Annotated in this window: 113 protein-coding genes and 1 tRNA gene (1 of these 114 running past the window's edge); 45 read left to right on the top strand and 69 right to left on the bottom strand. The window is 56.1% G+C overall.

Annotated elements, in window-relative coordinates:
* The 4 genes from FKW31_RS09270 to FKW31_RS09255 form a co-directional block, all read left to right on the top strand.
* Positions 1-1139: the 3' portion of a ribonuclease R family protein gene (locus FKW31_RS09270; protein ID WP_150178382.1), read on the top strand. It extends 892 nt beyond the left edge of the window; only the last 1139 of its 2031 coding nucleotides appear in the window; its start codon lies off the left edge, out of view; the stop codon is at positions 1137-1139.
* A gap of 46 nt (positions 1140-1185) precedes the next feature.
* Positions 1186-2847: a S41 family peptidase gene (locus FKW31_RS09265; RefSeq protein WP_170315308.1), complete on the top strand. Its 1662-nt coding sequence runs from the start codon at positions 1186-1188 to the stop codon at positions 2845-2847.
* Positions 2848-2857: 10 nt separating this feature from the next.
* Entirely contained in the window at positions 2858-3199 is a 342-nt protein-coding gene (locus FKW31_RS09260) for a DUF1491 family protein (protein WP_089178738.1), read from the top strand.
* A 129-nt stretch (positions 3200-3328) separates the two neighbouring features.
* Positions 3329-4564: an OmpA family protein gene (locus tag FKW31_RS09255; protein ID WP_170315302.1), complete on the top strand. Its 1236-nt coding sequence runs from the start codon at positions 3329-3331 to the stop codon at positions 4562-4564.
* 104 nt (positions 4565-4668) lie between these two features.
* On the opposite strand, the gene cysK is transcribed toward FKW31_RS09255, so the two are convergent.
* The gene (cysK, locus tag FKW31_RS09250) at positions 4669-5670 is read right to left on the bottom strand and encodes a cysteine synthase A (RefSeq protein WP_162870719.1); all 1002 of its coding nucleotides are present in this window, start codon (positions 5668-5670) and stop codon (positions 4669-4671) included.
* A 138-nt stretch (positions 5671-5808) separates the two neighbouring features.
* On the opposite strand from cysK, the gene FKW31_RS09245 reads away from it, so the two are divergent.
* Positions 5809-6258 carry an Rrf2 family transcriptional regulator gene (locus FKW31_RS09245; protein WP_150178381.1) on the top strand — a complete coding sequence of 150 codons (450 nt, stop codon included), beginning with the start codon at positions 5809-5811 and terminating at the stop codon, positions 6256-6258.
* A 126-nt stretch (positions 6259-6384) separates the two neighbouring features.
* Here FKW31_RS09245 and FKW31_RS09240 read toward each other — a convergent pair whose 3' ends face one another.
* A complete protein-coding gene (locus tag FKW31_RS09240; RefSeq protein ID WP_035354042.1) occupies positions 6385-6912 on the bottom strand; it encodes an Ig-like domain-containing protein in 528 nt (175 codons plus the stop codon).
* Between the two features lie 387 nt (positions 6913-7299).
* Between FKW31_RS09240 and FKW31_RS09235 the strand changes: the two genes are divergently transcribed.
* From FKW31_RS09235 to FKW31_RS09225, 3 genes are all read left to right on the top strand, one after another.
* On the top strand, positions 7300-7824 hold the full coding sequence (locus FKW31_RS09235; RefSeq protein ID WP_035354045.1) for a hypothetical protein: 525 nt from the start codon (positions 7300-7302) through the stop codon (positions 7822-7824).
* Between the two features lie 105 nt (positions 7825-7929).
* Positions 7930-9969: a DNA topoisomerase IV subunit B gene (parE, locus tag FKW31_RS09230; RefSeq protein ID WP_006116253.1), complete on the top strand. Its 2040-nt coding sequence runs from the start codon at positions 7930-7932 to the stop codon at positions 9967-9969.
* A gap of 66 nt (positions 9970-10035) precedes the next feature.
* Positions 10036-10956 carry a DMT family transporter gene (locus FKW31_RS09225; RefSeq protein WP_063353735.1) on the top strand — a complete coding sequence of 307 codons (921 nt, stop codon included), beginning with the start codon at positions 10036-10038 and terminating at the stop codon, positions 10954-10956.
* Positions 10957-10981: 25 nt separating this feature from the next.
* On the opposite strand, the gene FKW31_RS09220 is transcribed toward FKW31_RS09225, so the two are convergent.
* From FKW31_RS09220 to FKW31_RS09165, 12 genes are all read right to left on the bottom strand, one after another.
* A complete protein-coding gene (locus FKW31_RS09220; RefSeq protein ID WP_150178380.1) occupies positions 10982-12499 on the bottom strand; it encodes a NuoM family protein in 1518 nt (505 codons plus the stop codon).
* Between the two features lie 118 nt (positions 12500-12617).
* Positions 12618-14558 (bottom strand): DNA mismatch repair endonuclease MutL, encoded by a 1941-nt coding sequence (gene mutL, locus FKW31_RS09215; protein WP_150178379.1) that lies wholly within the window; start codon positions 14556-14558, stop codon positions 12618-12620.
* A 17-nt stretch (positions 14559-14575) separates the two neighbouring features.
* On the bottom strand, positions 14576-15106 hold the full coding sequence (locus tag FKW31_RS09210; RefSeq protein ID WP_019089721.1) for a DUF3035 domain-containing protein: 531 nt from the start codon (positions 15104-15106) through the stop codon (positions 14576-14578).
* 46 nt (positions 15107-15152) lie between these two features.
* Positions 15153-15668, bottom strand: a complete 516-nt coding sequence (gene lspA / locus FKW31_RS09205) for a signal peptidase II (protein ID WP_006116260.1) — start codon at positions 15666-15668, stop codon at positions 15153-15155.
* Positions 15665-18580 (bottom strand): isoleucine--tRNA ligase, encoded by a 2916-nt coding sequence (ileS, locus tag FKW31_RS09200; RefSeq protein ID WP_089178734.1) that lies wholly within the window; start codon positions 18578-18580, stop codon positions 15665-15667. The genes lspA and ileS overlap by 4 nt, the downstream gene beginning before the upstream one ends.
* A gap of 172 nt (positions 18581-18752) precedes the next feature.
* Positions 18753-19700: a bifunctional riboflavin kinase/FAD synthetase gene (locus FKW31_RS09195; RefSeq protein WP_006116263.1), complete on the bottom strand. Its 948-nt coding sequence runs from the start codon at positions 19698-19700 to the stop codon at positions 18753-18755.
* Between the two features lie 2 nt (positions 19701-19702).
* The gene (mtnC, locus tag FKW31_RS09190; RefSeq protein ID WP_006116264.1) at positions 19703-20407 is read right to left on the bottom strand and encodes an acireductone synthase; all 705 of its coding nucleotides are present in this window, start codon (positions 20405-20407) and stop codon (positions 19703-19705) included.
* 11 nt (positions 20408-20418) lie between these two features.
* The gene (locus FKW31_RS09185) at positions 20419-20964 is read right to left on the bottom strand and encodes an acireductone dioxygenase (protein ID WP_150178378.1); all 546 of its coding nucleotides are present in this window, start codon (positions 20962-20964) and stop codon (positions 20419-20421) included.
* The gene (locus FKW31_RS09180) at positions 20961-21584 is read right to left on the bottom strand and encodes a methylthioribulose 1-phosphate dehydratase (protein WP_150178377.1); all 624 of its coding nucleotides are present in this window, start codon (positions 21582-21584) and stop codon (positions 20961-20963) included. The genes FKW31_RS09185 and FKW31_RS09180 overlap by 4 nt, the downstream gene beginning before the upstream one ends.
* A 33-nt stretch (positions 21585-21617) precedes the next feature.
* Complete coding sequence (locus FKW31_RS09175) at positions 21618-21875, bottom strand: twin-arginine translocase TatA/TatE family subunit (protein WP_004448930.1); 258 nt, start codon at positions 21873-21875, stop codon at positions 21618-21620.
* 129 nt (positions 21876-22004) lie between these two features.
* Positions 22005-22463 (bottom strand): CHAP domain-containing protein, encoded by a 459-nt coding sequence (locus FKW31_RS09170; RefSeq protein ID WP_150178376.1) that lies wholly within the window; start codon positions 22461-22463, stop codon positions 22005-22007.
* A complete protein-coding gene (locus tag FKW31_RS09165; protein ID WP_150178375.1) occupies positions 22460-23119 on the bottom strand; it encodes a RecX family transcriptional regulator in 660 nt (219 codons plus the stop codon). The genes FKW31_RS09170 and FKW31_RS09165 overlap by 4 nt, the downstream gene beginning before the upstream one ends.
* 238 nt (positions 23120-23357) lie before the next feature.
* Between FKW31_RS09165 and FKW31_RS09160 the strand changes: the two genes are divergently transcribed.
* The 7 genes from FKW31_RS09160 to FKW31_RS09130 all read left to right on the top strand — a co-directional run bounded on the left by FKW31_RS09160 (position 23358) and on the right by FKW31_RS09130 (position 31978).
* Positions 23358-24566 carry an aspartate aminotransferase family protein gene (locus FKW31_RS09160; protein WP_150178374.1) on the top strand — a complete coding sequence of 403 codons (1209 nt, stop codon included), beginning with the start codon at positions 23358-23360 and terminating at the stop codon, positions 24564-24566.
* Positions 24567-24577: 11 nt separating this feature from the next.
* Positions 24578-25564: an ornithine carbamoyltransferase gene (argF, locus tag FKW31_RS09155; RefSeq protein ID WP_035354251.1), complete on the top strand. Its 987-nt coding sequence runs from the start codon at positions 24578-24580 to the stop codon at positions 25562-25564.
* Between the two features lie 4 nt (positions 25565-25568).
* Positions 25569-25886: a hypothetical protein gene (locus FKW31_RS09150; RefSeq protein WP_006116271.1), complete on the top strand. Its 318-nt coding sequence runs from the start codon at positions 25569-25571 to the stop codon at positions 25884-25886.
* A 123-nt stretch (positions 25887-26009) separates the two neighbouring features.
* Positions 26010-26960 (top strand): Hsp33 family molecular chaperone HslO, encoded by a 951-nt coding sequence (locus tag FKW31_RS09145; protein WP_006116272.1) that lies wholly within the window; start codon positions 26010-26012, stop codon positions 26958-26960.
* 126 nt (positions 26961-27086) lie between these two features.
* A complete protein-coding gene (locus FKW31_RS09140) occupies positions 27087-28055 on the top strand; it encodes a hypothetical protein (RefSeq protein ID WP_150178403.1) in 969 nt (322 codons plus the stop codon).
* Positions 28056-28153: 98 nt separating this feature from the next.
* Positions 28154-30721: an ATP-dependent helicase HrpB gene (hrpB, locus tag FKW31_RS09135; protein ID WP_150178373.1), complete on the top strand. Its 2568-nt coding sequence runs from the start codon at positions 28154-28156 to the stop codon at positions 30719-30721.
* Between the two features lie 138 nt (positions 30722-30859).
* Positions 30860-31978: a S1C family serine protease gene (locus FKW31_RS09130; RefSeq protein ID WP_006116276.1), complete on the top strand. Its 1119-nt coding sequence runs from the start codon at positions 30860-30862 to the stop codon at positions 31976-31978.
* Positions 31979-31996: 18 nt separating this feature from the next.
* Here the strand turns inward: FKW31_RS09130 and FKW31_RS09125 are convergent, their stop codons facing one another.
* Positions 31997-32851, bottom strand: coding sequence for an aldo/keto reductase (locus FKW31_RS09125; protein ID WP_150178372.1), 855 nt, complete (start codon positions 32849-32851; stop codon positions 31997-31999).
* Positions 32852-32957: 106 nt separating this feature from the next.
* Here FKW31_RS09125 and FKW31_RS09120 point away from each other — a divergent pair, with 106 nt between their 5' ends.
* Positions 32958-33404 (top strand): DNA polymerase III subunit chi, encoded by a 447-nt coding sequence (locus FKW31_RS09120; RefSeq protein ID WP_006116279.1) that lies wholly within the window; start codon positions 32958-32960, stop codon positions 33402-33404.
* Positions 33405-33465: 61 nt separating this feature from the next.
* On the opposite strand, the gene FKW31_RS09115 is transcribed toward FKW31_RS09120, so the two are convergent.
* A complete protein-coding gene (locus FKW31_RS09115) occupies positions 33466-34950 on the bottom strand; it encodes a leucyl aminopeptidase (protein ID WP_150178371.1) in 1485 nt (494 codons plus the stop codon).
* A 144-nt stretch (positions 34951-35094) separates the two neighbouring features.
* Between FKW31_RS09115 and cysQ the strand changes: the two genes are divergently transcribed.
* The 4 genes from cysQ (at position 35095) to FKW31_RS09095 (ending at position 39000) form a co-directional block, all read left to right on the top strand.
* The gene (gene cysQ, locus FKW31_RS09110; protein ID WP_170315309.1) at positions 35095-35865 is read left to right on the top strand and encodes a 3'(2'),5'-bisphosphate nucleotidase CysQ; all 771 of its coding nucleotides are present in this window, start codon (positions 35095-35097) and stop codon (positions 35863-35865) included.
* 88 nt (positions 35866-35953) lie between these two features.
* A complete protein-coding gene (locus FKW31_RS09105) occupies positions 35954-36955 on the top strand; it encodes an L-threonylcarbamoyladenylate synthase (protein ID WP_150178402.1) in 1002 nt (333 codons plus the stop codon).
* A complete protein-coding gene (locus FKW31_RS09100; protein ID WP_035354065.1) occupies positions 36952-37515 on the top strand; it encodes a hypothetical protein in 564 nt (187 codons plus the stop codon). Before FKW31_RS09105 ends, FKW31_RS09100 begins: the two co-directional genes overlap by 4 nt.
* A gap of 15 nt (positions 37516-37530) precedes the next feature.
* The gene (locus FKW31_RS09095; RefSeq protein ID WP_089178725.1) at positions 37531-39000 is read left to right on the top strand and encodes an FAD-binding oxidoreductase; all 1470 of its coding nucleotides are present in this window, start codon (positions 37531-37533) and stop codon (positions 38998-39000) included.
* Positions 39001-39091: 91 nt separating this feature from the next.
* On the opposite strand, the gene FKW31_RS09090 is transcribed toward FKW31_RS09095, so the two are convergent.
* The 3 genes from FKW31_RS09090 to FKW31_RS09080 form a co-directional block, all read right to left on the bottom strand.
* Positions 39092-39559 (bottom strand): hypothetical protein, encoded by a 468-nt coding sequence (locus FKW31_RS09090; RefSeq protein WP_063353717.1) that lies wholly within the window; start codon positions 39557-39559, stop codon positions 39092-39094.
* A gap of 33 nt (positions 39560-39592) precedes the next feature.
* A complete protein-coding gene (locus FKW31_RS09085; RefSeq protein WP_035354071.1) occupies positions 39593-40249 on the bottom strand; it encodes a hypothetical protein in 657 nt (218 codons plus the stop codon).
* A 275-nt stretch (positions 40250-40524) separates the two neighbouring features.
* Positions 40525-41091, bottom strand: a complete 567-nt coding sequence (locus FKW31_RS09080) for a cob(I)yrinic acid a,c-diamide adenosyltransferase (RefSeq protein WP_150178370.1) — start codon at positions 41089-41091, stop codon at positions 40525-40527.
* A gap of 143 nt (positions 41092-41234) precedes the next feature.
* Between FKW31_RS09080 and FKW31_RS09075 the strand changes: the two genes are divergently transcribed.
* Positions 41235-41621 (top strand): DUF423 domain-containing protein, encoded by a 387-nt coding sequence (locus FKW31_RS09075; protein ID WP_231621270.1) that lies wholly within the window; start codon positions 41235-41237, stop codon positions 41619-41621.
* On the top strand, positions 41618-42592 hold the full coding sequence (locus FKW31_RS09070; RefSeq protein WP_035354074.1) for an SAM-dependent methyltransferase: 975 nt from the start codon (positions 41618-41620) through the stop codon (positions 42590-42592). Before FKW31_RS09075 ends, FKW31_RS09070 begins: the two co-directional genes overlap by 4 nt.
* 62 nt (positions 42593-42654) lie before the next feature.
* Here FKW31_RS09070 and FKW31_RS09065 read toward each other — a convergent pair whose 3' ends face one another.
* Both FKW31_RS09065 and FKW31_RS09060 read right to left on the bottom strand, forming a co-directional pair.
* Positions 42655-42942: a hypothetical protein gene (locus tag FKW31_RS09065; protein WP_006116289.1), complete on the bottom strand. Its 288-nt coding sequence runs from the start codon at positions 42940-42942 to the stop codon at positions 42655-42657.
* Between the two features lie 8 nt (positions 42943-42950).
* Entirely contained in the window at positions 42951-43523 is a 573-nt protein-coding gene (locus FKW31_RS09060) for a hypothetical protein (RefSeq protein ID WP_193561062.1), read from the bottom strand.
* Positions 43524-43621: 98 nt separating this feature from the next.
* Between FKW31_RS09060 and FKW31_RS09055 the strand changes: the two genes are divergently transcribed.
* Positions 43622-43885 carry a DUF1653 domain-containing protein gene (locus FKW31_RS09055; protein ID WP_193562063.1) on the top strand — a complete coding sequence of 88 codons (264 nt, stop codon included), beginning with the start codon at positions 43622-43624 and terminating at the stop codon, positions 43883-43885.
* Between the two features lie 33 nt (positions 43886-43918).
* On the opposite strand, the gene acs is transcribed toward FKW31_RS09055, so the two are convergent.
* Positions 43919-45841: an acetate--CoA ligase gene (gene acs, locus FKW31_RS09050; RefSeq protein ID WP_150178368.1), complete on the bottom strand. Its 1923-nt coding sequence runs from the start codon at positions 45839-45841 to the stop codon at positions 43919-43921.
* A 217-nt stretch (positions 45842-46058) separates the two neighbouring features.
* Positions 46059-46493 carry a DUF4148 domain-containing protein gene (locus tag FKW31_RS09045; protein WP_006116294.1) on the bottom strand — a complete coding sequence of 145 codons (435 nt, stop codon included), beginning with the start codon at positions 46491-46493 and terminating at the stop codon, positions 46059-46061.
* A 541-nt stretch (positions 46494-47034) separates the two neighbouring features.
* Here FKW31_RS09045 and FKW31_RS09040 point away from each other — a divergent pair.
* From FKW31_RS09040 to FKW31_RS09030, 3 genes are all read left to right on the top strand, one after another.
* Positions 47035-47748 (top strand): GntR family transcriptional regulator, encoded by a 714-nt coding sequence (locus FKW31_RS09040; protein ID WP_063353709.1) that lies wholly within the window; start codon positions 47035-47037, stop codon positions 47746-47748.
* A gap of 109 nt (positions 47749-47857) precedes the next feature.
* Complete coding sequence (gene putA / locus FKW31_RS09035) at positions 47858-51583, top strand: bifunctional proline dehydrogenase/L-glutamate gamma-semialdehyde dehydrogenase PutA (protein WP_150178367.1); 3726 nt, start codon at positions 47858-47860, stop codon at positions 51581-51583.
* 205 nt (positions 51584-51788) lie between these two features.
* Positions 51789-52472 (top strand): YoaK family protein, encoded by a 684-nt coding sequence (locus FKW31_RS09030; RefSeq protein WP_150178366.1) that lies wholly within the window; start codon positions 51789-51791, stop codon positions 52470-52472.
* Positions 52473-52502: 30 nt separating this feature from the next.
* On the opposite strand, the gene FKW31_RS09025 is transcribed toward FKW31_RS09030, so the two are convergent.
* The 6 genes from FKW31_RS09025 to FKW31_RS09000 form a co-directional block, all read right to left on the bottom strand.
* Positions 52503-53873, bottom strand: coding sequence for an amino acid permease (locus tag FKW31_RS09025; protein WP_150178365.1), 1371 nt, complete (start codon positions 53871-53873; stop codon positions 52503-52505).
* Positions 53874-53944: 71 nt separating this feature from the next.
* Positions 53945-55540 (bottom strand): hypothetical protein, encoded by a 1596-nt coding sequence (locus tag FKW31_RS09020; RefSeq protein WP_035354083.1) that lies wholly within the window; start codon positions 55538-55540, stop codon positions 53945-53947.
* A 738-nt stretch (positions 55541-56278) separates the two neighbouring features.
* Positions 56279-56551 (bottom strand): hypothetical protein, encoded by a 273-nt coding sequence (locus FKW31_RS09015; protein WP_035354085.1) that lies wholly within the window; start codon positions 56549-56551, stop codon positions 56279-56281.
* 318 nt (positions 56552-56869) lie between these two features.
* A tRNA-Gly gene (locus FKW31_RS09010) sits at positions 56870-56943 on the bottom strand.
* A gap of 54 nt (positions 56944-56997) precedes the next feature.
* On the bottom strand, positions 56998-58389 hold the full coding sequence (radA, locus tag FKW31_RS09005; RefSeq protein ID WP_150178364.1) for a DNA repair protein RadA: 1392 nt from the start codon (positions 58387-58389) through the stop codon (positions 56998-57000).
* A gap of 84 nt (positions 58390-58473) precedes the next feature.
* Positions 58474-59505 (bottom strand): hypothetical protein, encoded by a 1032-nt coding sequence (locus tag FKW31_RS09000; protein WP_089178714.1) that lies wholly within the window; start codon positions 59503-59505, stop codon positions 58474-58476.
* A gap of 207 nt (positions 59506-59712) precedes the next feature.
* Here FKW31_RS09000 and FKW31_RS08995 point away from each other — a divergent pair, with 207 nt between their 5' ends.
* The 4 genes from FKW31_RS08995 to FKW31_RS08985 all read left to right on the top strand — a co-directional run bounded on the left by FKW31_RS08995 (position 59713) and on the right by FKW31_RS08985 (position 64170).
* Positions 59713-60498 carry an ABC transporter permease gene (locus FKW31_RS08995; protein WP_003629138.1) on the top strand — a complete coding sequence of 262 codons (786 nt, stop codon included), beginning with the start codon at positions 59713-59715 and terminating at the stop codon, positions 60496-60498.
* Positions 60495-61283, top strand: a complete 789-nt coding sequence (locus FKW31_RS08990) for an ABC transporter ATP-binding protein (RefSeq protein WP_006116305.1) — start codon at positions 60495-60497, stop codon at positions 61281-61283. Before FKW31_RS08995 ends, FKW31_RS08990 begins: the two co-directional genes overlap by 4 nt.
* 88 nt (positions 61284-61371) lie before the next feature.
* Positions 61372-61521: a hypothetical protein gene (locus FKW31_RS16055; protein ID WP_003629136.1), complete on the top strand. Its 150-nt coding sequence runs from the start codon at positions 61372-61374 to the stop codon at positions 61519-61521.
* 231 nt (positions 61522-61752) lie between these two features.
* Positions 61753-64170, top strand: coding sequence for a mechanosensitive ion channel domain-containing protein (locus tag FKW31_RS08985; RefSeq protein WP_150178363.1), 2418 nt, complete (start codon positions 61753-61755; stop codon positions 64168-64170).
* A gap of 211 nt (positions 64171-64381) precedes the next feature.
* Here the strand turns inward: FKW31_RS08985 and FKW31_RS08980 are convergent, their stop codons facing one another.
* The 4 genes from FKW31_RS08980 to gmk all read right to left on the bottom strand — a co-directional run bounded on the left by FKW31_RS08980 (position 64382) and on the right by gmk (position 69230).
* A complete protein-coding gene (locus FKW31_RS08980) occupies positions 64382-65884 on the bottom strand; it encodes a replicative DNA helicase (RefSeq protein WP_035354090.1) in 1503 nt (500 codons plus the stop codon).
* Between the two features lie 72 nt (positions 65885-65956).
* Positions 65957-67141 carry an AGE family epimerase/isomerase gene (locus FKW31_RS08975; RefSeq protein ID WP_150178362.1) on the bottom strand — a complete coding sequence of 395 codons (1185 nt, stop codon included), beginning with the start codon at positions 67139-67141 and terminating at the stop codon, positions 65957-65959.
* Positions 67138-68571 (bottom strand): D-glycero-beta-D-manno-heptose-7-phosphate kinase, encoded by a 1434-nt coding sequence (gene rfaE1 / locus FKW31_RS08970; RefSeq protein ID WP_150178361.1) that lies wholly within the window; start codon positions 68569-68571, stop codon positions 67138-67140. Before rfaE1 ends, FKW31_RS08975 begins: the two co-directional genes overlap by 4 nt.
* Before the next feature lie 5 nt (positions 68572-68576).
* Complete coding sequence (gene gmk / locus FKW31_RS08965; protein WP_006116313.1) at positions 68577-69230, bottom strand: guanylate kinase; 654 nt, start codon at positions 69228-69230, stop codon at positions 68577-68579.
* 99 nt (positions 69231-69329) lie between these two features.
* On the opposite strand from gmk, the gene FKW31_RS08960 reads away from it, so the two are divergent.
* Positions 69330-70148, top strand: a complete 819-nt coding sequence (locus tag FKW31_RS08960; RefSeq protein ID WP_162870721.1) for an SDR family oxidoreductase — start codon at positions 69330-69332, stop codon at positions 70146-70148.
* Between the two features lie 50 nt (positions 70149-70198).
* Positions 70199-71551: a cytosine permease gene (locus FKW31_RS08955; RefSeq protein WP_150178360.1), complete on the top strand. Its 1353-nt coding sequence runs from the start codon at positions 70199-70201 to the stop codon at positions 71549-71551.
* On the opposite strand, the gene rlmB is transcribed toward FKW31_RS08955, so the two are convergent.
* Entirely contained in the window at positions 71485-72327 is an 843-nt protein-coding gene (gene rlmB / locus FKW31_RS08950; RefSeq protein WP_150178359.1) for a 23S rRNA (guanosine(2251)-2'-O)-methyltransferase RlmB, read from the bottom strand. The two genes, FKW31_RS08955 and rlmB, sit on opposite strands and share 67 nt — an antisense overlap.
* A 205-nt stretch (positions 72328-72532) precedes the next feature.
* On the opposite strand from rlmB, the gene FKW31_RS08945 reads away from it, so the two are divergent.
* From FKW31_RS08945 to lptB, 5 genes are read left to right on the top strand one after another with little or no spacing between them, the layout of a single operon-like run.
* The gene (locus FKW31_RS08945; protein ID WP_035354091.1) at positions 72533-73186 is read left to right on the top strand and encodes a ribonuclease D; all 654 of its coding nucleotides are present in this window, start codon (positions 72533-72535) and stop codon (positions 73184-73186) included.
* Positions 73187-73233: 47 nt separating this feature from the next.
* The gene (locus FKW31_RS08940; protein WP_006116320.1) at positions 73234-74247 is read left to right on the top strand and encodes an SIS domain-containing protein; all 1014 of its coding nucleotides are present in this window, start codon (positions 73234-73236) and stop codon (positions 74245-74247) included.
* On the top strand, positions 74244-74981 hold the full coding sequence (gene lptC / locus FKW31_RS08935; RefSeq protein ID WP_019089779.1) for an LPS export ABC transporter periplasmic protein LptC: 738 nt from the start codon (positions 74244-74246) through the stop codon (positions 74979-74981). The genes FKW31_RS08940 and lptC overlap by 4 nt, the downstream gene beginning before the upstream one ends.
* A gap of 1 nt (position 74982) precedes the next feature.
* The gene (locus FKW31_RS08930; RefSeq protein ID WP_150178358.1) at positions 74983-76083 is read left to right on the top strand and encodes an LptA/OstA family protein; all 1101 of its coding nucleotides are present in this window, start codon (positions 74983-74985) and stop codon (positions 76081-76083) included.
* A 2-nt stretch (positions 76084-76085) separates the two neighbouring features.
* Positions 76086-76913 carry an LPS export ABC transporter ATP-binding protein gene (gene lptB, locus FKW31_RS08925; protein WP_006116323.1) on the top strand — a complete coding sequence of 276 codons (828 nt, stop codon included), beginning with the start codon at positions 76086-76088 and terminating at the stop codon, positions 76911-76913.
* Here the strand turns inward: lptB and FKW31_RS08920 are convergent.
* Together FKW31_RS08920 and FKW31_RS08915 are read right to left on the bottom strand one after the other, a co-directional pair.
* Positions 76910-77758, bottom strand: a complete 849-nt coding sequence (locus FKW31_RS08920; protein WP_006116324.1) for an MOSC domain-containing protein — start codon at positions 77756-77758, stop codon at positions 76910-76912. The two genes, lptB and FKW31_RS08920, sit on opposite strands and share 4 nt — an antisense overlap.
* A gap of 34 nt (positions 77759-77792) precedes the next feature.
* Positions 77793-78095 (bottom strand): hypothetical protein, encoded by a 303-nt coding sequence (locus tag FKW31_RS08915; RefSeq protein WP_150178357.1) that lies wholly within the window; start codon positions 78093-78095, stop codon positions 77793-77795.
* 336 nt (positions 78096-78431) lie between these two features.
* Here FKW31_RS08915 and hpf point away from each other — a divergent pair, with 336 nt between their 5' ends.
* The gene (gene hpf, locus FKW31_RS08910; RefSeq protein ID WP_006116326.1) at positions 78432-79052 is read left to right on the top strand and encodes a ribosome hibernation-promoting factor, HPF/YfiA family; all 621 of its coding nucleotides are present in this window, start codon (positions 78432-78434) and stop codon (positions 79050-79052) included.
* Positions 79053-79142: 90 nt separating this feature from the next.
* Here the strand turns inward: hpf and FKW31_RS08905 are convergent, their stop codons facing one another.
* The gene (locus FKW31_RS08905; protein ID WP_006116328.1) at positions 79143-79409 is read right to left on the bottom strand and encodes a hypothetical protein; all 267 of its coding nucleotides are present in this window, start codon (positions 79407-79409) and stop codon (positions 79143-79145) included.
* Between the two features lie 18 nt (positions 79410-79427).
* Positions 79428-79937 carry an Hsp20 family protein gene (locus tag FKW31_RS08900; protein WP_006116329.1) on the bottom strand — a complete coding sequence of 170 codons (510 nt, stop codon included), beginning with the start codon at positions 79935-79937 and terminating at the stop codon, positions 79428-79430.
* Positions 79938-80175: 238 nt separating this feature from the next.
* Here FKW31_RS08900 and def point away from each other — a divergent pair, with 238 nt between their 5' ends.
* From def to truA, 3 genes are read left to right on the top strand one after another with little or no spacing between them, the layout of a single operon-like run.
* Entirely contained in the window at positions 80176-80736 is a 561-nt protein-coding gene (def, locus tag FKW31_RS08890) for a peptide deformylase (protein WP_035354273.1), read from the top strand.
* Positions 80737-80755: 19 nt separating this feature from the next.
* On the top strand, positions 80756-81694 hold the full coding sequence (gene fmt, locus FKW31_RS08885; RefSeq protein ID WP_006116331.1) for a methionyl-tRNA formyltransferase: 939 nt from the start codon (positions 80756-80758) through the stop codon (positions 81692-81694).
* Complete coding sequence (gene truA / locus FKW31_RS08880) at positions 81691-82479, top strand: tRNA pseudouridine(38-40) synthase TruA (protein ID WP_150178356.1); 789 nt, start codon at positions 81691-81693, stop codon at positions 82477-82479. Before fmt ends, truA begins: the two co-directional genes overlap by 4 nt.
* Before the next feature lie 24 nt (positions 82480-82503).
* Here truA and FKW31_RS08875 read toward each other — a convergent pair whose 3' ends face one another.
* The 8 genes from FKW31_RS08875 to rpmH all read right to left on the bottom strand — a co-directional run bounded on the left by FKW31_RS08875 (position 82504) and on the right by rpmH (position 89361).
* Positions 82504-83127, bottom strand: a complete 624-nt coding sequence (locus FKW31_RS08875) for a hypothetical protein (protein WP_035354101.1) — start codon at positions 83125-83127, stop codon at positions 82504-82506.
* The gene (dapE, locus tag FKW31_RS08870) at positions 83124-84299 is read right to left on the bottom strand and encodes a succinyl-diaminopimelate desuccinylase (RefSeq protein WP_006116334.1); all 1176 of its coding nucleotides are present in this window, start codon (positions 84297-84299) and stop codon (positions 83124-83126) included. The genes FKW31_RS08875 and dapE overlap by 4 nt, the downstream gene beginning before the upstream one ends.
* Positions 84300-84335: 36 nt before the next feature.
* Positions 84336-85184, bottom strand: a complete 849-nt coding sequence (gene dapD / locus FKW31_RS08865) for a 2,3,4,5-tetrahydropyridine-2,6-dicarboxylate N-succinyltransferase (RefSeq protein WP_003622584.1) — start codon at positions 85182-85184, stop codon at positions 84336-84338.
* Positions 85185-85320: 136 nt separating this feature from the next.
* Positions 85321-86238 (bottom strand): acetylglutamate kinase, encoded by a 918-nt coding sequence (argB, locus tag FKW31_RS08860; RefSeq protein WP_012812628.1) that lies wholly within the window; start codon positions 86236-86238, stop codon positions 85321-85323.
* Positions 86239-86268: 30 nt separating this feature from the next.
* Complete coding sequence (gene yihA, locus FKW31_RS08855) at positions 86269-86952, bottom strand: ribosome biogenesis GTP-binding protein YihA/YsxC (protein WP_006116339.1); 684 nt, start codon at positions 86950-86952, stop codon at positions 86269-86271.
* Positions 86949-88700: a membrane protein insertase YidC gene (yidC, locus tag FKW31_RS08850; protein WP_150178355.1), complete on the bottom strand. Its 1752-nt coding sequence runs from the start codon at positions 88698-88700 to the stop codon at positions 86949-86951. The genes yihA and yidC overlap by 4 nt, the downstream gene beginning before the upstream one ends.
* A 122-nt stretch (positions 88701-88822) precedes the next feature.
* Positions 88823-89203 (bottom strand): ribonuclease P protein component, encoded by a 381-nt coding sequence (rnpA, locus tag FKW31_RS08845; RefSeq protein ID WP_050793129.1) that lies wholly within the window; start codon positions 89201-89203, stop codon positions 88823-88825.
* 23 nt (positions 89204-89226) lie between these two features.
* Entirely contained in the window at positions 89227-89361 is a 135-nt protein-coding gene (rpmH, locus tag FKW31_RS08840) for a 50S ribosomal protein L34 (protein ID WP_035354109.1), read from the bottom strand.
* 151 nt (positions 89362-89512) lie between these two features.
* Between rpmH and FKW31_RS08835 the strand changes: the two genes are divergently transcribed.
* On the top strand, positions 89513-89908 hold the full coding sequence (locus FKW31_RS08835; RefSeq protein WP_150178354.1) for a hypothetical protein: 396 nt from the start codon (positions 89513-89515) through the stop codon (positions 89906-89908).
* Positions 89909-89915: 7 nt separating this feature from the next.
* Here the strand turns inward: FKW31_RS08835 and gloA are convergent, their stop codons facing one another.
* The 20 genes from gloA to folK form a co-directional block, all read right to left on the bottom strand.
* A complete protein-coding gene (gene gloA / locus FKW31_RS08830) occupies positions 89916-90308 on the bottom strand; it encodes a lactoylglutathione lyase (RefSeq protein WP_003622570.1) in 393 nt (130 codons plus the stop codon).
* Positions 90309-90332: 24 nt separating this feature from the next.
* The gene (locus FKW31_RS08825) at positions 90333-91190 is read right to left on the bottom strand and encodes an LpxI family protein (RefSeq protein ID WP_150178353.1); all 858 of its coding nucleotides are present in this window, start codon (positions 91188-91190) and stop codon (positions 90333-90335) included.
* A complete protein-coding gene (gene lpxA / locus FKW31_RS08820; protein WP_035354279.1) occupies positions 91187-92044 on the bottom strand; it encodes an acyl-ACP--UDP-N-acetylglucosamine O-acyltransferase in 858 nt (285 codons plus the stop codon). The genes FKW31_RS08825 and lpxA overlap by 4 nt, the downstream gene beginning before the upstream one ends.
* A 133-nt stretch (positions 92045-92177) precedes the next feature.
* Positions 92178-92615 (bottom strand): 3-hydroxyacyl-ACP dehydratase FabZ, encoded by a 438-nt coding sequence (gene fabZ / locus FKW31_RS08815; protein WP_306302303.1) that lies wholly within the window; start codon positions 92613-92615, stop codon positions 92178-92180.
* Positions 92616-92700: 85 nt separating this feature from the next.
* Positions 92701-93786, bottom strand: coding sequence for a UDP-3-O-(3-hydroxymyristoyl)glucosamine N-acyltransferase (gene lpxD / locus FKW31_RS08810; protein WP_150178352.1), 1086 nt, complete (start codon positions 93784-93786; stop codon positions 92701-92703).
* A 2-nt stretch (positions 93787-93788) separates the two neighbouring features.
* Positions 93789-94661: an OmpH family outer membrane protein gene (locus tag FKW31_RS08805; RefSeq protein WP_006116349.1), complete on the bottom strand. Its 873-nt coding sequence runs from the start codon at positions 94659-94661 to the stop codon at positions 93789-93791.
* A gap of 4 nt (positions 94662-94665) precedes the next feature.
* Positions 94666-97170: an outer membrane protein assembly factor BamA gene (gene bamA / locus FKW31_RS08800; RefSeq protein ID WP_063353689.1), complete on the bottom strand. Its 2505-nt coding sequence runs from the start codon at positions 97168-97170 to the stop codon at positions 94666-94668.
* Positions 97171-97255: 85 nt separating this feature from the next.
* Complete coding sequence (gene rseP / locus FKW31_RS08795; RefSeq protein WP_150178351.1) at positions 97256-98368, bottom strand: RIP metalloprotease RseP; 1113 nt, start codon at positions 98366-98368, stop codon at positions 97256-97258.
* Between the two features lie 31 nt (positions 98369-98399).
* Entirely contained in the window at positions 98400-99557 is a 1158-nt protein-coding gene (dxr, locus tag FKW31_RS08790) for a 1-deoxy-D-xylulose-5-phosphate reductoisomerase (protein WP_150178350.1), read from the bottom strand.
* 75 nt (positions 99558-99632) lie between these two features.
* Positions 99633-100469, bottom strand: coding sequence for a phosphatidate cytidylyltransferase (locus FKW31_RS08785; protein ID WP_063353688.1), 837 nt, complete (start codon positions 100467-100469; stop codon positions 99633-99635).
* Complete coding sequence (gene uppS, locus FKW31_RS08780) at positions 100466-101206, bottom strand: polyprenyl diphosphate synthase (RefSeq protein ID WP_006116355.1); 741 nt, start codon at positions 101204-101206, stop codon at positions 100466-100468. The genes FKW31_RS08785 and uppS overlap by 4 nt, the downstream gene beginning before the upstream one ends.
* Positions 101207-101268: 62 nt before the next feature.
* On the bottom strand, positions 101269-101790 hold the full coding sequence (gene frr / locus FKW31_RS08775; RefSeq protein WP_044583078.1) for a ribosome recycling factor: 522 nt from the start codon (positions 101788-101790) through the stop codon (positions 101269-101271).
* A gap of 147 nt (positions 101791-101937) precedes the next feature.
* On the bottom strand, positions 101938-102675 hold the full coding sequence (gene pyrH / locus FKW31_RS08770; RefSeq protein ID WP_035354124.1) for a UMP kinase: 738 nt from the start codon (positions 102673-102675) through the stop codon (positions 101938-101940).
* Between the two features lie 113 nt (positions 102676-102788).
* Positions 102789-103691, bottom strand: coding sequence for a GTPase Era (era, locus tag FKW31_RS08765; protein WP_003622545.1), 903 nt, complete (start codon positions 103689-103691; stop codon positions 102789-102791).
* Positions 103692-103697: 6 nt separating this feature from the next.
* Positions 103698-104414, bottom strand: a complete 717-nt coding sequence (gene rnc / locus FKW31_RS08760) for a ribonuclease III (protein WP_035354288.1) — start codon at positions 104412-104414, stop codon at positions 103698-103700.
* 14 nt (positions 104415-104428) lie between these two features.
* Positions 104429-105235 (bottom strand): signal peptidase I, encoded by an 807-nt coding sequence (lepB, locus tag FKW31_RS08755; protein ID WP_006116359.1) that lies wholly within the window; start codon positions 105233-105235, stop codon positions 104429-104431.
* Between the two features lie 87 nt (positions 105236-105322).
* Positions 105323-105730, bottom strand: coding sequence for a holo-ACP synthase (gene acpS, locus FKW31_RS08750; protein WP_006116360.1), 408 nt, complete (start codon positions 105728-105730; stop codon positions 105323-105325).
* The gene (locus tag FKW31_RS08745) at positions 105727-108096 is read right to left on the bottom strand and encodes a bifunctional (p)ppGpp synthetase/guanosine-3',5'-bis(diphosphate) 3'-pyrophosphohydrolase (protein ID WP_150178349.1); all 2370 of its coding nucleotides are present in this window, start codon (positions 108094-108096) and stop codon (positions 105727-105729) included. Before FKW31_RS08745 ends, acpS begins: the two co-directional genes overlap by 4 nt.
* Positions 108097-108101: 5 nt before the next feature.
* Positions 108102-108473 (bottom strand): DNA-directed RNA polymerase subunit omega, encoded by a 372-nt coding sequence (gene rpoZ, locus FKW31_RS08740; RefSeq protein WP_003622533.1) that lies wholly within the window; start codon positions 108471-108473, stop codon positions 108102-108104.
* Between the two features lie 90 nt (positions 108474-108563).
* A complete protein-coding gene (folK, locus tag FKW31_RS08735) occupies positions 108564-109076 on the bottom strand; it encodes a 2-amino-4-hydroxy-6-hydroxymethyldihydropteridine diphosphokinase (RefSeq protein WP_035354129.1) in 513 nt (170 codons plus the stop codon).
* Positions 109077-109233: 157 nt separating this feature from the next.
* On the opposite strand from folK, the gene FKW31_RS08730 reads away from it, so the two are divergent.
* From FKW31_RS08730 to FKW31_RS08720, 3 genes are all read left to right on the top strand, one after another.
* A complete protein-coding gene (locus FKW31_RS08730; RefSeq protein ID WP_006116363.1) occupies positions 109234-109857 on the top strand; it encodes an NYN domain-containing protein in 624 nt (207 codons plus the stop codon).
* 160 nt (positions 109858-110017) lie between these two features.
* The gene (locus tag FKW31_RS08725; RefSeq protein ID WP_006116364.1) at positions 110018-110704 is read left to right on the top strand and encodes a carbonic anhydrase; all 687 of its coding nucleotides are present in this window, start codon (positions 110018-110020) and stop codon (positions 110702-110704) included.
* On the top strand, positions 110637-111602 hold the full coding sequence (locus FKW31_RS08720) for an endonuclease/exonuclease/phosphatase family protein (protein ID WP_150178348.1): 966 nt from the start codon (positions 110637-110639) through the stop codon (positions 111600-111602). Before FKW31_RS08725 ends, FKW31_RS08720 begins: the two co-directional genes overlap by 68 nt.
* Before the next feature lie 73 nt (positions 111603-111675).
* Here FKW31_RS08720 and FKW31_RS08715 read toward each other — a convergent pair whose 3' ends face one another.
* From FKW31_RS08715 to FKW31_RS08705, 3 genes are all read right to left on the bottom strand, one after another.
* Positions 111676-112998 (bottom strand): DEAD/DEAH box helicase, encoded by a 1323-nt coding sequence (locus tag FKW31_RS08715; RefSeq protein ID WP_035354133.1) that lies wholly within the window; start codon positions 112996-112998, stop codon positions 111676-111678.
* A gap of 456 nt (positions 112999-113454) precedes the next feature.
* Complete coding sequence (gene metW, locus FKW31_RS08710) at positions 113455-114060, bottom strand: methionine biosynthesis protein MetW (RefSeq protein WP_035354136.1); 606 nt, start codon at positions 114058-114060, stop codon at positions 113455-113457.
* Entirely contained in the window at positions 114060-115235 is a 1176-nt protein-coding gene (locus FKW31_RS08705; RefSeq protein WP_035354139.1) for a homoserine O-acetyltransferase, read from the bottom strand. Before FKW31_RS08705 ends, metW begins: the two co-directional genes overlap by 1 nt.
* Positions 115236-115343: the final 108 nt, after the last annotated feature.

Here is a 115343-nt window from a genome sequence, read left to right as displayed (position 1 = left end):
TTGCCGATGTAGCGCATTGGGTAAAGCCCGGCTCCGCGCTGGATATGGAAGCGCAAGAACGTGGCAATTCCATTTATCTGCCAGACAGAGTGGTGCCCATGCTGCCACTGGTTCTTTCTGCACAGGCTTGTTCCCTTTTGCCGGGGCAGGATCGGCTTTGCCTCTTTGCTGATATCCACATTACCCCGGATGGGCATGTAGTTTCTGCTCATATTGGCCGCGGGATCATGCAAAGTGCAGCGCGGCTGACATATGAGACCGTGCAGCAAGTCTTTGAGACACAAGCACATCAGCCCACTTTGCCGCCCGAACACCCTGCGGCCCTGTTAGCACCTGCGCTACTTCCCGCATTGCGCAATGCGGGGGCCGCCATTCGGCGCGCAGCCCTCCAACGCGGTGTTATGGAACGGGAAGAAACAGGTTGGAACGTGCAGTTTGATAGCAGCGGGCAACCCTGTGCCTTTGTGCCGCGTAACACTCAGGAAGCACATTATATGGTGGCGGCGTGCATGATTCTGGCTAATCAGATCGCAGCGGAAAAATTGCACGCGCGGGCGCTGCCAGCACTTTTCCGTACCCATGCGCAGCCCAGCCCCGATAGCCCGCGCCCTATGGCACGCTACAGCACCTGCGCAGCACCACATTATGGCCTGCGGCTCAAGCACTACACGCATTTTACCAGCCCCATCCGCCGCTATGCAGATCTGCTGGCACACCGCGCCTTAACCCATATAAACGACTCCTCTGCGCTGCCTCACGTCCCCCTGCCAGCACCAGATGTGGCTTTGGTATCACAGCTAAACTTTACAGAACGCCGGGCAGCTACCATCATGCAAGATAGTCTGAACCGGCTGGCTGCTCTCTTTCTTGCTCCGCTTATTGGCCAGAGAATGTCCGCCCATGTCATGACAGCAACACGGCATGGCTTGCGGGTGAGATTGACGAAAACCGGAACTCCGTCTTTCCTTGCATGGTCAGCTTTTCCGGATCGCACAGGGATGAATGACGACTCGCAGCACACCCATGCCTTGGCACATCACCCCCACGTGCAAAGTGGGGCTGTACTTTCAGTTACCTTGGCGGGCACCTGCCCGGCACGAGGTACGCTGATGCTGACTGATGCCGTATATGAGCACTGAAACCGCCATCTGGTTTGTGCGTGGTCTGCCGCGTGCCTTGCCGGGCATGGTGCTGGCTGTGTTGCTTTTTTGCCAGCCTGCACCCCTGCACGCCCAAAGCAAATCCGATACACCGCTGCCAGACAGTGCTCCGGGCTCGGCCTCTGCAACACAGGCTACTGCATCCGTAGCACCTGCGGCAGAACAACAACCCGCTGCTTCCGCTACTGCGGCGCCAGACAAAGCACCTGTGCCGGATATGCTGATGGTTAAATCCGTTATCAGCACCGCCCTTCAGTTTTTACAGCCGCGCACGCTGGAAGCTCATAGCTATCGGGATTTCACACTTTGGGGGCTGGCCAGCCTTTCTGCGCTTGATCCTTCCCTGTCTTTCGATTCCCGCGGGGCCAATATCCAGCTTCTTTCTGGCCAAACCAGCCTGCTCTCCCGCCCTGCCCCTACAGATGGTTCAGCAGATGATTGGGCACAAATTGCCGTGGATTTTCTGGATACAGCCCGCGCCCATTCCCTTGCCGTGCGCACAACCAGCCGCGAAGAGCTGGTGCAGGCGTTTTTTGATGAACTGTTTAACCATCTAGACCCCTATTCCCGCTATATTGGCCCCACTTCCGCCACATCAGATCGGGCTGCGCGTGTGGGTGGAGAAGCAGATATTGGCGTTAGCTTGGGGCAAAGTGGCCGCTACCTTGTTGTATCCGCCATAAACGCCAACGGCCCGGCCTGGACAGCCGCCATAGATACGGGTGACAGGCTGCTTTCCGTCAACAACCGCTTAACAGCAGGCAAAACGCCTGAAACGGTTATGGAATGGCTGCGCGGAGAGGAAGATACCCCCGTTGTGCTGCGCCTGCTCACCCCCGGCCAGCGCCGCGCCCGCACCGTAACCCTGCGCCGCGCCAAAACCCCGCCCGAAACCGTATTTGCTTTTGCCAGTGGTTCCATTGTGGTGCTGCGCGTAACGGCCTTTTCCTCCGATACCGCAGAGGAAATGAGCCAGTATCTGGATCAGGCTGTGCAGGATACGCACTTAAAAGGCCTGATTATAGATTTGCGCGGCAACCGTGGCGGCGTGCTGCAACAGGCCGTAACCGCCGCAGCCCTGCTGCTTGATAGAGGTGTGGCCGCTGTAACCAGCGGGCGGGATTCTCAGGCAAACCACATCTGGGCCGTGCAGGGTGGAGACATGACAAACGGCCTGCCCATTGCCATTTTAGTAGATGGGCGCACCGCAAGTGCGGCAGAAATTCTGGCCGCAGCCTTGGCGGACCATCGCCGCGCGGTAGTGATTGGCAGCGCCACATTGGGCAAAGGTCTTGTGCAAACCGTGGCGCAACTGCCTGATGAAGGTGAGCTGTTTGTAACATGGAGCCGCGTTATAGCTCCGTTGCGGTGGCCGTTGCAGGGCCTTGGTGTCATGCCACAGGTTTGCACCAGCCTTGGTGCTGCTGATGTAGAAAAAAATCTGCATGATCTGGCAGAAGGACAAGTGGCCAATCAGGCTGCCATTACGGCTTCTCGCAATGCGCGCTTTCCGATTCCCGTTTCCCAGATTATGTCTATCCGCAAAACCTGCCCCGCCGCGTTGGGGACTGACCGGGATGTAAACGTGGCGCGTAGCGTGCTGGAGAATCCACAGTGGTATAAAACGGCCATCAACGCCATTCCGGATGATGCCGTAACCGCCCCTCAGATTTCCGCAGCCCCTTAAAGCTGGATATATGGCACCCCCACCCCGCCTTAAAACCGATATCATGGCCCGCGCCATACTCCGCCAAAGCGGGCAAGATGGCCGTTCCGCCATGCTTTTGCGCAAGGGAGACCCTGATGCAGGTGGCATTCTGGTAGTGTTGGCGGCGCGCAACGGTTCTGGCGTGGTTTTAAGCCAGACCCGTACACCAGAAGGTGAACCCGCATGGCTGCGTGCAACAGGTAATACGCCTGTTGATGCGGAACAGATTCAGAAGTTTATAGAACGTCAGGTTAAGTTTGACCCCGACTTATGGGTTCTGGAAATTGAATCGGACAGCTTCAGCCCTTCGTTTGAAGCAATACTGCTCTGATACAATTTGCTTAATTGTGGCTTATCGCACACGCCTGCGGCATTTATTACACATAAAACCCGTCTGTTTGTGTCAACTGGCCGTTCTACCTGTTGCACACTGGGCAACTTTACAGCAAAGAAGGCAAGCATGTGTGCCTTCGTACTATTAGATGCGATGCCGGACGTATCGCGCGACTACTGCCATAGCAGGGAGAAGACCATGAAGCCGCGCCAGAAATTGCTTGCGCAAACGCTGCTTTCTGCGCCGCTGGCCGCGGGGCTTCTGTTGTGTGCTGCCGTAACCGCAAAAGCCCAGCCTGTGCAGGGGCTTTATATCGCGGGTGAAGGTGGTGCTACCTTTAACCAGGATCAGCGCGTACGTACGTCCGCCCAGTTTCCTGATGGGCGAGACCGCTGGCGCACTGGCGCTGCGGGTATTGGCTCCATCGGTTGGGGCTTGGGCAACGGCTTTCGTGTGGAAGTTGAAGGTGATTACCGCAGCATGGGCTACCAGCGGTTTGTTACCAACACCTTCAACAGCCGTGCAGATGGCCGCCGCCAGACTTATGGCGTTATGGCCAATGCCCTGTTTGATCTGGATGTCGGCAAGCCGTGGCTGTTTCCGTATTTTGGGGCCGGTATTGGCTATGGCTGGACCGCCATGCGCACATCCGTAACCGCACCGGGCAACCAGCTTGCAGAAAAAATGGGCGGCACGTTTGGCAATTTTGCCTATCAGGGCATTTTTGGCCTCGCCTTCCCCATTCCGTGGGTTGTTGGGCTATCTGCCACAGCGGAATATCGGTTCTGGACAATGCTTGGCCCGCAATCTCATGGCGCAACGTCATGGGGCACTATTGGCGGCACTATCAACAGCATCAACCAGACGCACCCGTATCAGTTCTCTAGCGGGCATCACGATACCAAAACCGATTTTAACCACACCCTCATGCTGGGGCTGCGGTATGAATTTAATCCGGCCCCACCCCCACCACCGCCAGCACCTACTATGGCCGCACCAGCCCCAGCGGCTGCCCGCAGCTATCTGGTGTTCTTTGATTGGGATAAATCCGATCTTACAGACCGGGCACGTTCCATTGTTGGCGTAGCAGCGCAGGCAGCCGCCCATGTGGCGCTTACCCGCATTACGGTTTCTGGCTATACGGATAACTCCTCCGCCCATCCTGGCCAGAAAGCTGGTGAAGAATATAATATGCGGCTCTCACTCCGCCGCGCAGAAGTGGTGAAAGCCGAACTGATGCGTGACGGCGTACCGGGCACCACCATTGATATTCATGGATATGGTGAAACACATCCGCTGGTCACAACAGGCCCCAACACCAAGGAAGCCCAAAACCGGCGCGTGGAAATTATTTTCCGCTAAACAATCTGCTTCAGCTTTACAGCTTCAAAAAAAGCCCGTTGGCCATATGGCCGAACGGGCTTTTTTGTGGCTACCGGGCCAAATCTGACCGCAGAGAACCGACCTTACAGGCCGGTAAACAGAGGGGTGGACAGGTAGCGTTCAGCAAAGGAAGGCGCAATGGCTACAATGGTTTTACCTTTGTATTCATCCTGCACAGCCAGTTGTAACGCTGCGTGCAAAGATGCCCCAGAGGAAATACCTACCGGAATACCATCCAAACGGGCGCAACGGCGCGCCGCCGCAATGGCCTCACGCTCTGAAACAGTGATGACACCATCCAGCAGCTTTGTATTCAGCGTGGCGGGACAAAAACCGGGGCCAATACCCTGAATACCGTGGGGGCCGGGTTCATCACCATTCAGAATCGCACTTTCCGCCGGTTCTACACCAAAAACCTGTAGCGTATTGCAGCGGGGTTTGAGGGCTTCTGCAATGCCGGTGGCCGTGCCGCCAGTGCCAACACCGGCCACAACCACATCCACCTTGCCTGCGGTATCTACCCAGATTTCCTCTGCCGTGGTGGCGGCATGTACTGCGGGGTTTGCCGGATTATCAAACTGATCTGGCATCCACGCATCTGGGGTTTCGTTCAGAATTTCGTTTGCGCGGGCAATGGCCCCGGCCATCCCCAAACGTGCGGGCGTAAGCTCTACCTGCGCATCCATCAGGCGCAGCATACGCCGCCGCTCAATAGAGGCCCCTTCTGGCATGGTTACAATCAGCCGATAGCCCCGTGCAGCAGCTACAAACGCCAGAGAAATGCCCGTATTGCCCGAAGTGGGTTCAACCAGCAAAGTACGGCCCGGTGTAATCAGGCCCTTGCGTTCAGCATCCAGCACCATGGCGGTGCCGATCCTGTCTTTTACAGAACTAAGCGGGTTAAAAAACTCCAGCTTCAGCAGTACGCGGGCTTTCAGTTCATCTTCCTGTGTCAACCGTGGCAACGCAACAAGCGGCGTGCCCCCCACCAAATTAAGGACAGACTCGTAAACCCGCCCTCTGGGTGCAGCAAAGCCGTAATCCGCTTTTTCCTGCGTTGATGCTGCCATTAGAAGTTCTCCCATGTCTGTTTTACAATTCTCAGACCCATATAATACGAATTTATAGCGTAGATAAACCATATCTGTGCTGCTATACTGAACATAAGATCTGGAAATAAAACATCATCAACCATACCCCAACCAAGACAGGGACTGTTTTGCATGATCCTCCGTCGTGATAGAGCCATGACCGCCGTTCTTATTATGCTGGATGTTGCGTTTCACGCCGGGCGTTCCGGCACGGTAAGTGCTGCTGATATTGCAGAACGCTCCGAACTGGCGCGGCGTGGCATAGAACCACTGCTTCAGGCTCTTTCTCGTTCTGGTTTGCTGGAAAGCATTCGTGGCCCACGTGGGGGCTATCGGCTTGGCCGCCCCCGGCGCGATATTGCCTTGGTGGATATTATTGAAGCCGTACTGAACACAGATACCGATGCCAATGATGGCCCGCAGGGTGCGCTTTTCCACAAAGTTCTGGCCCCGTGTTGGGATAAATTTGATCAGAAGCTCATCACGCAGATGGGCAAAACCACACTGGATGATCTGGTTAAACAGGCAGAATCCGCAGGGCTGAAGCGCCCATTGGCTGAACCTATTACATTTTCCATTTAGTTTTTATCCTGCCCATCTTGCTGCCGGGTTTTGCCCGGCACATCAGAGCATAAAAAAAACGGTGCTCCATTTCTGGAACACCGCTTTTTTTAATTCTATCACCCAAAAACTGGGTAGTAGGCCAAATTAACGCTTACGCGTAACAGCCTTACGCACCACTGCTTTCTTTTTAGGAGCTTCTGCGGCAGGTGCCGTTACAGCCGCGTGCGGAATAACCACACCCGTTGCATCTACCTGCGCCGTCACTGTCAGGCGTGTGCGCTGCTGACCGGGGCCGGGAATAAGGATAACCGTAAACTTATCCTGCCCAGCATAGCCCAGTGTGGGGGTGTAGGTAACATGCGTATCGCTATCCAGCGTGTACAGGAACGCCTTGCCGTGCTCTGGCGCAGGAGAAACCCCAAAGGATGCATACGCCTTGCCACCGGGCTGATCTACCAGCACTTCACACAGACCATCATCAGACCGCACGGTCATGGTGGTGGAAAGTGAGCCATCAGCCTCTTTCTTGATAGGGGTTGTGCTGCACACGGCAGACTTTTTAAGGTACCCAAAGGGATTGGGGGACCCGATATGAATAGGGCCGCCCGTTGTTGCACAGCCGGCAAGCATCCCACCAGTTAGCGCCAAACCGGCAATTCCTCGTAAGCGCACTCGACAGCTCCGCTTCTGTTGTATCAATTAAACTTGCAATCTCTTCTGCACGCTTCGGGGCTGAATGGAAAGAGGCCCAAACCGGGCATCTGCCCCTACCCACAAAGCATGATTCGCATTTGCCTTTAAAACATCCCGCAGCAGGAAGGAAGAGGCATACAGCACACGTTGGCAGCTTGTAGCATATCAACATCCACACAACTGCGCGAAAACATCTTTTAACCGCAAATATTCTGCTAAACAGAGCGGCCTATTTTTCCAACTTTTACGCCAAAATAACATGCTGGTTTATCCGCAACCACCAAAGCAGGCAGAGGGTATGAAAAAATACCAGTTTCTTTCTTGCGTGAATGCGGTATTCCCTTTCCAGCATCTGTCGGAGGTACTATGTCCTTTTCCCGTTTCCTTGCCGCGGGGGTTCTTGCCGCGGGCGTTCTGCACAGCTCGGCTTCCTTTGCCGCCAGCGAATGTGGCCACTCCCCTGCGCACGAAGCCTTTAACGTGCAGGGCCTAAAAAGCGAACTAATGGTTACCGCACTGTCTTGCGGTGCGCAGGATCGCTACAACGCATTCGTGGCCAAGTTTCGCACCACCCTCCTGCGGGAAGAAGAACGCCTGAACGGCTACTTCCGCACCACCTATGGCCGCCGTGCCCAGCAGGAGCATGATGATTACATCACGCAGTTGGCCAACGTGCAGTCTGAACGTGGCCTGCAATCTGGCACCATTTTCTGCCAGCAGCGCCTTGCCATGTTTGATGAAGTGAATGCACTGGAAAGCGGGGAAGATCTTTCCAGCTACTCCGATGCCAAGGACGTCACGCAGCCTGCTTCCTTTGAAACATGCGCAGCGCCTTCTGCTTCCCGTTCTACGCACACCACAACGCGCCGCCGTACCACACGCCGCGCATAAAAAGCCCGCTGGTAAGGGGGCTTTGGCTAGGAAGCAGTTAAAAGCTTGCCGCCCCCTCACCACTACGCTTGACGAATCAGCGCCAACGCGGGACAGATTTCTCGCATGAGCGATCTGTTTTCCAATACCCCGCCAGCCCGCAAATCCTCCACCGGCAAATCCCGCGATGCCAAGCCGGGAACGCAGGCAGACTCTGCACAGGCCTATGATGCCAGCGCCATTGAGGTTCTGGAGGGGCTGGAACCCGTACGCCGCCGCCCCGGCATGTATATTGGCGGTACGGATGAAAGTGCGCTGCACCATCTGGCAGCGGAAATTCTTGATAACGCCATGGATGAAGCCGTGGCGGGCCATGCCAACACCATTGATGTACGGCTGGATACAGAAAACCGCCTGACCATTCGGGATAACGGGCGCGGTATTCCGGTGGACCCACACCCGCGCTTTCCCGATCGTTCTGCGCTGGAAGTTATTCTTACAACCCTGCATGCCGGGGGTAAGTTTTCTGGCAAGGCTTACGCTACATCTGGCGGTTTGCACGGGGTTGGTTCTTCCGTGGTGAATGCGCTTTCCACCCGCATGGAAGTGGAAATTGCGCGTGATCGCACCGTATGGAAACAGGTGTATGAACGCGGTAAACCCGTAACAAAGCTGGAAAAAGTAGGCGCAGCGCCCAACCGACGCGGCACGCAAATCAGCTTTCAACCTGATCCTGAAATTTTTGGCACACATGTATTTGTGCCTGCCCGCCTTTACCGGCTCTGCCGCTCCAAGGCGTTTCTGTTCCGTGGTGTCACTATCCGCTGGTCGTGCGATCCTGCGCTGATCAAGACAGGAGATGAAACACCCGCAGAAGCCACCCTACACTTCCCCGGTGGGTTGGCAGACAGCCTTACGGATGAGCTTGGCCCCAAGGCCCCACTCCTTACCCCTCTGTGGGCTGGCGAGGCACCTCTGCCGCCAGCAGCAGACGGCACAGATAACGGCAAGGTGGAATGGGCCGTGGCGTTTTTAGAAAACGGCTCGGCCTCTCTGGTGTCTTACTGTAACACCATCCCCACCCCGCAAGGCGGCACACATGAAACCGGCTTCCGCAACGCGCTGGTAAAAGGCCTGCGCGCGTGGGGAGACCAACGCTCCATCAAAAAAGCCTCCGCCATTACGGCAGAAGATGTGCTGGGCATGAGCGCAGGTCGGCTTTCCGTGTTTATTCGTGATCCGCAGTTTCAGGGCCAGACCAAGGAAAAACTCACCTCATCCACCGCCAGCAAGCTGGTGGAAACGGCTTTGCGAGACAGGTTTGACCACTGGCTGGCGCAAAACCCGCCACAAGCCGATACGCTGCTAGGCTTTGCCATAGAACGGGCAGAGGAACGCCTACGCCGTAAGGAGCAAAAAGAGACACCGCGCAAAAGTGCAACGCGCCGCCTGCGCCTGCCCGGCAAGCTGACGGATTGCACCAAGGAGTTTGCCCCGGATACAGAAATCTTTCTGGTGGAGGGCGACTCGGCTGGTGGTTCTGCCAAACAGGCCCGTAACCGTGAAACACAGGCCGTTTTGCCCTTGCGCGGTAAAATTCTAAACGTTGCCAGCGCCACGGCAGAAAAATTGCGCGGGAATCAGGAACTGCGCGATCTGATTGAAGCATTAGGCTGTGGATCGGGCGATAGATTCGATCTTTCCAAACTGCGCTATGGCCGCGTGATTATCATGACCGATGCAGACGTGGATGGCGCGCACATTGCCTCGCTGCTCATGACATTCTTTTACCGTGAGCTGCCAGAGCTTATCCGCAACGGGCACCTGTATCTAGCCCAGCCCCCGCTCTACCGCCTGACACAAGGCGCGAAATCGGTTTACGCCATGGATGATGCAGACCGTGACCGCAAAATGAAAACCGAGTTCAAGGCGCGTGGCAAAATAGATGTGTCCCGCTTTAAAGGGCTGGGGGAAATGCCGCCGGGGGATCTAAAACAAACAACAATGGACCCCAAACGCCGCACGCTGCTGCGCGTGATCACCCCGCAGGAAGACAGGCTGGCAACACGCCAGCGGGTGGAAAGCCTGATGGGCCGTAAGCCAGAACTGCGCTTTGCCTTTATTCAGGAACACGCAAGCACAGTGGATGATCTGCTAGATGTTTAACCCGCTCTCCTACGTGGTAGGCGGGCCGTATGGCTTGGGGCTTGCACATCTGCCACATGGGCGTGCATGACAGCAGCCCCTTCTTCTGCCTCTCTGCCCCTTCGCACACGCCTGCTGGCTTTATCCCAATTGTTAACCAGCATGGTGTGCATTCAGTTTGGCTCTTCCCTCGCCAAATCCATTTTTCCGGTATTTGGCACATCTGGCGTTGTGGGCCTGCGCGTCTGCCTGGCAGCATTTATGCTGGTGCCGTTTTTTAGAAGCTGGAGGTTTCTGTCCGTCCATGTTCTGCGGTTGGTCATCCCTTACGGGTTGGCCATGACAGGCATGAACCTCTGCTTTTATCTGGCGCTCCAACACATTCCACTGGGCACAACTGTTACATTGGAATTTATTGGCCCACTTGTTGTGGCTTTTGTGGGCTCTCGCAAGCTGTCTGATATTGGCTGGATTCTGCTTACCGTGTTGGGGCTGGCACTTGTGCTCAACCCATCTGCATCCACCAAAACCGATTTTGCAGGTGTGGGCTTTGCCCTCATGGCTGCGCTGTGCTGGGCGCTTTACATTCTGTTTGGGCAGCGTGTGGCTGGTAAGGTACCGGGGGCACATGCCTGCGCACTGGGCATGGCATGCGGTGCCTGCGTTGTCTTTTTGCCCTGCTTTGTGCCTGCGCTGATTATCGGCTTTTCAGCCCCTGCCATGTTGGGGCTGGGCGTTTTGGTGGCGTTCTGTTCTTCGGCCCTACCCTATTCTCTGGAAATGCTGGCCATGCAGAACTTGAATGCCCGCGATATCGGCATTCTCAGCAGTCTGGAACCTGTATGCGCAACCGTGGCGGGAGCGGTCATCCTGCATGAAACGCCCTCTCTACTTCAGCTTTGCGGAATTTTGTGCGTGGTTGCAGCCTCGGCTGGCATTATTCTCAGCCCCAGCAAACCCAAACAAAAGGCAGTTCCAGCACGAGATGTGCCAGAACTGCCCAACTAAAAACCTGAGCGTGTTTTAAGCCCTATTAGCGGGTGGCCACATGCAAAACAGCATGGCCAGTGGCTGAAGCCACATTGGCAGCGCTACCGTGAATGGCCTGCATGATCACGGGGTCAAACAACCGGGTAAAGCTGCCCGGATGCACACCCATCCACAATGTTACGATAGCCAATGGGGCCAGCACGGCAATTTCTGCGGCGGTTAGATCTCGCAGAAGGCTTACCGTGCCTTTTACGCCGCCAAACAGCACCTGCCGATACAGTGAGAGCATGTAAACCGCGCCCATAATCATGGTGCTACCTGCCAGCAGCGCCACCCAGAAGGAAACATGCACAGCGCCCATAAGCACCAACAATTCCCCAACAAAGGACCCCGTGCCCGGCAGCCCTACATTGGCCATTGTAAACAACATGGCCAACAGCGCCAGCACCGGCATCTGGCGCGCAACACCGCCCAGTGCATCAATCTGCTGGGTTTCTGCCCGCCATGCCACCGCTGCCACGCAGAAGAAGAGCGCTGCAATCACCACTCCATGAGAGAGCATCTGAAAGATTGCGCCATCAATACCTTCTGCCGTGAGCGTAAACAGCCCCACGGCAATCATACCCATGTGGGAAAAGGAGGAATACGCAATCACGCGCTTCATGTCTGTTTGGGCAAAGGCCACAAAGGCTGCGTAAATAATAGCCACAACACCAAGAGCCAGCACATACGGCGCAAACAGACGCACTGCATCGGGGAACATCAGCACCCCAAAGCGTAACAGCCCATAAGCGCCGGTTTTGGAAAGCACGCCAGACAACATGGCCGAAGCTGGCGTTGGGGCCTCGGAATACGCATCTGGCAGCCACGCATGCAGCGGAAACAGCGGTAGTTTGACACCAAAAGCCAGCAGGAAAGCCAGCAGCAACCACCCCTGCAAGGGCTGGGAAAAACCTGCGTGCATGAGGGCTGGAATATCCGTGGTGCCTGTTTGCAGCCACATGGTGATAAGCCCCACCAGCATGAACAGCGAGCCACCAAACGTAAACAGAAAGAACTGAAGCGAGGCCCAAACGCGCTTTGGCCCACCCCAAACGCCAATCATCAGGCTACCGGGGATAAGCGTTGCTTCGTAAAACACGTAAAACAGCAGCATATCCTGGGCAGAAAACAGGCCGAACAAGGCTGTTTCCAACGCCAGCATGGCAGCTACAAACTGCCGCCCCTGTGTTTGCACGCTACGCCAGCCTGCCCCTAGCGCCAATGGGGTTAAAAACGCTGTTAGCAGAATAAACACCAAGCTGATGCCATCCACCCCCGTATGGTAGGAAATACCGTAATCCCCCATCCAGCGCAGGCGTGTTTCAAATTGCAGGCCGGGCTGAGTGGGATCAAACTCCAGCCACATCAGCACGCTAAGGCCAAGGGTGATCAGGCTGCTCCACAGCCCAACCCACCGGGCTGTACTATCTTGCTGCTCTGGCCTGCCGGGGGCAAAAAATGCCACCAACGCCGCAACAAGAGGAAGATAGGTTATGAGCGAAAGCAGGATGGGCTGCACGGCATCACCACCATTCAGGTTACATGAAGATGCTGCAAACCTGCTCTTTTTTGCGGGCTGACACCAGCAGGCGGGCGTTCACGTTCAGCCGATCACACCACGCAGAACAGCCATATTCTTAACGGCGGCCAAACAACTTTTCGAGATCAGCCTTGCTCAGCTTCAACCACGTGGGCCGCCCGTGTGAGCATGTGCCTGCACGGGGTGTTTCTTCCATCTGGCGGAGCAGCGCGTTCATTTCCTCCACGCTCAGCCTGCGCCCGGCCCGAATACTACCGTGGCAGGCCATGCGGGCAATAACGGCATCTAACCGTCCATCAAGCGCGGCCATTTCATCTGGCGCACCGTTTTCATCCGCTTCCAACTCATCTGCCAGATCACGCAGCAGGTTTACGGCATCGCTACTGCGCAGCATGGCGGGCAAGGCTCTTACCAAAACGGAGTCGCCACCAAAGGCTTCAATTTCCACACCCAGTTTTTCCAGCGTGGGCTGGCGTGCCAACAGCAGTTCCACTTGCACGCGGGGCAGATCCACCACATCGGGCACCAACAAACGCTGCGCCTGCACATGCCCGCTGAAAAACTGCGCCCGCAAACGCTCATGCGTTAGCCGCTCATGCGCTGCGTGCTGATCCACCAGCACCAAACTGCCATCTGCCGCTACGGCCAGAATATATGTGTCCAACACCTGCGCAATTGCCGCACCCAAGGGATGATCTGCTGCTACTGATGGCCCAGAGGCCCCATCCATCACATATGATGATGCAGCTTGCCCGGTTGTTGGCGTGTTGACTGCTGAGGCATCCCACCCAGCGCTGGGAGAAGACATGGCAACAGGCGGTAAAGTTCTGGCGGCCGGGGCATCACCAAACTGCAACCGGCCTTCTGCAAAACGCACACCTTCTGGCGTTGGGGTATGAAACGCGGGAGCAGGCATAGGCGGCGCAGCCCCTTTTTCTGGCGGATACCAAATACGGGCTTGCCGTGGTGCGGAAGAAAGCACAGGCCGCACGCCCACACTGCCAGCCCCATGCTCTAACGCACGCTGAATGGTGCCAATAACCAAGGAGCGCACGCCTGCTTCATCCGCAAAACGCAATTCTGTTTTAGCAGGGTGCACGTTTACATCCACCCGATCGGGCGGCACCGTAAGCATAATTGCCACCACGGGGTGCCTGCCGGGTTCGATCACACGCCTATAGGCCACGCGCACGGCGGTTTTAAGCACTGGGTCCACCACAGGGCGGCCATTCACCAGCATGAACTGCCCATTAGCCGTGGAACGATGCACTGATGGCGGGCAGATAAACCCGCTTAGGGTCATGCCATCGCGTTCCCCAGAAATTTCCAGAAAACCATCGGCCTCGCTGGCATCCAACAAGGCGGCAGAGCGGGCAGCCATATCCTGCGCGGGCAGATCAAATAGCACGCGCTCATCCAGCACAAAGCGAAAGGCCGTTTGCGGTACAGCCAAGGCCAGACGCCGCACCACGTTTTCAGCGTGTCGGCCTTCTACGCGCGCGCTTTTCAGAAATTTGCGGCGGGCAGGCGTGGCAAAAAACAGGTCTTCCACCACCACGCTGGTACCCGGTGCTCCGGCTGCGGGTTCAACGGGGGAAACCTTGCCGCCTTCTACCCTAATCCGCCACGCGCCGCTTTCTCCCTTTGGGCGGGAAGTTATGCACAGCCGCGCCGCCGCCCCGATGGAGGGCAAAGCCTCCCCCCGAAAACCGAGCGTGCTGATATGCACCAATGTTTCATCACGCAGTTTGGATGTGCAGTGCCGATCTACCGCCAAAGCCAGATCATCGGCGGACATGCCTACACCATCATCTGTAACGATAATGCGATCCACCCCCCCGCCCGCCAGAGAAACCTCCAGCCTGCGGGCACCTGCATCTATGGCGTTTTCAACCAGCTCCTTCACTGCTGCGGCGGGGCGTTCTATGACCTCACCCGCAGCAATGCGGTTGACAATAACCTCTGGCAGCCGCCGCACATGGGGCAATGTTTCGGGCTGGTTTGTATCCATACCGGGTTCAGCAAACAGGTCGGACATGCGTCAGACCTTTCCGATCAGAACAGACCGGAGCCTTTGGGGTGCTGTGTAGGTGTAACGCCTTTGGTGGGTGAATTGCCCAAGGCCGCATTGGTTTTCAGGCGGCGGTTTTCTCCATCCGCATCCACGACACCCCCGGCCTTGCCGCCTTTCCAGAACATCAGTTCCTGCACAAAGCCCGAACCGGCTTCACCCAGTTCTCCCCGGTCTGGCGCATCCGATGCCTCTGTGGCTTCATTCACCAAAATGGTCTGGCCTTCACTGGTATCACCATTTGTGCCGCGCAGCGCCACATCGGGGGAAAGTGTTTCCAGCGCCTGCAGGCGTTCACTTTCATCCTGCCTGCGATCATCACCCTTTGAAGGCTTTACCAGCTCATCTGATGGCGGCATGGAAAGCGGAGCACGGGTTGTAACCGTGTATTCATCCGGCAGGCTGCGTTCCAGCCCGAAAGCACGGGCGGCTTCGTTTCCTGAGCAGCCACTTAGCAAAAAGCAGCCGCCAAGAAGCAGCAGCGGAGAAATCAGTGTCGAAACACGGCGCGCCATCGTCTGCCTTCCACTCATCCTGAAAAAACACCCAGCCCTTTGGGGGTTACCCGGTTTTTACGTTGTCTTGTTGCTGCCCGCCTGCCAGAAAATTCTGCACCAGCAGCATACATACGGCGCATACTATAGCGGAATCTGCCACGTTGAATACATACCATGACCACCCAAAAGCGTGGGCATGCAGAAAATCCACCACGGCCCCATAGCGCACACGGTCCATAACGTTGCCAATGGCCCCGCCTGTAATGGCCCCAACGCATGCAGCGGTTAGTTTGCTGTGGGTGCGAAAAATCCATACCAGCAGGCAGCAGGCCACGGCCAGCGCAATGGCGGAAAATACAATCCGCCCTGCCCCGCCAAGGCCGCCAAACATGCCAAAAGTAACGGCGTGATTCCATACCATAGTGAAGTTAAGGAACGGCAGCACTTTAACAGAACCCCGTGCGGGCAGATCCAGCCCGTACAGAATCCAATATTTACTCAGTTGATCTGCTGAAAGAGTAAGCATCAGCATCAGCAGGCCAAGTCCTGCCGGACGCAGCATGAAGGGGCGAGAACTCACGCGCCCTCCTGCCCTGCGCGTGGGCCGCCCTGTTCTTCCACCACATCGGCGCAGCGCAGGCACAGGCCTGCGTAATCATCCCGCGTGCCAGTTTCTGGCAGAACCTTCCAGCAGCGCACGCATTTTTCACCGTCCGCAACCTGCACAACCGGAGCACCATGCAGCGTGCCGCCTTCATCCCCTTCCACGTAAATGGAGGAAGACGTGGGGTCCACCACCACATCCACGTGGGAGACAATGGCCAGTTCGCTCCAGTTTACACCAGCAAACAGTGCAGCTTCTTCCTCAGAAAACGTCAGTTCAACCTGCGCCTGAAGGGAAGAGCCAATAATGCCTTCGCGCCGGGCGCCTTCAATTTCCGTGGTAATGATACGCCGCACGGAACGGATACGCGCCCAGCGTTCATCCAATGCCGGGTCATTCCATTCTGCTGGCAGTTCAGGAAATGCCTGTTCATGCACGCTCTGGTCTGGCCCAAAGCGGGATGTCCATGCTTCTTCCGCCGTAAACACCAGCACGGGGGCCAACCATGTTGTTAAGCACCGGTGCAGGATATCCAGCACTGTGCGGGCTGCGCGGCGTGTGGGGTCGGAAGGCGCATCGCAATACAGCGCATCCTTACGGATATCAAAGTAGAAAGCAGACAGATCCGTGGTGCAGAACCCATGCAGGGCCGGATACACACCCACCCATTCATGCGTTTCCACCGCGCGCGCAATCAGGCCGCCCAGTTCTGTTAGGCGATGCAGCACCCAGCGTTCCAGCTCTGGCAGTTCAGCATAAGGCACGGCTTCTGCTTCTGTGTAGCCATCCAGCGCACCCAGCAGCCAACGCAACGTGTTGCGCAGGCGGCGGTAAAGTTCGCCCTGCTGTTTGAGAATTTCCTTGCCAATGCGCAAATCATCATTGGTATCGGAGTTTACCACCCACAGGCGCAGCACATCTGCACCCAAGCTGTCATTCACATCCTGCGGGGCAATCACGTTGCCGAGGGATTTGGACATTTTGCGGCCTTGTTCATCCAGAACAAAACCGTTGGTAACGACTGCTTTGTAAGGTGAAACCCCGCGCGTGCCGACACTTTCCAGCAGGGAGGACTGGAACCAGCCACGATGCTGGTCTGAGCCTTCCAGGTACAGGTCGGCAGGAAAGTTCAATCCCGGATGGCCCAGCACGAAGGCGTGGGTGGAGCCACTTTCAAACCACACATCCACAATATCGAACACCTGATCGTAGTCATCCGGGTTCCGATCCGGGCCGAGGAAGCGTGCAGGTTCAGAACTATACCAGGCATCTGCCCCTTCTTCCTGAAAGGCCGCTACCACGCGCTGCATCACATCGGCATCGCGCAGCACTTCGCCAGTGCGTTTTTCAACAAACACGGCAATAGGCACGCCCCATGCGCGCTGGCGGCTAATGCACCAATCTGGCCGGGTGCGGATCATGGATGTTAAGCGGTTGCGCGCCTGTGCAGGCACGAATGTAACATCTTCCAGCGCTTTAAGGGCTTTTTCACGCAGCGAATCTTCACCATCCATGCGGATGAACCACTGCGGCGTGGCACGGTAGATAACCGGAGCGCGGGAACGCCATGAATGCGGGTAGGAATGCACAATCTCACCACGCCCCACCAAGCCAGCCGGAGCTGTGCCGTTGGCGTTGGCGTGTTCCATCACCGCTTCCAGCGTGGAGCACACAACATCGGCCGCCTTGAACACGTGTGTACCTGCAAAGCCTGCCACCCACGGAGCATATGTGCCATCGGCCTGCACAACTTCCGGCACTTCCACGCCGTACATGCGGCAAAGCTGGAAGTCATCCTCACCATGAGAAGGCGCCATGTGCACAAGGCCAGTACCAGCCTCGGTGGTGACAAATTCACCCGGCAACATGGGCACATCAAAATCATACCCGGCGCCACGCAGCGGATGGGCGCATACAGCCCCCTTCAGCGCGCTACCCGGCAGGGTGTAGAGAATATGGTGCGCGGTAACGTGGGCTTCCTGGCAGAAGGCCTCCACCAACGCTTCGGCCACCAGCACCTTTGCGCCGGGTTCAAGCAATGCGCCCTCACCCGTTTCATCCACCCGCAGCACCACGTAGGTAATTTCTGGCCCATACGCCAAAGCACGGTTACCGGGGATGGTCCACGGGGTGGTGGTCCAGATCACAACAGACACATCCTCCAGCGCATGGGCTGGCGTGGGGTCTCTTACAACCGGAAAGGCCACCAGAATGGTGGTGGATGTGTGATCGTGATATTCAATTTCGGCTTCGGCCAGAGCGGTTTTTTCAACCGGGCTCCACATAACGGGGCGCAGGCCACGATACAGCCGCCCGTTAAGCAGGAACTTGCCAATTTCATTTACAATGGCTGCTTCGGATGAGAAATCCATGGTGGCGTAGCGATTCTGCCATTCCGCCTGCACGCCAAGCCGCTGGAACTCCTGCATCTGGATATTCAGCCACTCACCCGCATAAGCCCGGCATTCAGCACGGAATTCCAGCACAGGCACGGAATCCTTGTCTTTCTTTGCCTTGCGGTATTTTTCTTCCACCTTCCATTCAATCGGAAGGCCGTGGCAATCCCACCCCGGCACATAGCGCACACCATAACCGGACATGCGATGCGCACGATTGATCACATCCTTGTTGATCTTGTTCATGGCATGGCCAATGTGCAGGTGACCATTGGCGTATGGGGGGCCATCATGCAACGTAAAGACAGGCCGCCCTTCCGCCTGCTGTTTCAGCCGCGCATCCAGCCCGGTTTCTGCCCACTTTTTCAGCCACTGAGGTTCCTGCTTTGGCAGGCCCCCGCGCATGGGGAAAGAGGTACGGGGCAGGAACACCGTATCACGATACAGATCGGCGGGGGATTGGGTGTCCTGGTCGCTGCTGGATGTGGTCATGAGCGGGTGATGTCACTTCAGTTCGGGTTCATGGTCTGGCCCCGCATATGCTGGTCAAACCATCTTGCATTCAGGCTCTTATCAAAAAGGACAAGCGCAGGGTCAAGCATGAACGGCCACATTGCAGCCGCAAAATATATTCTGCCCCATCTGCCAGCGCTTTTATAGAGGGTTATATGCCTGCCAGTTCGGCGTTCAGAACCATGCGTGCCTGCTGCGCATCCTGCGCAATCTGGGCTTTGAGTTCATCCAGCCCGGCAAAACGCTGTTCTGGCCGCAACATTTTGTGCAACGCCACAGAAAGCGTTTGGCCGTACAGATCACCGTCAAAGTCAAACAGGTTCACTTCTACGCGGCTTTCCTGCCCATCGTTAATGGTGGGCCTGCGGCCAATATTGGCCACGCCGGGCCGCGTATAGCCGCCGGGCAGGCGCACCGTTACGGCGTAAACCCCACGTGCGGGCTCTAAATGCCGCCCAAGCGGAATGTTGGCTGTCGGGAAGCCCAGCAAACGCCCGCGCTTATCACCATGCTGCACTTGGCCACGAATAAACCACGGACGACCAAGCTCTTCCGTAGCACGTTCGGGGTATCCTTCCTGCAACAGCCGTCGGATACGGGTGGAGGAATACGGCCCGGCGGCATCTGCCAATGCGGGCACGGATGTAAAGCCCATGCCTAGCTCGCCCGTGCGTTCGGCCAAGAACGTAACATCGCCCCCACGGCGATACCCGAATGCAAAATCTGGCCCACAAGCAACGTGGCGCAGGCACAGGGCATCGTGCAGCACGTCTTCTACAAACCGCTCCGCCGTCATGCGGGAAAATGCTTCATCAAACCCGATCTGGAATACATGCTGCACACCTAACGCCTGTAGGGCGGCAAAGCGCTCATCCGGCAAGCTCAGGCGGAATGGTGGATCCTGCGGGCGAAAGAGTTCTCGCGGGTGGGGTTCAAACGTTACCACCGCCAAGGGCAGATCTGGGCGGGCCGCGTGGGTGGAATGAACCAGATGGGCGTGGCCCAGATGCACACCATCAAAATTGCCAAGCGCTGCCGCACAGCCGTGCGCTTCTGGCGGAATATCCCGCCAGTTTGTGTGCAACTGTGCTTTCAGCACTTTTATGCTCCTTCCGGCAGGCCGAACATCTGCCCCGCCTGCGGCAGAGATTGCGCTACAGGGTGGGTGGTACCTGCCACCGTGCCATCTTCCGGGCGGGCAATCTGGCATACACGCAAACCAGCTTGGGCTGCTGCATCCAATTCTGCCACCACATCGGACAGAAACAGCACATCCTGCCCCTGCCAGCCACTTTGTTCCAGAATATGGCGATAACTTTGTGCGCTTTTCTTACCACCAACGCGCAGATCAAAAAACGCGCTGAAAAGCGAGGTCAGGTTCCCCTGCTCGGTATAGCCATAAATCAGCTTCTGCGCGGCTTCGGAGCCAGAGGAATACACTGCAAGCGTAAGGCCTGCAGCTTTCCATGCCTTTAAGGTAGGCTCAACATCCGAGTAAAGCTGGGCTTCCAGCTCCCCTTTTTCATAACCCTGCTGCCAGCACAGGCCTTGCAGGCTTTTAAGCGGGGCAACTTTGGCATCTTGCGCCATCCAGCGTTCAAGCTGCTCCAGCGGGGGCACGCCGGGGGCTTCTTGGGCAATCTGTGCCAATGCTTCCTGCACCACTGGGTTTTCGTGCTGTTCCAGCAATGCGGGCAGGTGTTTGCGCGCGTAGGGAAACAGCACTTTATGCACAAAAGCCACAGGCAGGGTGGTGCCTTCAATATCCAGCAGCACCACGCGCGGAGGAATCCGGGTATCGGCCATTATGCCCTCAATCAGTTTTCGTAAGATGGAAACTGCCGGGCAATATCGGTGCCTGTATAGCGGGCTACCCAGCCTTCCTTGTGTGTGAAAATACGCAGCGTGACCATATCTGGCTCTGGCCCGGCATCAAACCAGTGCTTTGTACCTTCAGGCACAGAAATCAGATCGGTTTGCGTGCATTCCACATCGTAAACATAGCCAGCAATGTGCAGGATGAAGTGCCCGCTACCATGCACAAAAAAGCGGATTTCATCTTCACTATGCGTATGTTCGGACAAGAACTTGTCCCGCAAGGCCTCTCTGTTAGGCGTAGAAGGGCTAACACGCAGCACATCGGCAGAGCCTGCGCCGGTTTCACCCATCAGCTTGTCCAAAAATGGGCCATACACATCCAGCACGGCCTGTTCGTCCGCATCCCTTGGGGGAATCTGTGGGCCTTCCCAACGCTCAAACCGCACACCTAGCGGGGCCAGAACGCGCGCCATTTCTGCCGGGTCCTGCGTTTGCAGCACGGGGTGCTCGGGGGTGGTATCTTTGTAAACTGTCAGGGAACTCATACGTGCAGCTTCCTTCGCTCAAGCGCGCAGGCCAGCAGGAACTCCAGCCCCTCCAACCGCGCAAGGGCGGTGGGCATATCCTTGCCCCACACATACACACCGTGGCCTCGGATAATGTAGCCCGCAGGCATACCCCTACCAAAAAACGGTTCCACAACTTCCGCCAGCCGCGCAATGTCCTGATCGTTCTCAAACAAGGGCACCTGCACGGATGTTTCGTGCGTGGTCTGCCCTTCAAACACTTTCAGAACTTCGTAGTCCGCCAGTGTAAGTGCGGCTGTTTCTTCCTCCATAGACAGAACAGTGGAGGCCACGGAATGCCCGTGCAGCACTGCGCCCACATGGGGGAACTGGCGGTAAATCTGGCAATGCAGCAGCGTTTCCGCACTGGGCCGATTTTCCGGGCTATGCGGTTTGCCCTGCATATCCACAGTAATTACGTCTGCGGCTTGCAAAAAGCCTTTGTGGCAACCTGAGCGCGTAATGGCTATGCGGCCATCCGCCAGCCTGCGGCTGATATTACCTGCCGTTGCAGGCACCCACCCGCGCTGATCCATACGCTGTCCGGCAAGCAGAATATCCTGCACGGCACGGGCAAAATCCGTAACGGTTTGATCCATGGCGTTATCTGCCCGTCTTAAACTGCCAGCGCCTTACGGCTGGACAGATTTATCCGCTGGTGCAGCCGTGCGCTGCTCCACTGTGGAAGATGCAGGAGGTGGGGCAATATGCCCGTTGCCGGGGCGTGCCGTGCCATCATCCATCGGTTCATCATCCGCCATGTGCTTCTTGAAGGATTTGATGCCCTTGGCCATATCGCCCATCAGCGAGCTGATCTTGCCGCCACCGCCAAAAACAACAAGCACAACTACAAGCACGATCAGCCAGTGCCAGATACTCAAGCTACCCATCAAACCAGTCCCCTACACTTGCATTACGCGCCCAAAATGAGCGTGTGCTGCACATCCTCAGTTTGTACATGATGGCGGAAACACTTTCTTGCAAGTTTTTCCTTACGCGGCCTACCCGCCTATTGGGTGCTAACTGCCACCCGTGCCCGTTGGTTCAATAAAGCCATAAACCGGATAAACCGTTTTGCCCATGGCATGAATGGGGCTCCACCACACGCGCACACGTGTCCAGTTATTATTAGGGGAAACATCAACAACAGGAGCATGGCGCGTGACTTGCCCCGGCTCCCAATTGGCATGGTCCACCAACACCATGCGTGAATTCCGCACTTGTTTCACAACAGAAACATGGCCTGACGGCAGCCTGCCGGTAGACCGAAACACCAGAACATCCCCTGCGCGGGGCGAGGACGTGCGGCTATATTGCCCCTGCGCTTCCCCCCACCAACTTGCCGCAGCACCCCGCAGGTTTATGGCGGAGTGTTCCCGCGCATAGGGCGCGCACTGCACAGATCCATTCCAACTTCCACGCCCACCCGCACAGGCAGCAAGTAATAAAGGCAGAATAAGAACAAGGCTACGCTTCACGATTCGGCCCTCAAACGTTGCATCCAGTCCTCCGCTTCTGCAGGAGACATATCCAAAACCTGTTCCGCCACATCCCGCGCATAGCCCGCGCGGGCCAGCACACCCAGCGCCTTGTGCCTGCGGGCAAGAGCCTGCTCACTCTCCACCTCATCATCCGCAACATAAGGCGTGGCAAATGGCCCCATCCTGCGCTTGCGGGCCAGAACCAGCGCCGCACATAACTCCCTTTGCGCAGGAGAAAACCCTTCCACCGCATCCTGCAAGGCGGCATCGCGCAGATCAGCCTCCACGCCGCGTGCGGCCAGATGCGCCTGCACCGCACGGCCAGATCGGCCAGACCGCACCAACCTGCGCGCGCGGGATGTGGCAAAACTGGCATCGTCCACAGCGCCAAGGCGCACCATTTCTTCTGATATTTCAGCCACCACGGGGCGCAGCGCCTGCACGGCTTCGGCCACTTCTTCCGTATCTGCCCCGGCTTTAAGGGCCTGTTTCTCCCACCGCGCAATGCGGCGCAAAAGCACTTGTTCCAACCCGTGGCGCGTGGTGCCAAACCGTGCCAGATGCGCCAACGCGGCCTCTCGCAACACGCGACGATCAAGCTGCGGAAACCCCGATGATGTGTGGGCAGATGAAGAAGAACCAGAATGCATCATCCCTCTTTCTTACCCACTCCTTGCGTGTAGGAAAATACGCAACGGGCCATGCCGCGCATGTTGCGTATGCAGAATTTTTTCACACAGAATATTTGACTTTAATCTGCACAAAAGGCCATGATACGCCCGCAATACGGGCCGCCCGCTCACCTTATATCAAGGCAGCGGGCGTTTTTCGTTCTGCATTCCACTTCTCACCTTGCAGGTTCAACAACCGCCAACACAAAGACCAGATTCCATGATTTCTGCCCTGATGCCGACATACAAGCGCGCTGATCTCGCCTTTGAGCGGGGAGAAGGCTCCTGGCTGCAAACGTCGGACGGGCGACGATTCCTGGACTTTGCTGCGGGTATTGCCACGTGCTCTATTGGCCACGCACACCCCAAGATGGTGGAAGCCATTAGCACACAGGCCGCAAAGGTGATGCACGTTTCCAACCTGTTCCAGATTCCGCAAGCGGAAAAACTGGCCTGCAGGCTGGTGGAACATTCCTTTGCCGATAGCGTGTTCTTCTGCAATTCCGGCGCAGAAGCCAACGAAGGCATGGTGAAGATGGCTCGCCGCGCCCAAATGATGGCAGGCCACCCCGAACGCACAGATATTATCTGCATGGATGGGGCTTTTCATGGCCGCACGCTGGCTATGCTGTCCGCCACAGGCAACCCCAAATATCTGGAAGGCTTTGGTGAGCCTGTAAAAGGCTTTCTGCACGTTCCGTTTAACGATATCGAAGCCGTAAAAGCCGCCATTACCCCCAATACCGCAGCCGTGATGCTGGAGCCTATTCAGGGTGAAAGCGGTATCAAGGTGGCCAGCCCGGAATATCTGCAAGCCCTGCGCGCATTGTGCAATGAAACCGGCGTGCTGCTGGTGCTGGATGAAGTGCAGTGTGGCGTGGGCCGCACAGGCCGCCTGTTTGCGCATGAATGGGCAGGCATTAAGCCGGATATTATCAGCACAGCCAAAGGTTTGGGTGGGGGCTTCCCCATTGGGGCTATCCTTACCACGGAAACCATTGCCAAGGCCATGACACCGGGCACACATGGCACCACATTTGGCGGCAATCCGCTGGCCTGTGCGGCTGGCAACGCTGTGCTGGATGTTATTCTGGCCCCCGGATTTTTGGATCAGGTTTGCGCCCGCGCGGCTCTGCTGGATGAGCTGCTGGATAGCCTGGTGGCAGATGCACCAGATATTTTTGCCCAGCGCCGTGGTCTTGGCCTGCTGATTGGCCTGCGCTGCGTGCCCGCAGTGGGCGATGTGCAGGGTGCCGCGCAGGATGCGGGCCTTTTGTGTGTTACGGCGGGCGATAACGTGCTGCGCGTGGTGCCTCCACTTACTGTTTCCGAAGAAGAATGCCGCCAAGCTGTGGCTCTGCTGGCGCAGGCTGTCAGCACCATCAGAAAAAATCATAACAACAAAACAGTTCTGGAGCCAACAGCGTGAGCGCCGCCAATATGACCACTGCCCTGCCTTCTGCCTCTTTGGCTACGCCACGCCATTTTCTGGATCTGAAAGATCTGGATGCCGCCACATTGCGCCAGATTCTGGATGTAGCCGCCAGCATGAAGCGCATGCAGCAGAAGCGTCGGTTTCCGCTGCACCCACGCCAGCCGCTGGCCGGGCGGCAGTTGGGGCTTATCCTTTCCAAGCCTTCCACCCGCACGCGTGTTTCTTTCGAAGTGGGTATTCGCCAGCTTGGGGGCGATGCCGTGGTGCTCAGCCCGCAGGAAATGCAGATTGGCCGGGGTGAAAGCATTGCCGATACGGCCCGTGTGCTCTCCCGCTTTGTAGATGCCATTATGCTGCGCACGGGCAATACAAAAACCCTGCACGAACTGGCACAATGGAGCACGGTGCCTGTTATCAATGGTCTTACACCTCATTCTCACCCGGTGCAGATTCTCGCCGATATCATGACATTTGAGGAACACCGCGGCCCTGTGCGTGGGCGCACCTTTGCGTGGACGGGGGATGGCAACAACGTGCTGGTTTCCCTTATTGAAGGGGCCGTGCGTTTTGGCTTTGCCCTGCGTGCCGCCACCCCCGCAGACATGAAGCCCCCGCAGGATGTGCTGGACTGGGCCCGTGCCGAAGGCGGTGATGTGGAATGGACGATAGACCCCAAAGCTGCCGTAAAAGGCGCAGATTGCGTGGTGACGGATACATGGATCAGCATGTCCGATTCACCCAAGGAAGCCGCCAGCCGCATGAGCAAGCTGGAACCCTACCGCGTAAATGCAGATTTAATGGCCCTTGCTGCGCCAGAAGCCCTGTTCATGCACTGCCTGCCTGCCCATATAGGAGAGGAAGTGACCAAGGACGTGTTTGAAGGCCCGCATTCTGTGGTGTTTGATGAGGCAGAAAACCGCCTTCATGCCCAGAAAGGCGTGCTGGCATGGACAATGGGCGGCACAAACTGGACCTCTTTCGGCAAGGAATAAGCACATGAGCGGCACAGACAGAACAGTTTCCATGACATCTACCGAAGATACACCCGCCACCCCCGGTTGGGTGGAAAGCAGTCTGGACGCTATTCTGGCTACGTTGCCGTTTCCGGCAGAAAAGCTGGCATCGTTCCGCAACTCTTATCTGGATTGTCTGGCTGGCTGTGGCCGCACGGAAGATCTGGATAGCGAGCACGATGCCTGCCGCAAGGGTTTGCTGCTTGCGCTCAAGGAAGGCTTGAACATGGATTCAGAAACCGGCCGCGCCCTTGAACAGAAGCTGGAAAAGCTGGAACTGGATATTTCCGCAGGGGCGTAACCCCCTGCTTTTCGCTTTTTCCTTTTTGTCCGCCTGAAAAGCACCCTCCGAGTCCGCACGCATCAGGCGCATGTTCTTGATATTCCCGTATTCTTGATGGACTCAGGACAAACTTAAATTCCCATGGAAAAACCTGCTTTTCTTGACCGTGATCGCCCAGATGTGCCCGATTTGGTGGTGCCCGGTGGTGTAACACCTTTTTATCTGGCTGGTCGGCCCGTGCGTGGCCGGCTGGTGCGTTTGGGTGTGCTGGCGGATACGCTGCTCACACGGCATGATCACCCAGCCCCCGTTACCCGCCTTGCTGGCAAGGCGTTGGCACTGGTGGCGGCTTTGGCTTCGGCACTGAAGTTTCAAGGATCTTTCTCGCTCCAGATAAAGGGCGATGGCCCTGTTTCCATGCTGGTGGCAGACTGCACCAACACTGGTGCCCTGCGCTTTTACGCCCGCACGGATGATGAAGCGCTGGAAACCCTGCTGGCCGAAACACCCAAACCCACAGACCGCGAACTGCTGGGCGATGGTTATATGGCCCTTACGGTGGATCAAGGCCCAGAGATGGATCGCCATCAGGGTATTGTGGAAATTGCGGGGGATGACCTGTCTGCAATGGCCATGCATTACTTTGCTAGCAGTGAACAGCACGCCTGTTGGATTATGCTGGCCTGCCAGATGACCGATGCAGGCTGGCGCGCAGGCGGCCTGATACTGGAACGCATTGCGGGCGAAGGCGGCAGCCACGTGGTGGAAGATGAAGCCGCAGAGGCAAGCTGGGAAACAGCCACCATTCTGGCAGACACGCTTTCCACCAAGGAACTGCTGGACGATAGCCTGCCAACATTGCAGCTTTTGCACCGGCTTTTCCATGAAGAAGACCTGCATGTCAGCCAGCCACGGGCTTTGGCCTTTGGGTGCCGCTGCTCCCGCGCACGGTTGGCCAATGTGCTGGAAACCTTCCCTCAAGATGATCTGGACCACATGTGCCAAGATGACGGGAACATCGTGATGACATGCGAATTCTGTAATGTAGATTTCCGCTTTGCGCGCAAAAATATTGCCACGCAGACGCAGTAAAAAAGCATCAAAGTTTGCCAGCAGGGCCATAAGCGCAATATCTTAAGGCGCTGCTGGTATAAGGTCTTTGCCAAAAGGCAGGCATTTTTGAGAATGTCGGATAAAGTTTACAAGAGGTTTTGCGCCATGATGCTGTTTTCCCGCATGCGCCTTTCTGGCCTAACAGCCGCGCTGCTGTTTCCTGCCCTGCTGGCAGGCTGCGCGGATCAGAAGCAGCCTACGCAGTTTGCACCGCTGCGCTATGATAACCTCAGCCAGATCAACCTCAACGTAAATACCCTGACATTGGTGGATAACACTGCAATCCACCCGGTTGCGGGCGATATCGGCTATAAATCCCCCACCCCGCCCGTGCAGGCCCTGCGCCAAATGGTGCAGGACAGGCTGGCCGCCAAAGGGGGCATTACCAGCGCCAATTCCGCCCAGTTTGTAATTGATCGGGCTTCTATCCTGCACGAACCCGGCGGCACGCTACAGGGCCAGATAGATGTGCATCTGGATATCCTTAACCCCGATGGCAGCAAAACCGCGCATACAGAAGCCCACGCCACCCAGAGCCTGCACCCAGACCCCACAGAGGATACGGAAAGCCAAGCCAACCTGTACAACGTAACCAAAGGGATGATGGACAGCATCAATACCGAATTGGATACACAGGTACATCGCTCCTTGGGTAAATGGCTGGTGGATGCCGGAGGTATGCCGGTAGATGGCGCCATTCAGGCCCAGCCCCTTACGTCTGGTTCAGATACTGGCACAACAGATGCCACCACAGGGGCTGCTGCCGGTGCTACAAGTGCTGGTGCTACGCAAGAAGCGCTTTCTCCCGTTTCTGCGGCTAAAACCGGGCAGGCGACATCCCCCGTAACGGTGCCGGAAAACGCGCCTATTGTTGCACCTTCCACAGATGCCACAATGCCTTCTTCCACCAGCACAACGGAAACCAAGCCTGCCGCAGCCACCAAAGTGCAGGACAGTGAACCCAACGCCATTTTCCCGGCGGGTGAGGATGATGATTCGTCCTCCAGTTCATCTTCTACAAAGGCCACGTCTCCCAAAGCGGGCTATCTCAAGCTGCCATCTCAGCCTCAATAAGGCTGTTTCCTCAGCAAAGCGCCTTAAATTCTGGCGCATATAGCCCCCACCGCCACGTAATATTGCACTGCGGCGGTGGGGCCGCCATAAAGCATGGCATGACTGCTTCTGCCCCTAGCCTGAACCCGTTTTCCATTGCGCAGGGCCTGCCTGTGCAGGATGTACTGCCAGAACTCTGCGCGGCACTGGCTCAAAACCCCACAGCAGACCATCCGGCATCAGCCATTTTAGTAGCGCCTCCGGGGGCAGGTAAAACCACATCTGTTCCACCCGTGTTGGCAGCAGCAGCATGGCGCGCACCGTCTGATAAAATCATCATGCTAGAGCCGCGCAGGCTGGCAGCCCGCGCCGCTGCCCAACGTATTGCATCGCTGATGGGGGAAGATGTTGGCGGTTTTGTTGGGTTCCGCACCCGCTTAGATTCTGCTGTTTCAGACCGCACCCGTATTGAGGTGCTGACAGAAGGCTTGTTCCTGCGCCGCCTGCTGGGTGACCCCATGCTGGAAGGCGTAGCCTGCGTTATTCTGGACGAAGTGCACGAACGCTCATTGGATGCAGATCTGGCGCTGGCTTTCTGTCTGGATCTACAACGCACTTTGCGGCCTGATCTGCGGCTTGTGGCCATGTCTGCCACAGCGGAAACAGAACGCCTTGCCGCGCTGATGAATGCCCCTGTGCTAACAAGCGAAGGGCGGATGTTCCCGCTTACTGTCCACCATGCCAAGCACGATATTCCTAGCCTGCGCGATATTGCCACCGCCACGGCAACAGGTGTGCGGCAAGCCCTGGCTGAAACAGAAGGTGATATCCTCACCTTTCTGCCTGGCACGGGAGAAATCCGCCGGGTCATGCAACTGTTAGAAACCGTACCCGCCACGGTGCTGCCCCTGCATGGTGAACTCCACCCAGCAGAACAGGCCCGCGTGCTGCGCCCCGGAAATGAGGGCGAACGGCGGATTATTTTGGCCACTTCCATTGCCGAAACATCCCTTACCGTGCCCGGCGTACGCGTTGTGGTGGATTGCGGCTTCCGCCGTGTGCCACGGTTTGATGCCGGGGCCGGGCTTTCCCGGCTGGATACGGTGCGCATTTCCAAGGCAGCCGCCCGGCAACGCGCTGGCCGTGCAGGACGAGAAGCGCCGGGTGTGGCCTACTGCCTATGGTCTGCCCACACGGAACGCGCTTTGCCCCAGCATGACAGGCCAGAAATTCTGGAAGCTGATCTGTCTGATTTTGTGCTGGCAACCGCTTTATGGGCAGATACGGTGGGCTCCGCCGATACGCCGCTTCCGCTGCCAGATCAGCCACCCGGCAGCGCGGTAGCCGCCGCAAAGGAATTGCTGATTTTGCTGGGTGCGCTGGATGATGCTGGCAAGATTACAAAACTTGGCCGCAACATGGCCGATTTGGGCACGCACCCACGCCTTGCCGCCATGATGCTGGCAGCCCGCACGGCAGAGGAAGCCGCACTGGCAGCAGACCTAGCAGCCCTGCTGGAAGAGCGCGACCCCCTGCGCCCACGCGCTGCCGGGCGTGGTGGGCCGCCACCTATTCCGCCCGCAGATATTACCCTCCGGCTGGATCTGATTGCAGGGGAAGATAACAACCCGCAAGCAGACCGTGGCGCTTTGGCCCGTATTCGGCAGGCTGCCGCACGTTTTCGCACCCGTATGGGGCTAAAGCCCCGCCACCCGGCAGCGGGGGATGCCGCAGCCCTTCTGGCCGCTGGCTTTCCTGATCGGGTTGCCTTGTGCCGGGGAGATATAGGCAGTTACCGCATGGCCAATGGCAGCAATGCCCGCCTGCGCCGAGATGACGGACTGGCAAAACACAAGCTACTGGCTGTAGCAGGCCTACACCTGCGCACTGCTGCCGAAATACGCATGGCGGCCCCATTGGAAAGCAACGCCCTGCCCCCAACCCTGCTGGAGCGCACGCGTGAGCAGGTTGAAACCACGCTGGACCCTGTATCGGGCAATATCATGGCCCGCAGGCGCACCCGTATTGGCTGCCTTGTGCTGCGAGACCGCACAGAAAAAGTAAAACCGGAAGATGCAGGCCCGCTCCTGCTGGCTCAGGCCAAGGAAGCACCAGAAACTACACTCAACTGGTCAGATGCCGTACGGCAGCTTCAGGCGCGGGTAGAACTGGCCCGCACCTTGCCCGATGGCGCCGGTATGGAAGAAGGCTGGCCAGATTTTTCCTCCACAGCCCTTGCTGGCTGTATGGATGAATGGCTGACCCCATATGTTGAAGGCTGCACATCCATCACCGCATTACGGGAATTGAATATACTCAACCTGCTCCGCACTTATTTGGGTTACGCCCGCACAAACTGGTTGGATAAGGAACTGCCAACCACCCTGCCCTTCCCCAGCGGTGTGGCAGAGGTGGATTATACGCAGCCCGTGCCTGTGGCCTCGGCCCGTGCCCAAACCTTTTATGGCACGGCACAAACGCCCAAATTAGCTGGGGGGCGCGTGCCGTTGCGGCTGGCGTTACTTTCTCCCGCAGGGCGGCCTCAGGCCATTACGGCGGATCTGGCGGGCTTTTGGCAAGGGGGATGGGCAGATATGCGGCGCGATATGCGCGGGCGTTACCCCAAGCACGAATGGCCAGAAAACCCCGCTTTGGCCCCAGCGCGGCCACGCGCCAAACGCAGCTAGAAGATGTGGGCGTGGCGGAAACAACACCCTACCGCCATAAAAACGTACCAGATCAAGGGCAAACACGTATAGCCGGTTGCATAAAGCAGATAATCCGGGCCACAAGTTTGTAATGTCTGGAGCTTTATTGCCATTTCCATGAAGATGCTTCTACGGAACCTGCCTGCACTGGCCGTAGCCTGCTTTTCCCTTCAGGAAACAGGCGCGCATTACTCAGCACAGGCTGCAACACTCCCGACATTCGAGCCCGCTGTACCGCTTGTTTCTGGCGGCCCTATCAGCTTTGCGCCTTTGGTGCGCAAGGTTGTGCCCGCTGTTGTTAATATTTCCGTTACGCGAGATTCAGATACCAGCGCCAAACACAAGCTGCCATCCACCGTGAAAGGCACCCCACTGGAAAAGCGCTACCGCGAACGCATGCGCCGCCATCAGGATGAACTGCTTGGGGCAGGTTCGGGCTTTATTATAGACCCCGAAGGCACCATTGTGACAAATGGCCACGTGGTGGAAGATGCAGATAAAATTACCGTTGCCCTTGCGAGTGGTAAGGAATTTACCGCCACGCTGGCAGGCATAGATAACCTAACGGATATTGCCGTTATCAAAATCAGATCCCCACAGCCTCTGCCCTATGTCACATGGGGTGATAGCAGACAGGTGCAGGTGGGAGATTGGATTATGGCTGCGGGCAACCCGTTTGGCTTGGGCTCATCTGTTACCGCTGGTATTGTTTCAGCCCGTGGGCGCGATATTGGCACCAGCCCGTTTGATGATTTTCTGCAACTGGATGCCCCCATAAACCCCGGCAATTCTGGCGGCCCCACGTTTAACCTTGCCGGGCAAGTGGTGGCGCTCAACACCGCCATTGTTTCCCCCACAGGCGGATCTGTAGGGCTTGGGTTTTCCATCCCCTCCGAAATTGTTATCCCCATTGTGGAAACACTGCGGCAAGCCGGGCATATTGAACGCGGCTGGCTGGGCGCCACGCTGGAAGATATTATGACCCATAATGGCACGCAGGTTACAGAAGTGGATCGCAACGGCCCCGCAGCCAAGGGTGGGCTGAAAAAAGGCGATATCATTGTGGGCATGAACAATGAGCACGTAGAAACCGCACGCGCCATGATACGCGCCGTGGCTTCTGCCAAGCCGGGGCTGGATGCACAGTTAAACGTATTACGTAATAACCAGCCCATAACCCTTACCATCCACATTGGCCGCCGCCCTAAATGGGAGGACGGCAACGGGGGCAAATAGCCCCCACGCTCCGGCTTTTTAGATCATATCCAGTGGTGTTTTTTTGGTAGGCGGCGGAAACGCTGCATCCAACTGCGCCAGATCCTGCTCTGTTAATTCAAGATCTCGCGCAGCTAGATTCTGCTTCATGTGCTCGTGCGAGGCAGCTTTGGGAATAGCCAGTACGTTGTTCTGGCGTAGCACCCATGCCAACGCAATTTGTGCCGGTGTGGCCGGGCCAAGCACCGTACTGTGCCTGCTGGCAATATCTGCCAGAACCGGGCTTTTAAGCAATTCCTGCCCCTGCCCGATGGGGGAATACGCCATGGTAACAATCTTGCGCCGATAATCCGTTTTCAGCAGATCATATTCCACACCGCGATGTTCCAGATTGTAAAGCACCTGATTGGCAACACATTCCCCAATGCGGGAACAGCCATCCAGTTCATACACATCATCCGTATCAAAGTTTGAAACACCCCAATGGCGAATCAAGCCTTCTTTTTGCAGCTTTTTGAATGCCTCTATCGTTTCGCCCAACGGCACACCGCCCCGCCAGTGCAGAAGGTACAGGTCTATCCAATCTGTTCCCAAACGGCGCAAAGATTTCCGACAACTTTCCGCCACACCTTGGCTAGATGCGTTTGAGGGCAATACTTTGGTAACCAGAAAAACCTTTTTGCGATAGGGATAGATGGCCTCACCCACCACACTTTCGGAGCGGCCATTGCCGTACATTTCGGCTGTATCCACCACCTGCACACCGTTCAGCACGGCATAGCGCAGGCTTTCCACTTCCTCTGGCCAACGGGCGGGTTCTTCACCCATATTCCATGTGCCTACCCCTAAAGCGGGTAGAACAGTACCATCGGCCAGCGTTACTGTGTTTGCCATTGCGCCGGTTCTCCTTTGCAAAACAGGCGGCTTATCTGCCTGTTAATTTTCTAAACGCGCTCAATCAGCCTTCTGCCCGCAGGTAAGGCTGGATATACTAACACGTATGACACAGATTGGTTTTTACCACCTTACGCGCACAAGCGTGACCGAGGCACTGCCCAAACTGCTGGCCCGCACACTGGCCAGCGGGCAAAAAGCCGCTGTGTGGTGCGCCAGCAAACCCATGCTGGATGATCTGGATAAAACCTTGTGGAAGGTTACAACCCCAACATGGCTGCCACATGGGCGCGAAGGCATTGCCTGCCCGGATTTGCAACCTATCTGGCTGAGTATGGGGGAAGATGCCCCCAATGCCGCACGCTTTCTCTTTTTGCTGGAAAACCGCAGCTTTCCCGATCTGGCAGATTTTGAACGGGTGTTTGACCTGTTTGACGGGCATGATGAGGAAGCCGTAGCCGCCGCGCGCACCCGCTGGAGTGCCGCCAAAGCCGCCGGGCATGAACTGGCTTATTGGCGGCAGGAAGAAAAAGGCTGGAAACGCGCCCGGTAAGTTCACCGTAACGCCCTTCCAGCCTTTGGTATCATGCCAACTGCTTTATATTACAGCGGGTTCAGTCTTTTGGTTCGTATTCGTAGCCATCACGCACAAAGCGATCAAGCAGACGCACACCAAAGCCCGTAGCCCCTTTGGGCTGACCATTCTGCGCCTTGGATGCCCAAGCCACACCGGCAATATCCAGATGCGCCCAAGCTGTTTCACCCACAAAGCGCTTCAGGAACTGCGCTGCGGTAATGGAACCACCGGCACGGCCACCGCTGATGTTCTTCATATCCGCGATATCGGATTTTAGCTGAACATCATATTCCTTGCCCATGGGCATACGCCACAGCTTTTCACCCGCAAATGCGCCAGCATCTGCAAGGCCCGCTGCAAGCTGATCATTATTGGAGAACAGGCCCGCATATTCATGCCCAAGGCTGACAATAATGGCCCCGGTAAGCGTTGCCAGATCCACCATAATCTGTGGTGCAAAACGTTCACGCGCATACCAAAGAATATCTGCCAGCACCAAGCGGCCTTCGGCATCGGTGTTCAGCACTTCAATGGTCTGGCCAGAAGCACTGCGCACCACATCGCCCGGGCGCTGGGCGGTGCCGGACACCATGTTTTCTACCAACCCCACAACACCAACAGCGTTCACCTTGGCTTTGCGCCCGGCCAGTGCCGTCAGCAGGCCGGTTACCGTAGCGGCACCTGCCATATCCCACTTCATGTCTTCCATGCCAGCGGCAGGTTTGATGGAAATACCGCCGGAATCAAACGTTACACCCTTGCCAATAAAGGCCAGCGGGGCTTCATCCTTGTTGGCGGCACCATTCCAGCGCAGGATAACGGTGCGCGGTTCATTCGCACTGCCCTGTGCCACACCCAGCAGTGCACCAAAGCCCAGCTTTTCCATGGCTGCGCGGTCCAGCACTTCCACTTCCAGCCCCAAGCTTTTTAATGTGGTGGCGCGCTCTGCAAATTCTACCGGATTCAACACGTTTGCAGGTTCGGTTACCAGATCACGCGTTAGCACCACACCACGGGCTACAGCGGAAAGAGAGGGCCATGCTTCATTTGCGGCATCTACGTGGTCTGTCAGAACAGAAAGCACGGCAAGCCGATGGTTTTTGCTGGCATCTGGCGCGCCATGATACAGCCCAAAGTGGTAAGCCCCCAGCACAGCACCCTGTGCAGCGTGTGCGGCCAGCACGCCAGACAGATCACCCACTGCCAGCGTGGCCTGCTCATCCCGGCCAAGGTGAGATGCCGCTGCACCCCCGGCCTTTTCTGCGGCCCAGGCATCTACCGCTTCCGGCTTGCCAATGCCAATCAGCACCACGCGCTCAAACGCAGCAGATGGCGCCAGCACAACGCAGGCGGTGCCTTCCTTGCCTGTAAAATCATCCGCTTTGGCTGCACGGGTTAGCGCGCCATTGGTGGCTTTATCGGCTTCCTGAAAAATGGCAGAGCGCTTTTCCCCTTCCGGCACCAAAATGGCCAGAGCGCCACCGGCTGGCAGCGTAGCGGAAGAAAACTTGATCTGAAGCATGGTGTTTACTGCCCTTTCTGTAAACTCATCCTTCCTTGCGTACGTCTCCCCCGGCGGCTTGGCAATAGGAAGCCCGCGGGTGCATGACATGCGCTTGCAATTGTAGGCATGACGCAGCCCGCGTGCTGGCGTATGCTAAGCGGCATGACAAGCCATACCGATGCCGACCTTCTGGCCCTAGCCGCCAGACTGGCCGATGAAGCTGCTGAAATTATTCGTACAATTCGTGCGCGCGGCTTTGAAACCATAACCAAAACCGATTCTTCCCCCGTAACGGAGGCAGACCACGCAGCAGAAGCGCATATTCTGCGCGGCCTGCGGGCGGCAACGCCGGATATTCCCGTTATTGCGGAAGAAGAAGTGGCCGCTGGCAAACAGACCGCTGTAGCCCCCGCCTACTGGCTGGTGGACCCGCTGGATGGCACGCGTGAATTTGCCGCCGGGCGTGATGATTTTACCGTAAATATCGGTCTGGTGCGTGATGGCCAGCCGGTGTTGGGTGCAATGGCGCTGCCTGCTTACCATCAGCTTTACACAGGCGGTGTTGGTTTAGGCGCACACCGCACAGATAAAAACGGCACGCAGCCCATTCATGTGCGCAAAGCCCCGGCAGAAGGGCTGACTGTTCTGGCCTCTCGCCATCATGCGGATGATAAACGGCTGGCGGAATATCTAAACGGCCGCCCGGTGGCCAAGCTGGGCAATATTGGTTCCGCCGTAAAATTTGCCCGCGTGGCCGAAGGGCTGGTAGATTTGTACCCACGCCTTGGCCCCACCATGGAATGGGATACCGCAGCCCCGCAGGCTATTGTAGAAGCCGCTGGCGGAAATATTACGCTACTGGATGGATCTCCGCTGGTTTATGGCAAAACGGGCTGGAAAAATCCGCCATTTGTCTGTACCGGAACGCTGTAAACCCATTACGCTGCACTTTGGCCAACCTTATGCGCAGGCTGGCCAATGCAGCAAACAGGCCACCCCTTTGTTACCATTACAGAGACGTATGACTGACCTTCTGGACGCCTCCTCCTCTGGCCTTCAAACAGCCGCCCGCATCCTGCGCGAGGGTGGCTTGGTGGCGTTTGGAACAGAAACAGTTTACGGCCTTGGCGGAGATGCCACGCAGCCCCAAACCGTGGCCCGGATTTTTGAGGCCAAAAACCGCCCACGCTTTAACCCGCTTATCAGCCATTTTGCAGATGCACAGGCCGCTTTTACGCAGGTTACCGCCAACCCGCTTGCGCATAAATTAGCGCACATGTTCTGGCCCGGCCCGCTTACGCTTATTCTGCCCCGCGCCCCCCACAGCACCGTAAGTGATCTGGCTGCCGATGGCCTGCCCACCTTGGCCGTGCGCGTGCCCAAAGGGCAAACCGTGCAAGCTTTGCTCAAGCTGGTGCAACGCCCCATTGCGGCCCCTTCCGCCAACCGCTCCGGCCGCATCAGCCCCTCCGATGCAGCCCATGTGCTGGAAGAACTGGATGGCCGTATTGATGCCGTGCTGGATAGCGGCCCCTGCCAAGTTGGTGTGGAAAGCACCGTGCTAGATATTTCCAACCCTGAACGCCCTACCCTCTTGCGCCCCGGCGGCATAACACTGGAAGCCTTGCAAGCTGTATGCGGCACCATTTTTATGCCGGAAACAGAGGTGGATACCGCCCCGGCATCTCCCGGCAGAATGCTTTCACATTACGCGCCGCACCTTCCCGTTCGGCTCAACGCAGTTGATGTTGCGCCAGATGAAGCCTTGCTGGCCTTTGGCAACACGCAGCCCAGCAGCGCACCCCTAAGCTGGAACCTGAGCGAAAGTGGCAATCTGGAAGAAGCTGCCGCACGCCTGTTTACCGGCCTGCGGACGCTGGACAAGCAAGGCCAGAACCTTCACCTACGCGGCATTGCAGTGCAGCCTATTCCGCCCCACGGGCTTGGGCTTGCCATACAGGACCGGTTAAACCGTGCGGCAGCCCCACGCCCTACCCTGCCCCCGGAAGACTTGCCCGCATGAGCGATATTGACCCCAAAGAACTGAAAATTCTTTCGGATATTCTGGCACTGGTGCTGGAAGATCAGCCGGGCCAATCCGCTACTGCGCTGGAGGCCTTGCGTAACCGGGCCAAACGCAACGCCACCACAGGCGGCGCGCTTAAAAACCTGTTCCAGACCATTGCAGCAGACCCCGAAAAGGCCAAACCTGCGCGGGCCAGCAAAACACGGGCCAGCAGCCGCGCTTCAGCCACCAAAGCACAGACAGATATGTCTGATACCTATCGCGCCCAGTTGCAGGAACTGAGAAACAACATTGTTTCTTTGGATCGGAAACTGCGCAGCGCCAATGCCCAAAACGAAACCCTTAAATCTGAGCTGTATCTGACCTTGCAGGCCCGCGCAGAAATGCAAGCCCAGATGGCGCAGATACAAAGCTTGGGCCAGTATCAACGCCGTATGACCATAGTGATTGCCACTGTTGCCGGGCTTTTGGCTGGCATTGCGGGGGCGGAACTTTATCATTCCTTTTTTCCACCGCACATTAGTACTGCGTCAGAAAACGCCCGTTACCTTTACTGATGTTTTATTTATTTTATGTGCTCACCCCTTTTGCAGGAACTCGCGCCTATGCCTGAAAACGCCGCCCTTCCCCAATCCCTGCATGATGCCCTTTTACAGCTTCTGGGGCCTACAGGCCTGCTGACAACGGCTTCGGATGTAGATCCGTTCTGCATAGATTGGCGCGCGCTTTACCATGGCAAATGCGCTGCTGTTCTGCGCCCGGCTAACACAGAAGAATGCGCAAAAGCTGTTGCCCTGTGCCAGCAACACAACGTGCCCATGGTGCCACAAGGCGGCAACACCAGTATGGTTGGCGGCGCAACGCCAGATAACACCGGCAAGGCTGTTGTTATTTCCACCACCCGCATGACGCGTATTCATGACATTGACCACGCTGATCTCACCATGACGGTAGAAGCTGGCGTAACGCTTAAAGCTGCGCAAGATGCCGCCGCCAAGGAAGGGCTGCTGCTTCCCCTTTCCATTTCATCAGAAGGTTCTGCCGATATTGGGGGTATTCTGGCCACCAATGCTGGCGGCAACAACACTGTGCGCTACGGCAACGCGCGTGAACTGGCATTGGGGCTGGAAGCTGTCATGCCCGATGGCAATGTGCTGAACCTGATGCGCAAGCTACGCAAGGATAACACTGGCTACGCCTTGCGCCAGCTTTTGGTTGGATCTGAGGGCACGCTGGGTATTATCACGCAGGCTATTATTCAGCTTCAGCCAGCCCCCCGCTCGCGCGAGACAGCTTTGTGTGCCGTAGCGGATGCCAAGGGGGCGCTGGATCTGTTTGCGGCATTCCGCAAGCAGGACCCTTCTGCCATTCAGGCTTTTGAGTTCATGTCTGGCACCAGCATGGCATTGGTTAACAAACTGATTGAAGGCGCACCGCTGCCATTAAGCGAACCCGCACCCGCTTATGCGCTGGTAGAATTAGGCAGCCCACGTGCAGATGACAGCCTGCGTTCCCTTATGGAAGAAGTGCTGGGCACAGCGCTGGAAGACGGGTTGGTAACGGATGCCGTGCTGGCAGAAAGTGAAGCCCAGCGCCAAAGCCTATGGATGATTCGTGAGGAACATGCAGAAGCCCAGAAACGCGCCGGAGCATCTGTTAAAAACGATGTATCCGTGCCTCTGGCCGCTATTCCAACCTTTATAGATGAAGCCACCAAAGCGTGCGAAGCGCTTATTCCCGGTATTCGGGTGGCACCGTTTGGGCATATTGGGGATGGTAACATCCACTTTAATCTGGTGCAGCCCGAAGGCGCAGACCCCAAGGCGTTTCTGGCGCAGGACCATGCCATGATGGACACTGTGGCTGCAATTGTGCGCAAACTTGGCGGTTCTTTCTCTGCCGAGCACGGTGTAGGCCAGCTTAAAACTTACATGATGCCATCATGGCGCGGCGGCGCAGAACTGGAAACCATGCGCCGTATCAAAAATGCGCTGGACCCCAAGAACCTGATGAACCCGGGCAAGGTTTTCCCCGCATCCTGAAAAAATAATCAGGCACTCTGTATAATAAAAAGGGAGACCAATTCAATGGTCTCCCTTTTTATTACTTGAACAGATATTGCAGACTACAGAATTATCTACGGATTTTTAAAAAATCCATGGCAGGATAGCGTAACGCCAAAAGCTGCAAAATAAACGCAGGCAACACCACAAGCCCCGGATCAAACCCCACCAACACCATGGCGGCAAAGGTAAAAACCGGCGCCAGATTACGTTCCATACGTGCGCCATCTGGGGTGCCACATGCCATAAGAGAGCACGCGCCCCCTACCACCAGCAATGCGGCAGCAGAAGCGGCCCGGAACGGATGGGCCATCATATCTGGCACCAATCCGCCCTGCATGGTTTCCAGAGAGGACATATCAGACGACCATCCCGCCAGCCCGAACAAAAAGCTGAACGGCAGGATAAGCACGCCAAAAATATCCTTCAACAGAGCCAGAAAGCCCATAACAAGAGGCGGCAGCAACACACAGGCCACCCCTACGGCAATATCCGCCACCAGCAACACCAACGCTGGCGTGACAGGAGGATTCCTCACGCAGAGTGTCTTTTTACAAACAGAAGCAGAGTGTTAATCCTTCCACCATTTAACAGGCTGCGGTTCATCTTCAACCACGTCTTCCTTTGCCAGTTCATACTGGCGGCGCGGGCGGCCGCGCGGTTTGGCTTCCACTTGGCGCTTTAGGCTGGTAATTTCTTCATCACGTTCTGCCACCAGCCGGTTTGCAGCCCGAAGCTGGCGGCCTGTTTCAGCCAGTTCTGCTTCCTGCTCCGCCACTTTGGCTTTCAGCTCACGCACCATCATATCGGCGTGGCCTTTTTGGGTTTGCAGGGCATGTTGTGCAGCCTGCACTTCACCCAGTTGGCGTTCCATTTCTTCCACACGCAGCTTTTCTTCCGCCACCAAACGGCGCAGACGAGAAACTTCGCTGTTTTCTTCTTCAGAAAAATGAACAGCGCGGGATGTTGTAGGGGTGCGGGGGGCTGCAACCGTACGGGGTGTAATACGGGCCAGAGAATGCTTTTCTACCGGCACTTCGCCATCACGCACAAATCTTCGCCGCTTGTTGCCTGTGGCATCTGCGGCAGGCCGAGGGGCGGACGGCGCAGACCGCCCTTTATGAGATGCGCCAAGCCGTTCCAGCGCATTGCGCATGGAAGCTTCTTCCAGCCCTTCATCCCGTTCTCTATCGGCATCCAAGGGTGGCATAAAAGATGTTGTATTCATAAATCTGGAAGTCACTTTAAGAAAAATGGTCTGTTGATACAGTTCTTAAGCATTCCATCAGCCGTTATATTCTGGCATTTGCCCGTGCGATATCCAACACGGTTCCAGCCAATCCTTCATGATGCTTTGCAGCAGACATGAAACTACACATTACAAACGGACAGACAGAATTATTACACACGTTTTATAATGTGTTTTTGTTCTTACTAGACAGTATTATCATGTCTCCCCTGCCATGTTCAAGCACAAGACAGAGGTTTTCATCAGGTTTTCTCTTATTTTTCAGGAATCCATACCAGATCGGTCTGCCCATCTGCATTAAAGTGACGCGCCAGAACAAAAAAGTAATCAGATAACCTGTTCATGATCTGTAGCAGAACAGGATTGATTGTTTCTTTCTCAGCCAGCGCCACCATGCGCCGTTCTGCCGCACGTGCCTGCGTGCGCGCCAGATGCGCCCACGCTGCGGGAACAGACCCACCGGGTAATACAAAACTTGTGAGAGGCTTTTGGGCAGCCCGCAACTGCTCCACCCATTCTTCCAGTTTTAAAACAGCACTTTCCTGCATGCGCTTAGCGCGGGCAGCCTTTGGCCCTTCCTCTGGCTGGCACAAATCTGCCCCCATATCAAACAGCATGTTCTGTACAGCAGCAAGCTGGCTTACCACAGCGCTATCTTGTGGTGCATGGGCGCGCACAAGGCCGCTTATGGCATTCACTTCATCCAACGTGCCCAAAGCTTCTATGCGTGCACTGCTTTTTTGAACGCGCGCGCCATTGCCCAAAGATGTCTGCCCACTATCTCCACCGCGTGTGACGATACGATCCAGCCTGATGCTCATGTTTTAGATTTTCCTGCTCTCATTTTTGCATAATGTGCCACCACAATTTGGCGCAAACTTTATAAAGGCCAACGCAGGAAATAGCCGGGCATGTTGCCTTTCCTGTTTTCCATTACGGCGGCTGCGCCTATACAGCAGAACTTATGTCCTTTTCACTTCTTCTTCCGCGCCTGTGGCGCATATGCGGGGGCCTTCTGGCCGCTACCGGCACCGTTATGGGCGCGCTTACCGCCCACCTGCCAGATTCGGCCTTTGCTGCCGGTGGCCGCGTTATGGCCCATAGCGGCATGGAAATGCAGATGTGGCAAGGCATTGCCCTTGTTGCGCTGGGCCTTACAACCAAACCCCAAGCTGGCCGCATATTGCTGGCAGGTGGGTGCGGGCTGGTGCTGGGCACTCTGCTGTTTTGCGCAGGCGTGTATTACACAGCCTTTACCGGCCACCATGCAGCCCATGTTGCCCCTACGGGTGGCAGTTTGCTGATTCTTTCCTGGCTATTACTTTCCATTAGCTGGATGTGCCGAGCATGAGCACCATTCGCACAGCATGGCTTGCCGCCGATGGCCTGACATCCGTTTTAGAAGCTGATCTGGCATGGCGCGGCGTGACAATTGACCGCTGGCATGGTCGTTTAGCACTTTCCAGCAGCAAACCCGTATATTCCCCTTGGGCGCTGGATATCTGGCTGAACCCACAGGTGGTAGAGATAACCTCTATCCGCAATGCCGCAGATACTTTGCGTGCTCTTCAGCGAAACTGGAGCCTGTATGCGGTTGATCACTTTCGACGCACCGCGCTGATTACAGACAAACTGCCTCCGGTTAAAGCGGCGCCACTGGTGTTTCCCACACTGCCACCCACCAGCCCCTTGGGTGCGTGGACGCTGCTGGATACCAACACGCTGCTTTTTTCTGCACGCAAAACCAGCCCGTTTGTAAATGGTGCACCGCAGTTTGTAGAAAACCGCACCGGCCCACCTTCTCGCGCCTATCTGAAATTATGGGAAGCCTGCACGCGCCTTGGCCGCTGGCCCACACCGAATGAGCGTTGTTATGATCTGGGTGCGACACCGGGCGGATGGACATGGGCCATTGCCAACCTTGGAGCGCAGGTAACAGCGTTTGACCGCGCACCGCTTGACCCCAAAGTGGCCGCCATGCCGGGCGTATCCTTCCAGCAGGCCAGCGCCTTTGGGTTGGAACCCGAAAAACTTGCTGCGGTGGACTGGATGTTTTCAGACATCATTGCTTACCCGCAGCGCCTTTTACGGCTTACGCAAAACTGGATGACTTCTGGCAACACCAACAACATTGTGCTGACGGTGAAGTTTCAGGGTGAAACCGACCATGAAATTGTTGCTGCGTTTGAGGCCATTCCGGGTGGCAGCTTGGCGCATCTGGCCCATAACAAACATGAGCTGACATTTTTCTGGAACAAAGCAGCCGCAGCCGAAAACAGGCCCACATTAGCAGGCACAAACCTTGCGGAAGAAGCCGCGTAAACCACACGCCAAACGTGCTGCCTAATACCTCACCCCAGATAAAGCCCGCTTTGGAACGGGCGTTATCTGGCCCGCCTGCGCCACCATTTTTCCAACACCTGCACCAGCAGAACAGCCAGAATAAAGCAGCCCAGCATCAACCCGATAGAAACGGCATTTTGGGTGCGGGCTTGCCCATCACCAGCCAGAAGTTGCAACAGGTGCGTGCCAGCCTGCCCACCCGTAACGGAATCAAATTTGGGCAGCAACGCCAAGCCGCCGCGCAAAAGAGCAATGAGCACCACGGTAATTGCCACCGTGGCCAGTGTTTTTAGCGCCGTATAGGCCAAACCGGGTTGAGGTGCTGGCACTTTAAAAATTACCGGGTTGAGGACTTACCGTGTTTGCGCATCTGCGCCTGATGCTGCTCGATAGAATCTTTCAACCCCGGTACATCCTGCGCCACAATGGTATCTACATAGGTGTTGTTCTTCCAAACCCAGCGGTCTGTGCCATCCACCACAATATCCTTCATCCCCCCGTGGGCGGTGGACATCAGTTCAATTGGCCCGCTAACGGAATCCAGAATCTTGTCCCAATCATTCCCGCGCTTCAGATACACATCTGTTGAACACCCCGCAGAGCCACACAGGCTGGCAGATTGCACCTGCACAAACAGCGCCATGCTACCGCCACTGGTGCCAAGTGGGGCAGAGCCAATCAATACCAATGGTTTTTCCTTATGCCGGGCGGCGGCAGCCATATCCTCGGCATTCAGGCGGCGGGCTTCCTTGTCCAACGATGTTCCCGGCTGGCTTGTGAGCACAACCGGCGCACCACCAGCGGGGCTACGGGCCGCAGCCGCATGATGCGTGCGCTTAGATGTATGCGCATGTGTTTTGGTATGGCCCGTGGTTGTGGCGTGGCCGGGATTAACGCAAAACAGAAACATAAAGCCAGTTAACGCCCGACACAGCACAACACGATGGTTCAAAAGTGCGCTCCTTCCGCAACACAGGATCATAACCTACCCAGCAGGATATCCCGATCATGATAGAACATAACCAGAATAAAGCAGATACCCAAGTGCCAGAAATGCCCTGCCCCGGTCTTTATAAACATTACAAGGGCGGACTTTATACTGTGATCTGCACAGGCCGCCACAGTGAAACCGAAGAATGGCTTGTAACCTACCGCAGTGAAGCACGAGGAGATTACTGGGTGCGCCCCCTTGCCATGTGGCAGGAAAGTGTAAACGGCGCACCACGCTTTGCGTTGCTTAAAGCTGCCAAAGTGGCAGAAACCGGGGCATAAGCGCCCCGGCTATGTGTAATAAGGCCCGGTTAATCAGCTATTCTGCTGGGCAACCAGCTTTATCAGCTCGGCCACAATATCCGGGTCTGCCAAGGTGGACAGATCCCCCATATTTTCCAGATCATTGGCTGCAATTTTGCGCAACAGACGCCGCACAATTTTGCCCGAACGTGTTTTGGGCAGATCCGGCACAACGTAAATTTTTTCTGGCACCGCATAGCGGCCCACACCTGCTGCCACGGCCTTGTTTACGGCTGTGACATCAAACGCGCCCTCCGCCTTGGGCACCACAAACACCACAAGGGCCTGCCCTTTCAAATCATGCGGCACGCCAACAGCCGCACTTTCCACCACGGCATGATCTTCGGCCACGGCATCTTCAATTTCCGCCGTGCCAATGCGGTGGCCAGATACGTTCACCACATCATCCACCCGGCCGGTAATCCAGTAATAGCCGGTGGCATCCCGCCGCGCACCATCGCCAGAAAAATAATGTCCCGGGCATGTGCTGAAATAGGTTTTACGGAAACGTTCGTGGTCTTGCCATAACGTCATGGCCTGTCCGGGCCAAGATTGAGCAAGGCACAGCAGGCCTTCGCCCTCGCCTTCAATATCCTGCCCTTTGGTATCTGTAAGCGTAACAGCAACACCCGGCAGAGGCAGCCCTGCGGCCCCCGGCTTGCCCGCAACATTCTGGGCGCAGGCGGTAATCATCACGCCGCCAGTTTCTGTCTGCCACCATGTATCGGCCACCGGGCAGGCATTGCGCCCCACTTCTGTATAAAACCACTTCCATGCTTCCGGGCTAATCGGCTCACCCACCGTGCCCAGCACACGCAGGCTGGACAAAGAGCGGCTTTGCACCACGGCATCATCTTCCCGCATGGCAGCGCGAATAACTGTGGGAGATGTATAGAAAACCGAAACCTGATTCTGATCTATAACATCCCACCAGCGGCCGGGCTGCGGCCATGATGGCAGGCCTTCATATACAAGAATGGTGCCGCCATTTACCAGAGGCCCATACACAACATAGGTGTGGCCGGTAATCCAGCTTGTATCCGCCGTGCACCAGAACACATCATTGGGTTTGGCATCAAACACCATTTCATGCGTGAAAGAGGCCCACACCAAATACCCGCCGGTGCTGTGTACCAACCCTTTGGGGCGGCCAGTGCTGCCAGATGTGTAAAGCAGGAACAGCGGATCACACGCGTTCATAACTTCTGGCGGGCAATCCGGCATTTCAAGCGCTACTTCTGCTGTGTAAGACAGATCTCGCCCTTCTTGCATCGGCACAGCGGCTCCCATTACAGGCACCACCAGCACGTTGCGTACAGTGTTTTCTGCCCCACACAACTTTATGGCGTCATCCATTGTGGCTTTGCTGGGGATTTGCTTGGGCCCTCGGCGTGCCACGTCTGCAGTAATAACCACCACGGCGCCACTGTCCTTTAGGCGTTCGGCCAACCCTTCAGCAGAAAAACCACCAAACAGCACCACATGCACAGCACCAATGCGGGCGCAAGCCAGCATGGAAATAACCCCTTCCGCCACCATAGGCAGATGGATGGCCACGCGGTCTCCCTTTTTTACACCCAAGCGGCGCAGCACATTGCCCAAGCGGCATACACGGGCATGCAGTTCCCGGTATGAAAGTACCTCGCGGTGCCCATCTTCCTGCCCCTGCCAGATCAGGGCCGCGTTATCGGGCTGATACAGAACGTGCCGATCAAGGCAGTTTTCTGCCGCATTCAGCCGCCCGTCTTCATACCAAGAAATACGCACATCGCCTGTAAAATCAGAGCGGGAGGCCTGCATCGGTTGCGTATGCCACGCAAGCCGTTGCGCTTGAGCAAGCCAGAATTCCTCCGGATCACGTTGCGCCCGCTGCACAAGATCCTGATACCGATCAGAAACGGGGTTATCCGTTGCGGGGAAAAACGCATCTACCACTCTGTCTGGCCCTTTCGGCTTCTGTTGTTCTTGTTACGAAACAGAACTGGTTTGACCATATTGCACGCCAGCATGAAAGACCCTGCGCCCTATGAACACTAAATTAAAGTGCGTTCATACAGAAAAAGGGCCAGCCACCTGTGTGACTGACCCTTCCATCATGCCGTGTTCAGCGTGATCCGGCCTTATCAAGAAAACCGGAATAACAGCCTTGTGCTTACAGAGAAGCCTTGGCCCGTTCCAGAACAGCCTTACAGGTTTTCTGGCGCACTGGCAGAACAGCCATGGCAATGGTGTAGGTGTGGTTGTTGGCATGCAGCAGACCAGCAGAACCGTTGGCGTAAGACATATTGCCTTCCTGCCCTTCCGGCACGGCGTTGGTCTTTTTATTGTATTCCTGCAACGTGCGCCAGCCATCGTCGTAATCAACGTATTCGTTCTGCACACAGTAGTTCAGCAGACCAGCATTTTCTGCCGGATCAATGGAACCAACAAAGCCAGACGGATCTACATCTGTCAGGCGGGATGTATCTCCGGCGCGTGTTACGGGCGCATCTGTATTTTGCTGCGCATGGGCAGACACAGCAGCCCCTGCCAGCAGAGATGTGGTGAGGGCAAGCGCCGACAGGGCACGTACGGCAATCAGTTTCATTCAGAATCTCCCTAGCGGAATATGCCTCAAACTGCCCTGTATCTGCCTGAAAGATCAAGCAGCCCCATTGCGCACCCCGCACATGGCAGACCACAGATATATCAGGGTTTTTCCATACCCCCTGCCCCAAGGCTTGTCTTGCGCGCGGCCCGTGCCTGCCTTTGCGCAGCACCAACAGCCCAAACCCCGCCAGCCTGCCCCCACATGGCAAAGATACGAATATTGATGAATCTGCCTCACTTTTCTTAATTCACCCACAACACAAAAAGCCTGATTTTTGTGAACTTCCCTGTTGCGCCTCTGTAAGATGTGTGAAGTATCTGGAGCCGCTTCTTTATGTTATAACAAACTGTGCAGAAAGTGTTATTCGTGCTTTCTTGCACCCCTCACGCTAGATCACGATCTAGTGAGTGTCTGGGCAAAGCTGGGCCTTCTATCCAAATATACACCTAACTTTCACCGAAAATTGGACAGCCAGCCAGCCAGCAGGGTACAACGTTAACTTGTATCGAAAAAGAAACGACAAGCGGGAACACAAGGCATGCTGCCAGCCAGCCTTTTTGCAAGCACGGAAATAACAGGCCACGGCACCGCTTCTGAAACCATATGCGATGCCCTGCGCCGCGCCATTCTGGAAGACCAGATTCAGCCCGGCCAACCTCTGCCACAATCTGAACTGGCAAGTGGCTTTGGTGTTAGCATTATTCCTGTGCGCGAAGCCCTGAAACATCTGGAAGCCGAAGGGCTTGTCACCTTCATGCCTAATAAAGGGGCGATGGTGATTGGCATGAATGAGGCGGATATTCTGGAATACTCCCAGATTCGTGCCATTTTAGAGGAACGCGCCGCCGCAGAAGGTGTGCGCAACATGACACGCGTTGATTTTGCCCGTGTAGAAGATGCGTATGAGGCCTTTGTAGAAGGTGTGCATGGCCCTTCTGGCCGTATTCGCTCTGGCGCGCTCAACCGCGCTTTTCATAATTCCATTTACGCCTCAGCCCGCAGCCCGCGCCTGCTGGAAATGATAGAAGACCTGCACGTGCGGCTTGATCGCTATATTCGGGGGCATCTGGTGATAGAGGGCCGCAAGGATATTACAGATCTGGAACACAAGGCGATTCTGGATGCCTGCCGCAACCGCGATGCCGATTTATGCGCAAAGCTTACACGCGCGCATATTCTGGAATCCGCTGCTATTTCCATAGATGTGTTCCGCACCCGAAAAGCCGCTAAAACCGCCGCAACAGGCACCTGATTTCCTCTCACGGAAACTCACGAAAACCTCAGCGCTACAGGTCGGATTTACAGAGCGGAACACCTCTGCATTTTCAGATAATATATTATGTTGCAAATCATATATTATCATGCAAGGAGGGAATAATCATTATGAAGCCAAAACTACCTGCACACTCGGCAGGCCCGGTTCTGGCTCACCAATCCGGAATGAAAAGCCCATGTCATCCACAGACACGTTCGCTCCTGATTTTGCATCCCGCACCCCACTTCGGCAGGCTATTATTGAAGCCATGCGCCGCCCCGAAGCCCAGTGTGTGGAAACCCTGACACCAGATGCCACATTAACAGAGGCCGAAAACGGCAGCGTAGCCACTATGGCCTCTCAACTGGCCGAGGCCCTGCGTGCACGCCGCAGCCCGGGGCTGGTGGAAACGCTGGTGCAGGAATTCTCTCTTTCCTCCACCGAGGGCGTGGCCCTGATGTGTCTGGCCGAAGCGCTGCTGCGTATTCCCGACATGGCCACGCGCGATGCGCTGATTCAGGACAAGATTGGTGAAAGCAACTGGCTTTCTCATGTTGCGCGCGGCAAGCCTTTGTTTGCCAACGCTGCCGCATGGGGGCTGGCGCTTACCGGCAAACTTGTAACCGGTCATGATGAAGGCACGCTTGCCAGCTCTCTGCTCAACTTTGCAGAACGCACATCCAAACCCATTATCCGCAAGGCCGTAGATGCCGCCATGCGCCTGATGGGCGAACAGTTTGTGCTGGGCCAGACTATTGATCAGGCCCGTAAGAACAGCGCCAAGCTGGAAGCTATCGGTTTTTCCTATTCCTACGATATGCTGGGCGAAGCGGCGTTTACCGCGCATGATGCCGAACGCTACCGGCAGGATTACATCAACGCCATTAACACCATTGGCCGCAGCGCAACCGGCAACAATGTGTATGACCGGCCCGGCATTTCCATCAAACTCTCCGCCCTACACCCACGCTATGCCCGCGCGCAGCATGACCGCGTTATGGGTGAACTGCTGCCAGTTGTGCAGGAACTTACGCTGCTGGCCCGCAAATACGATATCGGCCTGAACATTGATGCGGAAGAAACAGAACGTTTGGATGTTTCTTTAGATATTCTAGAAGCCCTGTGCGCCACACCGGGGTTGGAAGGCTGGAACGGCATTGGGTTTGTCGTGCAGGCTTACGGCAAACGCTGCCCGTATGTGCTGGATTACATTATTGATCTGGCCAAACGCAGCAACCGCCGCATTATGGTGCGTTTGGTAAAAGGCGCTTACTGGGATAGCGAAATCAAGAAGGCACAGGTTGAGGGCATGGCGGATTTTCCCGTTTATACCCGCAAGTGCCACACAGATATCAGCTACATTGCCTGTGCCCGCAAACTGCTGAACGCGCGTGATGTCATTTTTCCGCAGTTTGCCACACATAACGCTCGCACGCTTTCCACCATTTACACTTTGGCAGGCGAACAATTCGCGCTTGGCTCTTACGAATTCCAGTGCCTGCATGGCATGGGTGAACCGCTATACAAACAGGTTGTGGGGGCAGACAAGTTCAATCGTCCGTGCCGCATTTATGCACCTGTTGGCACGCATGAAACCCTGCTGGCTTACCTTGTGCGCCGCTTGCTGGAAAACGGTGCAAACTCCTCCTTTGTCAACCAGATTGGAGATAGCGCCATTCCGCTGTCATCCCTGATTGAAAACCCCATTGATGTGGCCCGCCGTTATACACCTTACGGCGCACCGCACACAGAAATCCGCAACCCGCGTGATCTGTTTGCGCCCGAACGCACCAATTCCGCAGGGGTAGATCTGGCGGATGACAAAGTGCTGTCTGCACTGGCCGCCGGTATTAAAGATGCCCCGCAAACGTGGGAAGCCACGCCAATGGTTGTGGGTGTAAAAAAGAAAGGCACTTTCCGCCCTGTTACCAACCCGGCAGACCGCCGCGATGTCGTGGGCAAAGTGTCTTACGCCACGCCAGATGTTGTAACAAAAGCTGTAGATGCCGCACAAAAAGGCCAGCAGGATTGGGCTAACCGCAGCCCGGCAGAACGTGCAGACATTCTGCAAAAAGCCTCTGACATTCTGGAAGAACGCACAGATGATCTTCTGGCGCTTCTGGGGCGTGAAGCCGGAAAATCCCTCCCCAACGCAGTGGCGGAAGTGCGCGAGGCTGTAGACTTTCTGCGTTATTACGGTGCCACTATCCGGCGGGATTTTGATAACACCACCCACAAGCCGCTAGGTATTGTGACCTGCATTAGCCCGTGGAACTTCCCGCTGGCCATCTTTATCGGCCAGATTGCCGCGGCCCTTGCGGCTGGCAACGTTGTGCTGGCCAAACCGGCAGAAGAAACACCACTTGTTGCCGCCGTGGCCGTAGGCATTTTGCAAGAAGCAGGCGTACCTCCCTCAGCCCTGCAACTGCTCACGGGGGAAGGTGACGTAGGCGCTGCTGCCGTGGCGGATGAGCGCGTAATGGGTGTGATGTTCACGGGTTCCACCACCGTAGCGCAGATTATCAACCGCCAGCTTCTGGAACGCCGCACAGCCACCGGCCAGCCTGTGCCATTTGTGGCCGAAACTGGCGGCCAGAACGCCATGATTGTGGATTCCTCCGCACTGGCAGAACAGGTTGTGGCCGATGTTCTGGCCTCGGCTTTTGATAGTGCGGGCCAGCGCTGCTCCGCACTGCGCGTTCTGTGTGTGCAGGAAGATTGTGCAGACCACATTCTGGCCATGCTGCGTGGCGCTATGCGCGAACTGCGCATTGGCAACCCCGCGCATCTTTCCTGCGATGTCGGCCCGGTGATTACCGAAGAAGCCGCAGCCAACATTACCGCACACGTTAACGCCTTTAAGGCCCGCAAGGCTCCGGTTATGGCGCTGCCTGTGCCAGAAGCCTGCGCCAACGGCAGCTACGTGCCACCCACGCTGATTGAGGTGCTGAACATTCGGGAAATTGGGCCAGAAGTATTTGGCCCCGTGCTGCATGTTCTGCGTTTCCAGCGTGACAAGTTGGAAGAACTGCTGCTGGAAATTAACGATACCGGCTACGGGCTGACATTCGGCCTGCATACCCGGTTGGATTCCACAATCAAAAGCGTGCTTTCACAAGTTGAGGCTGGCAACCTTTACGTCAATCGCAACACCATTGGCGCAGTTGTGGGTGTGCAGCCTTTTGGCGGACGTGGCCTTTCTGGCACCGGCCCCAAGGCAGGCGGCCCGCTTATTCTGCGCCGTCTGTTATCCGCAGCGCCAACCGTGGCGCAGATTGTGCGTGGCCGCACCACACCAGAAATGGCGCAGTGGACAGACTGGCTGCGTGAAAAGGGTGAAAGCAAAGCCGCGCAGGTTGCTGGCCATCTGGCACGCCTACCGCTGGTGGGTGGAGAAATCACCTTGCCCGGCCCAGTGGGGGAACTGAACATCTACCGCCTGAGCGCACGTGGCAATGTGCTATGTGTGCCCATTACGCTGGCCGGATTGTATGATCAGGTCTCTCTGGCGCTGGCTGGTGGCAATACGGCACTGGTACTGGCCGAAGAAGAACTGACCGAATGGTTGGACAGACTACCAGATATTCTGCGCCAAGCTATTCGCCCGGTTGCCAGTGCAACGGCCCTGCCCTGCTCCATCCTGCTGGGAGAGGACGATAACGCCATTTTCCGCAGTGCGCGCAAAACACTGGCCGAAGCCAATGGCCCCATTGTTTCTGCCTTTGTAACAGGCCAGACATTGCCTTCTGTTGAAGTGGTGCTGGAGGAGCAGTCTCGTAGCATCAACACCACCGCAGCGGGCGGCAATGCCAGCCTGATGACGCTGAACTAATTAGCCTGCGCTTTACAAACCAAGCCCTCGGCGTTTTTGTGCGCCGGGGGTTTTGTTTGTACGGCTGTGCCACCTGTTTGGGGCATGGCACCTCTTACAAGAGATCATCTTTTCGTGAGCGGAGATGATGATATAACGCGCATCCTTCTATTACAAAACGCGTATAAAGCCCCTCTTTTCATTCTTTTTCTTTAGAGGAGAAATCATGACAGCCCGTACGGGACATGATGCCAAGCTGGTTATTGCCATTCTGCTGGTAACAATGGCAATGGGCATGCTGGATGCCATATCCCTACTGCATCTGAAGATTTTTGCAGGATATATGACAGCCACCATTATTCTTATGGCTGTTAATATTGCCACTTCTCAGGCCATTGTTCTTTCTGGTCTGGAAGCCATTGCCTGCTACTTTACGGGGGCCGTTATTGGTGGCCGCCTGGTGCGGCGTGAGCGCCATACGCGCCTTGTGGTGGGGGACATTCTGTTAGGCGTTGGCTGCCTTGTAGGGCTGGCCGCATTTGTATGGTGTGCGCACATTAACGGCGGCATTTACATTACGCTGGGTATGCTCTCGCTTGCCATGGGGCTGCAAACTTCTGCCACACGCCATGCCAAACTGCCAGATATGGTGTTGCCAGCCGCTACAATGGTGCTGCATGGGCTGGCCCATAACAGCACAGTGGCCGGTGGCACAAATTCTGGCACATGGCGCAGATTAGCCGCTATTGCCAGCCTGTTTGTAGGTGCTGTTATTGGCACGCTGGTTTCTGATAAAAATGTTGGAATTGGTATTGCCGCAGCCGGTATGACCATTTTTGCGGCGGGTGGCCTGCTGCATTGGCGCCGCCACCCTCTTGCGCTGCATCTGGATAAACTGAGTATTCCCTAAACTGCGGGAATACTCAGTTAAACGTAAAGTTCAGCCAGCTTTTTTGTTATTGGTGGCAAAGTAAACGGCCATAAGGTAGCACACCACCGTGCTGCCCATGGTTGCCAGAGCCGTCATCCGTTCGGATGGGTTCAGCAGCATAGCCACAAATACCAGCACCACACCGGCCAGCGTAACGTAATTGCACAGCGGAAAAAGCGGCAACGTGTAATTTTCTGCCTCTGTGCCAGCCTGCCGTGCTGCCCGGCGCGTCACAATGTAAGATGTTACAATCAGGCTGTAGATCAACAGAATAACGCCACCACTACAGTTTAACAGGAAGGCAAAGATGGTGCCCGGTGCAAGAATGGATGAGAAAGCCACCAACGTACCCGCCACACTGCTAACGATAATGGCCTTACGCGGCACAACAGCAGCCGAACTCCGCGCCAGAAACGCCGGGGCATCACCCTGAGCAGCCAGCTCTGTCAGAATACGCGATGTAATATACATGGCGGAGTTCAGACAGGATAAAATGGCGCTTAGCACCACAATGCGCATCAGCAGCCCCGCGCCCGGCACGCCCATAACATCCATAGCCGCCACAAAAGGTGACTTGCCAGCTACAATGTTTGTCCACGGCACCACAATCAGGATCATACCCACGGCGGCTACGTAAAACAGTGTAATACGGCGGCCAAGGCTGCGGGTTACGCGGGCCACATTTTTACCCGGCTCTGGAGATTCAGCCGCTGCCACTGTGGCAATTTCCGAACCCATCATGGTGAACAAAATGGTGGGAATAATAGAAAGGAGCGCCACAGTACCATGCGGAAAAAGCCCGCCATGCCCCAGCAGGTTTTCCTTTACAGAAACGCCGGGCCCAAACACATGCGCCGCATATAAAAGAGAAATAGCAATAAAGGCGATAATGCTGAAAACCTTAATGGCAGAAAGCCAGAATTCACATTCACCAAAAACACGGGGGGCAGCAAAGTTGATCAGTTTAAGAATAAGAATCAGCACAATAGAAAGCAGCCAAACCGGCAGATGTACCCAATCCTGTAACAACATGGCGCCGGCTATGGCCTCACTGCCCAACACCACCACCCAGAAGAACCAGTAAAGCCACCCAGCGGTAAAGCCCACCTTATCTCCATGTGCGGCGCGAATATATTCCACAAAGGACCCACGCCCGGGGTCCGCCACAACCATTTCCCCCAGCATGCGCATCACCAGGATAACCAGAAATCCTACCAGCAGAAACGCCAGCAGAACCGCAGGCCCTGTTGCTGCAATGGCAGCGCCACTGCCAACAAACAGACCAGCCCCAATAGTGCCACCCAAAGCGATCATGGCAATGTGGCGATTACGCAGCCCGTCTGCAGGTTTTCCCGCAGGGAGGGTTGTCGGTTCGGGCATCAGGAAATCCTTTGTTCTTGTTATCCTGTAAGTGTTTCTACCCCAAAACGTTTTGTTTTGGGAAATCTTCGTTAAAAATGCTTGTAAAAATAGGCTTCCAGCACGCCTGCATGCCGCCCGATATTGTGCATGCGATACCCCGTTGGCACCCCTGCACGAGAAAGCGCACGCCCTGCCGGGCCACTAAAGGCCGTGCCTGCGGCAACAGCGGCTGATGTGGTTTCATCCAGCATATATTCGGCCGTAAAATCCACTTCGTTTGAAACATGGCGGCCCACGTTCTTCAGCCCCATGCCAGAGGGATACAGCAAGGAGAGATCGTAAAAATGCACACCCAGCTTAAGCTCATCCTTTTTACGAAACAGGTGCACCGGTGGCGTGCCTGTTAAATCAAACTGGTGCACTTCCAGATCAGAAAGTGGGGCCAGATACATGCCCACAATTTCACCCGGCCAGTAACCGCCATAGGTGTAGCGCTTACCATCGTACAAAAAGAACGTATCGTAATTGCGCTTAACCGAACCTTCGGCATTTTTGCCGCCGCCAAAGCGCGTGTACCGATAAAACAGATGCGGCTTCCACGGCAGCATGGAAAACGTATAGCCCGGCTCGAAAAACATGCCGTAGGCTTCTACAGATTTGTAGCCATTGCCTGGGTGGCTGTTCTGCTCGGATACAAAGTTGCCATAGAACGTAAAGTTCTTGGAAATTCCCAACGCCTTAACGGGAAACAACGTGCCGCCCCAGCTTAGAGCCGCCACGTTCATGCCGTTACGATCTGCACGCGTGGAATAATCGTAATGAGATGACCCATCTGCATCGCGCACATGGAAGTAGGTTAACGTTACATACGCAGCACGATCTGCATATGTAGAACCCCCATGCCCACCGGGTTTGTTCTTGAACCAAGATACATCAAACCCAACAAACTTGGTTTTGGGGCGGTCATACCCGCGGTCAATGTCGTTATCGGAATTGCTTTCCAACATAAAAACATCCCCACGCACGGAATCACCTTCCAGCTTGATCACGCCGGGGCCAGAAAACGCATATCGCGGTGCATACCACCATGCACCTCTATCACCCGCGCTGTAGGTGCCTTTACCAATCAGGAAGCCATCATCCACCGCAAAGGCCTGCCTGCCGCCCAGCACCGTAAGAATCTGGTTGCCACCTGCCATCTTTAACGGCACTTCTACGCCCAGATTGGCTTCTTCCAGATAAATGGAACGCGGCGTGCCAGATGTTTGAGAAACTTCTTCCGCATCACCATCACCCAACGTGGTGGCGCCAATGGCAGATGCCTTGCCAATAACGGTAAAGCCCCAGCCTGTTTGCCAAGACCCCATGAGCATAGGCTTGCCGTAAAATTCGCCATATGTGCTGTTTTTATGCCGCACTAAAGCGCCGGAAGATTTGGTGCCATAAGACCCTGCGCCAAAGTTGGTATTGGGCAGGAAAAAAGCAGACCCACCAATATCCAGCGCACCCTGAAGGGTGATCCCCTTAACGGAAACAAGCGTTTGTTCTGCCCGCACTTCCTCTGGAGCGGCAAAAGCAGCCAGACCAAGCGCTACCAAAGAACAGCTTGCCTTAACAAACCCGCGAGACCCACGGCACACTGAAGTGGCATGAGAGCGCGCATGCCGGACAAAGGAATTATTCATCATCAGCCCGCGCCTGCATGAAGTTGAAACCCAGACGCACACGCACAAAAAAAGCGATAAAGCCGTTTCTGTACAAAAATGATATCCTGCATCAGATATGCCACGTGCAGAGGATCTCCTTGTTGCAATCTGTTACGGGACAGATATGTATTGCATATACACACCTCTTTTTATAATCATCACACAACAATATATGATATTCAAGAGATTATAATAAAAAAATCTGAATCTTTTTTACTTCTATATTTTGTATAATCAAGATGTATTGTTAAATAATAAAAAGAGTATTTTGTATTTCTTTCATGTATTCCAAAACAAAGAATGCTTACCATATCGGATGTGAAACAATAATTTCATAAAAAATTATCTTGCCACATGCACAATGTACATGCGCTTGAGCACACATCTGCTTTCTTAGTGTGGTTTGATTCTATGCGCGATATGTATAATTCTTTGTATTAAAAAGAAAGAACCATATATACTATATTAAAAATTTGAGAATTGCAGTTATTTTCATGAATATATTTTTATATATTTATATTGATTTTCTTATTTAGTAAAAAACTTTAAATAATATGATACATATATATTGCTCTCACACCAAAAATCGGAACAAGTAACGCTTTACACATTCCCATGCCGCAAACACTTGGTCATTCTGGAAGAGCAAAGAAGCCATGCCCTGTTCCAATGTTTTATGGCCGCATGACACCAACATTAAAACAGGGCATTCCCACATTACTGCGGCATGCTTGGGTATTTTACGGGCACGTGTTCAGATATACCGCCATCCCACACACCACCTTTGGTGGTATCCGGCGTATCCGGGTCTTCCACCTTTACCTTCTTGGCTGCCCCACCATCCCATACACCGCCTTTGGTTGTATCGGGCTGATCCGGGTTTTTGACCTCAACATGTCTTGAGACACCACCATCCCATGTGGCTGCAGAAGCACTCTGTACAAACCCGAGGCCAAGAACAGCGACACACATATAAAGTGTCTTTTTCATTTCTCTCTCCTCGTTTAACAAAACTGTAACAGAATGTATTTTTTATTTGTTTATTTTCAACACGAGTACTGTGCATTCTCCGTATATCTGCTCTTTAAAAAGCAGTAATCGTAAGCAGCTCCGCGCAGCCATATCGCCACAAAAAAGGAACCCAAAAGAGTTCCTTGTTCAGGATTTATCTTGTGTAGAGAACATATTTTGCGAAATAAGTACCTTCTCATATCCATTGGAAGAACAACGGCTGACCACCCACCAGCACGGTATATCGTGCTACTAGCTGAGGCTCGCAATTTATTGATTTATTTGTTTTCGGGAAGTTGGAGCGGATGAAGGGAATCGAACCCTCGTATGCAGCTTGGGAAGCTGCCGTTCTACCATTGAACTACATCCGCATCTTTATGGCGCGCACTATATCGATACATCTTACAAAAAGCAACGTGTCAGTTTCACTCGGCTTCCATTTCCGCGCTCACCAGATCGGAAATATGGCCGATTTCGCGCAGATGCAGCCCCTCCGGCGGCCGAGAGCGCGTATTACCGCGTGCAATGCGCCGGGGCAGCACGGCACGGTCGAACCCCAGCTTGGCGGCTTCCTTCAAACGGGCATCAGCCTGCGCCACCTGCCGCACTTCGCCAGAAAGACCTACCTCGCCAAAATAAACCTCTCCAGGGCTGGTGGGCACGCCGCTGGCGGCAGAAACCAGAGCCGCTGCCACGGCCAGATCTGCCGCAGGTTCCGCCACTTTCAAACCCCCAGCTACGTTCAGATACACGTCCATACCAGAAAGTTTGAGCCCGCAGCGTGTTTCCAGCACAGCCAGCAACATAGAAAGGCGGCCTGTATCCCACCCCACCACGGCGCGGCGTGGTGCGCCATCTCCGCTTTTAGGGGCCAGTAGCGCCTGCACTTCCAACAAAACGGGGCGCGTGCCCTCTAGCCCGGCAAACACGGCAGACCCAGCAATATTGCCCCGCCGTTCGGCCAGAAACAGAGCAGATGGGTTGCTGACTTCCTCCAGCCCGCGGTCTGTCATGGCAAACACGCCAATTTCATCTGTTGCGCCGTAGCGGTTTTTGGCCGCACGTAAAATACGAAACTGGTGGCCTCTATCGCCTTCAAAATACATCACGGCATCTACCATGTGCTCCAACACACGCGGGCCTGCCAGCGCACCTTCCTTGGTGACATGCCCCACCAGAATAAGGCTGAAACCCCGGCGCTTGGCCGCGCGTATCAGCTCAAACGCACAGGCCCGCACCTGAGAGACCGTGCCCGGTGCGCTATCTATGGTTTCCAGCCACATGGTTTGGATAGAATCAATCACCACCGCCCGGACATCGGGTTCGGCTTCCAGCGTGGCCACAATATCTGCCACGTTAATAGATGCTGCCAGATCCAGCTTGGCCCCGGCCACACCTAAGCGTTGCGCCCGCAGGCGGATCTGATCTACCGCTTCTTCACCAGAAATATACAGCACTCGCTCGCCCTTGCCTGCCAGTTTGCTGGCGGCCTGAAGCAGCAGGGTGGATTTGCCTATGCCGGGGTCTCCCCCCACAAGCACAACAGAGGCAGGCACAAGGCCACCGCCTAAAACCCGATCAAGCTCTGCAATACCTGTTTGGGTGCGCGGTGGAAGTTTGATCTCCCCTTCCAGCGCCTGTAGCGCCACGCGCCGCCCCTTGCCGCTACGCACTGCGGCAGAGGATGCGGCCAAGGGTTCTACAGCCATTTCTTCCAGCGTGTTCCATTCACCGCAGGCATCGCACTGCCCTGCCCATTTGGCATGTACAGCGCCACAGTTGGTGCAAACATAGGTGCGGGAAGGTTTTTTAGCCATCAGGCAAGCTCTTGTGCTATCCAGTTCATGCCCTTGATGTGGAATAAAACGGGAACAAACTCAAGGGCTCGCGGAAACTGTTTTTTATGCGTAGCCCAATTGCGCGTTCAGATCGGCCATGCCGGATTTATGGAAATACGCTTCAAACACATCACACCACGGGTCTGGCTGCTGCCGAACCTTGCCCGAAAATGTTGGGGTGCGTGCACCATATGTCTGCACAAACGCGGCAGACAGGCGCTGCGTGAACTCTGGATTGATGGCCTGCAATTTTTCAATATTATGCGGCTGCAAATCACCCTGCTTCAGGCTTTCATAACGCAGCACAATACTTTGGGGTGATGTATCAGCAAGCATCATGCGGGCCATCTGGCGCACATGCTCCAGCCCACGTTCATGCTCTACAGCTAAAAAGGCCGCCACGCGGGCATCGCCTTCCTGCTCACGCCAGAATTGGCCCAGAAAATCATCTGGCTCAGGCGGGATCATGTATAGCAAAAAGCGGAACATGCTTTTCATGATATCACGCAGGTTCCGCACAACAGAAAGCACCACAACGCCTTGGCTGCGCACATGGTCTATTACGTGCTGAAAATCACAATGCGCCACAACGTGCCCACCTTGCAGCGTGGCTGTTACCAGATCCAGCGGGCAATACAGCCGCACGCTTTCGGGCATAATGTGCACACGTTCATCCGGCAGGCCACGGTAATCATCCACCACATCCTCTCCACCCAGATGCAGGCGGTGGGAAGGACAGCCTGCCGCCTTTAACGCAGCTTCCACATAATACGTGCCTGCCTTGGGAATGGTGTTAACCATAACGGGCGGCAGGCCCGGTGTTTCACACGTGTTTGTTGTTATCAGGGTGTTAAGATACAGGGGGTATCTGCGGCCTTCTACTGTGCCAGCCCACCCGTTTCCCGTTCGATGATACCGGCTGCTCACCTGCCCCTGCATATTCAGCAGGCACAGCTCCTCTCCATCCATACGCCATGTATGTTCGTTTTCGTGCCGATACCCGTAAAGCTGCCCATCGGGCAGAAAGACAACCTTGCCGTAATTGGTGGTGCAAGGAGACCCAAATACAAAAACAGAACGGGAAACATCATCCATAATTGAACACCCCTATAGAGTGCCATTGTGCAAAATGGCAGGGGGGTGTTTGCCACCTCTGTTCATAAATTTAAACAAATATTTATTATTGCAAGACCACCATCCCCCAGCCCCACCACACAACGATGCTTTGACGAACCCGCCCGCACAGGTTACGGCTCTGGAACTGCCTTTTCACACTTCAGCAGGAACGGACAGTCCACACTCATGGACATGGTGCTTGATCTTGTGGCCCGCCTTGGCCGCGCTACACTTTCCCTTATTCGCGCGGCGGGGGCTTTGGCCCTGTTTGCGGCTTCTGGGCTTTCGCACATTGTGCGCCCCCCGTTTTACGGCCGGGTATTTTTATCCACTTTTTTAGAAACGGGCTTTTTCTCTCTGCCTGTTGTAGCCCTTACGGCGCTATTTTCTGGCGGGGTAATTGCGCTGCAATCCTATACCGGGTTTGCACAATACCACGCCCAAAGCGCCATTGCCGGTATTGTGGTGCTGGCCGTTACGCGTGAACTGGGGCCTGTGCTGGCGGGCCTTATGGTAGCAGGCCGCGTAGGTGCCGCCATGGCTGCCCAAATTGGCACCATGCGCGTAACAGACCAGATAGACGCGCTTACAACCCTTTCCACCAACCCCATGAAGTATCTGGTTGCCCCACGTCTGCTGGCCGGGCTGATTGCCCTGCCCCTGCTGGTGTTGGTGGCAGACATACTGGGCGTTGCGGGTGGCTTTACTGTAGCGGTGGTGAAGCTGGGCTTTTCTGCCCCTGCTTACATTACAGCCACGCTCAACTCTCTTAAGGCCATTGATGTCACGGTGGGGTTGGTAAAAGCGGCGCTGTTTGGGTTCCTTATTGCGCTGATGGGCTGCTATTACGGCTACAACAGCAAAGGCGGGGCAGAAGGTGTGGGCTCTGCCACAACAGCCGCGGTGGTGGCGGCCTCCATCATGCTGCTGGCCTTTGATTACCTGCTGACAGACCTGTTCTTTTCACAATGAGCCAGACCATGACAGGCACCACGCCTAAAATCCGTATTCGAGACCTGCACAAATCCTTCGGCACCAAAAAGGTGTTGGATGGTGTTTCCATGGATGTTGCGCAAGGCACATCCTTTGTTGTTATCGGCGGATCTGGCTCGGGCAAATCCGTGCTGCTGCGCTGTATTCTGGGGCTGATTACGCCAGATTCCGGCATTATTGAAATTGATGGCGAAAACGTTCTGGCCGCTCCGGAAAAACGGCGTGAAAAACTGCGCAGCGAAATTGGCATGCTCTTCCAGAACGCCGCGCTGTTTGACAGTTTGACCGTATGGGAAAACGTTACCTTCGGGCTACTGGCCCTGCATAAGATCACCCGCAAGAATGCCCGCAACCATGCAGGCACCATTCTGGCGCAGGTGGGGCTTGATCCTTCTGTAGGGGATTTATACCCCTCCGAACTTTCTGGCGGCATGCAAAAGCGGGTGGGCCTGGCCCGCGCCATTGCCGCCCAGCCAAATATTCTGTTTTTTGATGAACCCACCACTGGGCTAGACCCCATTATGGGCGCGGTCATTGATGGGCTGATTGTAGATTGCGTGAAAAAACTGGGCTCCACCGCCATTGCCATTACGCATGATATGGCCTCTGCCCAACGCATTGGGGATGAAGCCGCCATGCTCTACAAAGGCAAGTTGATCTGGCAGGGCGCGGCATCTTCCCTCATGAACAGCGGCAACCCGTATGTAGATCAGTTCACACACGGGCGGCGTGAAGGGCCCATCAGCATGGAATTGCGGCGTTAATCATACTTGGCTGCAATCTCCACTTGCCCGCGCTGCCCTGCAATGAGATAGAAAAAGCAGACAAAACGGGTAAGGGATATTCGGTAAGATGAAACGCGCGGTTCTGCTGCTAGCCTGCACCTTGGGACTATCCGCCTGTGGCATGTTCAGCTCCAGCGAACCAAAGCATCTGACCACAGCCGCTCAGTGGGAAAAATACGGGTATCATGATCACCTGAAAACTGGTGATGACGACTAACCCCACCGCTTTTCCGATAAGTTAATTTTCACCCCTACCGCTGCTGATGGCAGGGGTTTGCCTGTTGGAATGTGCACAGCATATATGCTGCCTGCACAAAACAGAAACTTGCACATACTCTCCTTATAACACCACGCTGCTTGCTTAAAAGTGGCGCAACCCCCTCTTGCGCCGCTACGTTACGGACATAAGGGTTATTTTTTCCAGACACCTGAAACACAAGGTTTTCTGATGCGTTTGAAGCGGTTCTGTTCTTTTTTTCTATCGTGCTTTGTACTCACGCAGGGTGCCGTGCTTTTTGGCACCAGTTCCCCCCTTCTGGCAGCAGATACAGAAAATGCACCAGTTACAGCACCGGCCCCAACAACCCTTATTACCAATACTGCGGATATTGTTAGTAACAGCACGCTGGAAAGTATTGGCACAGAAATAAGCGCCATTTACCAAAGCAGCCAGCAGGAAAGAAGCAACGGCCAAAGCACAACAGAGCTTGCCACCCTGCTGCGCCGCGCCAATGCTGTGGCCACGCAAACAGATACCCTGCAAGCCCGCCTAAAACCCTATCAGGCGGTTTATCAGAACTTTCTGGATATTCTGGGCAAACCACCGGGCAAGGATGACCCCGCAGAACCGGCCTCCATTACCGAGCAGCGCACGCTTCTGCTCAAAAAGCAGCAGGATATCAATTCCCGCATGACGCGGCTTAAGCTGTATCAGGTAGAAGCCCAACAGCTTGTAAGTGAACTGCGCCAACATGGCACTGCCATACAGCAAGCCACCTTATGGCAGCGCTTTCCTTCACCGCTTGGGGTCAACTTCTGGTCTCAGTTTACCAGCCATTTCCATGCAGACACCACACGGTTCAGCGCTCTAGGGGGTGAAGCCCTTGGGGTGCTGGGGGTAGCTTTTGCTGGCAAGCGCATTTTTATTTCTCTGGGTGGCATAGCACTTTCCGCCTTGCTTCTGGTGGGGTGGTTTTTCTCACACGGGATTATCCGCCGGGTGGTAGTGCGTTTTTTGCCTGCGGGGCGTATCCGCCCCATTATTGCAACTCTTATTTGTGGTGTGCTCAGCCTGCTGGCTTGGGGCTTTTCCTTTCAGATGGTGTGGAGCGTTCTAGCCTTTGATAACTCTGCGCTGGATGAAGATTTAAGCACGCTTGGCAGTATGATGGGCGCGCAGTTTCCGCTTTGCGGGCTTGTGATTGAACTGGGGTTTTGCCTGCTTTCGCGCCATCCGGAATGGCGTATCTTTCCGATATCGGACGCCATTGCGCGTAATTTACGGCTGTTTCCGCTCTGGTTGGCTGGCGCGCTTATTATGCGCGGGTTCCTGCGTTATATTGATACGCAAAGCGGCATTTCCATGCTGTCCGTACAATTGATGGATGGCCTGTATGTGTTGGCTGTAAGCCCCCTGCTATTTGCCATTCCGCGGGAATTGCGCATTTCCGATCAAACAGAAGATGCCCTCAGCCAACCTTCCCGCACTCAGTTTTTAATCAGTCTGGCTATGGGCATTTCCATTATCTGCTGGTTGGCTGTTTTTTCTGGCTACATTCCGCTGGCTTATACCATCATCTCATGGATAAGCATGATGGCTATCAGCATGACGGGCCTTTTGCTGCTTTCTCTTTTGGTTACGGCTATGGCCAGCACGCTTTTTCCGGCCAGTGCACCTTTGGGGCGGCATTTGGTAGAACTGGGCCTGCCCCCACGGCTTGTAAACCAGATGTGTGTGGTGGTGCCCGGTATTGTAAATGTGCTGTTATTGGCCGTGGCTTATGCCGTTGCCACCAGCGGCGATGGGTTTGACCCACAGCAGATATGGCACCAGCTTTACTGGCTGTTTCATGGTCAGGCCAGCACAGATGGTTCCCACATCTCTCTGGATGCCATTTTGCTGTGCGCTGTGTTGCCGGTGGTGGGCTATTACACCATCAACATTTTAAAATCTTGGTTCAAGCAAAGGTTTTTCCCCACTACACGGTTGGATATCGGAGCGCAGGCCTCTATCCTGAGTATTCTAAGCTATGCAGCATGGATTTTAGTTGGCCTTAGCATGCTGGCGGTGCTGGGCGTTACCGTTAAAAGCATGACATGGGTTGTTAGCGCGCTTTCTGTGGGCATTGGCTTTGGCTTGCAATCCATTGTGCAAAACTTTGTTTCGGGCATTATCCTTATGGCCGAACGCCCGGTTTCCATTGGGGATGTTGTTACTATTGCGGGCGTTACCGGCACGGTGGAACGCATTAGCGTACGCTCTACCGATATCCGGCTAGAGGACAAATCCACCATGATTGTCCCTAACTCGCAGTTTATTACCTCGGCGGTTAAAAACGCTACACGGGCACAAAAGCCCGGTGTGTTTACCATAGAACTCAACCTGCCATTTGCATCTGATCTGGATAAAGCCATGGATGTCATGGCTCGCACTCTGGCCGCGTGCAAGGATGTGGATGAAAGCGTGCAGCCAAGTGTCAGCATGTCTTCTGTATCTGATGGCTCTGCCCTGCTGATTGGATCTGCCAAGGCCGCAAATGGCACAGACATAAAAGTTGTGCGCAGTGCTGCTCTTTTTGAAATCTGGAAGGCGTTTCAGGAAAACAAGATCCCGGTTACGGTGCGGCAAAACCTGATAACCGTTTAACAAGGCCACTCTATTCCTGCGGGCCACCTGTATGGCCCGCAGAAACCCTGCCACGTTGTGTTTTAGGAAAAACGCTGGCGCAATATATCTCTACGTTCGTGCAGTGGCACATACGCCACCACACAACAAGCGTGAGAACTTTTTAAAGTTACGTGGATATTAGAAAGTTTTTACTAAAAAGGCCCCAGCATGCGGGGCCTTTTTAACAGGTTTAATGATCCTGATGAATGGTATCCAAATCTGCAAAGCGCGTGTATTCGCCTTCGAAAAACAGATTGATGGTGCCCGTGGGGCCATGACGCTGCTTTTCCAAAATAAGCTCGGCTTTGTTGTGCACCAAGCTCATCTTGCGCTGCCATTCATCCATCGCCACGGAGTATTTCTCCATAGATTCAAAAGCTGTTTCCTTGGGCATACGCTGTTGCAGGTAATATTCATCACGGTACACAAACATCACCGCATCGGCGTCCTGCTCAATAGATCCGGATTCACGCAAATCCGACAGCATGGGCCGCTTGTCTTCTCGGCTTTCCACCTGACGGGAAAGCTGGGAAAGCGCAATAACTGGCACTTCCAGTTCCTTGGCAATGGCTTTAAGCCCCTGCGTGATCATGGAAATTTCCAACACACGGCTTTCTGGGCGGGTGCCAACAGATGGCCGCATAAGCTGGAGGTAATCCACCACCACAAGGCACAGGCCCTGCGTACGCTTTAACCTACGGCAGCGTGTGCGCATGGCGGAAAGGGAAATAGCTGGCGTATCATCAATCACCAACGGCAGACGGGCCAGTTCGTGGCTGACACGCACAAAGCGGTCAAACTCCTTCTGCCCAATATCACCACGGCGGATACGCTCGCCCGAAACCTCCGCCTGTTCAGACAAAATACGGGTGGCCAACTGCTCTGCCGACATTTCGAGCGAGAAAATAGCCACCGCCCCTTTGGGCTTTTCTCCTGTTTCCTCAGCATCATCCATAATGGCGCGTGCGGCGGAAAAGGCCATTTTAGTTGCCAGCGCCGTTTTCCCCATAGCAGGACGCCCGGCCAGAATCAGCAAGTCCGATGGATGCAGCCCACCTGTTTTTTTATCCAGATCGCGCAAGCCAGATGTCAGGCCTGTAACGTGGCCTTCATTCTGGAAGGCTTGGGCTGCAACAGAAATGGCCCCGCTCAGCGCCTTGTTGAAGGAAACAAAATCCCCTTCATTGCCTTTTTCCGTTGCCAGTTTGAACAGGGCTTCTTCCCCTGCCTCAATCTGATCCTGCCCGGAAAGGCCCATGGTGGTGCCAAACGCGCTGTTCACCACGTTTTCACCAATATCAATGAGCTGGCGGCGGATCCATGCATCATGAATGGTGCGGCCGTAATCCCCGGCATTGATAATCCCGACCATAGAGGACAGCAGCTTGGCCATATAGGCCATACCGCCCACACTGGCCAAAATGCCGGAATGCTCCAGCTCGGCCCGCATGGTAACAGGGTCTGCCAACTGGCCGTTTTCTATGCGCCGGGCAATGGCTTCATAAATCTGGCCATTCACGCGGTTGGCAAAATGCTCACCGGCCAAAAAGTCCGAAACACGATCATAGGCGCGGTTGTTGGTCAGCAACGCGCCAAGCAGCGCCTGTTCGGCCTCCACATTGGCCGGGGGCTGCCGAAGGGTAAGGGCCAGAAGGCTTTCGTCCTTCTGGCTGGGGGTATCTGTTGTTGTCATGCTCACAACACTGCTTGTATCAGATTCGCGCTGCTACGTCCTGCTTACACGCACATTTCCGCACAGCGTTTTTTAGGCCGATGGCACGTAGGCCCGTGCTGCCTGATCTAACGCATCATACGCCGTTACAATATGATAAAGCGAGCTACTTGGTATTTGCGTAACGGCAGGCACGCCCTGTGCGTCCAGTTGATCCAGCCATGTGCCCGTGGGGCAGCCCGTAAAATACCGATCAAGCAGATTAGTGGCCATGCGCGTAGCCCAACCTGCTTGATCCTGCGGATCATGGCACAGCGCACCACGCAAGGCCTCGCCTTGCACCCAAAGGCGGAAGGTGGGTTTAAGCACCTGCCCGTTCCGCGCAACGGCATCGCGCACCAATGCTGTTTGGGTATCTACACCATATTGATGTGCAAAATGGTATAAGCGTGCGGCCTGCGCGGTAGTATCTACACCACTTTGGCGGGCATAAGCCTGCAACAGCCAAACCCATTCAAAATGATGCCCCGGCTCGCACCACTGGCCTTCTGGCCCTGTGGCGGGTTGCCAGTCTGGCCCAAAATATTCGCCCAATGTGCCGGTGCGTTCATCCATAAAGTATTGGCTGAATAGCGCATATAACGCATGGGCCTGCGCCAGATCTGCGGCATCACCTGTGGTTTCATGCAGGGCAAGAACAGCTTCCAGCAAGTGCATATGGGGGTTTTGCTGCCGCCATGCACTATCGGCAGGCAGGGCATTCATAAACCCGCCGTTTGGCAGCGCCATAGCCTGCCCCAGCCACGCAAGCGTTTGCCGCGCCAATTCTACTGCCCGGCCTGTGCGTTCCACCCGGCCATACCATGCCAGTGCAAACAGCACGAAAGCGATATCGTACAAATCTGCACTGTCAGCCAGCACCGCGCCATCACGCGCCAGAAGCTTAACCCATCCGCCATCTGGCCTATGGGCATTGAGCAGAAACCTGAAAAGACTTTCCGCCCGTTGCGCCGCTGGCTGCCAGCCTTTTAACGCAGCCCAAGAAAACACAAAAAGCTGCCGCGCCTGCACCCTTACACGCTTGTATGGCGGCAAGGCTGGCGTGCCCTGTAAGGTCAGACACTCCTGCGCCCCCAAGGCCGCCGGGTTTTGGGGCGTGCCATCGCACCCTGTGCTGGCCCAGAAAGGCAAGGCATCATCAAACAGCCAACGCGCAAAGCGATTGCGCACGGCAATAAGCGGCAGATTTTCTGCGCCGAGCAGGTCATGCACTGTCATGCCTTGCGAATCCGCCCGATTGTAGATGTGGTGGAATGCCCTTGCTGCAAATTGGCCAGTACCAGCTTGCCCCCTGCGGCCTGCACAATATCCGCCCCCACAACCTGTTCGGGCCGGTAATCCGCCCCTTTTACCAGCACATCTGGCATAAGGGCGCGGATAAGCTCCAGCGGCGTATCTTCATCAAACGCCACCACGGCATCTACATAACGGATAGCCGCCATAACAGCCGCGCGAGATTCCAGTGAATTAACAGGCCGTGTTTCACCTTTCAGGCGGCGGACGCTGGCATCTGTGTTCAACGCCACCACCAGCCTGTCACACGCGCTCCGGGCTTCTGCCAGCAAGCTGATATGGCCGGGATGGATGATATCAAAACATCCGTTGGTAAAACCCACACGCAGGCCGCGTGCCTGCCAGCGCGCCACCTGTGCGCAAGCGACCCCTAATGGCATCAGGTGGGGCACTTCATCCGGGCCGGATTGTTCTTCCAGCTCGTGCAGAACTTCCTGAATATCAGCCGTGGCCGTGCCCAGCTTGCCCACCACCACGCCAGCCGCCGCATTGGCAACGCGCATGCCTTGCTCGAACGACATACCCGCACCAACAGCCAACGCCATAGTGGCAATAACGGTATCTCCCGCGCCGGAAACATCAAACACTTCCCGCGCACGGGCAGGCACCGCCAGCACCTCGCCCTCGCGCCGTACCAGCATCATGCCTTTTTCAGAACGAGTGGCCAAAATACCCTGCGCATCGGCCTGCGCCATCACCTTGCTGGCGGCGGCCTCTACGTGCGCTGCGGTATCCACCGGCATGCCAGAGGCTGCGGCCAGCTCCTTGGCGTTGGGGGTAATGCAGGTGGCACCTTTGTAAAGTGTGTAATCGGTGGATTTGGGATCTACAAAAACAGGCACGCCAGCTTGCCGCGCCACACGGAACAGATGAGACAGCACGATTGGGCTGCACACACCTTTACCGTAATCAGACACCACCACTGCCTGACAGCCCCCGATATGTGCATCAATCTGGCGGCACAGGGCTTCTTGCTCGGGTTCCGCCATTGGCGCGTGGCTTTCTTCATCCACCCGCACAACCTGCTGATGCGCGGCAATAAAGCGCGTTTTGCAAATTGTAGGCCGGGCCGCACTTTGCACTGTAGCATCCACCAGCCGTTTTTTTTCCGCCAACGTGGTGCGCAGGCAGGCTCCGGCCTCATCCTGACCGCTCAGCCCCACCAGAATGGCCCGCCCCCCAAGCGAGATAATGTTGCTGGCCACATTACCGGCCCCTCCGGGCATTTCTCGCCGGGAATCGAGCAACAACACAGGCACCGGGGCTTCGGGCGAAATACGATCCATGCTGCCGTATAAAAAACGGTCCAGCATGACATCACCCAAGCACAGCACGGTAATGGCAGAAAAATCCATGCTGTTCAGGCTCCAAAACTGGCAACAAAATCTAAAAGCCCTGTGCGCCTGCGGGTTTGCAAGCGTGCCGCCACCAACACAGCGCGCGCTTCTGTAATGGCACGATCCAGATCCGTATTGATAATAACGTGATCAAACTCCTGCCAATGCGAGATTTCATCCCGCGCGGCGGCCATGCGGCGGGCAATTTCATCCGGGTGGTCTGATGCCCGGCCACGCAAGCGGCGTTCCAGTTCCTCTAACGATGGCGGCAGCACAAACAGGCTCACCACATCATCGGGCAGTGCGCGGCGGATTTGCTGGTGGCCCTGCCAGTCTATGTCAAACACCATATCGTGCCCGGCGGCCAATGCGGCTTCCACCGGCGCACGGGGGGTGCCGTACCCACGGCCAAACACGGTAGCCCATTCCAGCAGTTCCCCGTTGGCGGCCATGTGCTCAAAATTTTCCATGGTGCGGAAGTGGTAATGCACGCCTTCCTTTTCCCCCGGCCTTGGCTGGCGGGTGGTAACGGAAACTGAATGCTTGAGCGCAGGCTCCGAAGCACGCAGTGCATTGGCAATGGTGGACTTACCCGCCCCAGATGGCGCAGAAATAACCAGGCACACACCGCGCCGCTGTTCTGCTCCGTTATGGTGACTCTGTGCGTTGTGCGCCATGCTGCCTTCCCTGCGTGTTCTGTCTATCCGTCTTGCGCCTTCATGCCAGAAGCCGCCATGCTATGCCATAACCACCATAAGCAAAGGCCGATCTGTAAGATGAAGCATGATACCGTTCTGATTACTGGCGCATCCTCCGGCCTTGGGCAAACACTGGCCCAAACGCTGGCCCGGCCTGGGCGCACCCTTTATCTGGGCGGCCGCAACGTACAACGGCTGAAAGAAACCGCCAAAGCCTGCATTAGCCGAGGGGCCTCCGTGCATTTGCATATTGGTGATGTGGCAAACCGTGCAGAAATGGAGACATGGATCCGCAGCACAAATGGGCTGGATCTGGTTTTGGCCTGTGCAGGCATAACGGGCGGCACCCGCAAACCGCAAACGCCCGATGGCGCACCGTATGAACCCGCGGCACAGGTTTATCGTATTTTTGAAACAGACATGATAGGCGTGCTCAACACCGTGCTGCCTGCGCTGGATGTCATGCAGCATCAACCGCGCGGAGCCGATGGCATGCGCGGGCGTATTTGCGCCATTTCTTCCGTTGCGGGCGTGGTATCTTATCCCGGCACGCCCTCTTATTCCGCAGCCAAAGCGGCAGTGGACAGGTTTATGGTGGCCACGGGTGGTGATGCCAAAAAGGCTGGTATCTTATTAAGCTCTGTTGTGTGCGGGTTTTTAGATACCCCTATGGTGGCCAAAAACGCCTTTCCCATGCCGGGTCTTACAGATGTTAACAGTGCGTGCCGCCGCATTTTGCGTGGGCTGAGCCGGAATGAGCGGCGCATTACTTTTCCGCTATGGCTGGTGGCGGGCTCCCGCTTTATGGATCTGCTCCCCATCCGGGTGGCAGAGTTCTATTACAACAATCAGCCTACAGGGGCCGCAGGGTCCATGCCCGAACCTGATCTTTCATGATACTGTAGCGCCACCCCCGCCACAGCCCCACGCCACAGGATACGCTACCCATGATACAGACACCCCCTTCAGCCCCCCAAACTGGTGGCCTGATGGAGGATCTTTCCGCCGCATCCGTAAGAGAACCCGTTCCGGCGCCGCTAAAAACCATGCCGACCGACCGGGTATTCTGGAGCCATTTTTCCCCCAATCTTGGCCCCGGCGGCTGGGTAACCGGGGCATTGCTTACGGGCATGGGGCTGGACTTTCGTACAGGTGTGGCCGCCATTATTGTTGGCAACATTATTGGCGCATTACCTGTGGCCCTTGCCGCCGCTATTGGCCCCAAAACCGGGCTAACACAAATGGAGGCTTCTCGCCGGGCCTTGGGGCAAAAAGGCCTGCGCCCTCCGGCATTTCTAAACTGGATTTATTGCGTGGGGTGGGATGCGGTTAATAACGTGCCCGCCGCTACAGCACTTATGGCGCTGCTGCTGTTGGCTGGGCTTTCCATGCCGTTCTGGCTGGCTTTGGGCATACTGGCCAGTATTCAGATGGTGGCTTCCATTTACGGGCACCATGTGGTGCAGGCCTTGCAGAAATATCTGGGCACAGTGCTGCTCGTGGTGTTTACGCTTATTGGCGTTGTGTTTGCCATAAAAGGGCAGGCTCCTCTGGCGGCGCATCATGCCGTCAGTTTTTCCACCTTTTTGTTGGCAACTGGCGTGTTGGTCAGCTTCAATTTGTCCTGGGCTTCGTATTCCTCAGATTACACGCGGTATCTGCCCGCCAATACCAGCCCCAAAAAGGTGGTGTTGCTGGCGCTGGCAGGGCTTTTGGGTTCTGCCATTCCGTTCCAGATTCTGGGGCTTATTTCTGCCGGGTCTGTGGCGGAGGCATCCCCCACAGCGGTTATTGCCTCGCTCCAGCAGGCTATGGGGCCACTTGGGGCTGTGGCTCTTGGGGCTATCGCGCTTTCATCCATTACCGGCAATTCGTTTAACGATAATACTGCCAGCTACAGTCTTATTTCCGCTGGCCTGCATGTACCACGTATTGCCGCAGCCATTCTTACAGCCAGCCTTGGTTATGTGCTGGCTGTGGCCGGTGCAGGCCGTTACACCACGCTTTATACAGATTACCTGCTGGTAACCATGTACTGGATTGCCCCGTGGATCGGCATTGTGCTGGCAGATTGGTATTTTGGAGACCGCACAGTGCACCCCATTCCACCGGGTTGGACACGTGGAGCTACTATTTTTGCCGTTGTATCCGTGCTAACCATTGCGCTGTTTTCAACCAGCAGCCTTTACACCGGCCCCGTAGCGCGCTGGCTGGGCGGGGCCGATATTGGCTATTACGTTGGCTTTTTTGCTGCGGCTTTTTGGTACGCGCTGGGCATGCCACGGCGCATCAACTCATAAAGCCCCACAGCGGCCGCTACAGATACGTTCAGGCTTTCCATTTCTCCGGGCATGTAAAGCCCGGCAATTTCATCACAGCTTTCCCGCGTTAGGCGGCGCAGGCCCTTGCCTTCCGCCCCCAACACCAAGGCCACGCGGCGGCCATCAAAACTTGCGCCATCCAGCGTGGTGCCGCCTGCATCCAGCCCTACCGTCCAGCAGCCCGCTTTTTGCAACTGCTCAATCGCGCGGGAGAGGTTGACCTCACGCACCATAGGCACAGTTTCCAACGCGCCAGATGCGGCCTTGGCCAGCACTGCCGTTTCTTCGGGCGCGTTTCTGTCCTGCACCACAAGGCAGGCCGCACCAAATGCCGCAGCCGAGCGTAAAATAGCCCCAATGTTGCGTGGGTCTGTTACCTGATCCAGCACCAGCACCGGGCCAGGGCGTTCCAGCGCTTCATCCAGCGGCATGGGGGGCAATATACGTGCCAGCAGCGCCACACCCTGATGCACCGCATCTGGCCCTAACAGATCATCCAGCCGTTGGCGTTGCACCAGTTCCGGGGTTACGCGCACATTTCGGCCAGAACGTGTGGCTTCTTCCAATGCCGGGTGGTTTTCTTCCGTTACCAGCAGGCGTTCATATACACGGCGCGGATTATTAAGGGCGGCGGCCACTGCGTGCGTGCCAAACAGCCAGCATGTGCCCGCCGGAGCCGAAGGCGCGCCTTCCCGCCCACCAGCAGAAGAAACACGAGGGCGCCGCACAGAACGGCCATGACGAGGTTGACGCATAAACACACAGTTCCGGGTTATTATAGAGTGTAACAGATAAGGCCCTTCTAGCGCATTCCGCCTGCCTGCGCCTATCCCGCATATAAATGTGCGGCCCCGCCATAACAGCGCCATACACAGCGTGCAGGAATGGACATTCCATCACGCCGGCTGTATCGGTCTGAAACACAACAGCATACAGCAACAGAACACGCAGGAGCGGGTTATGACCTCTGCCCCATCCGAAGGTGCCATTACACTGCACCGGAACGATCTTCCAGACAACGTGACCTTTACCGGGTCCGTGGCCGTGGATACGGAAACAATGGGCCTGAACCCGCATCGGGATAGACTGTGCCTTGTGCAGCTTTCTGCCGGTGATGGCACAGCGCATCTGGTACAGATCATCCCCACCTCCCTTGGGGGCAAAGGGTATGATTGCCCCAACCTCAAGCGTGTGATGGCTGATCCCTCCATTACCAAGATCATGCATTTTGCACGGTTTGACGTTGCCATCCTGCAGCACGCGCTGGGCATTACCGTAAGCCCGGTGGTGTGCACCAAAATTGCCGCCCGCCTTGTGCGCACCTTTACAGACCGCCACGGCCTTGCCGCCCTGTGCCGGGATATGCTGGGCGTAGAACTCAGCAAACAGCAGCAGACATCAGACTGGGGCGCGCTGGAACTTAAGCCCGAACAGTTGGCTTATGCTGCATCTGATGTGCTGTATCTGCACGCATTGTGGGATAAAATGTCCGCCCTGCTGGACCGTGAAGGCCGGCGGGAACTGGCACAGGCATGCTATGACTTCCTGCCCGCCCGCGCACGTCTGGATCTGCTGGGCTATGAAGACCCGGATATTTTCTCTCACCGCGCGTAAGCACGCGCTCCTGCATTCCTTTTTCTGATCAACCGGATCGGCTCGGCATGAACATGTCCACCCATATCAGCTCGCAGGCTTCCTCTTCCCCCGGCGTAGAGGCGGCTGACGTTGTACGTACGGAACGTGCAGGGCTGGATGCACTGGCAGAAGCACTGGAAAACCCCGTTGGGTTGGGTGGTGCCTTTGCTGAAGCGGTAGAGATAATTCTGGCGCTGCCGGGCCGGGTAGTTGTAACCGGCATTGGCAAATCCGGCCATATTGCCCGCAAGGTGCAGGCTACATTGGCCAGCACAGGCACGCCCGCCATATTTGTGCACCCGGCAGAAGCCTCTCACGGTGATCTGGGAATGGTGCAGAAAGGTGATGCCGTTCTGGCTTTTTCCAATTCCGGTGAAACAACGGAACTGGGAGACATTGCCGCCCACGCCCGCCGCTCGGGCCTGCCACTGCTGGCCGTAACCAGCCGTGCACATTCCACCTTGGCTTCTGCGGCCACGGTGGCGCTTACGCTGCCATCTTTGCCAGAATCCTGCCCGATGGGGCTGGCCCCCACCACCAGCACCCTTACCCAACTTGCATTTGGTGATGCCTTGGCCGTGGCCCTGCTACGCCAACGTGGTTTTACCGCCACGGATTTTGGCACCTACCACCCCGGCGGCCGCCTTGGCGCACGCCTGCGCACCGTGCGGGAACTGATGCGCACAGATAACGCCATGCCACTGGCCACCCCCAATACCCCCATGCGGGACGTTATTGTGGAAATGACGCACAAGGCGCTAGGATGCGTAGCCATTCTGGGCCAGAATGGCACCTTGGCGGGGCTGATCACGGATGGTGACCTGCGCCGCGCGCTTGATCACGACCTGACGACCACGCTGGCGAAAGATGTCATGAACGATTCACCGCTAACCATAGGGCCGGGAATTTTTGCATCTGAAGCCCTGCGGCTGATGAACGAGCGCAAAAGGCCCATTACATCCCTGTTTGTGCTGGATGATGACCGTAAACCCATAGGCGTTGTGCATGTGCATGACCTGATCCGAGCCGGGGTTGGATGACCAGCCCGGAAGACAAACGCCCGCAACGGGCCGATTTTGCCCGCTCGGAAGAAACCACGCGCCGCCAGCGCGAACGGCTTGCACCTTCCGCCCAGTTGCGCAAACTCCCGGATGCCGCCAAGCTGGCGCGCCGCCGCACTATGCTGCGCTGGGCCAAATGGGTGCTACCTGCCACGGCTTTGCTGCTGCTGGCCACCATTGCCGTGTGGCCCGAAGTAGACAGGCTGCTAAGCGCCAACCAAACCACCATTAAGGAACTGGCCAAGGTTAAGATTGAAAGCGGCAACCTGATAGGCGCTACGTATCGCGGGGTAGATGAACACAACCGCCCCTTTATGATTACGGCGGACAGTGCGCATCAGGTCAATGACAACCGTATGGATCTGATCCGCCCCAAGGCTGATCTGCTCACGCAGGGCGGAAGCTGGCTTTGGGTTGAATCGGAAAAAGGCGTTTACATGCAGCACGCACAGATTCTCGACCTAACCGGAGAAGTAACCCTGTATCGCGATGATGGCCTGATGATGCACAGCCCTGTAGCCGATATTGATGTCAAACGCGGCATTATTGCCTCCGATTCATGGGTGCGGGCAGAAGGGCCTTTTGGCTCGCTTGATGCCAAGGGCTATCTACTGGCCCAGCATGAAGGCATTGCCCAGTTCCGCGGCCCCGGCCAGTTGATCCTGAATGATGATCGCCACAGTGATTCAGCCCCCAAAGGCAAGGCTTCCTGATATGCGCCGCCTTTTTTCCCGCCCTCGCCCTGCCCTGCGTCTTGCCTCTGCCGTTATGGCGGCATTGCCATGCGCCATGCTGGCCCTTTCTGGCACAGCGCTGGCGCAGGCCATTGATATGTCTCACGGTGGGCAAATTACCGTAACCGCCGCCGGTGGGTTTGACTGGGACCAGAACCAGAAAAAAGTTACCGCCTATGATCAGGCAAAAGCCATCCGTGGGGATGTTACGGTTACGGCAGACAAGCTGATTGCCTATTACCGCAAAAAAGCCCCTGCCCCCGGCGCGCCAGACGCTAACACCCCGGCTGAGGCAAATGGTGCAAAACCGGCAAGCGTGCAGGCCCCGGCAGCCAACGGCACCACACCGGCCACACCTCCGGCCAGTACAGATCAGCCTCCACCAGCCCCTGCCACCAATGGCAGCGCAGATGCAGGTGGCCAGAAAGCCGCCGGAGGGGATGATCAGGATTCCGGCGCCAACGAAATTTTCCGGCTTGAAGCCATAGGCCACGTACATATCTTCACCCAGACCGATCAGGCATGGGGGGATAAAGCCGTGTACGACATGGATCAGGCCGTGCTTGTCATGACCGGCAAGGCCATGAAGCTGACCACCCCGCAGGATGTGCTGACAGCGCGGGATTCGATGGAATATTATTCGCAGCAGCGTATTTCCATCGGGCGTGGCAACGCTACCGTCACCACGAACGATCAGCGCCAGATCCGGGCTGATGTGTTGGTGGGCTACAGCGCCCCACCAGATCAGAACGCCCAGCCACAGCAGCAGGCCAGCAACAACAGCAGTTCAGATCCGCTCAGCAGCGGTTCGGGCAAGCTGGAAAAGGTGAACGCCTTTGGCCATGTATGGGTGCACACGCAAACAGAAATCGTAACGGGGGAACGCGGGGTGTATGTGCCTGATACCGGCATTGCCCGCATTGTTGGCAATGTCCATATCACCCGTGGACCAAACCAGATTCAGGGCGCTGCCGCCATTATCAACATGCACACAGGCATAGCCACCATGACAGAACGCCCCGGCAGCCGGGTAAGTGGGTTGGTTGTGCCCAATAACGGCGATACGTCGGACAGGAAATAAGCATGAATCAGGAAGTCACCTGGACGTCGGAAGAAACGGTTCGTGAAGAAGTTGTAGGCGTAGGCGTTGGGCCGGAACCTACTGACATTCATGCCCCGCATCGCCCCGGCCACGGCCTGTACGCACGCGGCATTGGCAAAAGCTATAAAAAGCGCGAGGTGGTGAAAAACGTTTCCATCGAAGTACACCGGGGGGAAGCTGTCGGGCTGCTGGGGCCAAACGGTGCAGGTAAAACCACCAGCTTTTACATGATTGTGGGCCTTGTGCAGCCCGATACCGGCTCCATCACGTTAGATGGGGCGGATATTACGCAGTTGCCCATGTATCGGCGCGCCCGGCTGGGCATTGGTTACCTGCCGCAGGAAGCCAGTATTTTCCGTGGCCTGAATGTGGAGCAGAACATTCTGGCCGCCTTGGAAGTGGTAGAGCCAGACCCAGACCAGCGGCAGGTGATGCTGGATGGTCTGTTAAGCGAATTTGGTATCAGCCATCTGCGCCGCTCGCCTTCCCTTGCTCTTTCAGGGGGGGAACGCCGCCGTCTGGAAATTGCACGCGCACTGGCCAGCCAGCCCCATTACATTCTGCTGGATGAACCACTCGCTGGTATTGACCCCATTGCTGTGGGGGAAATTCGTGATCTGGTATCCCACCTCAAAGATCGCGGCATTGGCGTGCTGATTACCGACCATAACGTGCGTGAAACGCTGGAAGTGATTGACCGCGCCTATATCATGCACAGTGGTCAGGTGCTGATGCAGGGTGTGCCAGAAGAAATTGTAGCCCATGAAGATGTGCGCCGCGTGTATCTGGGTGAAAGCTTCTCGCTTTAAGCTTTGGCCATTTGCGCCAACACGTTGGATGGCCCGGAGTCTAATATAGTTACAGGCGCACCCACCTCTATTATGCCGGGCTGTTCTACCACTGCGTTTTGCGCAAACATTATCCCTTTAGGCGTGCGGTGGAACGATGCCAACGTGGCCAGAGGCTCCTTGGGGTAAGGCACTTCTGCTGTGGTCTGATCAATCGTTGTCACCACACAGCGCGAACATGGGGCCAGAATACGTAAAATGGCTGTGCCAACACGTATGCGCAGCCAGCCATCCTCGGCCCACGGTGCTGCGCCTTGCACCACAATATTGGGCCGAAACCGCGCCATAGGCACAGCCTGCCCCAAAGGCAAACGCGCGTTTAAATCCGCCAAAGATGCCGTATTAGCCACAAGCAGCGGGTATCCATCTGCAAAGGAAACCGGAACATCTGCCTGATCCAAATGGCGCAGGCGCGCTTGCTGGGGTGTATCCATCCACACCAGCCTGCACGGTTGCGCTAAAGCCTCGGCCAGCCAAACCGCTGCGTCTTTCCCCGCATCCCGTGCCTGCACCGTATCTTTCCATACGGTAACAGAGCGCATGGGCGCATTGGTATCTGGAAAGCGCACAACGCACGGGGGCATATTGGCCTTGCCCAGTTCCAGCCCTTGTGGCGTAGGCAAAGCAGATATCAGCGCCATATCCCGGCAGGTTCTTTGGGTTATAAACCGGCCTTGTGGATCTGTAATCATCCACCGCCGGTCTGCTTCCAGCCCCCAAGGCCATAATCTGGCTTGGGTGGGAGAAAGCCCGCGCAGTCCCTTAACAGGGTAAACATGCACGCCAGCAACGCTTAAATCTGTCATGCAGCAAACTCCCTGTATATCGCCAAACCCCTAACTAGCGGCGGTGCCCCGCATGGCGCAGCACCAGCTTTGGGGGTGGAAACTGAACCGGTGCAGGTTGCACAAGCTCTGGTTCAATAGGTGCTGGTGCAGGCGGAATAACCAGAGGCAGCTTGATAAAGCGGATAGCAACCCGTGCTGCCGGATTGGGCCGCGGGGCTATTTTTTCATGCGCCAGATGCCATACAAACGCGCCGTACAGCACACCCAGCCCAGCCATACAGCCCAGCTTAACGCGCACCATCTGCCCGCGGGGCATTTTAGGCATTTCAACCGGCGGAGCAGAGCGCAGCAGCATGGAAAATATACTCTCCTGTCAACAACGGCAGGCAGGCTGCCCCGTATTGTTCTGGCCTTATTGTGTATTGTTAGGCATGGCTGTTTGCCCACTGCAAGCCTGCTAAGTGCTTTTTACGCAGCCATGCAACCGAGAGGCCTAGCCCTGCATTATATTTAAAACAAAGGCATGGACAGCAACCGCCACCCATGCCCAAATGTGAAAGAAGCGTTACAAACACTTCGCGTAACGTAACAAGGCTAACCAGTTGAACCTGATAAAACCCGGTTCTGGTATGGCACCGGTGTTTATTCAGATCTGGAGATTCTGCCACTTAGCAGCAAGGAACGACGTTCTATGCATATTCAGGTTTCAGGTAAACAGATTGATCTGTCCGATGCGCTTAAGCACCGGGTCAATTCCCACCTCGGCAACCTAGCGGAACGATATTTTGACAAAGCCCTGCAAGCACAGGTGACATTCAGCAAGGCGCGTTCGTTCTTTACCTGCGATATTAATGTGCGCACAGGCAGTGGCCTTGTATTGCGCGGTGAAGGCGAAGCCGCAGATGCTAATGGGGCATTTGATGATGCCGCTGAACATATTGCCAAACGCCTGCGCCGGTATAACCGCCGGGTTACATCCCACACACGCGGCGCCCAAAGGCAGGCAACAGCACAAAGCGGCCGCACCTATGTGCTGCAACCGCTTAATGAAGATCCGTTGCCATCTGAAGACAGCACAGAAAAACCCGTGCTTTCCACCCAGCCAGAAGGCACGGATACAGAAACTTTTGCCGCCATTATTGCCGAACAGCCCACGGATATTCCCTTACTAAGCGTTGGCGAGGCCGTTATGCGGCTTGATCTGGCAGGTATTTCCTTCCTGCTGTTCCGTAACGCGGCCAACGAGCAGGTGAGCCTGGTTTACCGGCGGGATGATGGCAATATTGGGTGGATTGATACCAACCCACGCTAAGCCAACAGCGTGATGCGCATAAAAAAGGATCGGCTCATCACCGATCCTTTGTTTATCTGGAAAGACTGAATGGCCCTTGGGCCGCCGCCGCTACTGCAAGCTGGCGGGGATCATATCGTTCTGTACAATTGCGCCCCATGCCGTTTCCAGATCTTCCACCACAGCCAGCAAAGATCCGTCCGCCGCGTAAATGGCGCAACCCACTTCATCATCTTCCATCAGCGCTGGGCGCGTATAGGCAACCTCCCGCAGCCCAAGGGAGCGGAACTGGCTTTCTGAAAGCTGGCGAACATTTGCTGGGCGTTCAGCCGCATGCGGCATAACGGGGGCGCTACCGTTGTAGATGGAACTTTTCATGGCGTCCTCCTTATTGGGTCAGCTTTCATCCACGTCCATCACTGGGCGCAGCATGCGCGATGAGCGGGTTTTAAGCACGCTGCCGCTACCAGCAGCAGGCGCGCGGCCATTTTTTTGCCCACCCTGCACAATTTCAATGCGTTTCACACGCACCTCCGGCTGGGGGCGAAACAGGTCTATATGCAACAGACCGTTATCCAGCCACGCCCCGCCAATTTCTATCCCTTCCGCCAGCACAAATGCTTTTTGGAACTGGCGAGAGGCAATCCCTCGGTGCAGAAAAACGCGTTCTTCTCCGTCTTCCATCTGACGACCACGAATAACAAGCTGATTATCTTCCTGCGTAATCTGCAAGTCATCCATTTTAAAGCCTGCTACGGCCAAAGTGATCCGTAGGCCGTTGGGGGCAATCTGCTCAATGTTATAGGGCGGATATCCATCGCCCGATCCCTTGCTGGCGCGTTCAAGCATCTGCTCCAGATGGTCAAACCCTAAAAACATGGGTGAGCCAAACAGTCTTCCAGACATCCAAGCCTCCTCCTTCCTTGAGCGAGACAGAAAAATCAGACCCGTTACAGCATCTGATCTTATCACGATATGGGATAGGCCCGCTGACACGCAACCCCGCCCCCATGCCTGTATCTGGCCAAATGGGGGTATTGGACAACACACTGTGGCGGTGGTGCAACAGGTTTTAAGGCCAGAGGCAGATTTTCCCTGTGTTTTCCTCTGGCATCAGGCGCAGTGGAGCGCTACATCCCGCAGTATGACACACGCAGCCAATACAGACATCTCTTTTTCTGCTGCATCGGATGGCGCAGCACCCCTTCAGATCCTTACGCCGCCGCACCCTGTGCTGCGCCAAAAGGCGCGGCTGGTAAAGCCGGAAGACGTGGCAGACATTCGCAAGATTCTGCCCAACATGTTCTCGGCCATGTATCAGGCCCCCGGCATTGGGCTTGCCGCGCCGCAGGTGGGCCTGAGCCAGCGCTTTCTTCTGGTTGATCTGGGAGAAAAGGATGCGCGGGACCCGATTGTCATGATCAACCCCGAAGTGATTGCAGAAACCGAAGACATGGCCGTGCGGGAAGAAGGCTGCCTTTCCCTGCCCAACCAGTATGCGGAAGTTGTGCGCCCGGAAAAGATTCGCGTGCGCTGGAACAACATCAATGGCGATGTGGTGGAGCGCGAAGCCGAAGGCCTGCTGGCCACCTGCATCCAGCACGAAATAGACCATCTAGAAGGCGTGCTGTTTGTGGACCACCTTTCTGCCCTGCGCCGCAACATGATCCTGCGCCGTCTGGCCAAGGAACTAAAGCGTAAATAAGCTTAAGGGGCCGCCAACCATGCGTCTTGTCTTTATGGGCACGCCGGATTTTTCTGTTCCGGCGCTGCGTGCGCTCCATGCCGCGGGGCATGAAATTGTTGCTGTGTACTGTCAGCCGCCTCGGCCCGCAGGGCGCGGCAAAAAACTTCAGGCTTCCCCCGTGCAGCAGGCGGCGGAAGAACTGGGGCTGCTGGTGCGCCACCCGCTCTCTCTGCGTAAAAATGAGCAAGAATGGGCGGATTTTGCAGCACTACAGGCCGATGCCGCCATTGTGGCCGCCTATGGGCTTATTCTGCCCCAAGCCATGCTAGACGCCCCGCGCCTTGGCTGCCTGAACATTCATGCCAGCTTGCTGCCGCGCTGGCGCGGTGCCTCCCCCATCCAAAGCGCCATTCTGGCCGGAGATACCCAAAGCGGTGTCACCATCATGCAGATGGAAGCCGGGTTAGACACAGGCCCCATGTTGCTGCGTGAAGCCGTGCCCATTACCGCCACCACAACCGCCACCAGCCTGCATGATGCCCTGAGTGCTCTGGGCGCAGATATGGCGCTGCGTGTGCTGGCCGATATGCCCGCCCCAACCCCACAACCAGAAGAAGGCGTAACCTACGCCCCCCGCCTAACGCGTGAGGATGGGCGCATAGACTGGGCCAAAACCGCCACGGAAATAGACCGCCAGATTCGCGCACTTACACCGTGGCCCGGCACCTTCAGCACCCTGCCTGATGGCACTGTGCTGAAAATTGGCGCAGCCACCCCCCTGCCTGATACCAAGCACAGCGCCCAACCCGGCACAGTACTGGATGATGCCCTGACCATTGCCTGTGGCAACGGCGCCGTGCGGCTGAACCGCCTGCAAAAACCGGGCCGCGGCATGATGGATGCTGATGCCTTCCTGCGTGGCCAGCCTTTGGCCGCTGGCACGCTTTTAGGGGCCAAACAGCCAGACGCCGCATGATGGAAGAAGAACTTGCTCCCGTTCAGCGCTGGGCCGTTAAACTGGAATATGATGGCACCGGCCTTGTGGGCTGGCAACGCCAGAAATCCGGCCTTTCCGTGCAAAGTTTGTTAGAAGCGGCGGCTGCACGGCTGGCCGGTAATCGGCCTGTAAGCAGCATTACCGCCGGGCGTACAGATTCCGGCGTGCATGCGCTGGCACAGGTGGCACATCTGGATTTTCCCGCAGATGTGCGTTTCTCTCGCCATTCTGTGCGGGAGGGGCTGAGCTACCACCTCAAACCGCATAACGTGGTGGTGCTGGATGCCGCGCAGGTGGATACTGACTGGAGCGCTCGTTTTTCTGCCACGTGGCGTTCATACCAGTATCGTATCCTCAACCGCAGATCGCGCCCTACCTTGCTGGCAGGCAATGTGTGGCACGTTAAAAGCACGCTGGATGTAGAAAAAATGCAGGAAGCAGCCAATATTCTGGTTGGCCCGCATGATTTCACTTCTTTCCGCGCCGTGGCCTGCCAAGCTCATAGCCCTATGCGTACGCTAGACCAGCTAGATGTTTCCCGCCACGGAGATGAAGTGCTTGTTTTTGCCAAGGCCCGTTCCTTTTTGCACCATCAGGTGCGGAACATGGTGGGCACGCTTAAACTTGTGGGGATTGGCGCTTGGCAGCCAGAGCGTGTGGCAGAAGCTCTAGAGGCCCGCAACCGCTGCGCCGCAGGCCCTACCGCCCCGCCAGAGGGGCTTTACCTAAACGGCGTGGGGTATGATCCAGACCCGTTTGATTAAAACAGGTCTGGCACAAAACTTTCTTCAGGAATTGTTCATCACAATCATGGGCTGGAGCAGATCGGTCAGCACCTTGTAGTGGGGTGGCAGCAGCGCGGCCAAACCATACAACGCCAGCGTGGCCAACAGCACAGAGGCATACAGCACAAAGGCACGTCCACCGCTAATGCTTAAGCCCACGCGGGCAACAAACCATTGCAGCCAGAGTTCATACACAGCGGCTGTCATCACCAATGCGGCCATAAAGCCCGGCTGTTGCGCAATGGCAGGAAACAGCAGAGCAGCCAGCAGCGTAGCGGCCAGAGAAATCAGCACCACAACCCAGTTGCACCATGTGGCTGCCGTAATGTAGCGCAGCCATAGCGCCCCACGCCCCCAACGCTGGGCGTAAAAATGAGACACAACAGCAGGCAGCAAGGTAACGCACAAGGAAAGCAGAACCTTGATAAGCGCCATAATCTTGTCGGTCTGGAGGAAGACCTGCAACAGCCCCACCACCAAAAACGCCAACTGCGGTGCAAGTGCTGCGCCAAAAGCATCCAGCGTGCCATCAAAACACGCTATGCCATCTCTGCGCCCACTGGCCAGCAGCAACATGCCCTGCAATGTACGCCGGATAACACCGGGCTTGCTGGTATCGGGAATCATGCCTGCGCTCCTTCCAGAAAAGTCTGATAGATCCGTGTCAGCATTTCCAGATCCGCAATATCCGTGTGTTCATCAACTTTGTGAATACTCGCCCCCACCAGCCCGAATTCAGAAACCGCACAATACCGGCTGATAAAGCGTGCATCCGATGTGCCGCCCCCGGTATCCAGCTTGGGTGTGCGGCCTGTAACCTGCTGAATGGCCTCTACAAGGGCTGTGGTTTCCTGCGTGGGAGACGTAAGGAAAGATTCGCCGCTGATCTTGGTTTCCACGCGGGAACGCGGGGCATGCTGGCGGCAGATAGTTTCCACCCAGCCCTTGAGCGCGGCACCTGTATGCAGATCATTAAACCGAATGTTCAGCCGTGCTTCCGCCCGTGCGGGAATAACATTGGTGGCTCCATTGCCCACATCTACACTGGTAACCTGAAGGCTGGAGGGTTCAAAATACTCGGTGCCGTTATCCAACGGCGTGGCGCGCAAAGCTTCTAACACGGCCAGCAGACGATGCACCGGGTTATCTGCCCGATGTGGGTAAGCCACATGCCCCTGCGTACCTTCCACCACAATATGCGCGTTCAGGCTGCCACGGCGGCCTACCTTCACCATTTCGCCCAATACCTTGGGGTTGGTGGGTTCACCTACCAGACAGTAATCGGGAATCTGGTTGTGTTGCGCCATCCATTCCAACACCTTTACCGTGCCATAGGTGGCGGGGCCTTCTTCATCCCCGGTTATCAGAAAACTGATGGAGCCTTTGCCCGGCCCTGCGGCCACATGCCGCGCCACGGCAGAAACAAAAGATGCAATGCCGCCCTTCATGTCACACGCGCCGCGGCCGTACAGCACGCCATCCACAATATCTGCCGCATAAGGGGGGTAAGACCAATCGGCCTCATCCCCCGGCGGCACCACATCGGTATGGCCCGCGTAGCAGATATGGGGGCTGCCCGTGCCCAAACGGGCAAAGAAATTGGGCGTGCGCTCCGCACCCTCACCAAAGGGAAGATGCGTTACCTCAAACCCCAAGCGCTCCAGCATGGCTGCAAGCAGATGCTGAGATGCGCCAGGATCTGGCGAGACAGAAGGCAGACGGATAAGCGCCTGCGCCACTCCAACCGGATCTGTCAGTGCCAGATTGGCCGGAATACTCACCTGCGCTGCGTCCGCCATGCTTTTCTGCCTCTTTTCGCTTTTTAGTCTGCCAGATCAGTCACGCAGCAGATCGTTAATGGAGGTTTTGGAACGCGTGCGTTCGTCCACCCGCTTAACAATAACAGCGCAGGCCAGAGCAGGATTGGGGCGGCCATCCGGGCCAACCGGCTTGGAAGATGGCATGGTGCCGGGCACGACAACAGAATAAGCCGGAACGCGGCCCATGTAGATTTCACCCGTTGCACGATCCACAATCTTGGTGGAAGCCCCAAGGAACACGCCCATGGAAAGCACGGAGCCGCGTTCCACAATCACGCCTTCTGCCACTTCGGAACGTGCGCCGATAAAGCAGTTATCTTCAATAATCACCGGGGCAGCCTGCAACGGTTCCAGAACGCCGCCAATGCCTGCGCCACCGCTGATATGGCAGTTTTTGCCAATCTGGGCACAGCTTCCAACAGTGGCCCATGTGTCCACCATGGTGCCGCTATCTACGCGTGCGCCCACATTTACAAAGCTGGGCATCAGCACAGCACCGGGCGCAATAAAGGCGGAGCGGCGCACAACAGCACCCGGCACCACGCGGAAGCCAGCCTTATCAAAACGGGCCTGATCCCAGCCAGCAAACTTCAGCGGCACTTTGTCATACGCAGGAGCACCTGCTGCGCCACCGGGAATGGCTACGCTATCATTCAGACGGAAGGAAAGCAGAACAGCTTTTTTCAGCCATTCATTCACCTGCCAGCCATCTTCCTTGGGTTCGGCCACACGCAGCGCACCAGAATCCAGAGCTTCCAGAGCCGTTTCAATGGCTTTGCGGTCTTCCCCCGTTGTAGCGGAGGAAATCTGGTCCCGCTTTTCCCACAGGGCTTCAATATGCGCGCGCAAAGTTTCGTTGGTCATAACACACCGTCAGACAGGATGGACAAACACCGGGCCTGCACCACAGCCCCGGCAGAAAAAACACAGAGCGACCATGCGGACACACACGCAGCGTGTCAACGCATGGCACCCCGGAAAATGGCAGGCAACCGCGGCGTTATTCCGCCCGGATCATGGTGCCGGAGCCAGATGCCGTAAACAGTTCCAGCAGGCAGGCATGGGGCATGCGGCCATCAATAATGACGGCGGCACGCGCACCGGCCTGCACGGCCTGAATGCAGGTTTCCACCTTGGGGATCATACCACCGGTAATCACACCATCCTCAATAGCCTGCATGGCCTGCGCGGCTGTGAGTTCGGGTATCAACTTACCATCGGCATCCAGCACGCCGGGCACATCTGTTAGCATCAGCAAGCGCGTGGCATGCACCGCACCGGCTACAGCACCCGCTGCCGTATCGGCATTGATGTTGTAGGTAGCCCCGTCTTCCCCAAAGCCCACTGGTGCAATAACCGGAATAAGGCCAGAGCCAGACAGTGCATAAATCACCCGTGGGTCTACCTTTATGGGTTCGCCCACAAAGCCCAGATCCAGCACGCGTTCAATCTGGCTTTCCGTATCCCGCACCTTGCGCTGCAATTTGCGGGCGGTAATCATTTTACCGTCCTTACCGGAAATACCAACGGCCAGCGCGCCTTCACGGCTGATAAGCTCCGCCACTTCCTTGTTCACGGAGCCAGCCAGAACCATTTCGATAACATCCACCATATTGGCATCTGTTACGCGCAAGCCATCCACAAAGGTGGAAGGAATTTCCAGCCGCTTGAGCATCTGGTTAATCTGCGGGCCGCCGCCATGCACCACAACCGGGTTGATACCCACCAGCTTGAGCAGCGCAATATCGCGCCCAAAGGTTTTGGCCAGATCTGCATTACCCATGGCGTGGCCACCATACTTGACCACAATGGTATCTCCCGCATAGCGGCGCAGATACGGCAGGGCTCCGGCCAGAATGGCGGCTTCCTGCGCCGCATCATGATGGGAATGGGAAGAAGGAACCCGTGGTTCTGTCATGTTCTGCACGTCCTGCTTGTCATCATCAGATCATGGCGCCTTGGGCAGGGCAAATTCTGCCAGTTCCGCCCGCAAGCCCTCAATACCTTCACCTGTCTGGCTGCTTGTTAAAGACAGGTAGGGAAAAGCCGCAGGGTGGCGGCGAATTTCCGCTTCAACTTCTGCCTGCTTGCGTGCCAGCGGGCCGGGTTTAACGCTATCGCATTTGGTGAGCACAACCTGAAAACTGACGGCCGCTTTATCTAGCAGATCCATCACTTCCAGATCATGGGCTTTCATTTCCACCCGAGCATCCAGCAACAGCACCACACGCTGCAAACTTGGGCGGCCACGCAGGTAATCAAACATCATATCCTGCCAATCTTCCTTTACGGATTTGGCAGCTTTTGCGTAGCCATAACCCGGCATATCCACCAGCATCAGCCGGTCTGCCAGATTAAAAAAGTTGAGCTGCTTGGTGCGCCCCGGTTCGGAAGATGCCCGCGCCAGCGTTTTGCGGCCCGTAAGCGCGTTTACCAAGCTGGACTTACCCACATTGGAACGCCCGGCAAACGCAATTTCTGGCAAGGTTTGCGGTGGCAGTTGCCCCAGCCGTTGCGCGCCAAACACAAATTCGCATGAACCCGCAAAAAGCCGCCGCCCCTCTTCCAGGGCGGCGGCAATACGGGCTTCATCCTTTAGTTCTCGGAAAGAGGATGCGGCATCATCTGTCATTTGGGCTTAACCAGTTGGGGTTTGGCATCTGCCGCTTTGAGGCGGGAGATGATGACAACCTGCTGCACAGCCGTAAGGATGTTGCTCCAGCAGTAGTAGATCACCAGCCCAACCGGCTGCCGCGCCATAAAGAACGTGAACAGCAGCGGAATGAACATCATCACCTTCTGCTGTGATGGGTCCATGTTGGCAGAGCTGGAGCTCACCTTCTGCATCAGGAACAGCGTGGCCCCATACATGATCGGCCATGCACCCAACGCCAAGAAAGGCGTGATGTGGGTGGGATCAAACGGGATAAGACCAAACAGGTTGAACAGGTTGGTGGGGTCTGGCGCAGAAAGATCTTTCACCCAGCCCACAAACGGTGCGTGCCGCATTTCGATGGTGACGTACAGATCCTTATACAAGCACCAGAATACAGGCGCCTGAATAAGCAGAGGCAGAAAGCCCCCGAACAGATTGACGTTTTCCTGCCGATACAGCGCCATAATCTGCTGCTGCATGGCCATTGGGTCATCCTTCAGGCGGGAGCGGATAAGATCCACCTGCGGCTTCAGGCGCGCTGTTTTCCATGTCATGCGCATCTGCTTGATGGTGAGCGGCAGAAAGGCCACTTTCACAATCACGGTAAACGTTAGCAGCGCTAGGCCAAAGCTGCCCAGATGTTCGTTCAGCCAATCCAGCACAAAGAACACAGGGCGGGTAAGAAAGGAAAGCCAGCCAAAATCCACGGCTTTCCAGAACATGGGCACGTGCAGGTCTTTTTCATACTGTTCAAGCAGGCGCACTTCCTTGGCGCCCGCAAACACGTGGGCCTCGGTAGAAGCTGTCTGCCCCGCGGCCACCTGCACAGGTGCTGTGGCCGTAAAGCCAACCTGATACGCGCCCTGTGCTGCCTGAAAACCATAAGTGCCAATTACGTTGGCGTTCTGGTCTGGCAGCACGGCCATCAGCCAGTATTTATCTGTAATACCAGCCCAACCGCCGGTGCCCTGATGGCTCCATGCAATGTTGTCTGGCGGTACGCCACCCGTGCGCACCGTTTTGTAGGACCCTTCGTTCAGGCGGCCATCAATAACCGAGATCGGGCCTTCATGCACCAGCATGCCGCCGGTTTCTTCTGGCGTGTAACCACGGTTTACGCGGTAGAAAGGATACAGCGCCACAGCCTGCCCGGTGCTGTTATGCACCTGCTGGTTGATGGTGAACATGTAGTTCTGATCCACCGACAAGCGGATATCAAAGGTTAGGCCCTGCCCGTTATCCCAAGAAAGGGTAAGCGGGTGTTCGGCATCCATCTGGGTGCCAGAGGCTTTCCACAATGTGTTGGCATCTGGCAGACGCACAGAAACATCGGACGGCGCACGCCAGCCGAAATCTACATAATCTGCATGGGTGGAAGCGAAGTTAAGAACACGCACATCCGGGCTATCTGGCTTTACGGTTTCCCGATAATGCTTGAGCACCAGATCATCCAGCCGTGCGCCACGCAGGTTTAGCGTGCCCTGTACGGCAGGGGCGTTAATGGCCACACGGGTTTCCGGGCCATCCTTTACCGGGGCAGCGGCTTCTGCCTGCGTGTTTTCAGCCGGAGCGGCTGCACCAGAAGAGGCAGGGGCCGAAGGCGCTACAGCATGTACGCCCTGCTGCGGCGGTGGCACGGGCTGATGCTGCGGGAAAAAATAGTCATACCCGAAAAGTACCAGAGCTGACAGCAATGTTGCCAGTATCAGACGTTTTGAATCCATAAGCTCCGGCCTTGCGGCCCCCTGCACATACAAATTGGAAAACTTAACACCCGTAAAAAACCCGGAGTCTTAAACGGCATACAGGTTCCAGCGCAGGACGAGCATGAATGCAAGGCAGGATATCAGGAATCCCGCTGGCACAACGCTAATGCTTTACGGAAATCAGCCACCAGCGCCACAAATGGGCGATTTATGGTGGCGCTACGGCCTATAAGAACAAGGTCCAGACCGTTTAGCGGCGTATCGGCTTCTACAATACGCACAACTTCGCGCAACCTGCGGCGCACGCGGTTACGCACCACGGAGTTGCCGACCTTTTTGGTAACCGTAAAGCCTACACGCGCGACATCCGTATCCGGACGCCGGAAAAGCTGCAAAACAAGCCCCGGCACAGGCGCTTTACGCCCGCGAGAAGCCAGAAAGAGGAATTGCTTCCTCTTTTTAAGCCGCAGAGATCGTGCAGATTCCGCCGCTGGCTGCTCCTGCGCTGCAGGCCCGTCCATCAAGCCGGACTGCCGGACAGTTCTTACGCGGAAAGGCGCTTACGGCCTTTGGCACGACGGTTGCCGATGATCTTGCGGCCACCAACGGTTGCCATACGCGCGCGGAACCCGTGACGACGCTTGCGAACCAGCCGGGACGGTTGATAAGTGCGCTTCATGGCGGCACTCCCTTACTATTTGAATACGGTTATCCGGTGGCCTGTTAAAGACCACGCCTCTTGAAGCTGCGGCTTATAGAGTTCAGATAAGGAACCGTCAATCTATACCGTAGAGTCGTTACCGCAGCCTTGCGGCAGAATCCCCCGCAAGATGGAGAAAAACATGAACACCATGCCCTTTCCCGCCCGTGCCGCAGCCGTTATTTTCTGCCTGCCCGTAGCAGGTGCCGTGCTGGCCGGAGCGCTGGGGCTGGCCTTCCCCGTTGCGTTAGGGCCTATTATTTGTGCGGCAGCTTTAGGCGCATGGCTGGGCATAAAGCTGCAACCACATACAGCCGCCCCCACTCCGGCGGCTGCACCTCCAGCACCGGCCCCAACAACAGATTCCAAACTGCGGCACGATATTCGGGGCATTGTCTCCCCCGCCATGCTGGCAGCAGAGCAGCTTGATACATATTCCGACCCAGCAGTACAGAAAGCTGCCAAGACCATTAATGATTCGCTAGACCGCCTGACCGCACGACTAAAGCAACACCCGCAAAGCTAAGCTGCCTTTATTCAGCGCGCTCGATCAACTCGACCTTATAACCATCGGGGTCTTCAACAAAAGCAATTACGGTGGTGCCAAATTTTACTGGCCCGGCTTCTCGCGTCACCTTGCCACCACCGGCCCGCACACGTGCTACCATTTCCGCCACATTAGGCACGCCTACGGCAAAATGACCAAACCCGGTGCCCAGTTCATAGCCGTCATCTTCACCCCAGTTATAGGTTAGCTCGATTTCAGCTTGCCCGGCAGCATTATCTGCATAGCCGATGAACACCAACGTATAACGTCCTTCCGGCACCTCGCGTCGGCGGAGTTCGTGCATGCCCAGCAGTTTGTAGAACGCCAGACTTTTCTCCAGATTGCGCACCCGCACCATGGTATGCAGAAAACTTGCCATCTGTTTGCTCCTTGTTTTGAAGTATCAGGCAGACTGCGCGCTTGTTCCTGCATCTTCAACAGGATTGAAGGCCAGAAGAAACAAGCCCAGCCGGTCTGCTTCCTCTATACAACGCTGCCTGTCTGTCAGCAGTGTGTGGGCGGCCTCAAACGCAATACCGCGCAGGCCTGCCGCATGGGCATTCTGCACGGTTACAGGCCCTATTGTGGGCATATCCGCCCGTTTTTCCTGCCCCGGCTTAAGCATTTTTACCAGAACGCCACCTTCACCCGGCTGCCTGCATTCACCTGCACGGGCCAGCATACGGTCTGTGCCTTCCATGGCCTCTACCGTTAGCACAACGCCATTCTGCACCACGCAGCCCTGCCCGATATCCAGCCGCCCCAGCGCCTGCACCACAGTAATGCCGCGCTGAATATCTGCTTGTGCCTGTGCATCTGGCTGCATGCGGCCCAATATACCGGGTTGTGCCACAGCCTGCGTAAGAAATTCGTGCGCTCCACGAATGTGAAAGCCTTCCTCGCCCAAAATGCGCACAAGCGCACCCAGCAGGCCATCATCCCCCGCAAACAGAGCACGGCCTAAACGCGCCAGAATACGCGCGCCCTCGGCATCCGGGCGCAAATTGCGCAAGGAAGGCCGACGGATTGGCCCGATAAGAACCAGATCCGAACAATGATGTTGCCGTAAAAGGGAAAGCATACGCCCGGCTGCACCCAGCCGGACACATTCGTGCGGCCAAGGGCCGATCACTTCGGGTTCGGCAAAACCTTCAAACCCCAGAATAAAAACAGGCCGCCCTGCTGCTGTGGCTGCTTCTGCCACTCTGCCCGGCAGAGGGCCACCGCCCGCCAGAATACCAACAGCAGAAGGTGTGCTCACGCGCCCTCGGTTTCTGCACGCTCCAGATCCTGCCGTGCGGGGCGCACAAGGCCACGCCGACTAGGAGCATCTATAAAGTCCAGAATTTCACGCACACGGGGGTTATCACCAAATTCTGCACGCACCCGTTCCAGACGCACAGAAAACGGATCTTCCCCACAGCCATTTTTAGGGTACAGCGTAAGAAACGCCTTACGCATCCGATGGATTTCATCAGACTGCACGCCATTCCGGCGCAGCCAGATCCAATGCAGGCCAATTAGCCGCGCGCGGTTGCCCAGCACACTGCCGTAAGGAATAACATCGGCTTCCACCCCAGCCACACCGCCCACAAGGGCTGCATGCCCAATGCGGACAAACTGATGAATGGCAGCGGAGCCCATAATACGGGCATCATCCTCAATGGTAACATGCCCGCCCATCACCACGTTATTCACGATAATAACGCGATCACCCAGCACGCAATCATGCGCTACGTGGGCGTTGGCCATGATGAGCACATTCTGCCCCACCTTGGTAAGACCAGACCCCGTGGCGGTGCCACGATGGATGGTAACGTGTTCACGCACCACTGTACCAGCCCCGATCTCGCACCGGGTTGGCTCACCTTTATACTTCAAGTCCTGCGGGGCCATGCCCACGGTGCAAAACGGAAAATAGCGTGAACCCGCCCCCAAACGTGTGTGGCCATCGACCACCACATGAGAGATCAGCTCAACCCCGTCTTCAATCGTGACATCTGGCCCGACAGAACACCAAGGGCCGATAACCACCCCCTGCCCAAGCCGCGCACCGGGAGCAACAAGAGCCGTTGGGTGGACAACGGTTGATCTGGCTTCCTCTGCAGCGTGCACCAATTCAGTTCCTTATTTCCGTTCACCGTTGGCCGGGCAAATTTGCCCTACCTTACCCTTTTGTAAAAAAATCTGGGCAGTTTAGGGGCAAACCTGACTTGCCTTAACAGAATGATGTGAACAGGCCGGGTTCTCAACCCATAATCATGGCGCTGAATGTGGCTTCCGCCACCACAGTGCCTTCTACGCGGGCTTCACCGCGGAATTTCCACACATTGGAGCGATGGCGTTCCTTGGCCACATGAATGCGCACCTGATCCCCCGGCTCTACCGGGCGGCGGAATTTTGCGCCTTCAATGGTCATGAAGTACACCAGCTTGCCCTCAAAGTCCTTACCCAGTGTAAGCACAACCAAGGTTGCGGCGGTTTGCGCCATAGCCTCAACCAGCAATACACCCGGCATAACAGGGCGTGCAGGAAAATGCCCCTGAAAGAATGGTTCATTGACCGAAACATTCTTGATACCTGTTGCCTCTTCTCCCAGGACGATATCTTCCATCCGGTCGATCAGAAGAAAAGGATATCTGTGCGGAATCGCCTGCATGATACGGTTGACGTCAATTCTGTCGATCGTCTGAGCGTCCTGCTGCGATTCTTGTTTCGTCTCCACGTCCCCGAAACCACCCTTTGCGCCGGTAACAAGCACCGACCTTAGTTTATCCCTTGTCCGAACCGTTCTTGGCCGATCCAGACGCTTTTTTTGCCAGCTTGCGCAATACCGCTACGTTCCGGAAAAATTCCCTGAACGGCATAGCTGGGCTGCCAATAACATCCGCGCCGCCTTCTATATCCGACATTACGCCACATTGCGCGCCAATACGCGCCTTTGCACCAATGCGGATATGCCCGATAAGGCCAGCCTGCGCGGCAATTGTTACATAGTCTTCCAGCACGGTGGAGCCAGAGATCCCGGCCTGCGAAACCACAATACAACACCGCCCCAGACGGGCGTTGTGGCCGATCTGCACCAGATTGTCGAGACGTGATCCTGCACCAATAACCGTATCATTCACCGAACCACGGTCAATTGTGCTGTTGGCACCAATTTCTACATCGTTTTCCAGCACCACGCGGCCAAGCTGCGGCACGGTTTCAAACCCTTGCGGGCCAACTGCAAAACCGAACCCATCCTGCCCAATGCGGGAGCCAGGCAGAATAATAACCCGTTCGCCCAACACAGCGTGGGAGAGTGTAACATGGCTGCCAATGCGGCAATCCTGCGCAAGCTGCACGCCATCTCCCACCACGGCGTGGGAACCGATAATACAACCCGGCCCAATTTCCGCCTTGGCCCCAACCACCACAAACGGCCCAATTTCTGCCGTGGGGTCTATGCTGGCTGTGGGGTCTATACATGCTGAAGGATGCACCCCCGCACGCGCTGGCACCCGTGGGTGAAACAACCGCGCAATGCGGGACCACACCAGATACGGCGTGCCCGTTACCAGTGCGGCACACCCGGCAGGCACCTTATCTGCAAAAGCAGGTGCAACAATCACCAGCCCGGCCTTGGTTTGCTCCAGCAAAGGGGCATACCGGCGGTTATCCAGAAAGCTGACATCATGCGGGCCTGCGGCCTGTAGCGGCGCAATACCCACAAAGCGTTTTTCTGGCAGGGCACCGGCTTTAGGCAGCACCAGTTCCGCCCCTGCGGTTTCAGCCAGCGTGGCCGCATCAAACGGCCCCGCCCGGGTGAAAAAACGCGGGTCTGCCGGCCCGGAAAATGTTGTACCCTCAGCCACGATTACTGCTGCCCGGCTGCCGGTGCCACTACTGGAGCCGGACCTGTGCGCGGGCCCTGATCTGCATCTGCCGTTGTGGGCATTTTGCCAGATTTAGCCAGTTCTTCGGGGTCTACATTAGCTTCTGGAATGAATACAGACGGCAGAATTTTGTTTAGCTGCACGGCCACTTCGTTGGTGATATCCTGCCCATCAACATGCAGGGCCACCTGTTCGCTATGCAGCACAAGGTTCATGCCATGTGCGGCAGCCACTTTCTGGATAACCTGCACCAGCTCACGTTCAATCTGGCCCAAGGAAACCTGTGCTGCTTCCTGAATGATGCGGTTGCGGTTACGGAAATCGCGCTGCGCTTTCATCACGCGGGCTTGCAAGCTGCGTTCACGCGTCTGAATCTGCTCGGATGTCAGAGACTTGGCCTGTGCCTGAAGTTTCTGCTGTTCATCACGCCAGCCAGCCTGTTCCTTCTGGAGATCCTGCGCCAGTTCATCTCGGCGGCCACCCAAAGTACGTTCAACCTGCATGGCTGCGGAAGACTGACGCATAACGCCGCCAACGCTAATTACGCCAATAACTGTTGTGGGCGGCGGAGCTTCCTTGGCAACTTCTGGCGCAGATGGAATAGGCGGCAACGGCAGTACGGGCGGAGCCTGATCTGCTTCCTGGCTATCTGCTGGCGGTGCGGGCAACTGCACCGGAGCGGGAGCGCGACGGGCCGCAGCCGGATGCTGTGCCGGAGCCTGTGCAGCAGGCTGCTGGGTTTTGGGCACAAACCACCCGCCCCCATTCTGCGCCTGTGCACAAGGCACAAAAGCCGAAGAGAAAGACAGGACAACAGCCCCCAGCAGGGCAGTTCTGGTGGAAAAACGCATCATTACCTCAGAATTGCTGGCCGAAGCCAAAGCGAAGGAGCTGCGTGCGGTCATTATGGCTCCGCATAACTGGCACACCCAGATCGATGTTCAGCAAACCAAACGGACTTTTCCATGAAAAACCAGCACCAGCACTTACACGTGGGCGCAATGTATCACCGCTGACAGGCGTGTAATAGATACCATCATTCGCCTTGCTTGTATAAAGGCGCTTCACACGCAAACCAGCGACACTCCCTGTATCCACAAACGCACGCCCGCCAATACCCATGTCAGACAGGAACGGAATAGGGAAGTTAAGCTGGGCAGAAGCGTTATACATAAAGCGCCCACCCAACAGATCTTCGGACGAATGGTTGAGGATACCCACACTACGCGGGCCTGCACCACCATCCAAGAAGCCGCGCAGGTTGTTACCACCCAGATAGAAGTTATCAATAATATCGTGGCGGCCATTACCCCAGTCAGCCATGTACCCGGCGCCACCACGCACCATGAATGTCCAGCTATGGCTGTTGGTAATATCATCCAACGGCACATAGTACGCGCCGTTAACCTTACCGCGGACGTATTTTTCATCGCCACCAATACCGGCAAAGTCACCGCCAACAGACACATAGTACCCACTATGCGGCGCCATGCGGTTATCACGCGTATCATACATAAGGGTGGTGCTCAGCTGCGAGAGCAAAGACTTACCCTTCTGATCCAACACGTAGTAGGAGGACTGATCCCATGTATCACCCACCCAACGGCGGATCAGGCTGTAGTTCCATGATTGGGACAGATAGCGGTTGTACGAATACCCCATACGCAGGGTGATGCCGTAGCGCCCTTCAGAATAGTTCTGATAGGTCTGGTAGTTGTTTTCAACAAAGAAGATATCCGCACCAGCAACAAGGTTGCGCCCCATAAATGCAGGGTTGGTGATGGAGATATCCGCCTGTTTTTGCCACTGCGAAACGGTGCCAGAGAACCCGGCATCAACCCCGGTGCCCAGCAGGTTATGCTGTTTTAGCCCAACGTTACCGATCACACCCACGTCGGTTGAGTAACCGCCACCAAGCGAGAATTCCCCGGTGGGTTTTTCCACCACGTTCACCGCAACGTTGGTGCGATCAGGCGTAGACCCCTGAGCGGTGGAAACATCCACGCTTTTAAAGAAGCCCAGATCCTGCACAGCTTCCTTGGCGTATTTCTTGTAGCTGGTGGTGTAGGGGTCACCCTCAGCAAACGGCAACTGACGGCGAACCACATTATCCTGCGTGATGGTGTTGCCGTTCACATCAATACGCTCAACGTAATGGCGTGGGCCTTCGCTCACATCAAACAGCAGGTTGACTATCCGCTTTTCCGGATTACGGGCAATGGTGGGGCGTACTTGTGCAAACGGATGCCCTTCGGCCTGAAGGATTTCCTCCATATCCGTAGCGTTATCCTGCACGGCCTTGCCATCGTACCACTGATGCGGGAACAGCTCGACATACTTACGCAAAGATTTAGCTGGCACATGGCGCAGGCTGGAGCGGATATCCACCTTACCCAAACGGTAACGCACACCTTCATCCATCGTGAAGGTGACGTAGAAAGACTTCCGATCCGGCGAGAGCTCGCCTTTTACGTCCTTGATCTGAAAATCCACAAACCCGTTGCGCAGGTAAAACCGGCGCAGCAATTCTGCATCGTATTTAATACGTTCGGGGTTGTACTCATCGGATGAGGACAGGAAGTGGTACCAAGCTGTTTCCTTGGAAGAAACAACGCCTGCCAGACTGGATTCGCTGTACGCCTTGTTGCCTACAAACGCAATCTTGCTGATAAGTGTCTGCGGCCCTTCGTTAATCTGGAAAACCACATCCACACGGTTATGCGCCAGCTTGATAATCTGTGGCGTTACCACCGCAGCAAAGCGGGCCTTCTGGGCGTACACTTCCAGAATACGCTGCCGATCATCCGCCGTGGTTTCGGCCGAGAACACTGCACGCGGGCGCAAAGCCAGCACCTTTCGCAGGTCTTCATCCTTAGCGGCGTGGTTCCCCTCGAACACGATACGGTTGACGATGGGGTTTTCCTTCAGGCGCACCAGCAGGATGTTGCCATCACGGCGCAGCGTAACATCCTTGAACAGGCCGGTGGCGTAAAGAGTTTTGAGCGAACGATCCAGATCATCCTGACTGAACGGGTCCCCCACACGCGCAACCATATAGGACAGCACGGTGTTGGTTTCGATACGGGTGTTACCCGATACCCGGATATCTTCAATATATCCGCCCGTAGGCGCAACAGATGATGTGGATTCGGAAAGGCGCGGCGTGCGCGCATGTATGGCGCGGGATGGCGCCACCACCGCAGCAGGTGCGGCGGCACTTGTACCTTCTGTTGATGCGGCGGATGCCTGTCTGCCATCCACCATCACAAAAGGTAGCACACAGACAGAAACGAACAGGGCTGAACGCTTACCCGTCAAGATCTGCTTCCTTCCATCCGGGTCGCTTTTCGTACGAAAGCCCATCTTCCGTTCTCATTCCGCCCGCAACGGGAGGTATCCGAAATCACCCCTGTCACGCAAGCACTTCCCTTCCTGTTCCCGCCGTCATTCATCCTACAAGCGAAGCAATCCACCTGAACAGGCCAAAACCTGAAAGGTCATTGAACGTGGAGAACAGGAACAGGCCCGCAAGCAATGCAAAACCAACCTGAAAACTGATCTCTTGCACCCGCTTGGAAACCGGGCGGCCTCTTATTGCCTCTATGGCATAAAAAACCAGACGTCCACCATCAAGAAGCGGCACGGGGAAGAGATTAATCAGCCCAAGGTTAACAGAGAGCAGCGCCATAAAGGACAACAGGCTGGCAAACCCATACTGCGCCACCTGCCCGGAAAGTTGCGCAATCTTGAGCGGACCGCCCAAATCTTTGGCTGTATGCTGGCCGGTTAGAATCTGCCACACGCCATCCAGCGTTTGCACGCTGGCGTTCCATGTGGCTTTTACGCCCGCCACCACAGCCTGCGGAAATGGCAGTGGCTTACCAACTTCCGTGGCAAAAATAATACCAAGCTGACCATGCGGCTTTTGAGGAGTCGAATCCGGGGCCTTGCCGATGGTAATGGGCAACGTCACGCTCTGTTCGCCACGTTTTACGGTGAGCGTGGTTTGTGCCCCAGCCTGCGTGGAAATGGAGGCCTGAATATCTTCCACGCCGGTAACATCATGGCTGCCGATACGCTGAATGACATCGCCCTGTTGCACACCAGCCACAGCCGCTGCGCCATTTGGCATAACGGTTGCAATCTGATCGCGCACATGCGGCTGGCCTGTTGTGGCAAACAGCACAGCAAACAGCGCAAAGGCCAAAATGAAGTTAAAAATCGGGCCTGCCAGAATAACAATAGCGCGGGAAAAAACCGATTTATCGTGAAAGGTACGGCCCTTTATCCACGCAGCTTTTTGCTCTGGGGTCGCGTCTTCGGGGTCTTCAAACCCGTGGGGGCGCACGTAACCACCCAAAGGAATGGGGCAGATACGCCATTCCGTGCCGGATTTATCGCGCCAGCGGAACAAGGCCGGGCCAAACCCAAGCGAGAACACCTCAACATGCACGCCACGCCACTTGGCCGCCAGATAGTGGCCAAGTTCGTGAAAGCTCACCAACACACCCAGCACGAAAACGAAGGAAAGCAGTGTACGCAGGTAATCGTGTATCATCATTCTTCCGATATCGGCTGGGGGCTGCGTTTTCTCAAGCCGCGTGAACGGGAATCAGGCGCTGTGCGGCACGGCGTGCCTCAGCATCCCAATGCAGCACGGCGTCCAGCGTATCTGCTGGCGGTGCGCCAAGGGCCACCATAACTTCTTCCACAATGCGGGAAATATCCAAAAAGCCGATCTGTTCGTGCAGAAAGGCATCAACCGCAATTTCGTTAGCCGCGGAAAGGATGGCAGGTGCGGCCCCACCCTTACGCAGTGCCTCACGCGCAAGGCGGAGTGCTGGAAAGCGCACTTCATCCGGCGCATAAAATTCCAGCTTACCAAAAGCCGCCAGATCCAACTGGGGAGACGTCGTGGCCATACGCTGCGGCCAAGCCAGCGTGTGTGCGATGGGGATACGCATATCAGCAGAGCCCATCTGGGCAATCAGGCTGCCATCTGTGTACTGCACCATGCCGTGCACCACAGATTGCGGATGCACCAGCACATCAATTTTGTCTTCCGGCAGATTGAAGATACGGGCGGCCTCAATAACTTCCAGCCCCTTGTTGAACATGCTGGCAGAATCGATGCTGATTTTGGCCCCCATGCTCCATGTTGGGTGCTTAAGCGCCTGCGCACGGGTGGCTACGCGCATTTCTTCCAGCGTGGAGGTGCGAAATGGGCCACCAGAAGCCGTGAGAATAATTTTTTCAACCTGATCGATCTGCCGATCAGCCATGGCCTGAAAAACAGCATTGTGCTCAGAATCCACAGGCAGCAGTGTCGCGCCTGCTTCCTTTACGGCACGCAGCATCACATCACCGGCGCACACCAAGGCTTCCTTGTTGGCCAGTGCAATGCTTTTGCCGTTTTTAACGGCAGCCAGCGTGGGTTCCAGCCCCGCAGCGCCTGTAATGGCGGCCATTGTCCAATCTGCCGGAAGGGCTGCGGCATCAATCACCTCCTGACGGCCACAGGCAACTTTTATGCCGCTGCCTGCCAGCAGGGTCTTCAGTTCTTCAAACGCGCTTTCATCAGCCAGAACAGCCAGTTCCGCCTGTAGGCTACGGGCCTGCTCTGCCAGTTTGGCAGCATTTTTGCCCCCCACAAGCGCCCGCACCCGAAACTGGTCTCGCGCCTGCTCCAGCAGATCTACGGTTGAACAGCCAATGCTGCCAGTGCTGCCCAGAACGGTTACGGTTCTCATGCTTAACGTCTTTCCAAACCTGAAAATACAAACGGCGGCAGGCCGCCCAACAGGCAGCCACACCACCCATTGGCCCTACCCCGGCAGATGGCCTGCCAGAGCCCTTAAAATGGTGCGTGCGCCTGCTGCCCAAAATGGCATGGAAGCCCCCGCACATACAGAAACCAGTGCTGCCACAGGTGCAGCCACCACCAACCCATCAAACCGATCCAGCAGGCCACCATGCCCCGGCAGCAGCTTACCCGAATCCTTTACGCCCAAGGCGCGCTTCATTGCGCTTTCGGCCAGATCCCCTGCTTGGGCGGAAATACCCAAGATCCCCCCCCATACCAGTGCAGAACCCATGCCACCTAAGCCGGAAAGTGTGGCAACAATACCGCCGGTTGCCACAGCGCCCACCAAGCCGCCAACAGCACCGGAGCGGGTTTTACCCGGAGAGATACGCGGTGCCAGCTTGGGGCCTCCAAAAATGCGCCCCGCCACATAGGCCGAACTATCGCTGGCCACCACAACGGCAATCACAAACAGAACGGGCCAGAAGCTGGCCTGCCGCAACCATAGCAGCGCCGTGCCTGCCAGAATAATCACGCACATAATGGCGCAAAGCGGGGCACCAAACACCAGAGAGCTGAGGCAAAAAACAATAAAATAAGCCCAATGCCCGGTAGCCGCAGAAAGCCCGGCACAAATAGCCCACAGCATATACAGCACGCCGCGCCAGCTTTTAATGGAAAGCCCAAACAAGGCTGCGGCCTCTACCGCCATGCCGCCCATCATGCCCAGAATAAGGGCATCATACGCCAAGCCACCCAAGCCAATGCATGTACCGGCCACAGCCACCAGCACAGCGGCAGACATAAGCCGCGGGCGCAGATCACGCCATGCTGAGGTATCCTGCGCGTTTGTGCTCATGCCGGGCCTTGAGGGCGTGCGCCAAAACGCCGTTCTCGCTGGGCGTATTGGTCTAGCACCATAGCAAAATGTCGTTCGTTAAAATCGGGCCAGAACACGTTCAGAAACACCAGCTCAGCATACGCGCTCTGCCACAGCAGAAAGTTGGAAAGCCGACATTCGCCACTGGTGCGCACCACCACATCGGGGTCTGGCACGCCGCTGGTCCATAAAAAGTTGCTGAATACGCTTTCTGTAATCTGCTCTGGCGCAATGCGGCCATCCTTGACCTCCTGCGCCAAACGCTGCGCCGCCTGCACAATATCCAGCCGCCCACCATAAGAAAGCGCCAGAATAAGCGTAAGCTTGCTATTGCCGCGGGTTAAGGATTCGGCCTGTGCCAGCTCCTCTCGCAAGCTGTCATCAAAGCGGGCCAGATCACCAATAAAGCGCAGGCGCACGCCTTCCTTATGCAGTTCACGCACCTTGTGGCGCAGGTAATACCGCAAAAGACCGGTGAGGTCTGAAACCTCCTCCTGCCCCCGTGCCCAGTTTTCTGATGAAAATGCGTACAGCGTTAAATACGCCACACCACGCTGCATGGCTGCGCGCACGCAACGGGCCACGGCTTCCGCCCCTGCCCTGTGCCCGGCAAGGCGCGGCAGACCGCGTTCGCGCGCCCAGCGCCCGTTTCCATCCATGATGACAGCAACATGGGTTGGAATTGCCGGTTTTTTATCAGCTAGCCGCGTGGACATAACAGGCAGGGTTCCACCCCATTAACGTGCACAAACACATCCGAAGAAGCCCCAATACTGCCTCAGACCTGTTTGATTTCCTTATCTTTATCGGCCAGCATATCATCAATTTTTTTCACGTACTGGTCTGTCAGTTTCTGAATGGCGTCAGACCAGGTTTTAACATCGTCCTGGCTGATTTCACCTTTCTTTTCGAAACCCTTGGCTTTGTCCATGCCATCACGGCGCACGCCACGCACAGCCACCTTGCCGCCTTCTGCATAACGGGCGGCAGCTTTTGCCAGCTCGTTACGGCGTTCTTCTGTAAGCTGCGGAATGGGCACGCGGATGGTCTGCCCTTCCCCCGCCGGGTTCAGGCCCAAGCCGGAATCACGGATAGCGCGTTCTACAGCGCCAGCCAGTGCGCGATCCCACACCTGCACGGTAATCATACGTGCTTCTGGCACGGCAATGGAGCCAACCTGTGTGAGCGGCACTTCACCACCATAAGCTTCCACCCGCACAGGTTCCAGCAAAGCCGGACTGGCGCGGCCAGAGCGCAGGCCAGAAAAATCACGGCGCAGGCTATCCAGCGCGCCATCCATACGGCGCTTCAGGTCATCCAGCAGAGCATTCAAGTCAGACACGGTGTTTTCTCCCGTTGCATCCTACAGCAGGGCATGGCCTTACATGCCCCGTTCAGTTTGTCGGTCATTCTGGCGGCATAAGGTGCCAAAATGATGCGGCGCTTTTCAGGCGGCTTCGATAATCCGTGTGAAAGGCCCTTCATTGCGCATCACACGCGGGAAGGCCCCTTCCTCGCCAATATTGAAAACAATGATAGGCAGACGGTTTTCACGCGCAAGGCTAATGGCGGCGGCATCCATCACGTTTAGCTGGTTGGCCAGCACGTCCATGTATGTCAGCTCTTCATAACGCTTGGCGGTGGGGTCTTTTTTGGGGTCTGCGGAATAAACGCCATCTACCTGCGTGCCTTTCAGCAGCATGTCGCATTCCATTTCCGCGGCGCGCAGGGCAGCGGCTGTATCCGTGGTAAAGAACGGGTTGCCTGTGCCCGCAGCAAAAATAACCACACGCCCTTTTTCCATATGCCGCACGGCGCGGCGGCGGATATATGGCTCCGCAATGGAAGACATATGGATGGCGGACATTACCCGCGTTGCAATCTGCTCGCGCTCTAGCGCGTTTTGCAGCAGCAGCGCGTTAATAACGGTGGCCAGCATACCGGCGTAATCACCCTGCGCACGGTCCATGCCCTTGGCGGCAGCGGCCAGCCCGCGGAAGATGTTGCCACCCCCCACAACAAGGCACACTTCTGTGCCAGAACGCACGACTTGGCCAATATCATGGGCAATGCGTTCTACCGTCTGCTGATCCACTCCGAAGGCGCCATTGCCCATCAGGGCTTCCCCCGATACCTTGAGCAACACGCGTTTACGGCTTGGCTTTTCGCCTACAGAAGCAGTCATTGGCCCTCGATCTTGCAGAAAGTCCCACACAGATCCCACACCGTATGCAGATACGGCGAGATCGCCCCCTCTTATCCTTCATGGCGCACGGCCACAAGCGCCCATGCGGTAGTTTATGGCACGTCGTCCAGACCAATGGCGCGTAGGCGGGCGCGCTCTTCATCCCATCCGCCGCGTTCCTTTACGTTCAGAAACAGGTGGCAGGGGCGTTCGAGCAGGCTGGAAAGCTGCTTGCGCGCGCGTTCTCCAATCTGGCGGATTTTCTGCCCGCCATTGCCAATCAGAATAGCCTTATGCCCCGCGCGGGACACATAGATGGTAGCATCTATACGCACAGATCCATCTGGCCGCTCCTTATAACTTTCGGTTTCCACCGTGGCGCTATAGGGCACTTCTTCATGCGTTTGCATAAAAATCTGCTCACGCACCAGTTCGGCAGCCAAAAGCCTGTCTGGCAGGTCTGTCAGATCATCTTCTGGGTACAGGTACGGGCCTTCGGGCAGGCTTGCAGCCAGCTTGTCCAGCAGGTCTTCCACACCATTGCCGGTGCGTGCGCTCACCATAAACACGTGCTCAACCGGCAGTTTTTCCGTAATGGACGCCGTAAGCGGCAACAGGGCCGTGGCAGGCACAAGATCAGTCTTGTTCAGCACCAGCCAAACCTTGCGCTTGGTTTCTGCCAGACGCTCAATAATGGTCTGCACGGCTTCTGTCAGTCCGCTGCGGGCATCTACCAGCAGCAGTGTGATGTCTGCATCTTCTGCACCTGTCCACGCTGCGGCCACCATAGCGCGGTCCAGCTTACGGCGCGGGCGGAAAATTCCCGGTGTGTCTACCAGCAGAATCTGACTGTGCCCGCGCATAAGAATGCCCAGAACCCGAAAACGCGTGGTTTGCGCTTTGGGTGACACAATGGATAACTTGGCACCCGCCATGCGGTTAAGAAGTGTTGATTTGCCTGCGTTTGGCGCCCCCACAAGGGCAGCAAAACCGCAGCGCGTGGTATCATCAGCCATGCTGGGCTACCCCTCCAGTTTTTCTAGTAAATCAGCGGCGGCGGCACTTTCCGCAGCACGTTTGCTGCCTGCCCGGCCTTCACCAAACAGGCCGCCTGCCGTAACGCGCACCACAAATAGCGGTGCGTGAGAAGGGCCATCCGCCCCTATTGTTTCATACACAGGCAGGCTTTGCCCGCGGCCAAGCACCCATTCCTGCAACGCGGTTTTGGGGTCTTTGGGCGGGTGGGCCTGTGCATCCAGCGCAGATCGCCACCAATCCCGCACCATCTGGCGTGCAGGCTCCAGCCCGCCATCCAGAAAAACCGCGCCCAGCACAGCTTCCAGCGCATCGGCCACCACATTGGCGGCAGTTTGCACACCTGCGCGGGCTTCATGCGCAGCCACGGTAAGAGACTGCGGCAGATCCAGCCTATCCGCAATTTCCGCCAAGGAAACGCGGGAGACCAGATGCGCCAGCCGAGACCCCAAAGCACCTTCCTGCTCGTTTGGAAAGCGCTCTAGCAGCCATTCCGCCATCAGCAGGCCCAGAACACGGTCCCCTATAAATTCCAGCCGCTCATTAGAGCCAGCGCCCTTGGCTTTCTGGCGCTTACGCCCGCCTGCTTTCTGGTGCGCAGCAGAACGATGCGTCAGTGCCTCCTGCAACAGATCAGGATTAACAAAGCGATAACCCAGACGCACTTCCAGCTCTTCTAACCGAAAGCGTGCGGCATCGGAAATATTGCTTGGTTTTCTCACGATACGCCCCGCAGAATGCGCGCCCAGCGGATTTCAACTGGCCAGTACCAGACCTGCCAGAACGGGTGAGAAGACTGAACCGAGAAGAAAATACGCTGCGCCCGGCCGACCAGATTTTCCATGGGCACAAAGCCCAGATCCTTGGGGCCATCACCCATAAAGCGGCTATCTGCGCTATCATCCCTGTTATCACCCATAGCAAAAAAGTAACCGGGCGGCACAACATATTCGGGCGTGTTGTTCTGCGGGCCTTCATCCGTCAGCTTAAGGATATCGTGCTTGACCACCGTGCCATTGGCGCTGCCTGGCAGTTGCTCTGTGCAGGCTTCGCCTTCCATATCCACCTGCGTTTCATCCCGCGTGGTGTAGGTATGGGGGTTCAGGCACGGCACTTCCTGCCCGTTTAGAATAAGATGGCCATTTGTAACGCGGATATGGTCCCCCGGCAGGCCGACAATGCGCTTGATGTAATCAACCGATGTATCCTTGGTGTAGCGGAACACAGCCACATCACCCCGGTGCGGTTCTGCCCCCCACACCCGCCCTTCAAACAGGTTGGGAGAGAACGGGAAGGAATATTTGGAATATCCATAGCTAAACTTGGACACCCAGATGTAATCCCCCACCTGTAAGGTTGGGATCATGGAGCCTGATGGGATCACAAAAGATTCAAACAGGAAGGTGCGCACCACAGTTACCACCAGCACCACCGTTATAATGGTGCGCAGGGAGTCCAGCACGGTATTTCCGCCCTTTGCGGGCTGACCTGCCCCGGTGGTGGGAGGATGTTCCGGTGTGCTCATGCGTTATCTCGCCCGTTCCTGCTGTTCAGTAAAAAAGAAAAATCCGGCGGATCAAGCCGCGCAGGGCGCTGGATGTCAAGCAGGCGTTCATGCCTTGCGGGCTGATATCAGCACCTGCGCCAACGCGTATGGGGGCTCATCCGTCATGCTCAGCACAATATGGGGCACTGTGCCGGGGGGCATAAGCTGCGCCAGTTTTTGCGCAGCCACCCCGGTGAGCACCAATGTTGGCTGGCCAGATGGCAGGTTTTGCACGCCTATCTGGCTATGCGCCACCCCTTGCGCAAAGCCGGTGCCCAATGCCTTTGCGCAGGCCTCTTTCGCAGCCCAGCGTTTGGCATAAGACCCTATACGGGCCTGGCCGGATATGCTTTCCGCCTTTGCGCGCTCCTGCTGCGTGAACACACGCTGCGCAAACCGATCTCCAAACCGTTCTAGAGCCTGAGCAATCCGGCGCATATCGCACAGATCCACCCCGGCGGAAATCAGTGTCATGATTTTACCCTATCTGCCTGCGTAATGCCCGGGGCAGCACGCAGGCTGGCAATAACCGAGGAAAGATGGCGCAGGTCCCGCACTTCCACGTCCACAAGAATTTCCGTGAAATCAAGCTGACGATGCACAATTTTAAGGTTCACCATCGCGGCATCGGATTTGGAAATGGAGTTGGTGATATTGGCCAGCACAGCGGCCTCGTTTTCCGCCACAATGCTGATACGGCCAACCCGCATCTGCCCCGCCCCGCCAGAACGGGCCATGGCATCGTAATCCCAATCCACATCCAAAAAGCGTTCTGGGGTTGCGGAAAAACTTTCCAGCGTCTGACAGGTGCGGGTGTGAATGGTCACACCGCGGCCCGTGGCCACCACGCCCACAATTCTATCCCCCGGCAAAGGGTGGCAGCAGGCGGCGTAATGCACAGCCACACCAGCACCCAGCCCCACCAGCGGCACCGCAGCGTTGGAGGAGCGGCGGCCAGAACCACCTGCCCCGCGCGCCCGTGGCCCCGCCGTACCCAACACACCGGGCAGGCCAGAAAGCATACGCGGCACACGCTGCACGCGCTTGAGTTCGGGGTACGCTGTATGCACCACATCCCGCGCGGGCAGATTACCTGCGCCCACAGCCACATACAGATCTGTAAGCGAACTTTGTTTGAGCGGCTTGAGCGTGGTTTCCAGAATCTTTTCAGACCCATCCACACCTTCCTGACGGAAGGCTTTAGCCAGCGCGGCACGCCCACCATCCAGCGAGACCTGGCGCTGCTGCTGCGCCACATAACGGCGGATGCGCGCACGCGCCTTGCCGGTAACAACAAACCTTTCCCACGAAGGAGAAGGCGCGCCGCCACGGGCCGTCATGATTTCGACCTGATCACCGTTTTCCAGCTCATGCCGCAGGGGCATCAGGCGGCCGTTGATCTTGGCGCCCACGCAGGTATCACCCACATGGCTGTGCACGGCGTAGGCAAAATCTACCGGAGTGGCCCCACGTGGCAGAGAAATAAGCTGGCCTTTGGGTGTGAAGCAGAAAACCTGATCCTGATACAGCTCCAGCTTGGTGTTTTCCAAAAACTCATCCGGGGCGGATGAAGCTTCCAGAATTTCCAGCAGATCTTGCACCCAGCGCGGGCGGCGCAAGCCGCCATAGCCGCCTTCTTCCGTGCCTGTGCCTTCCTTATAGGCCCAGTGCGCAGCCACACCGTTTTCTGCCACATCGTGCATATCCTGCGTGCGGATCTGCACTTCAATTTTCTGGTTACGAGGGGAACGGAGCGTTACCCCCGTATGCAGGCTTTGGTATCCGTTGGCCTTGGGGGTAGAGATATAATCCTTAAACCGCCCGGCTATCATGGGGTAGGCCGCATGCACGGCACCCAGCGCCATGTAGCAATCCTCCCGCGTGTCTACGATCACACGGAAAGCCATGATGTCTGAAAGCTGCTCAAACGCCACATTGCGGCGCTGCATCTTTTCCCAAATGGAATACGGAGATTTCTCGCGCCCCGAAACCTGAACGTTCTTCAGCCCGGCTTCATGGCACAGGCGCAGCAGTTCGCGCCGCACTTCTTCAATAACATCCGCACCCTGCCCGCGCAGGTAGTTCAGGCGCGTACGGATGGTGGCATCAGCTTCTGGTTCAAGCTGCGCAAAGGACAGGTTTTGCAACTCTGTCTTAACGCGGTCCATACCAATGCGCTCGGCCAGCGGCGCATAGATATCCAGCGTTTCACGCGCAATACGCTGCCGCCTATCCTGCCGTTCCACAAAATGCAGGGTACGCATGTTGTGCAGCCGGTCTGCCAGCTTGACCAGCAGAACACGGATATCCTTGGACATAGCCAGCACAAGCTTGCGGAAATTTTCTGCCTGCTTGGTGCGGTCTGATTGCAGCTCCAGCCGTGTCAGCTTGGTTACGCCATCTACCAGATCCGCCACTGTGGGGCCGAACTGCGCCTTAAGCGTATCGTAGGTAACGCCGGTATCTTCTATGGTGTCATGCAGCAGAGCGGTGCAGATAGACTGCACATCCAGCCGAAAGCGGGCCAGAATCATGGCCACGGCAAGCGGGTGAATTATGTACGGGTCACCATTATCGCGCTTCTGGTTTTCGTGCGCTTTGCTGGCTACTGCAAAAGCACGGCGGATACTTTCTACATCCGCCTTGGGTGCGTAAGTAAGCACCCGGTTAACCAGACGCTCGCAGTTCAGCTCACCCCGCCCGCCATTTTCTGGCGCGGAAACCGGTGTGGCAGTTTTTTCTGCAGAAGCGTCTGTTTTAACAGGCTGCAACACGCCCTCCCCCGAGTCCTTAACGGAAACCGGAACCGGAGGAGAATGATCGCCGCCCGTATGCGCCACCCGAATTACCGACGTGCGCGACCGGTAAGTGCAGCCTCAATAGCCCGCACATCATCAGCGGCTTCTTCTTCTGCAGAAACTTCCTGCAAGCCAAAGATGTTCTGCTCGGTCGGAACCAGATCCTGCACTTCTTCTTCCACGGGTTCGGGCTCGGGTTCACGGGCCTGAGAACGGATCAGATCATTGCGCAGAGCGGGCAGAGAGACGGTTTCGTCTGCAATTTCACGCAGAGCGACAACGGGGTTTTTATCGTTATCCCGATCAACTGTCAGCTCTTCCCCGCGAGAGATATTGCGGGCGCGCTGTGCGGCATAGACCACCAGTTCAAAACGGTTCGGGACCTTTTCCACACAGTCTTCAACGGTGACGCGGGCCATTGCGGAGAGCCTCCAGACAAGTTTCAGCTTATAGATGCTTACAGGAACAGAAAGAGTATATTACCGCATCCGCCCCGCCTACGGAAGAGTTTATTCTTTTACGGGCTGTATTTCCTGCCCCGCAACGCCTTGCAGCAGGGCATCCAGCCCCTTGCCGGTTACGGGGTCTTTCCACTCTGGCGCCACATCATGCAAGGGGTACAGCACAAAAGCGCGCTGGGTAGCACGGGGGTGGGGCAGCGTAAGGCGCGGTGTGTTAATTTGCAGAGTGTCTATGGAAATAATATCCAGATCAAGCGTGCGCGCAGCATTTGGCACGGAACGTACGCGCCCCAACCGCGTTTCCACCCCCTGAAGCGCATCAAGCAGAGCCAGAGGCTCCAGCGTGGTGCGGCAACGCACAACCCCATTAACGTAAGGAGGTTGCCCAGATGGAGGCACAGGCGCACTTTCATACCAGCGGGAAACAGCTTCAACTTCTAGTTGGGGCAGATTTTTCAAGGCCTGCACGGCTTGCTCACACGTCTGGCGGGCGCTTAAGCGCAAATGCGGAAGATTCGCACCTATCGCTATCAGCACTGATCTGGTATTCATTTCCGGCATCGTTATAAACCCGTTCCGCAGCGGCTAATTCTGCCACATTTTATGGATATAGTTACCAAATGATCTTACCATTCTTTCTATCAAAACCGAAAAGACCCCAGACCATTTAATAGTAACGCCCAAAACAGCACACCAAAGTATTTAGAGGAAACCAACTATGAACCTTCAGAAAACCGAAAAGACCTGCCTTTTCATTGATGGCTCCAGCCTGTATTCTACATCCCGTAGTCTTGGTTTTGATGTGGACTATAAAAAGCTGTTGGATTTCTTTGCCGCCAAAACGCATATTATCCGCGCTTATTATTATGCCGCCATTTTGGACACAGAAGATTACTCCCCCCTTAAGCCACTTACAGACTGGCTCTCCTATAACGGGTATTTTCTTGTTACCAAGCCCGCGCGGGAATTTACCGATTCTACCGGCAAGCGCCGCGTAAAAGGCAATATGGACATAGAAATTGCCGTGGATATGCTGGAAATGGCCCCACATATCGACCACGCCATTCTGTTTAGCGGTGATTCCGATTTCCGCCGTGTGGTGGAGGCCGTGCAGCGGCAGGGCACGCGGGTTTCTGTTGTATCCTCCATGCGCTCCACCCCACCGTTGATTGGGGATGATTTGCGCCGGCAGGCAGACCAGTTTCTGGAGCTTTCCGCTCTGGCAGGCAACTTTACCCGTAGGCAGACAGAAAACCCCCGCCCCGTGCGCACCAATGCCCCGCCCGTGCGCCACCCGGCAGACCAAATGAGCGAACCGGATGAAGATGATCCGCTAAGCTAAGCGCGCAACACGCAAAATGCCACCTTCCAACAGAGGGTGGCATTTTTTTTCATCTGCGTGCAAAACTCTTAAGGTTGTCTTGCCGTTATTTAACCGTCACCATTGTTGAAGCCCTTTGTTTCAAGGGTGAACCGACATAATAATTTGCCGGAGTTTTTATATGCCCTCATGTTCTGAAGCCAGAAGCAGCCTTCTTTCCCTGCTGCGTGGGGTTGAGCACTTCAACACCGAAATTTTTCCTGCCAAAAAAGAACTGTTTACCAATCTGGCAAAAGGGCAAGCCCCGGAAGCTTTGTTTATTGCATGCGCAGATAGCCGCATTAACCCCAACCTTATCACCCAGACAGGGCCGGGTGATCTGTTTATTTTGCGCAATATTGGCAACCTTGTACCTGCATATGGTGAAATGCTGGGTGGTGTGTCCTCCGCAGTGGAATACGCTGTTCTGGGCCTTGGGGTTTCTACCATTATTGTGTGCGGCCATTCTGATTGCGGCGCCATGAAGGCCCTGCTGGAACCAGAAAAAAACGGGCTGGATAAAATGCCCACCGTGCGCAAATGGCTGCGCAATGCAGAAGCCGCCCGTGCGGCCACCCTGCACACCTTTACGGGCGAAGATGTTGGCCCCGCCACCGTGCGTTCTGTTGCAGAACAAAACGTGCTGTTGCAGTTGGCCCATTTGCGCACGCACCCTGCGGTAGCTGCTGGGCTGGCAAAGGGCACACTGTTCCTGCAAGGGTGGTTTTATGATATCGGCTCCGGCGAAATTACGGTGCTGGATGAACAAACACGCAAAAGCCTGCCGATTAAAGCCGTTATTACACAGATGGAAGAAAAAGCCGCCTAAAAGCCCTGCTCTTTTCTTTTGTGGTTTTGTAATTGCTGCGTGTTGCCTGTGTTTTACTTCGGCAACCGCAGCAGATACACTTAAACTCAGCACATGGAATCTGGACTGGCTGCTTGATCCGGCTCACCCCGGCTATGCACAGGCCCCGCCAGATATCCCCCACCGCACCCCTGCTGATATTTCCAGCCTTGCCAGCTATGCCACCCATTTGCATGCCGATGTTGTGGCCTTGCAGGAAATAGAAAGCCCCGCCAGTGCCGGGCAGCTTTTTCCATTGGCGCGTTATCATCTCTCCATCAGTCAAGACCATGTATTGCAACACACGGCGCTGGCTGTGCGTGCGGATATTCCGTTTGAGCAAAACCCGGATGTTACAGCGCTGGATACCTATGCAACAGCCCCGGCCACCCACCATCATTTACGCAGTGGGCTAGATATTACGCTGCACCAGAACGGGCAAATCCTGCGTATTCTGGTTGTGCATCTTAAAGCCGGATGCCCGGATAATCTGCCCCATGCTACACGCCCCACCTGCGCAACCCTTTGGCAGCAATTTGCCGTGCTGGATGATTGGGTAGCCACACGCACCCAACATCATGAAGCCTTTGCCATTATGGGGGATTTCAACCGCCACCTTACGGTGCATGACCCACTATTTCTCACGCTTTTACGCATTGCACCGCTAGATCTGGTAACGGCAGGCACAGCAAGCCCCTGCCAAAACGGCAGCTACTTTATAGATCATATTATTCTGGGCGGAGCCGCACGGGCATGGAAAATACCAAACTCCCTACGTGTAACTCCTTTGGCAGAAGAAGTCGGTCAAACACTCTCTGACCACTGCCCCGTTTCCATCACGCTGCAACTGCCATCCGCCAAAGGGCAGCCGCAGCCATAGCGCCCGGAAACAAAAAAAGCTGCCGCACCCAAAGATGCGGCAGCCTTATTTTACAAGCTATCAGCCTGAAATATTACATGCGGCCAGCAGGCGCACCGGAACGGCCACCATTACGAGCACCACCACCGGAACGGCGCGGGCCACCACGGCCACCACCCGGAGCCCCCCCACGAGGCGCACCGCCGCCGCGCGGGCCGCCACGGCCTCGGCCACCGCCACCCAGAACAGGCGGACGCATGGTTGAAGCTTCTGCTTCATCAGAGTGCCAAGGATGATCCCGAACCACCGGCACGGTTTTGCCAATGGTGCGTTCAATATCGCGCAGCCAAGCCCGCTGTTCTGCATCACAGAAGGAAACAGCCCAGCCATCACGCCCGGCACGTGCTGTACGACCAATGCGGTGCACGTAGCTTTCCGGCACGTTTGGCAGATCGTAATTAAACACGTGGCTGACATCGTCCACATCAATACCGCGGGCGGCAATATCCGTTGCCACCAGCACTTTAACAGAACCAGAACGGAAGCCCTTCATGGCCCGCTCACGCGCACCCTGAGACTTGTTGCCGTGAATGGCTTCTGCCACCACGTTGTTCTTGTTCAAAAATTCCGCAACCTTGTTGGCTTCATGCTTCATGAGCGTGAACACCACAGCGCGAGAAACCTTGGGAGATTCCACCATGTTCAGCAGCGCATCGCGCTTATCACCCGCGCCATTTACAAACATGACGGCCTGCTGAATACGATCCACCGTGCTGGAAGGCGGCGCCACTTCAACGCGTGCCGGATCATTCAGCAAAGATGCCGCCAGATCTTCAATGCTGCGCGGCATGGTGGCGGAGAACAGAAGCGTCTGGCGCTGTTCTGGCACAAAGGTCATGATACGGCGGATATCGCGCACAAACCCCATATCCAGCATGCGGTCTGCTTCATCCAGCACCAGAATTTCCAGGCCAGACAGATCAATAAAACCTTGGCCCATCAGATCAAGCAAACGGCCCGGCGCAGCCACCAGCACATCTACGCCACGGCGCATGGCTTCAACCTGTCGGCCCTGCCCCACGCCACCAAACACCACGGCCTGCGTAAACTTCATATGGCGTGCGTAAGCTTTAAAGCTATCGCTAATCTGGGCCACAAGCTCACGCGTAGGCGCCAGCACCAGAACGCGCGGCTGTTTGGGCGTGTTTGCACGTGGGTTTTTAATCAGATGTTCCAAAATAGGCAGCGCAAAAGATGCGGTTTTGCCTGTGCCTGTCTGGGCCAGGCCCAGCAGATCACGCCCCTGCAACAGATAGGGGATGGAACGTTCCTGAATAGGAGTGGGTGTATCATAACCCTGCTCTGCCAATGCCTTCAGCAGTGGTGGAGCAAGAGCAAGATCGGAAAATTTAGTCATCAGGGCCAACCTTATTTGTGCAGCCTGAAAACGAGATCGAGAGACCGCACCCTTTTCAGTTATGCACTGTATGTTTTGTGGCGCACACGGAACATTTTTGCACCGGCTTGTAGCTGAGCGCCCACAAAATTTTGAACACATCAAGATCCATAAAGGAAATTTTTGAACTGCGTTCGTTCCTTATAAACCTTGTAAAGCTGTATATAAGGGGACTTCCCAAACCTCGCAAGGCTTCCGTACCATATTAGTCCTAAAATGATGTTCGTGTAATGTTGAGGAATTTTTAGAAATCGGGTGAAAAATCGTTATAACATTGCCGCATTTGAAAGTTTATTGCTGATATCTTAAAGGTATTTTTGAAATATTCCTATTTAGGAAATTCTGGAAGATCTTCACAAAAAAGGCATAAATCTAACATTATTTTTAGGCAACTTATTGGCAGCAAGCCTTCAAACCCTAGTCATTTCGGCGCCGGAGCAGGAAAAGAGCTTGCTCGCCAAACAGGTTTGCCATTCGGATAGAGCGCCGCCACGGGGCACGCTCCCCTTCCTCATCCACAGCCATCCATTGCTCTACAATGTAGCCATCCTGCTTACACAGTTCCAGAAAATCCCGAATGGTACAGGGGTGGATGTTTGGGGTTTCATACCACGGTGTGTGCCACACAGATGTCATGGGCATGCGGCCGCTCAGCAGCAGTTTAAGCCGCAACTGCCAATGCCCAAAATTGGGAAATGAGACAATAGCGTGCCGCCCAATACGCAACATTTGCCGCAGCACTTCCCGCGGGCGCGCAACAGCCTGCAAGGTGCGTTGCAGCACCACATAATCAAACGCGTGGTGCGGATAATGCGCCAGATCGTGGTCGGCATCCCCATGCACCACGGGCAGCCCATGTGCGACAGACTTGGTAACAAGCTCCATGTTCAGCTCAATACCGCGCGCATCACACCCACGGTAGCGGAACAGATGGTCAATAAGCGTACCATCTCCGCTGCCAATATCCAGCACACGGGTACCGGGGGCTATCATTTCGGCAATAAGCCGCTGGTCAAGGCGCATCAGGCAAGCCCCGCATGTTCGGCCACACCACACAGAAAACCACGTACCGTGCGGTCAAAATCCGGTTCTTCCAGCAAAAAGGCATCGTGCCCTTTGTCTGTTTCTATTTCTACAAACGAGACATTGGCCGCCGCCCGATTGAGCGCACGCACCAGCGTACGGGCAGCCGATGTGGGAAACAACCAATCGGACGAGAACGACACCACACAAAACCGCACCGGCGTACCCGCAAAAGCGTGTGTAAGTTCGCCATCATGGTCTGCGGCAATATCAAACCAATCCATCGCACGGGTAATGCTGAGGTAGGAGTTGGCATCAAACCGCCGCACAAAGGTAGAACCCTGATAACGCAGATAGGATTCCACCTCAAAAATATCGCTGAACATGGAAACAGGGCCTTCTGGCCCCTGCCCACCAACAGGCCCGCGCCGCATACGGCGGCCAAATTTGCGCGTTAAGGCTTCTTCCGAAAGATAGGTGATATGGCCCATCATGCGGGCCACAGCCAAACCACGGGCAGGCACAACATCATCCGCCCAGTAGCGGCCACCGCGCCAGTCTGGATCTGCTATAATAGCCTGCCGCCCCACCTCGTTAAACGCAATGTTCTGGGCAGAATGGAAGGGCGCTGTGGCAATGGGCATGGCTGCCAGCATCATCTGTGGGTAGGTCACTGTCCATTCCAGCACCTGCATGCCACCCATGGAACCGCCAATAACGGCAAACAGTTTTTCTATGCCCAAAGCCCGCACAAGTTTGTGCTGCGCACGCACCATATCGCGGATGGTAATGGGCGGAAACGCCGTACCCCAAAGCTCCGTGCCATTGCCTTGGGCATCTGTGCGGGTAGAGCGCGGGCCGGTGCTGCCCATGCAGCCCCCCAGCACGTTGGAGCAGATAACAAAAAACCTGTTGGTATCAATGGGCTTTCCCGGCCCAACCATCCGGCTCCACCAACCGGGCTTGCCCGTAAGCGGGTGTTCTTCCGCTACGTACTGGTCCCCCGTAAAGGCATGGCAGATCAGGATGGCGTTATCCCGCTTTTCTGAAAGCGTGCCATAGGTGCGGTAGGCAATATCAACAGGGGCAAGGGTAACGCCGCAATCCAGCCCCAGCCCTTCGGCAAACCGGACATGCTGCTGTTCACCAATGGCCAAGGGTGTTGTGCTGTTCATAAAAACGCCGAATGCTCCAAACAATCCCCTCCGGCATACGGACGTTTACAGGACAAGGCAAGTCCGGTTTCCAACGGCCCTGCCCTGTTACGCCCGATGTGCTGGAAA

This window comes from Acetobacter sp. DmW_136 (genome assembly GCF_008690365.1).
Lineage (GTDB): Bacteria > Pseudomonadota > Alphaproteobacteria > Acetobacterales > Acetobacteraceae > Acetobacter > Acetobacter oryzifermentans.
This window is presented reverse-complemented; position numbering and strand designations above follow the sequence as displayed.

What these genes read in the sequence shown, in the direction of transcription:
- FKW31_RS08915 (WP_150178357.1), bottom strand. Translation starts at nt 78,095, where the DNA reads ATGCTGCTGCGCTCTGCTCCGCCGGTTGAAATGCCTAAAATGCCCCGC.
- FKW31_RS09105 (WP_150178402.1), top strand. Translation starts at nt 35,954, where the DNA reads ATGACTGACCTTCTGGACGCCTCCTCCTCTGGCCTTCAAACAGCCGCC.
- cysQ (WP_170315309.1), top strand. Translation starts at nt 35,095, where the DNA reads ATGACAAGCCATACCGATGCCGACCTTCTGGCCCTAGCCGCCAGACTG.
- FKW31_RS09030 (WP_150178366.1), top strand. Translation starts at nt 51,789, where the DNA reads ATGACAGCCCGTACGGGACATGATGCCAAGCTGGTTATTGCCATTCTG.
- hrpB (WP_150178373.1), top strand. Translation starts at nt 28,154, where the DNA reads ATGACTGCTTCTGCCCCTAGCCTGAACCCGTTTTCCATTGCGCAGGGC.
- FKW31_RS08975 (WP_150178362.1), bottom strand. Translation starts at nt 67,141, where the DNA reads ATGACAGTGCATGACCTGCTCGGCGCAGAAAATCTGCCGCTTATTGCC.
- FKW31_RS16055 (WP_003629136.1), top strand. Translation starts at nt 61,372, where the DNA reads ATGAAACGCGCGGTTCTGCTGCTAGCCTGCACCTTGGGACTATCCGCC.
- FKW31_RS08725 (WP_006116364.1), top strand. Translation starts at nt 110,018, where the DNA reads ATGCCCTCATGTTCTGAAGCCAGAAGCAGCCTTCTTTCCCTGCTGCGT.
- FKW31_RS08905 (WP_006116328.1), bottom strand. Translation starts at nt 79,409, where the DNA reads ATGAAAAGTTCCATCTACAACGGTAGCGCCCCCGTTATGCCGCATGCG.
- rpoZ (WP_003622533.1), bottom strand. Translation starts at nt 108,473, where the DNA reads ATGGCCCGCGTCACCGTTGAAGACTGTGTGGAAAAGGTCCCGAACCGT.
- FKW31_RS08705 (WP_035354139.1), bottom strand. Translation starts at nt 115,235, where the DNA reads ATGAACAGCACAACACCCTTGGCCATTGGTGAACAGCAGCATGTCCGG.
- uppS (WP_006116355.1), bottom strand. Translation starts at nt 101,206, where the DNA reads ATGTCCACGCGGCTAGCTGATAAAAAACCGGCAATTCCAACCCATGTT.
- argB (WP_012812628.1), bottom strand. Translation starts at nt 86,238, where the DNA reads ATGACAGAACCACGGGTTCCTTCTTCCCATTCCCATCATGATGCGGCG.
- FKW31_RS08835 (WP_150178354.1), top strand. Translation starts at nt 89,513, where the DNA reads ATGGAGAAAAACATGAACACCATGCCCTTTCCCGCCCGTGCCGCAGCC.
- FKW31_RS08945 (WP_035354091.1), top strand. Translation starts at nt 72,533, where the DNA reads ATGACCTCTGCCCCATCCGAAGGTGCCATTACACTGCACCGGAACGAT.
- putA (WP_150178367.1), top strand. Translation starts at nt 47,858, where the DNA reads ATGCAAGGAGGGAATAATCATTATGAAGCCAAAACTACCTGCACACTC.
- era (WP_003622545.1), bottom strand. Translation starts at nt 103,691, where the DNA reads ATGGCTGATGATACCACGCGCTGCGGTTTTGCTGCCCTTGTGGGGGCG.
- FKW31_RS08805 (WP_006116349.1), bottom strand. Translation starts at nt 94,661, where the DNA reads ATGATGCGTTTTTCCACCAGAACTGCCCTGCTGGGGGCTGTTGTCCTG.
- fmt (WP_006116331.1), top strand. Translation starts at nt 80,756, where the DNA reads ATGCGTCTTGTCTTTATGGGCACGCCGGATTTTTCTGTTCCGGCGCTG.
- FKW31_RS09000 (WP_089178714.1), bottom strand. Translation starts at nt 59,505, where the DNA reads ATGGATGATGTTTCCCGTTCTGTTTTTGTATTTGGGTCTCCTTGCACC.
- FKW31_RS09100 (WP_035354065.1), top strand. Translation starts at nt 36,952, where the DNA reads ATGAGCGATATTGACCCCAAAGAACTGAAAATTCTTTCGGATATTCTG.
- gmk (WP_006116313.1), bottom strand. Translation starts at nt 69,230, where the DNA reads ATGGCGCACAACGCACAGAGTCACCATAACGGAGCAGAACAGCGGCGC.
- FKW31_RS08875 (WP_035354101.1), bottom strand. Translation starts at nt 83,127, where the DNA reads ATGATTCCCGATACCAGCAAGCCCGGTGTTATCCGGCGTACATTGCAG.
- rseP (WP_150178351.1), bottom strand. Translation starts at nt 98,368, where the DNA reads ATGATGATACACGATTACCTGCGTACACTGCTTTCCTTCGTTTTCGTG.
- FKW31_RS09130 (WP_006116276.1), top strand. Translation starts at nt 30,860, where the DNA reads ATGAAGATGCTTCTACGGAACCTGCCTGCACTGGCCGTAGCCTGCTTT.
- ileS (WP_089178734.1), bottom strand. Translation starts at nt 18,580, where the DNA reads ATGACCACATCCAGCAGCGACCAGGACACCCAATCCCCCGCCGATCTG.
- folK (WP_035354129.1), bottom strand. Translation starts at nt 109,076, where the DNA reads ATGCCGGAAATGAATACCAGATCAGTGCTGATAGCGATAGGTGCGAAT.
- FKW31_RS08900 (WP_006116329.1), bottom strand. Translation starts at nt 79,937, where the DNA reads ATGTCTGGAAGACTGTTTGGCTCACCCATGTTTTTAGGGTTTGACCAT.
- FKW31_RS09210 (WP_019089721.1), bottom strand. Translation starts at nt 15,106, where the DNA reads ATGGCGCGCCGTGTTTCGACACTGATTTCTCCGCTGCTGCTTCTTGGC.
- FKW31_RS09145 (WP_006116272.1), top strand. Translation starts at nt 26,010, where the DNA reads ATGGAAAAACCTGCTTTTCTTGACCGTGATCGCCCAGATGTGCCCGAT.
- acpS (WP_006116360.1), bottom strand. Translation starts at nt 105,730, where the DNA reads ATGACACTGATTTCCGCCGGGGTGGATCTGTGCGATATGCGCCGGATT.
- argF (WP_035354251.1), top strand. Translation starts at nt 24,578, where the DNA reads ATGACCACTGCCCTGCCTTCTGCCTCTTTGGCTACGCCACGCCATTTT.
- FKW31_RS09255 (WP_170315302.1), top strand. Translation starts at nt 3,329, where the DNA reads ATGTGTGCCTTCGTACTATTAGATGCGATGCCGGACGTATCGCGCGAC.
- dapD (WP_003622584.1), bottom strand. Translation starts at nt 85,184, where the DNA reads ATGACCAACGAAACTTTGCGCGCGCATATTGAAGCCCTGTGGGAAAAG.
- cysK (WP_162870719.1), bottom strand. Translation starts at nt 5,670, where the DNA reads ATGGGAGAACTTCTAATGGCAGCATCAACGCAGGAAAAAGCGGATTAC.
- FKW31_RS08960 (WP_162870721.1), top strand. Translation starts at nt 69,330, where the DNA reads ATGAAGCATGATACCGTTCTGATTACTGGCGCATCCTCCGGCCTTGGG.
- FKW31_RS09150 (WP_006116271.1), top strand. Translation starts at nt 25,569, where the DNA reads ATGAGCGGCACAGACAGAACAGTTTCCATGACATCTACCGAAGATACA.
- FKW31_RS08940 (WP_006116320.1), top strand. Translation starts at nt 73,234, where the DNA reads ATGAACATGTCCACCCATATCAGCTCGCAGGCTTCCTCTTCCCCCGGC.
- FKW31_RS08920 (WP_006116324.1), bottom strand. Translation starts at nt 77,758, where the DNA reads ATGACAGATTTAAGCGTTGCTGGCGTGCATGTTTACCCTGTTAAGGGA.
- lptB (WP_006116323.1), top strand. Translation starts at nt 76,086, where the DNA reads ATGAATCAGGAAGTCACCTGGACGTCGGAAGAAACGGTTCGTGAAGAA.
- FKW31_RS09260 (WP_089178738.1), top strand. Translation starts at nt 2,858, where the DNA reads ATGGCACCCCCACCCCGCCTTAAAACCGATATCATGGCCCGCGCCATA.
- FKW31_RS09115 (WP_150178371.1), bottom strand. Translation starts at nt 34,950, where the DNA reads ATGCTTCAGATCAAGTTTTCTTCCGCTACGCTGCCAGCCGGTGGCGCT.
- hpf (WP_006116326.1), top strand. Translation starts at nt 78,432, where the DNA reads ATGCATATTCAGGTTTCAGGTAAACAGATTGATCTGTCCGATGCGCTT.
- parE (WP_006116253.1), top strand. Translation starts at nt 7,930, where the DNA reads ATGAGCGATCTGTTTTCCAATACCCCGCCAGCCCGCAAATCCTCCACC.
- FKW31_RS08955 (WP_150178360.1), top strand. Translation starts at nt 70,199, where the DNA reads ATGATACAGACACCCCCTTCAGCCCCCCAAACTGGTGGCCTGATGGAG.
- FKW31_RS09225 (WP_063353735.1), top strand. Translation starts at nt 10,036, where the DNA reads ATGACAGCAGCCCCTTCTTCTGCCTCTCTGCCCCTTCGCACACGCCTG.
- FKW31_RS09095 (WP_089178725.1), top strand. Translation starts at nt 37,531, where the DNA reads ATGTGCTCACCCCTTTTGCAGGAACTCGCGCCTATGCCTGAAAACGCC.
- FKW31_RS09080 (WP_150178370.1), bottom strand. Translation starts at nt 41,091, where the DNA reads ATGAGCATCAGGCTGGATCGTATCGTCACACGCGGTGGAGATAGTGGG.
- FKW31_RS09175 (WP_004448930.1), bottom strand. Translation starts at nt 21,875, where the DNA reads ATGGGTAGCTTGAGTATCTGGCACTGGCTGATCGTGCTTGTAGTTGTG.
- FKW31_RS09265 (WP_170315308.1), top strand. Translation starts at nt 1,186, where the DNA reads ATGGTGCTGGCTGTGTTGCTTTTTTGCCAGCCTGCACCCCTGCACGCC.
- FKW31_RS08990 (WP_006116305.1), top strand. Translation starts at nt 60,495, where the DNA reads ATGAGCCAGACCATGACAGGCACCACGCCTAAAATCCGTATTCGAGAC.
- frr (WP_044583078.1), bottom strand. Translation starts at nt 101,790, where the DNA reads ATGGATGGCGCGCTGGATAGCCTGCGCCGTGATTTTTCTGGCCTGCGC.
- radA (WP_150178364.1), bottom strand. Translation starts at nt 58,389, where the DNA reads ATGGCTAAAAAACCTTCCCGCACCTATGTTTGCACCAACTGTGGCGCT.
- metW (WP_035354136.1), bottom strand. Translation starts at nt 114,060, where the DNA reads ATGCGCCTTGACCAGCGGCTTATTGCCGAAATGATAGCCCCCGGTACC.
- FKW31_RS08985 (WP_150178363.1), top strand. Translation starts at nt 61,753, where the DNA reads ATGCGTTTGAAGCGGTTCTGTTCTTTTTTTCTATCGTGCTTTGTACTC.
- yidC (WP_150178355.1), bottom strand. Translation starts at nt 88,700, where the DNA reads ATGGATTCAAAACGTCTGATACTGGCAACATTGCTGTCAGCTCTGGTA.
- FKW31_RS08930 (WP_150178358.1), top strand. Translation starts at nt 74,983, where the DNA reads ATGCGCCGCCTTTTTTCCCGCCCTCGCCCTGCCCTGCGTCTTGCCTCT.
- FKW31_RS09015 (WP_035354085.1), bottom strand. Translation starts at nt 56,551, where the DNA reads ATGAAAAAGACACTTTATATGTGTGTCGCTGTTCTTGGCCTCGGGTTT.
- lepB (WP_006116359.1), bottom strand. Translation starts at nt 105,235, where the DNA reads ATGAGCACACCGGAACATCCTCCCACCACCGGGGCAGGTCAGCCCGCA.
- FKW31_RS08715 (WP_035354133.1), bottom strand. Translation starts at nt 112,998, where the DNA reads ATGACTAAATTTTCCGATCTTGCTCTTGCTCCACCACTGCTGAAGGCA.
- FKW31_RS09045 (WP_006116294.1), bottom strand. Translation starts at nt 46,493, where the DNA reads ATGAAACTGATTGCCGTACGTGCCCTGTCGGCGCTTGCCCTCACCACA.
- gloA (WP_003622570.1), bottom strand. Translation starts at nt 90,308, where the DNA reads ATGGCAAGTTTTCTGCATACCATGGTGCGGGTGCGCAATCTGGAGAAA.
- FKW31_RS09245 (WP_150178381.1), top strand. Translation starts at nt 5,809, where the DNA reads ATGATCCTCCGTCGTGATAGAGCCATGACCGCCGTTCTTATTATGCTG.
- FKW31_RS08995 (WP_003629138.1), top strand. Translation starts at nt 59,713, where the DNA reads ATGGACATGGTGCTTGATCTTGTGGCCCGCCTTGGCCGCGCTACACTT.
- rfaE1 (WP_150178361.1), bottom strand. Translation starts at nt 68,571, where the DNA reads ATGGATTTTTCTGCCATTACCGTGCTGTGCTTGGGTGATGTCATGCTG.
- FKW31_RS09180 (WP_150178377.1), bottom strand. Translation starts at nt 21,584, where the DNA reads ATGGATCAAACCGTTACGGATTTTGCCCGTGCCGTGCAGGATATTCTG.
- FKW31_RS09160 (WP_150178374.1), top strand. Translation starts at nt 23,358, where the DNA reads ATGATTTCTGCCCTGATGCCGACATACAAGCGCGCTGATCTCGCCTTT.
- FKW31_RS09075 (WP_231621270.1), top strand. Translation starts at nt 41,235, where the DNA reads ATGTCCTTTTCACTTCTTCTTCCGCGCCTGTGGCGCATATGCGGGGGC.
- FKW31_RS09165 (WP_150178375.1), bottom strand. Translation starts at nt 23,119, where the DNA reads ATGATGCATTCTGGTTCTTCTTCATCTGCCCACACATCATCGGGGTTT.
- pyrH (WP_035354124.1), bottom strand. Translation starts at nt 102,675, where the DNA reads ATGACTGCTTCTGTAGGCGAAAAGCCAAGCCGTAAACGCGTGTTGCTC.
- FKW31_RS09025 (WP_150178365.1), bottom strand. Translation starts at nt 53,873, where the DNA reads ATGCCCGAACCGACAACCCTCCCTGCGGGAAAACCTGCAGACGGGCTG.
- mtnC (WP_006116264.1), bottom strand. Translation starts at nt 20,407, where the DNA reads ATGGCCGATACCCGGATTCCTCCGCGCGTGGTGCTGCTGGATATTGAA.
- FKW31_RS09060 (WP_193561062.1), bottom strand. Translation starts at nt 43,523, where the DNA reads ATGTTTCTGTTTTGCGTTAATCCCGGCCACGCCACAACCACGGGCCAT.
- rlmB (WP_150178359.1), bottom strand. Translation starts at nt 72,327, where the DNA reads ATGCGTCAACCTCGTCATGGCCGTTCTGTGCGGCGCCCTCGTGTTTCT.
- FKW31_RS09185 (WP_150178378.1), bottom strand. Translation starts at nt 20,964, where the DNA reads ATGAGTTCCCTGACAGTTTACAAAGATACCACCCCCGAGCACCCCGTG.
- FKW31_RS08785 (WP_063353688.1), bottom strand. Translation starts at nt 100,469, where the DNA reads ATGAGCACAAACGCGCAGGATACCTCAGCATGGCGTGATCTGCGCCCG.
- FKW31_RS09085 (WP_035354071.1), bottom strand. Translation starts at nt 40,249, where the DNA reads ATGAATACAACATCTTTTATGCCACCCTTGGATGCCGATAGAGAACGG.
- rpmH (WP_035354109.1), bottom strand. Translation starts at nt 89,361, where the DNA reads ATGAAGCGCACTTATCAACCGTCCCGGCTGGTTCGCAAGCGTCGTCAC.
- mutL (WP_150178379.1), bottom strand. Translation starts at nt 14,558, where the DNA reads ATGTCCGACCTGTTTGCTGAACCCGGTATGGATACAAACCAGCCCGAA.
- bamA (WP_063353689.1), bottom strand. Translation starts at nt 97,170, where the DNA reads ATGGGCTTTCGTACGAAAAGCGACCCGGATGGAAGGAAGCAGATCTTG.
- FKW31_RS09070 (WP_035354074.1), top strand. Translation starts at nt 41,618, where the DNA reads ATGAGCACCATTCGCACAGCATGGCTTGCCGCCGATGGCCTGACATCC.
- FKW31_RS08980 (WP_035354090.1), bottom strand. Translation starts at nt 65,884, where the DNA reads ATGACAACAACAGATACCCCCAGCCAGAAGGACGAAAGCCTTCTGGCC.
- FKW31_RS09140 (WP_150178403.1), top strand. Translation starts at nt 27,087, where the DNA reads ATGATGCTGTTTTCCCGCATGCGCCTTTCTGGCCTAACAGCCGCGCTG.
- dapE (WP_006116334.1), bottom strand. Translation starts at nt 84,299, where the DNA reads ATGGCGGACGCAGCGCAGGTGAGTATTCCGGCCAATCTGGCACTGACA.
- FKW31_RS09055 (WP_193562063.1), top strand. Translation starts at nt 43,622, where the DNA reads ATGATAGAACATAACCAGAATAAAGCAGATACCCAAGTGCCAGAAATG.
- yihA (WP_006116339.1), bottom strand. Translation starts at nt 86,952, where the DNA reads ATGACAGATGATGCCGCATCCTCTTTCCGAGAACTAAAGGATGAAGCC.
- FKW31_RS08720 (WP_150178348.1), top strand. Translation starts at nt 110,637, where the DNA reads ATGAACAAACACGCAAAAGCCTGCCGATTAAAGCCGTTATTACACAGA.
- FKW31_RS09125 (WP_150178372.1), bottom strand. Translation starts at nt 32,851, where the DNA reads ATGGCAAACACAGTAACGCTGGCCGATGGTACTGTTCTACCCGCTTTA.
- FKW31_RS09020 (WP_035354083.1), bottom strand. Translation starts at nt 55,540, where the DNA reads ATGAATAATTCCTTTGTCCGGCATGCGCGCTCTCATGCCACTTCAGTG.
- FKW31_RS08730 (WP_006116363.1), top strand. Translation starts at nt 109,234, where the DNA reads ATGAACCTTCAGAAAACCGAAAAGACCTGCCTTTTCATTGATGGCTCC.
- dxr (WP_150178350.1), bottom strand. Translation starts at nt 99,557, where the DNA reads ATGAGAACCGTAACCGTTCTGGGCAGCACTGGCAGCATTGGCTGTTCA.
- rnpA (WP_050793129.1), bottom strand. Translation starts at nt 89,203, where the DNA reads ATGGACGGGCCTGCAGCGCAGGAGCAGCCAGCGGCGGAATCTGCACGA.
- def (WP_035354273.1), top strand. Translation starts at nt 80,176, where the DNA reads ATGACACACGCAGCCAATACAGACATCTCTTTTTCTGCTGCATCGGAT.
- FKW31_RS09235 (WP_035354045.1), top strand. Translation starts at nt 7,300, where the DNA reads ATGTCCTTTTCCCGTTTCCTTGCCGCGGGGGTTCTTGCCGCGGGCGTT.
- FKW31_RS09120 (WP_006116279.1), top strand. Translation starts at nt 32,958, where the DNA reads ATGACACAGATTGGTTTTTACCACCTTACGCGCACAAGCGTGACCGAG.
- truA (WP_150178356.1), top strand. Translation starts at nt 81,691, where the DNA reads ATGATGGAAGAAGAACTTGCTCCCGTTCAGCGCTGGGCCGTTAAACTG.
- FKW31_RS09040 (WP_063353709.1), top strand. Translation starts at nt 47,035, where the DNA reads ATGCTGCCAGCCAGCCTTTTTGCAAGCACGGAAATAACAGGCCACGGC.
- lptC (WP_019089779.1), top strand. Translation starts at nt 74,244, where the DNA reads ATGACCAGCCCGGAAGACAAACGCCCGCAACGGGCCGATTTTGCCCGC.